General features: G+C 34.1%; 91 protein-coding genes, 1 tRNA gene and 3 pseudogenes (2 of these 95 cut by a window edge). 64 read left to right on the top strand and 31 right to left on the bottom strand.

Annotated features, from left to right (window positions below; translation table 11 throughout):
• The 5 genes from ACNO7W_RS07880 to ACNO7W_RS07860 form a co-directional block, all read right to left on the bottom strand.
• Positions 1 to 2,748, bottom strand: part of the annotated coding region (locus ACNO7W_RS07880) for a beta strand repeat-containing protein (RefSeq protein ID WP_417937690.1) (this coding region is incomplete at its 3' end). The annotated region extends 252 nt beyond the left edge of the window; 2,748 of its 3,000 annotated nt are in view.
• Positions 2,749 to 3,398: 650 nt separating this feature from the next.
• Positions 3,399 to 5,399 (bottom strand): cytochrome c biogenesis protein CcdA, encoded by a 2,001-nt coding sequence (locus ACNO7W_RS07875; protein ID WP_417937689.1) that lies wholly within the window; start codon positions 5,397 to 5,399, stop codon positions 3,399 to 3,401.
• Positions 5,399 to 6,709 (bottom strand): tRNA lysidine(34) synthetase TilS, encoded by a 1,311-nt coding sequence (gene tilS, locus ACNO7W_RS07870; protein WP_417937688.1) that lies wholly within the window; start codon positions 6,707 to 6,709, stop codon positions 5,399 to 5,401. The genes ACNO7W_RS07875 and tilS overlap by 1 nt, the downstream gene beginning before the upstream one ends.
• A gap of 13 nt (positions 6,710 to 6,722) precedes the next feature.
• Positions 6,723 to 7,877 (bottom strand): ATP-binding protein, encoded by a 1,155-nt coding sequence (locus ACNO7W_RS07865; RefSeq protein WP_417937687.1) that lies wholly within the window; start codon positions 7,875 to 7,877, stop codon positions 6,723 to 6,725.
• Between the two features lie 590 nt (positions 7,878 to 8,467).
• Positions 8,468 to 9,754, bottom strand: a complete 1,287-nt coding sequence (locus ACNO7W_RS07860) for an anthranilate synthase component I family protein (protein ID WP_417937685.1) — start codon at positions 9,752 to 9,754, stop codon at positions 8,468 to 8,470.
• A gap of 189 nt (positions 9,755 to 9,943) precedes the next feature.
• Here ACNO7W_RS07860 and ACNO7W_RS07855 point away from each other — a divergent pair, with 189 nt between their 5' ends.
• The 3 genes from ACNO7W_RS07855 to ACNO7W_RS07845 all read left to right on the top strand — a co-directional run bounded on the left by ACNO7W_RS07855 (position 9,944) and on the right by ACNO7W_RS07845 (position 12,793).
• Positions 9,944 to 11,668, top strand: a complete 1,725-nt coding sequence (locus tag ACNO7W_RS07855; protein ID WP_417937684.1) for a hypothetical protein — start codon at positions 9,944 to 9,946, stop codon at positions 11,666 to 11,668.
• Positions 11,669 to 11,971: 303 nt separating this feature from the next.
• Positions 11,972 to 12,379 (top strand): VOC family protein, encoded by a 408-nt coding sequence (locus ACNO7W_RS07850; protein WP_417937683.1) that lies wholly within the window; start codon positions 11,972 to 11,974, stop codon positions 12,377 to 12,379.
• A 33-nt stretch (positions 12,380 to 12,412) separates the two neighbouring features.
• Positions 12,413 to 12,793 carry a DoxX family membrane protein gene (locus ACNO7W_RS07845; RefSeq protein WP_417937682.1) on the top strand — a complete coding sequence of 127 codons (381 nt, stop codon included), beginning with the start codon at positions 12,413 to 12,415 and terminating at the stop codon, positions 12,791 to 12,793.
• Between the two features lie 95 nt (positions 12,794 to 12,888).
• Here the strand turns inward: ACNO7W_RS07845 and lpdA are convergent, their stop codons facing one another.
• Together lpdA and ACNO7W_RS07835 are read right to left on the bottom strand one after the other, a co-directional pair.
• Positions 12,889 to 14,292: a dihydrolipoyl dehydrogenase gene (gene lpdA, locus ACNO7W_RS07840; protein WP_417937681.1), complete on the bottom strand. Its 1,404-nt coding sequence runs from the start codon at positions 14,290 to 14,292 to the stop codon at positions 12,889 to 12,891.
• A gap of 151 nt (positions 14,293 to 14,443) precedes the next feature.
• A complete protein-coding gene (locus ACNO7W_RS07835) occupies positions 14,444 to 14,902 on the bottom strand; it encodes an Lrp/AsnC family transcriptional regulator (RefSeq protein ID WP_417937680.1) in 459 nt (152 codons plus the stop codon).
• A 303-nt stretch (positions 14,903 to 15,205) separates the two neighbouring features.
• Between ACNO7W_RS07835 and ACNO7W_RS07830 the strand changes: the two genes are divergently transcribed.
• Positions 15,206 to 16,432 carry an aminotransferase class I/II-fold pyridoxal phosphate-dependent enzyme gene (locus tag ACNO7W_RS07830; protein WP_143386602.1) on the top strand — a complete coding sequence of 409 codons (1,227 nt, stop codon included), beginning with the start codon at positions 15,206 to 15,208 and terminating at the stop codon, positions 16,430 to 16,432.
• A gap of 124 nt (positions 16,433 to 16,556) precedes the next feature.
• On the opposite strand, the gene ACNO7W_RS07825 is transcribed toward ACNO7W_RS07830, so the two are convergent.
• The gene (locus ACNO7W_RS07825; RefSeq protein WP_417937679.1) at positions 16,557 to 18,488 is read right to left on the bottom strand and encodes an amino acid permease; all 1,932 of its coding nucleotides are present in this window, start codon (positions 18,486 to 18,488) and stop codon (positions 16,557 to 16,559) included.
• 270 nt (positions 18,489 to 18,758) lie between these two features.
• Positions 18,759 to 21,674 carry an FAD-binding and (Fe-S)-binding domain-containing protein gene (locus ACNO7W_RS07820; RefSeq protein WP_417937678.1) on the bottom strand — a complete coding sequence of 972 codons (2,916 nt, stop codon included), beginning with the start codon at positions 21,672 to 21,674 and terminating at the stop codon, positions 18,759 to 18,761.
• A 252-nt stretch (positions 21,675 to 21,926) separates the two neighbouring features.
• On the opposite strand from ACNO7W_RS07820, the gene ACNO7W_RS07815 reads away from it, so the two are divergent.
• From ACNO7W_RS07815 to ACNO7W_RS07710, 22 genes are all read left to right on the top strand, one after another.
• Entirely contained in the window at positions 21,927 to 23,459 is a 1,533-nt protein-coding gene (locus tag ACNO7W_RS07815) for a glycoside hydrolase family 10 protein (protein WP_417937677.1), read from the top strand.
• A gap of 28 nt (positions 23,460 to 23,487) precedes the next feature.
• On the top strand, positions 23,488 to 24,762 hold the full coding sequence (locus ACNO7W_RS07810) for an AmpG family muropeptide MFS transporter (protein WP_417937676.1): 1,275 nt from the start codon (positions 23,488 to 23,490) through the stop codon (positions 24,760 to 24,762).
• Between the two features lie 167 nt (positions 24,763 to 24,929).
• Positions 24,930 to 26,540 carry a glycoside hydrolase family 3 protein gene (locus tag ACNO7W_RS07805; protein WP_417937675.1) on the top strand — a complete coding sequence of 537 codons (1,611 nt, stop codon included), beginning with the start codon at positions 24,930 to 24,932 and terminating at the stop codon, positions 26,538 to 26,540.
• A 141-nt stretch (positions 26,541 to 26,681) separates the two neighbouring features.
• Positions 26,682 to 27,320, top strand: coding sequence for a peroxiredoxin (locus ACNO7W_RS07800; RefSeq protein WP_417937674.1), 639 nt, complete (start codon positions 26,682 to 26,684; stop codon positions 27,318 to 27,320).
• 87 nt (positions 27,321 to 27,407) lie between these two features.
• Complete coding sequence (locus ACNO7W_RS07795; RefSeq protein ID WP_143386609.1) at positions 27,408 to 27,716, top strand: thioredoxin family protein; 309 nt, start codon at positions 27,408 to 27,410, stop codon at positions 27,714 to 27,716.
• A 104-nt stretch (positions 27,717 to 27,820) separates the two neighbouring features.
• Positions 27,821 to 28,078, top strand: a complete 258-nt coding sequence (locus ACNO7W_RS07790) for a DUF6952 family protein (protein ID WP_143386610.1) — start codon at positions 27,821 to 27,823, stop codon at positions 28,076 to 28,078.
• Between the two features lie 191 nt (positions 28,079 to 28,269).
• Positions 28,270 to 28,767: a thiol peroxidase gene (gene tpx / locus ACNO7W_RS07785; protein WP_143386611.1), complete on the top strand. Its 498-nt coding sequence runs from the start codon at positions 28,270 to 28,272 to the stop codon at positions 28,765 to 28,767.
• 10 nt (positions 28,768 to 28,777) lie between these two features.
• Entirely contained in the window at positions 28,778 to 29,152 is a 375-nt protein-coding gene (locus ACNO7W_RS07780; protein ID WP_143386612.1) for a diacylglycerol kinase family protein, read from the top strand.
• An 18-nt stretch (positions 29,153 to 29,170) separates the two neighbouring features.
• Positions 29,171 to 31,618, top strand: a complete 2,448-nt coding sequence (locus ACNO7W_RS07775; RefSeq protein WP_417937673.1) for a DNA translocase FtsK — start codon at positions 29,171 to 29,173, stop codon at positions 31,616 to 31,618.
• A 56-nt stretch (positions 31,619 to 31,674) separates the two neighbouring features.
• Positions 31,675 to 32,340: a LolA family protein gene (locus ACNO7W_RS07770; protein ID WP_417937672.1), complete on the top strand. Its 666-nt coding sequence runs from the start codon at positions 31,675 to 31,677 to the stop codon at positions 32,338 to 32,340.
• 9 nt (positions 32,341 to 32,349) lie between these two features.
• Positions 32,350 to 33,783, top strand: coding sequence for an LptF/LptG family permease (locus ACNO7W_RS07765; protein ID WP_417937671.1), 1,434 nt, complete (start codon positions 32,350 to 32,352; stop codon positions 33,781 to 33,783).
• A 9-nt stretch (positions 33,784 to 33,792) separates the two neighbouring features.
• On the top strand, positions 33,793 to 34,926 hold the full coding sequence (ribB, locus tag ACNO7W_RS07760; RefSeq protein WP_185963091.1) for a 3,4-dihydroxy-2-butanone-4-phosphate synthase: 1,134 nt from the start codon (positions 33,793 to 33,795) through the stop codon (positions 34,924 to 34,926).
• Between the two features lie 167 nt (positions 34,927 to 35,093).
• Positions 35,094 to 35,181, top strand: a tRNA-Ser gene (locus ACNO7W_RS07755).
• 248 nt (positions 35,182 to 35,429) lie between these two features.
• Positions 35,430 to 36,539 (top strand): phage integrase SAM-like domain-containing protein, encoded by a 1,110-nt coding sequence (locus ACNO7W_RS07750; protein WP_417937670.1) that lies wholly within the window; start codon positions 35,430 to 35,432, stop codon positions 36,537 to 36,539.
• Entirely contained in the window at positions 36,469 to 36,678 is a 210-nt protein-coding gene (locus ACNO7W_RS07745; RefSeq protein WP_417937693.1) for a tyrosine-type recombinase/integrase, read from the top strand. The genes ACNO7W_RS07750 and ACNO7W_RS07745 overlap by 71 nt, the downstream gene beginning before the upstream one ends.
• Before the next feature lie 90 nt (positions 36,679 to 36,768).
• The gene (locus ACNO7W_RS07740) at positions 36,769 to 37,116 is read left to right on the top strand and encodes a helix-turn-helix domain-containing protein (protein ID WP_417937669.1); all 348 of its coding nucleotides are present in this window, start codon (positions 36,769 to 36,771) and stop codon (positions 37,114 to 37,116) included.
• Positions 37,116 to 38,402 (top strand): type II toxin-antitoxin system HipA family toxin, encoded by a 1,287-nt coding sequence (locus ACNO7W_RS07735; protein ID WP_417937668.1) that lies wholly within the window; start codon positions 37,116 to 37,118, stop codon positions 38,400 to 38,402. The genes ACNO7W_RS07740 and ACNO7W_RS07735 overlap by 1 nt, the downstream gene beginning before the upstream one ends.
• A 104-nt stretch (positions 38,403 to 38,506) precedes the next feature.
• Positions 38,507 to 38,827 carry a winged helix-turn-helix transcriptional regulator gene (locus tag ACNO7W_RS07730; protein ID WP_417937667.1) on the top strand — a complete coding sequence of 107 codons (321 nt, stop codon included), beginning with the start codon at positions 38,507 to 38,509 and terminating at the stop codon, positions 38,825 to 38,827.
• Between the two features lie 510 nt (positions 38,828 to 39,337).
• Entirely contained in the window at positions 39,338 to 40,243 is a 906-nt protein-coding gene (locus ACNO7W_RS07725) for a helix-turn-helix domain-containing protein (protein WP_417937666.1), read from the top strand.
• 101 nt (positions 40,244 to 40,344) lie between these two features.
• Positions 40,345 to 40,812, top strand: coding sequence for a MauE/DoxX family redox-associated membrane protein (locus ACNO7W_RS07720; RefSeq protein ID WP_417937665.1), 468 nt, complete (start codon positions 40,345 to 40,347; stop codon positions 40,810 to 40,812).
• Positions 40,813 to 40,998: 186 nt separating this feature from the next.
• Positions 40,999 to 42,081 carry a hypothetical protein gene (locus ACNO7W_RS07715; RefSeq protein WP_417937664.1) on the top strand — a complete coding sequence of 361 codons (1,083 nt, stop codon included), beginning with the start codon at positions 40,999 to 41,001 and terminating at the stop codon, positions 42,079 to 42,081.
• An 82-nt stretch (positions 42,082 to 42,163) separates the two neighbouring features.
• Complete coding sequence (locus ACNO7W_RS07710) at positions 42,164 to 42,439, top strand: hypothetical protein (RefSeq protein ID WP_417937663.1); 276 nt, start codon at positions 42,164 to 42,166, stop codon at positions 42,437 to 42,439.
• Between the two features lie 72 nt (positions 42,440 to 42,511).
• Here ACNO7W_RS07710 and ACNO7W_RS07705 read toward each other — a convergent pair whose 3' ends face one another.
• Genes ACNO7W_RS07705 through ACNO7W_RS07695 form a run of 3 tightly spaced genes read right to left on the bottom strand, consistent with a single transcriptional unit; the run spans position 42,512 to position 49,618 of the window.
• Entirely contained in the window at positions 42,512 to 45,139 is a 2,628-nt protein-coding gene (locus ACNO7W_RS07705; protein WP_417937662.1) for an alpha/beta hydrolase family protein, read from the bottom strand.
• The gene (locus ACNO7W_RS07700) at positions 45,139 to 46,569 is read right to left on the bottom strand and encodes a RagB/SusD family nutrient uptake outer membrane protein (protein WP_417937661.1); all 1,431 of its coding nucleotides are present in this window, start codon (positions 46,567 to 46,569) and stop codon (positions 45,139 to 45,141) included. The genes ACNO7W_RS07705 and ACNO7W_RS07700 overlap by 1 nt, the downstream gene beginning before the upstream one ends.
• 16 nt (positions 46,570 to 46,585) lie before the next feature.
• Entirely contained in the window at positions 46,586 to 49,618 is a 3,033-nt protein-coding gene (locus ACNO7W_RS07695; protein ID WP_417937660.1) for a SusC/RagA family TonB-linked outer membrane protein, read from the bottom strand.
• Between the two features lie 453 nt (positions 49,619 to 50,071).
• Between ACNO7W_RS07695 and ACNO7W_RS07690 the strand changes: the two genes are divergently transcribed.
• The 7 genes from ACNO7W_RS07690 (at position 50,072) to ACNO7W_RS07660 (ending at position 56,166) form a co-directional block, all read left to right on the top strand.
• Positions 50,072 to 50,485, top strand: coding sequence for a hypothetical protein (locus tag ACNO7W_RS07690; RefSeq protein WP_417937659.1), 414 nt, complete (start codon positions 50,072 to 50,074; stop codon positions 50,483 to 50,485).
• 265 nt (positions 50,486 to 50,750) lie between these two features.
• Entirely contained in the window at positions 50,751 to 51,830 is a 1,080-nt protein-coding gene (locus ACNO7W_RS07685; protein WP_417937658.1) for a hypothetical protein, read from the top strand.
• Between the two features lie 145 nt (positions 51,831 to 51,975).
• Positions 51,976 to 53,223 carry a Shedu anti-phage system protein SduA domain-containing protein gene (locus ACNO7W_RS07680; RefSeq protein ID WP_417937657.1) on the top strand — a complete coding sequence of 416 codons (1,248 nt, stop codon included), beginning with the start codon at positions 51,976 to 51,978 and terminating at the stop codon, positions 53,221 to 53,223.
• A 76-nt stretch (positions 53,224 to 53,299) separates the two neighbouring features.
• On the top strand, positions 53,300 to 54,349 hold the full coding sequence (locus tag ACNO7W_RS07675) for a hypothetical protein (RefSeq protein WP_417937656.1): 1,050 nt from the start codon (positions 53,300 to 53,302) through the stop codon (positions 54,347 to 54,349).
• Positions 54,350 to 54,367: 18 nt separating this feature from the next.
• On the top strand, positions 54,368 to 54,826 hold the full coding sequence (locus ACNO7W_RS07670) for an NUDIX domain-containing protein (RefSeq protein ID WP_417937655.1): 459 nt from the start codon (positions 54,368 to 54,370) through the stop codon (positions 54,824 to 54,826).
• A gap of 621 nt (positions 54,827 to 55,447) precedes the next feature.
• Positions 55,448 to 55,720, top strand: a complete 273-nt coding sequence (locus ACNO7W_RS07665; RefSeq protein WP_417937654.1) for a thioredoxin family protein — start codon at positions 55,448 to 55,450, stop codon at positions 55,718 to 55,720.
• 77 nt (positions 55,721 to 55,797) lie between these two features.
• Complete coding sequence (locus ACNO7W_RS07660) at positions 55,798 to 56,166, top strand: metal-sensitive transcriptional regulator (RefSeq protein WP_417937653.1); 369 nt, start codon at positions 55,798 to 55,800, stop codon at positions 56,164 to 56,166.
• Positions 56,167 to 56,652: 486 nt separating this feature from the next.
• Here the strand turns inward: ACNO7W_RS07660 and ACNO7W_RS07655 are convergent, their stop codons facing one another.
• Both ACNO7W_RS07655 and ACNO7W_RS07650 read right to left on the bottom strand, forming a co-directional pair.
• Positions 56,653 to 57,693: a nucleotidyl transferase AbiEii/AbiGii toxin family protein gene (locus tag ACNO7W_RS07655; RefSeq protein WP_417937652.1), complete on the bottom strand. Its 1,041-nt coding sequence runs from the start codon at positions 57,691 to 57,693 to the stop codon at positions 56,653 to 56,655.
• Positions 57,694 to 57,721: 28 nt separating this feature from the next.
• Complete coding sequence (locus ACNO7W_RS07650; RefSeq protein WP_417937651.1) at positions 57,722 to 58,447, bottom strand: DUF6577 family protein; 726 nt, start codon at positions 58,445 to 58,447, stop codon at positions 57,722 to 57,724.
• Positions 58,448 to 59,029: 582 nt separating this feature from the next.
• Between ACNO7W_RS07650 and ACNO7W_RS07645 the strand changes: the two genes are divergently transcribed.
• Positions 59,030 to 59,875 carry an RteC domain-containing protein gene (locus tag ACNO7W_RS07645; RefSeq protein ID WP_417937650.1) on the top strand — a complete coding sequence of 282 codons (846 nt, stop codon included), beginning with the start codon at positions 59,030 to 59,032 and terminating at the stop codon, positions 59,873 to 59,875.
• Positions 59,876 to 59,951: 76 nt separating this feature from the next.
• Here the strand turns inward: ACNO7W_RS07645 and ACNO7W_RS07640 are convergent, their stop codons facing one another.
• Positions 59,952 to 60,242, bottom strand: coding sequence for a hypothetical protein (locus ACNO7W_RS07640; RefSeq protein WP_417937649.1), 291 nt, complete (start codon positions 60,240 to 60,242; stop codon positions 59,952 to 59,954).
• A 424-nt stretch (positions 60,243 to 60,666) separates the two neighbouring features.
• Between ACNO7W_RS07640 and ACNO7W_RS07635 the strand changes: the two genes are divergently transcribed.
• The 17 genes and pseudogenes from ACNO7W_RS07635 (at position 60,667) to ACNO7W_RS07555 (ending at position 81,904) form a co-directional block, all read left to right on the top strand.
• Positions 60,667 to 62,400 carry an AraC family transcriptional regulator gene (locus tag ACNO7W_RS07635; RefSeq protein WP_417937648.1) on the top strand — a complete coding sequence of 578 codons (1,734 nt, stop codon included), beginning with the start codon at positions 60,667 to 60,669 and terminating at the stop codon, positions 62,398 to 62,400.
• 325 nt (positions 62,401 to 62,725) lie between these two features.
• On the top strand, positions 62,726 to 63,013 hold the full coding sequence (locus ACNO7W_RS07630; protein WP_417937647.1) for a helix-turn-helix domain-containing protein: 288 nt from the start codon (positions 62,726 to 62,728) through the stop codon (positions 63,011 to 63,013).
• A 156-nt stretch (positions 63,014 to 63,169) separates the two neighbouring features.
• Complete coding sequence (locus ACNO7W_RS07625; RefSeq protein ID WP_417937646.1) at positions 63,170 to 63,976, top strand: transcriptional regulator; 807 nt, start codon at positions 63,170 to 63,172, stop codon at positions 63,974 to 63,976.
• Between the two features lie 152 nt (positions 63,977 to 64,128).
• Entirely contained in the window at positions 64,129 to 64,755 is a 627-nt protein-coding gene (locus ACNO7W_RS07620) for an ATPase (protein ID WP_417937645.1), read from the top strand.
• Positions 64,756 to 65,113: 358 nt separating this feature from the next.
• Positions 65,114 to 66,250 (top strand): PDDEXK nuclease domain-containing protein, encoded by a 1,137-nt coding sequence (locus tag ACNO7W_RS07615; protein ID WP_417937644.1) that lies wholly within the window; start codon positions 65,114 to 65,116, stop codon positions 66,248 to 66,250.
• Positions 66,251 to 66,454: 204 nt separating this feature from the next.
• Positions 66,455 to 66,559: pseudogene (locus tag ACNO7W_RS07610) on the top strand (ATPase); the annotation flags it as partial.
• 436 nt (positions 66,560 to 66,995) lie between these two features.
• Entirely contained in the window at positions 66,996 to 70,097 is a 3,102-nt protein-coding gene (locus tag ACNO7W_RS07605; RefSeq protein WP_417937643.1) for an Eco57I restriction-modification methylase domain-containing protein, read from the top strand.
• A 7-nt stretch (positions 70,098 to 70,104) separates the two neighbouring features.
• Complete coding sequence (locus tag ACNO7W_RS07600) at positions 70,105 to 71,334, top strand: hypothetical protein (RefSeq protein ID WP_417937642.1); 1,230 nt, start codon at positions 70,105 to 70,107, stop codon at positions 71,332 to 71,334.
• 21 nt (positions 71,335 to 71,355) lie between these two features.
• Positions 71,356 to 71,946 carry a YiiX/YebB-like N1pC/P60 family cysteine hydrolase gene (locus tag ACNO7W_RS07595; protein ID WP_417937641.1) on the top strand — a complete coding sequence of 197 codons (591 nt, stop codon included), beginning with the start codon at positions 71,356 to 71,358 and terminating at the stop codon, positions 71,944 to 71,946.
• Positions 71,947 to 71,957: 11 nt separating this feature from the next.
• Entirely contained in the window at positions 71,958 to 73,322 is a 1,365-nt protein-coding gene (locus ACNO7W_RS07590) for a hypothetical protein (RefSeq protein WP_417937640.1), read from the top strand.
• Between the two features lie 113 nt (positions 73,323 to 73,435).
• On the top strand, positions 73,436 to 74,722 hold the full coding sequence (locus ACNO7W_RS07585) for an ABC-three component system protein (RefSeq protein ID WP_417937639.1): 1,287 nt from the start codon (positions 73,436 to 73,438) through the stop codon (positions 74,720 to 74,722).
• Complete coding sequence (locus ACNO7W_RS07580; protein WP_417937638.1) at positions 74,706 to 74,843, top strand: hypothetical protein; 138 nt, start codon at positions 74,706 to 74,708, stop codon at positions 74,841 to 74,843. Before ACNO7W_RS07585 ends, ACNO7W_RS07580 begins: the two co-directional genes overlap by 17 nt.
• Complete coding sequence (locus ACNO7W_RS07575; RefSeq protein WP_417937692.1) at positions 74,844 to 75,404, top strand: ABC-three component system middle component 1; 561 nt, start codon at positions 74,844 to 74,846, stop codon at positions 75,402 to 75,404.
• Positions 75,394 to 77,703 (top strand): AAA family ATPase, encoded by a 2,310-nt coding sequence (locus ACNO7W_RS07570; protein ID WP_417937637.1) that lies wholly within the window; start codon positions 75,394 to 75,396, stop codon positions 77,701 to 77,703. The genes ACNO7W_RS07575 and ACNO7W_RS07570 overlap by 11 nt, the downstream gene beginning before the upstream one ends.
• 24 nt (positions 77,704 to 77,727) lie before the next feature.
• Entirely contained in the window at positions 77,728 to 80,061 is a 2,334-nt protein-coding gene (locus ACNO7W_RS07565; protein ID WP_417937636.1) for a restriction endonuclease, read from the top strand.
• Positions 80,062 to 80,172: 111 nt separating this feature from the next.
• The gene (locus ACNO7W_RS07560) at positions 80,173 to 81,111 is read left to right on the top strand and encodes a phospholipase D family protein (protein WP_417937635.1); all 939 of its coding nucleotides are present in this window, start codon (positions 80,173 to 80,175) and stop codon (positions 81,109 to 81,111) included.
• Between the two features lie 34 nt (positions 81,112 to 81,145).
• The gene (locus ACNO7W_RS07555; protein ID WP_417937634.1) at positions 81,146 to 81,904 is read left to right on the top strand and encodes a metallophosphoesterase; all 759 of its coding nucleotides are present in this window, start codon (positions 81,146 to 81,148) and stop codon (positions 81,902 to 81,904) included.
• Positions 81,905 to 82,106: 202 nt separating this feature from the next.
• On the opposite strand, the pseudogene ACNO7W_RS07550 reads toward ACNO7W_RS07555, so the two are convergent.
• Positions 82,107 to 82,223, bottom strand: a pseudogene (locus ACNO7W_RS07550) (IS982 family transposase); the annotation flags it as partial.
• A 416-nt stretch (positions 82,224 to 82,639) separates the two neighbouring features.
• Between ACNO7W_RS07550 and ACNO7W_RS07545 the strand changes: the two are divergent.
• From ACNO7W_RS07545 to ACNO7W_RS07520, 6 genes are all read left to right on the top strand, one after another.
• The gene (locus ACNO7W_RS07545) at positions 82,640 to 82,837 is read left to right on the top strand and encodes a type II toxin-antitoxin system Y4mF family antitoxin (RefSeq protein ID WP_417937633.1); all 198 of its coding nucleotides are present in this window, start codon (positions 82,640 to 82,642) and stop codon (positions 82,835 to 82,837) included.
• A gap of 661 nt (positions 82,838 to 83,498) precedes the next feature.
• Positions 83,499 to 84,980, top strand: a complete 1,482-nt coding sequence (locus ACNO7W_RS07540; protein WP_417937632.1) for a Fic family protein — start codon at positions 83,499 to 83,501, stop codon at positions 84,978 to 84,980.
• Entirely contained in the window at positions 84,973 to 85,473 is a 501-nt protein-coding gene (locus tag ACNO7W_RS07535; RefSeq protein ID WP_417937631.1) for a hypothetical protein, read from the top strand. Before ACNO7W_RS07540 ends, ACNO7W_RS07535 begins: the two co-directional genes overlap by 8 nt.
• A gap of 756 nt (positions 85,474 to 86,229) precedes the next feature.
• Positions 86,230 to 86,601 (top strand): hypothetical protein, encoded by a 372-nt coding sequence (locus tag ACNO7W_RS07530; RefSeq protein WP_417937630.1) that lies wholly within the window; start codon positions 86,230 to 86,232, stop codon positions 86,599 to 86,601.
• Positions 86,602 to 86,672: 71 nt separating this feature from the next.
• On the top strand, positions 86,673 to 86,990 hold the full coding sequence (locus tag ACNO7W_RS07525; RefSeq protein ID WP_417937629.1) for a hypothetical protein: 318 nt from the start codon (positions 86,673 to 86,675) through the stop codon (positions 86,988 to 86,990).
• 224 nt (positions 86,991 to 87,214) lie between these two features.
• Entirely contained in the window at positions 87,215 to 87,433 is a 219-nt protein-coding gene (locus tag ACNO7W_RS07520) for a Fic family protein (protein WP_417937691.1), read from the top strand.
• Between the two features lie 311 nt (positions 87,434 to 87,744).
• On the opposite strand, the pseudogene ACNO7W_RS07515 reads toward ACNO7W_RS07520, so the two are convergent.
• Positions 87,745 to 89,195, bottom strand: a pseudogene (locus ACNO7W_RS07515) (IS1182 family transposase).
• A gap of 1,026 nt (positions 89,196 to 90,221) precedes the next feature.
• Between ACNO7W_RS07515 and ACNO7W_RS07510 the strand changes: the two are divergent.
• From ACNO7W_RS07510 to ACNO7W_RS07500, 3 genes are all read left to right on the top strand, one after another.
• Positions 90,222 to 90,644, top strand: coding sequence for a DUF6943 family protein (locus tag ACNO7W_RS07510; RefSeq protein WP_417937628.1), 423 nt, complete (start codon positions 90,222 to 90,224; stop codon positions 90,642 to 90,644).
• A 138-nt stretch (positions 90,645 to 90,782) separates the two neighbouring features.
• Positions 90,783 to 91,073, top strand: a complete 291-nt coding sequence (gene rhuM / locus ACNO7W_RS07505; RefSeq protein WP_417937627.1) for a RhuM family protein — start codon at positions 90,783 to 90,785, stop codon at positions 91,071 to 91,073.
• Between the two features lie 397 nt (positions 91,074 to 91,470).
• Positions 91,471 to 91,992: an exonuclease gene (locus ACNO7W_RS07500; RefSeq protein WP_417937626.1), complete on the top strand. Its 522-nt coding sequence runs from the start codon at positions 91,471 to 91,473 to the stop codon at positions 91,990 to 91,992.
• Between the two features lie 263 nt (positions 91,993 to 92,255).
• Here ACNO7W_RS07500 and ACNO7W_RS07495 read toward each other — a convergent pair whose 3' ends face one another.
• Genes ACNO7W_RS07495 through ACNO7W_RS07485 form a run of 3 tightly spaced genes read right to left on the bottom strand, consistent with a single transcriptional unit; the run spans position 92,256 to position 93,644 of the window.
• On the bottom strand, positions 92,256 to 92,480 hold the full coding sequence (locus tag ACNO7W_RS07495; RefSeq protein ID WP_417937625.1) for a hypothetical protein: 225 nt from the start codon (positions 92,478 to 92,480) through the stop codon (positions 92,256 to 92,258).
• 11 nt (positions 92,481 to 92,491) lie between these two features.
• Complete coding sequence (locus ACNO7W_RS07490; RefSeq protein WP_417937624.1) at positions 92,492 to 92,887, bottom strand: DUF5675 family protein; 396 nt, start codon at positions 92,885 to 92,887, stop codon at positions 92,492 to 92,494.
• A gap of 1 nt (position 92,888) precedes the next feature.
• Complete coding sequence (locus ACNO7W_RS07485; protein WP_417937623.1) at positions 92,889 to 93,644, bottom strand: hypothetical protein; 756 nt, start codon at positions 93,642 to 93,644, stop codon at positions 92,889 to 92,891.
• A 1,092-nt stretch (positions 93,645 to 94,736) separates the two neighbouring features.
• On the opposite strand from ACNO7W_RS07485, the gene ACNO7W_RS07480 reads away from it, so the two are divergent.
• Both ACNO7W_RS07480 and ACNO7W_RS07475 read left to right on the top strand, forming a co-directional pair.
• On the top strand, positions 94,737 to 94,964 hold the full coding sequence (locus ACNO7W_RS07480; protein WP_144064898.1) for a helix-turn-helix domain-containing protein: 228 nt from the start codon (positions 94,737 to 94,739) through the stop codon (positions 94,962 to 94,964).
• The gene (locus tag ACNO7W_RS07475) at positions 94,961 to 95,131 is read left to right on the top strand and encodes a HipA N-terminal domain-containing protein (protein ID WP_143388107.1); all 171 of its coding nucleotides are present in this window, start codon (positions 94,961 to 94,963) and stop codon (positions 95,129 to 95,131) included. The genes ACNO7W_RS07480 and ACNO7W_RS07475 overlap by 4 nt, the downstream gene beginning before the upstream one ends.
• 170 nt (positions 95,132 to 95,301) lie before the next feature.
• Here the strand turns inward: ACNO7W_RS07475 and ACNO7W_RS07470 are convergent, their stop codons facing one another.
• From ACNO7W_RS07470 to ACNO7W_RS07425, 10 genes are all read right to left on the bottom strand, one after another.
• Positions 95,302 to 96,168, bottom strand: coding sequence for a reverse transcriptase domain-containing protein (locus tag ACNO7W_RS07470; protein WP_417937622.1), 867 nt, complete (start codon positions 96,166 to 96,168; stop codon positions 95,302 to 95,304).
• Entirely contained in the window at positions 96,140 to 96,712 is a 573-nt protein-coding gene (locus ACNO7W_RS07465) for a reverse transcriptase domain-containing protein (protein ID WP_417937621.1), read from the bottom strand. Before ACNO7W_RS07465 ends, ACNO7W_RS07470 begins: the two co-directional genes overlap by 29 nt.
• Before the next feature lie 629 nt (positions 96,713 to 97,341).
• Positions 97,342 to 97,857 carry a phosphoheptose isomerase gene (locus tag ACNO7W_RS07460; RefSeq protein WP_417937620.1) on the bottom strand — a complete coding sequence of 172 codons (516 nt, stop codon included), beginning with the start codon at positions 97,855 to 97,857 and terminating at the stop codon, positions 97,342 to 97,344.
• A gap of 53 nt (positions 97,858 to 97,910) precedes the next feature.
• Positions 97,911 to 99,533 carry an alpha-amylase family glycosyl hydrolase gene (locus ACNO7W_RS07455; protein WP_417937619.1) on the bottom strand — a complete coding sequence of 541 codons (1,623 nt, stop codon included), beginning with the start codon at positions 99,531 to 99,533 and terminating at the stop codon, positions 97,911 to 97,913.
• 19 nt (positions 99,534 to 99,552) lie between these two features.
• Positions 99,553 to 101,268: a hypothetical protein gene (locus ACNO7W_RS07450; RefSeq protein ID WP_417937618.1), complete on the bottom strand. Its 1,716-nt coding sequence runs from the start codon at positions 101,266 to 101,268 to the stop codon at positions 99,553 to 99,555.
• 47 nt (positions 101,269 to 101,315) lie between these two features.
• Entirely contained in the window at positions 101,316 to 102,605 is a 1,290-nt protein-coding gene (locus ACNO7W_RS07445; protein ID WP_144064894.1) for an MFS transporter, read from the bottom strand.
• The gene (locus ACNO7W_RS07440; RefSeq protein ID WP_417937617.1) at positions 102,605 to 103,663 is read right to left on the bottom strand and encodes a glycoside hydrolase family 130 protein; all 1,059 of its coding nucleotides are present in this window, start codon (positions 103,661 to 103,663) and stop codon (positions 102,605 to 102,607) included. Before ACNO7W_RS07440 ends, ACNO7W_RS07445 begins: the two co-directional genes overlap by 1 nt.
• Positions 103,664 to 104,076: 413 nt before the next feature.
• Positions 104,077 to 105,558 (bottom strand): RagB/SusD family nutrient uptake outer membrane protein, encoded by a 1,482-nt coding sequence (locus ACNO7W_RS07435; protein WP_143388112.1) that lies wholly within the window; start codon positions 105,556 to 105,558, stop codon positions 104,077 to 104,079.
• 24 nt (positions 105,559 to 105,582) lie between these two features.
• The gene (locus ACNO7W_RS07430; protein WP_417937616.1) at positions 105,583 to 108,648 is read right to left on the bottom strand and encodes a SusC/RagA family TonB-linked outer membrane protein; all 3,066 of its coding nucleotides are present in this window, start codon (positions 108,646 to 108,648) and stop codon (positions 105,583 to 105,585) included.
• Between the two features lie 203 nt (positions 108,649 to 108,851).
• Positions 108,852 to 113,144, bottom strand: coding sequence for a hybrid sensor histidine kinase/response regulator transcription factor (locus tag ACNO7W_RS07425; protein ID WP_417937615.1), 4,293 nt, complete (start codon positions 113,142 to 113,144; stop codon positions 108,852 to 108,854).
• Positions 113,145 to 113,442: 298 nt separating this feature from the next.
• Here ACNO7W_RS07425 and ACNO7W_RS07420 point away from each other — a divergent pair, with 298 nt between their 5' ends.
• The gene (locus ACNO7W_RS07420) at positions 113,443 to 114,225 is read left to right on the top strand and encodes an RMD1 family protein (RefSeq protein ID WP_417937614.1); all 783 of its coding nucleotides are present in this window, start codon (positions 113,443 to 113,445) and stop codon (positions 114,223 to 114,225) included.
• 353 nt (positions 114,226 to 114,578) lie between these two features.
• Positions 114,579 to 115,289 (top strand): DUF4339 domain-containing protein, encoded by a 711-nt coding sequence (locus ACNO7W_RS07415; RefSeq protein ID WP_143388114.1) that lies wholly within the window; start codon positions 114,579 to 114,581, stop codon positions 115,287 to 115,289.
• A gap of 2 nt (positions 115,290 to 115,291) precedes the next feature.
• On the opposite strand, the gene ACNO7W_RS07410 is transcribed toward ACNO7W_RS07415, so the two are convergent.
• A protein-coding gene (locus ACNO7W_RS07410; protein WP_417937613.1) for a DNA polymerase ligase N-terminal domain-containing protein crosses the window boundary here: on the bottom strand, positions 115,292 to 115,343 show its 3' portion. The gene runs 521 nt beyond the window's last position; only the last 52 of its 573 coding nucleotides appear in the window; its start codon lies beyond the right edge, outside the window — the gene reads right to left on this strand; the stop codon is at positions 115,292 to 115,294.

Below are 115,343 nucleotides of genomic sequence, written 5' to 3'. Positions count from 1 at the left end.
AGTAATATTCGCAGGACGGGTGAAGGTCGGTGCGGTATTGTCACTAACCGTGATCACCTGTGTAAACACCAATGATGCGTTGCCACAATCATCTGTTACAGTCCAGATATTGGTATAAGTTCCGGCCTGAGGACACAAAGTACCCGCTACAAAAGATCCTGATGTTTTTACAATATTCGTTACATCAGTATCAAAGTTGTCGGATGCAACCGGGAACAACGCCTGAGCAGCTGTTATCCCTGCTGCATCACTACATTGTTTGGTTACATTCAGTGCAGTGGTCCCTGTTGTCCAAGTTGGCGCAATAAGATCAATAGTGAGTGTTGCAAAACCAGTAGTAAAACTACCTTTAGTATTGGTGAATTTTGCCCTGTATTTATAAGTATTTAAGCCTGCAGCTGCAGGGCTGATTGAAAGCGTTGAAGTGGTAACACCAGCAGAAGAAGAGGTTACTACACTATAAGGACTGGCAATTGTAAGAGCTACAAATCCACTACCGTTATCAACTTGCCATTCCACACCTGAACCCGGAGTAGGTGGAATACTGTTTACTTTAGCAATAAAATTAACAGAACTGCCAGCACAAATTGTTTGACTGATTGGATTTGTATTAAAAGTTGGGGCACCGGCACCACCTTCACCAACAACAAATGTACTAAAGGCTGAAAGACCTATAGCTTGTGTACTGGCAGCAGTTTTTGTACCCACTATTGGATAAGTCCAGCCGCTGCTGTATTTGCCAACAATGAAGTTTGAAAAAGCTGCAAGTCCATCCATATCTCCTGCAACAAAATTGAAAGTAGCATTATAGGTCCCGAAAGTAACTCCACTATTAACAAGACTCCAATAGCGGTTTACATTTTTTGTATCATCAATCGCTGAAGTAGCAATATTGGGGTCATCTGCAGCTTGTGTAAAGGCAGTAATATTTCCGGTACCATTTGTGCCTGTGCCCGAAAAACCTATATTAACAGGCGTGTAATTTGATGCATCACCAATTTCAAAATTTTTACTTGAGGTAGAAGCAGCAATTCCTTTTCTTAAATTACCATTTACATATTTCCCCGTACCAGCCCCACTGACTGTTGCAGAATTGCCTAGTATAAGTGTGTTGGCGCCAGTATTGATTTTATTTGCACTAAATACAAGTGCGCCATTGATTGTAATATCATTACCCAATGTTTTATCTGCACTACCAGCAATTGTTAATGCCCCAAACGTAGTTGGGCTGCTACCGCCAATAGTCTGACTGCCACCATTGAAAGTAACTGTTCCTGTTCCGGCTGTAAATATTCCTCCATTATTTGTCCAGCTTCCAGTAAGATTAAAAATTGGAATACCCGTGCTTGTCATTGGTTGAAGAGTTCCACCATTAATCAGAACATTCCCACTTACATTTACTGTTGGCGTTCCAGTATTAGTAGAAAAATTAAATAACCCGTTATTGATTATAAGATTACCGGAAATAGTAGTTGTAGTATTACTTGTTGTAGAAAGTCCAAAAGAACCACCGGTTGTGTTTTGAATAGTTAAGCTCCCAAGTACAGTTTGAAGATTTCCACCGGCACTCATATTACCTGCACTAGTATTAATAATTACATTGCCATATGAAATATTTGGCCATGGAGAAGATAGAGATGTTTGAGTTTCATATGTACTTGTTGCGCCAAAACTTCGTGTACCACCAAGAATTGCAGTTCCTGCGGTTTGAATAAATTTACCTCCATTTTGAATTGTAAAAGTTCCTGTCGCCGTTGTAGCAAAATTTGAATTACCAGTTACTATTGCACCAGTTGTAATAGTCAGATTATTAAAATCAATTATAGCTCCACCACTAATAGATTGAGTCAGACCATCAAATATAACAGTACTTGTAGACTTTGTAAATGCCCCATCATGTACCCAATTTCCGGAAATTTTTAATGTACCAGCTCCTGAAAAAAATATTAAAGAATTTGCGCCTGCAGCATTCGTTGTAATATTACCATTCACATCAACGGTTCCAGTACTTACTGTTAATCGACCAAGTCTATTATTACTTCCTCCTCCATTAGCATTTCCATTAACAGTTAACTCCCCCTCTATATTCAGTATTCCTGATCCAACTATAATTTCATTTGTTCTTGAATTGGAACCGGGGCTATTAATGGTTACATCCCCAGAAACAGATAAAGTAATTCCCGGATTGATCTGAAGTTTCGTATCAGTACTCCCACCAACAATCGTAATGGATTTTGCTGACCTATTATCTGTAACTGTAACCGTTGCTCCAACAGATATTGCAACATCGTCTCCTGGAGCAGGGACAGCTCCTCCAACCCAAGTATTTGGATCGCTCCAATTACCCGTAATTACTTTAGATGTGATTGGTGGATCCGTAAACTCATGCCAAACATTTTCACCTGAAAACTGGCCTATAGCAGTAACTCTTAATATTTTACCTACACAGTGAGTTGTGCTCAGTTGCCAAGTTGTCACAAATTTACCATTTACATCTGCCGCAACAATCCAAGCATCATGTGCTACATCTGCAGTGTCATCAGGATAAATTTTTGAATGCAAAACTTGCAAATGAACCGTCTCTTCAGGTAGGAAACCAACTCCTGTGAATGTTGCAATAGTACCAGGCTTGTAATCTGGAAAGTCAGAAGTCAAACTTGCCTGCCCAAAAGCTCCATTTGCAAAAAACAAATTTGCAATTAAAAAAACAATCGTTAAAAATCTGGATTTGAGTAGAAATGTTTTCATATTTATTGAATTAAAATATTAAAATAACGAATACTGATGCCAACTATAAAAATGTGAAACCAATAGAATGGGGGTTCTATTTTTTTGATTTATCTCAATTAAAATGCTTTAGAAAAAATACTTTTTTTAACAAAAGATTGCTGCATAATCTCCTAAAATTCATCAACTTGAATACTAAATTATGCAATTAAGAATACATTAATCCAATTTTTAATACATTTCCGATTAAAGGAATAAAAAAAACTGCGAACTACATATTTTGTAATTTTCAGAAGAAATAAAAAATAAAAATTAGAAAATATGTTGGCTTTTGAATACGATTTTCAATTTGAATTGATGAAAATTTGGTTTAAACAGACTCATTTTTTTTCTTTAGAAAGAAGAAGGCTAACAACAAATAAATTGTCAGCATATATCACAAGAAGTGCACTTTGTTTTAAAAATCTTTAGAGGAAGTCCAGCTGTATAAAAGAATTCCAAAGCGGCTTATATGTCTTTGAAGTACAGAAATCCCAAGTAAACACTGGCTTCACAGGTCATTTTTAAAGAGTTAATTACTTCTCTCTACCTCTTTTCGGCTAAGAATAGGACTAAAAAAACCCTGTCCAATTAATTGGACAGGGTTGCTATTTGTGAAACAAAAAAAGAACTTATTTCTTAAACTTCGAAATCCCTTCTTTTAGCCAACTCTCATATTCTTCCACTCCAACATAACTAATTGTTGGCTTATCTTCATTTAAACTTTTTCCTTCCAAATCTGTTAACACATACAATGGTTGTGTATTGGTTTTATATTTCGAAATCATGAAATCGGTCCACTTATCACCAATGGTTTCGATTTCGGCTCCAGTAGTTTTAGAAATATAATGTTCGTTTTTAGGCAATTCACGCTTATCATCCACGTACAATGAAATCAGAACAACCTCATTATTCAAAATGGAAAAAACACGCTCATCAGACCAAACATTATTTTCCATTTTTCTGCAATTCACACAAGCATAACCGGTGAAATCCAGCATAATGGGTTTATTTACGGTTTTGGCGTACCCCAAACCTTTTTCATAATCATCGAAAACCACTAATCCATGCGGTCCGCTTTTGGCATCATCCGGTAAAATGGCAGCCGAAGTTTTAAGTCCTGAACCTCCAACGCCAAAAGGACTTTCACTGTATTCCATTGGAGGCGGGAAAGCATTAATCAATTTTAATGGTGCTCCCCAAAGTCCCGGAATTAAATAAACGGTAAACGTTAAAACCAGTAACCCCATCAACAACCTTCCTACTGAAATATGAGTTATAGGACTATCATGTGGCATCGTTATTTTTCCAAAAAGATATAAAGCCAATGCCCCAAAAATAGCAATCCAAATCGCCAAGAATACTTCTCTTTCCAATACATGCAATTGCAAAACCAAATCAGCATTCGATAAAAACTTGAAAGCCAAGGCCAATTCCAGAAAACCCAAAACTACTTTTACGGTATTAAGCCATCCCCCAGATCTTGGCAACGAATGCAACCAACCCGGAAACATCGCAAACAACATAAAGGGTAAGGCCAAAGCCAATGAAAATCCCAGCATTCCAATTATTGGAGCGATTCCACCTTTAGAAGCCGCCTCAACCAGAAGTGTCCCTACAATTGGACCGGTACAGGAAAACGAAACAATGGCCAGCGCCAATGCCATAAATAATATACCAATTATTCCTCCTCTATCAGCCTGACTGTCTACTTTATTTGCCCAAGAATTTGGCAGCATAATCTCGAATGCTCCAAGAAATGAAGCAGCAAAAACAATCAACAAAATAAAAAATATAATATTAAACCAGACATTGGTAGACAAAGCATTCAGGGCATCGGCACCAAAAATCCATGTCACTAAAAATCCCAATACCACATAAATAAATATTATTGAAATTCCATAAATGATAGCGTTTCTAATGCCTTTAGCTTTTGATTTACTTTGTTTGGTAAAGAAACTTACCGTCATAGGAATCATTGGGAAAACACAAGGAGTAAGCAATGCGGCAAATCCTGATAAAAAAGCAATAAAGAAAATGGACCATAATCCTCTTTGAGAAGCTGGTTTTGTTACTGTAACTTCTGATTTTACAGGAATAACAGTTTCTTTTACGTCCTTTGTTGATACTATTGTGTCCGTTTTTGTAGTATCTGTTGCTGTAACTGCAATCGTCGTTTTTGAATTTAATGGAATAACAAAAGTGAATTTTTTCTCCTGGTTGATACAAACTTCTTTACAAACCTGGTAATTCAATTCGGCTTCTATTTTTGTAATCTTCGGGTTTGTTACCGTAATTTCTTGTTGAATTTGTGCTTTTTTCTCAAAAAACGTTTCATTAACCTCAAAAACATCGTTGAAAGCAGTTCTCGTTTTACTTTCTTTGGCTTTGCCAACTAAATTAAAATTTCCTTTTTGATTTTTAAAAATAATTTCCAAAGGCAAAGGACCACCATCTGGCGTAAACTGTGAGTACAAATGCCAATCATTTTCTATGACAGCATTGAAAGTAAGTATATAATTATTCTCAGATTTTTTTTCAATTTTGGTTGTCCACTTTGCAGGATCAAGAATTTGGGCATTTACTTTGGCGAAAGCCAAAAAAGCAAAAAGTATAAATAGTAATTTTCTCATTATTCTAATTGTATTTTAAGTATATTTTGTGTGCTGTTTTCTATTCTGAAACGCTCATCCTGACGAATCCCAACAACCCAAACAATTTCATTATTGGAACATAAAAGCCAAGTATTTTCTTTATCGATCAATGATAATTTTTCATCCTTAAATAGTTTGCTTACTTTCTTAGATTTACCTTCCATCCCAAAAGGCTGAAAAACATCCCCATCATTCCAATGCCTTAAAACCAAAGGAAATTGTAATTTATTGGCGTCAACAAAGATAGTTTTATTTGAAACGATACTAATGTCGGCTACTTTACAAAACGAAAGATTTAAGGGAATCTTAACTTCTTTCTGATTTTCATCAATTAAATATTCCTCCTTTTCATTTACGAAATTCATGGGACTTAAGATTAAGAAATCCCTGTCTTTCAACAATCTAAACTCGGGAGAAAAAACCTGTTTGCCCGATTGACTTTCAACCAAATCATAAATATCATCCCATGCCGAAAATCCAAATTCTTTCAACCATTGGTACAAATACGATTTATAGTTGGGTAATTTCTTCAATTGATTCAAATCAAAGTAAATATTGTCCTCATCTCGCTTTGCCACTTGCTGGTATACAATAATCGACGCATCTTCAACCATAGCTTGCGCTTCTTGCAAATAGGTTTGCGTTTTATGAAAAGAAGAAAGGAAATTTGGATTTAATTCCTTTAACATCGGAACTAAATGATGGCGAATTTTATTTCGAAGGTATTTATCAGATGTATTACTGCTGTCTTCACGCCACTGAATCGTATTTTCTTTAGCATACGTTTCAATTTCTTGTCGGGAAAATAGTAAAAGTGGCCGAATTACTTTTTCATTTTGCTCCGGAATGCCTGTTAAACCCTCTAATCCGGTTCCACGCGTAAGATTGATGATAAAGGTTTCCAAGTTATCATCGGCATGATGTGCGGTGAGAATATAGTCGAATTTTTCGGTATCCAGAAGTTCATAAAACCAATTGTATCGCAACTTGCGAGCGGCTACTTGAGTAGAAAGCTTATAATCTTCCGCAAATGCTTTGGTGTCAAATTGGGTAACAAAAAGCGGAATACTATTGGTAGCAGCATACTCCTGAACAAAGTTTTGATCTCCAAAACTTTCCATTCCGCGAAGTTGAAAATTGCAATGTGCAAGAGCAATTTCATAATTCAATTTATGAAACAAATGTGCCATTACCATGCTATCCAATCCTCCACTGGTAGCCAAAAGGAGTTTTTTGGTTTCCAATAATGGAAAATTTAGGGCAATATGATTTTTTAATTTTTCAATCATTTTTCAAATTTAGTTATTTTAAATCATACCAAGAAACCACATTGGCAATGGTTCGCTTTTGATTGTCTAAACCAGCATAAACCAAAGTTTTACTTTTGACATTCTCTTTGGCCAAAGCCGAAAAATAAATCATTCCTTTAAATAAATCTTGAGAAATAGTGGTTGTCGATTTAATTTCTATTACATTCAGCAGTTCATCATCCTGCCGAATTAAATCTACTTCGTGACCTGCGGAATCGCGCCAAAACCAAAATTCATCCATCAAATTCTGATGGTAATTTTGTTTTACATATTCGGCAACAATCATGTTTTCGAATAAATTTCCTTTGTACGATTTACCAATTATTTGATTTGCATCTTTTATTTTTAACAAATGACAAAGCAATCCTGTATCATAAAAATACAACTTTGGGCTTTTTATAACCCGTTTATCAAAATTATCATGAAGGGGTTGCAGCAAAAACAAAATATAACTACTCTCCAAAGCCGACAACCACGATTTGGCAGTTGGTTGTGTAATTCCACACTCTTTTGCTAACGAATTCAAGTTCAGCAATTGTCCTGCTCGTGACGCACACAAACTCAAAAAAATCCTAAACGTTCGCATTTCCCGAATATTTACAAGTTCCTTAATATCGCGTTCCACATACGTTTGAATGTAATTGCCATAAAAATTTTTGCTTGGAATATTTCTGTCAAAAATTGCGGGATAAAACCCTTTCAGCATTGCTGCTACATAATCTTGAGATAATAAATTCTCCGATTTTAATTCTGTAAAATCAAAAGGCAATAATTTAAAAATCGCTACTCGACCCGCTAAACTCTGTGTGATATTTTTCATTAAATGAAAATTCTGCGAACCCGAAAGTATAAATTGTCCCATTATTTTACTATCATCAACAATCGTCTGAAGATAGGAAAATAGTTGCGGTGTGCGTTGTGCTTCGTCAAAAATACAATACTGGGAATATTTTTCAAAAAAACCTTTAGGGTCATCTTCTAAAAAGGCTCTCAAATCAGGACTTTCCAAACTGATGTATTGATACTCTGGAAAAAGTTCTCTCAATAATGTAGTTTTTCCAGATTGTCTTGGTCCGGTTAATGCAATAACTGGGTATTTAGTTCTATAAAAATGTATCGCATTAACTATTTCTCTTTTTACTGCCATAATAATCTGTTTATCAATAACAAATATACTTATAATTTTGAAAATACACGAATTAAATTTTGAAAATACAAAGATTTAATTTTTAAATTACATAGCTTTAATTTTCAAAATACATGACTTCAATTTTGAAAATACATGGCTTAAATTTTGAAATTACATGACCTCTATTTTGAAATCACATGCTTTATTTATTTATGACTATCCGTAAATAATACTAAAGAAAAATTTAGCCACAAATTTCACGAATTTGTCACGAATTTTTATCCTTAAAAGAAAAATTAAACACTAATTCGTGAAATTTGTGGAAATTCGTGGCTAAAAAAAATAATTATACCATTTAGACTTTAAATTTACTGTGATAAATCAATTTAACTGTGTGCGTCAGTTCGAGTATTTTATTAAAAAATGCGATAGCTTTTTTTAATAAAATGTATCGAGAACCCTAACATTGTAAGCTTCTCGATACAATTTTGAATAGTAAAGCTGTCGCATTACTATTCAAAATCACTCGAAGAGACGTGGTGTTTTTTATTCCAGTAAAATCAAAAGTAAAATGGTATTATAGTCCGCTAAGCGGACAGTCATATTATTTATTGTAACACTTCCCGCATGGCTTTTGCCTTGAGCAAACATTCCTCATACTCTTTTTCAGGAATTGATTGTGATGTTATGGCACTTCCCACTGAAAAAGAAACGTATTGTTTCTCCTGATTGTACAAGATGCTTCGGATAACCACATTGAAATCGAAATCCCCACTTGGCGTAAAATAACCTACTGCCCCACTGTACAAACCCCGTTTTGTTTCTTCCAGATTTTCGATGATTTTCATTACCGAAATTTTTGGCGCTCCGGTCATACTTCCCATCGGGAAAGTGGTTTTTATTGCATCAACCGCAGTATATTGATGATCTAATTTTGAAGTAACCGTAGAAATCATTTGGTGCACTTGCAAAAAAGAATAAATGGCACATAATTCTGTTACTGCTACAGATCCTTTTTGTGCTGTATGCGACAAATCATTGCGAACTAAATCCGTAATCATAATATTTTCCGAACGCTCTTTCGGGTCTAAAGCCAATTGCGTTCTTGATTTTTCATCTTCTATAAGATCCGAAAATCGTTTTGCAGTTCCTTTAATTGGCTGCGAAATAATTAATTCTCCCTTCTTTTTCAAATAGCGTTCCGGAGAAGCTGAAAGTAAAAAATGCTTATTATTCTTGAAAAAAACGGCAAATGGAGGCAGAGAAATTTCGTTCAGCTTTACAAACTTTTCAATCGGATCTATAGTTGCATTTTCAGCAAAAAACTCCATGCAAAAATTCGCTTCATAAATATCACCGTGATGAATGTGTTCTAATATTTTGGATGCCTTTTCGAGATAATTCTCTTTTGGAATTCGCTGCTGAATTGTTATTTGTGAGTTCTGAATACTAAATACGGAACACTGGACGCTTATCTCCTCAAAATCTTCCTCAACTTCGTCATCACACATATTGAGATATTGAATTTCGAGCTCATTCCCCTTCAATAAAAATATTTTTTTAGGTTGGAAGAAAAACAAATCCGGAAAATTCAGTCCATCAAAATTATTCGATTGTAAATCCTCTATATCATTTTTTAAATCATACGATAAATAGCCAAAAAGCCAGTCTTTGGTAATTTGCTGATATTGCTTTAAATCCTCGAAAGCATTATGATAGTCCGTTTTTATGGAAGTAAAAGCATCTACTGCAAGCAGACAATCATAACTGGAATATCCCTGCGGATAGTCATTACTATCCATAAAAATGACTTCACGAAATTGTTGCGACCAAAGCAAAAGTTGCTGTTTGAACAGTTTTGGATTTTGAATGGTTTGTATAATAGATGTTCTCAAGCAGAATATAATTAGAAAATCAAAAATACGACAAATCTATCATTAAACTTTAATTGAATGGTATTAGTGGCGTTATTAACCCAGAAAATCATGATCCTTTCCGAATAATTAAGCTTACAGAAACCATAATTGATTTCTTTAAATTTTGTAATTTTACCAATAAACATCTGCAAATCAAACCAAAAGAACATGAAAAAAATTTTAATCTTAATCGTGATTACTTTTATTTTTTCTTGCAAAAAAGAACCTCAAAAAAATGAGGATGCGGTAATCGGAAAAACTAAAAAAACCTCTTACGGATGTGCACCACAAACTACAGATGCAAGTTGGTATTTAACAAATAATAAAGCCCCTATTTTTAAAGGACTCAATGTTATTGATTATCCGATAACTACTAAAAGTACCGAAGCTCAAAAGTATTTCAATCAAGGAATGGCCCTTTCCTATGGTTTCAACCATGCAGAAGCGGCTCGTTCATTCTATTATGCCACAAAACTGGATCCCGAATGTGCCATGTGTTATTGGGGATTTGCTTACGTACTTGGCCCGAATTATAATGCCGGTATGGAACCGGATAATTACGAAAGAGCCTATAAGGCTATTCAAAAAGCAATACAACTTTCAGACAAAGCTTCGAAAAAAGAGAAAGCATTGATAAACGCATTAGCAAAAAGGTATACCGAGAAACACGTTGAAGACAGGAGCAACCTGGATATTGCTTACTCTGCCGAGATGAAAAAAGTGAGTAAAAAATTCCCGGATGATGTCAATATCAACGCACTATATGCCGAATCCATCATGGATTTACATCCTTGGGATTTATATGAAAAAGACGGGACACCAAAGAAATGGACACCAGAAATTGTTTCTTTATTAGAGAAAACACTAAAAAAAGACCCCAAAAATATCGGTGCAAACCATTTTTATATCCATGTCGTAGAAGCATCAAATACTCCCGAACGGGGCAACAATGCGGCCAAAGCTTTTGATGACGGATTGGTTCCGGGATCCGGACATTTGGTCCACATGTCATCCCATATTTACATCAGAACAGGCGAGTATCATAAAGGTACCCTAGCCAATATTAATGCCGTAAAAGTGGACAGCAACTATGTTGCCATGTGTCATGCCCAAGGTGCTTATCCTTTAGGATATTATCCTCATAATTACCACTTTATGGCTGGAACAGCAACTTTGGAAGGCAATAGCAAATGGGCAATGATAGGTGCCAATAAAGTATCAAAACATGTCCATCCGAAGACCATGACAGAACCCGGCTGGGGAACACTACAGCATTACTATGTGATTCCCTATTATGTAGCGGTTAAGTTTGGGAAATGGGATGACATACTTAAAATGAAATTAGTCACGGAAACCTTAAAATACCCCGTTGCTGTTACGCATTATGCAAAAGGCATGGCTTATTTAGGAAAAAATGATTTAAAAAAGGCTAAACAAGAATTGCTTCAACTTGAAGAAATAGCAAAAGATAAAAAATTGGAACAGATAACAATTTGGGAATTAAATTCTGTTTCCACTTTGACACAAATTGCCAAACGGGTTTTGAAAGCGGAAATAGCCGCAAGTGAAAAAAATTACGTTCAGAGCATTGCACTGCTGAAAGAAGCGGTTGCTATTGAAGATTCCTTAAATTACAATGAACCACCAGATTGGTTCTTTTCCGTGAGACACCATCTCGGAGCAGTACAAATTGAAGCCGAAAAATATCAGGATGCCGTAAAAACGTATGAAGACGATTTAAAACGATTGCCTAAAAATGGATGGGCGCATCACGGACTCCGACTTGCCTATGAAAAGATGAACAATAAAACGAAAGCCAAAGAGATTACAAGACTTATTGAAAAAAGTTGGGGCAACGCAGATACAAAAATCACAACATCAAGGATAAAATAAAAGTGTCCGAAAGTCAATTTCATTATGTAATTTGATGCTTTCCTAGAAATTGCTACAGCTAATGTTTCAGCTTCCGATTGAGTCGATATTTCATCATTTTCAGGTTTTGAAAGAATTTTTTAATCATACTGTAAACTCTTTTGCTAGGATTGAATCCCGTTTTCAATAGGTTCTTGTGCTTAAATCTTGCTACTATTGTGCTAATATTCTTTAAATTAACAACAAAACATAAGAAAAATTAACTATTTTTATTGTAACTTTACAAGTAGTAATAACTTTTTGGTCATTTAAATCGTTCCCGTCATGGTTTCAAAAATTTTCATCAATTTAGCTGTTAAAGACCTGAAAAAATCAATAACTTTTTTTACAAAATTAGGATTTTCTTTCAATCCAAAATTTACTGATGAGTCTGCTACTTGCATGATTATAGCCGAAAATATTTTTGCAATGTTACTTACTGAAGAACGTTTTAAAGACTTTACAAAAAAAGAAATCTGCAATGCCCATAAAAACACCGAAGTATTGATTGCCATAGCTGTTGAAAGCCGAGAAAAAGTAGATGAATTAGTAAAGAATGCAGTTGATGCAGGTGGTTCAATTTACATGAACCAACAGGATCATGGATGGATGTATGTCCATAGTTTTGCCGACTTAGATGGGCATCAATGGGAAATCCTATATATGGATGAAAGTGCTATTCCAAAGCGATAACCCTCAATTTTTAACCAATTAAAACCATATATTATGAAAATTGCAATTATTATTATCCGAACTCTAATAGGCCTTTTGTTTCTTTTTACCTCTATTAGTTTCTTTTTAAACCTAACGCCAGAACCTGTCTCCACCGGAAATTTTAAGGCTTTTCAGGTTGGTTTGGTTGCCTCAACTTATTTAATGCCTTTAGCAAAAACTATTGAATTACTTTGCGGATTATCATTTGTTACCGGGCGCTTTGTAACCTTAGCCAATATTGCTATTCTTCCTGTTACAATAAATATATTGTTGATCAATTTTTTCTTGACACCCCAAAACATGCCAATTGCTTTGTTCGTATTTTTAGGAAACATATTTTTAATTTACAGTCATTGGGAAAACTATAAAGGTTTGTTTGTAGCTAAAGGCTAAATAACTCTTCTTACAACAAAACGAAAACCCGTTCATTTGAACGGGTTTCTTTATTTTTAAACGAGATTTAATTATCTCATTTTCAAATTTTCTAATTAAACATGCAAAGCTCTATTGTCAGTAGCGGCTAATGCAGCTTCTTTTATTGCTTCTGCAAATGTTGGATGCGCATGGCTCATTCTGGAAATATCTTCGGCAGATGCTTTGAATTCCATTGCGGTAACGGCTTCAGCAATTAAATCCGCACAACGTGCTCCAATCATATGAACTCCAAGAACTTCATCCGTTTTTGCGTCAGCAAGAATTTTTACAAATCCGTCTAAATCTCCACCTGCACGAGCACGACCTAAAGCTTTGAAAGGAAAACTTCCTGATTTGAATTCCACACCAGATGCTTTCAATTGCTCCTCGGTTTGTCCTACAGCAGCCACTTCTGGCCAAGTGTAAACAACACCCGGAATTAAGTTATAATCAATATGTGGTTTTTGACCTGCTAAAATTTCAGCAACCATTGCTCCTTCTTCTTCTGCTTTGTGTGCTAGCATTGCTCCACGAACAACATCACCAATTGCATAGATATTAGGAACTGAAGTTTGCAAATGATCGTTTACTTCAACCATTCCTCTATCAGAAATTTTCACACCCGCTTTATCAGCATTCAATCCATCTGTATAAGGACGACGTCCCACAGAAACTAATGAATAATCTCCTTCAAGAGTAATTGTTTCTCCTTTTGCATTTTCAGCTTGAACTACAACAGCATCTCCATTTCTTTCTACTGATTTCACTTTATGAGAAACGTAGAATTTCATGCCTTGTTTTTTCAATACTTTAGTCAATTCTTTAGACAATGAAGCATCCATTCCAGGAATAATTCTATCCATGAATTCCACTACAGAAACTTGCGCTCCCAATCGTAAATACACTTGACCTAATTCAATACCAATTACTCCACCACCAATAATGACCAAATGTTTTGGAACTTCTTTAAGTTTCAACGCTTCGGTAGAAGTGATGATTCTTTCTTTATCGATTTTGATAAATGGCAAAGAAGATGGTTTTGAACCTGTAGCGATAATGATAGTTGCAGCTTCGATAGTTTCAGAAGTTCCATCCGCTTTTGTAACAGCAACGTGAGTTGCATCCATAAAAGAACCTAAACCTTCCAGAACTGTAATTTTATTTTTGTCCATTAAAAATTTCACACCACCCGAAGTCTGATCCACAACGGCTTGTTTGCGCGCAATCATTTTTTCAAGGTTCACTTTTACTTCACCTGAAACTTCAATTCCGTGATCTGCAAAATGAGCAATCTCACTGTAATGATGAGAAGAAGCAAGCAATGCTTTTGAAGGAATACAACCTACATTCAGGCAAGTTCCTCCAAGAGTGGAATATTTTTCGATAATTGCTGTTTTAAAACCCAGTTGTGCACAACGAATTGCTGATACATATCCGCCTGGTCCAGAACCTATAATGACTACGTCAAATGAACTCATAGTATATTTTTTTATTGTGTTTTTATAAAATGTCGCACAAAATTAAGGAATTAAGTTTTGTTTAAAGTTTAATTTACAAGGTTTTTTGTTATGAATTTTTAGCAATTACTATTTACATACCGTTGAATACCTACTTAAATTGGCATATATACTAAATATCAACAACGGTCGTGCTTTTTACTTCACTAATCATGAATGTGCTGTGCGTACTTCCTATATGTTGTAATGTGGTGAGTTTTGTAACCAAAAATTCCCGATAGGCTTCCATATCTTTTACCACTATTTTCAAGATATAATCGTAATCGCCGCTCACATGATGACATTCTATCACTTCCTTGAGTTTTACCACTTCACTTTCGAATTTAGTAATAAATTCCTTGGTGTGCTGTATCAATTTGAGGTGACAAAAAACAACAAAACCTTTCTCAACTTTCGAACGATTGATTAACACGACATATTTATCGATTATCCCTTCTCTTTCCAGTTTTTTAATGCGTTCGTAAACGGCAGTAACTGAAAGATTGAGTTTTAAGGAAAGTTCTTTAGTTGTTTTTTTACTATCGGATTGTAATAAAAAAAGCAGTTTTTTATCTATTGAATCTAATGTCATTTTATTGAAAAATTGGAATGGATAAATAATCTATAAAATTCTTATTTGAGAAGCAAATTTAGAAAATTAAATTATATAATTTCAATTTAATAGTTTTAAAATCCAATAGTAAACAATATGATTGATTATTAATCTAGAACAATGTTATTTTGAATAGATTTTATACAGAACGAAATCCCCTAGCCCTGATAGAAGCGGCATCCTTTCCAGTCCTGAACTTGTTTCAGGATCCTGAAACAAGTTCAGGACTGGAAAGATATAGCGAATAGCAGGAATAGCTTCAAATAACAATAAAAAATAATTATGAAAAATTTCAATCCCGCAGACAACATTCAGGATTTACAGTACTTTGGCGAATTTGGCGGTGTAAACCCCTCCATTTCTGATTCCTCAACCTATACTTTCTTATCGGCAAAAACGATGTTCGATACTTTTGAAGGCAATATGGAAGGCTGTTATTTGTACTCGCGTCACTCCTCTCCGAGCAATTTGTATTTAGACAAAGCATTGGCAGCGATGGAAGGAACGGAAACAGCAAACGTTTCAGCATCAGGAATGGGAGCAATTACGCCTACTCTATTACAATTGTGTGGTTCAGGCGATCATATTGTTTCAAGCAGAACTATTTATGGTGGTACCTATGCTTTCTTAAAGAATTTCACTCCGAGATTAGGCATCAAAACCACTTTTGTTGACATCACAAAACTAGACGTTGTAGAAGCTGCAATTACTCCCGAAACTAAAGTTTTGTACTGCGAGACCGTGAGCAATCCTTTACTCGAAGTGGCAGATATCGCCGGTTTGGCAAAAATTGCAAAAAGACACAATTTGAAATTAGTTGTCGATAATACTTTTTCTCCATTATCCGTCTCTCCTGCAAAATTAGGTGCTGATATTGTGATTCACAGTTTGACAAAATACATCAACGGAAGTAGCGATACAGTGGGTGGTGTAACATGTGCTTCCCAAGAATTTATTGACAGTTTAAAAAATGTGAATAGTGGCGCCAGTATGTTACTTGGGCCAACAATGGATAGTTTGCGTTCGGCCAGTGTGATGAAAAACTTGCGCACGCTACATATCCGAATGAAACAACACAGTCATAATGCGATGTATCTGGCGGAACGTTTTGAAAAAGACGGACTGAAAACAGTTTATCCTGGTTTGAAAAGCCACCCGAGTCATGAGTTGTACGCTACAATGATTAACCCAGAATATGGTTTTGGCGGAATGATGACATTGGATGTTGGGACTTTGGCGAAAGCCAATGCATTAATGGAATTGATGCAAGCACGAAATCTAGGATATTTAGCAGTGAGTTTAGGATTTTATAAAACCTTATTTAGTGCGCCTGGAACATCTACTTCAAGTGAAATTCCTATGGAAGAACAGATAGAAATGGGGTTGACTGATGGTTTAATCCGATTCTCTATAGGCTTAGATAATGATATTGAAAGAACGTATCAGATGATGAAAAAATGTATGATAGAATTGAATGTTCTAACATCAGAATCCGTTTTAATGGAATAATTTTTTTTTAGTTTTGTAGTTTGTTAAATCCGTTTGAAAATCATTTTCGAACGGATTTTTTTTGGTTTAAACCAAAAAAACGTCTTGATTGAACAAGACGTTTTCCTATATAAATTTTTAAAAATTAAACTTCTTTAAAGTTCAACTTACTGTTATTTCTGCTAAAGCTAAAATAAATCACCAATCCAATCAAAAGCCAAATTCCAAAGTAAATCCAGTTCCAAACACTTAATTCAGCCATCAAATACAAACAACAAATTAAACCTAACAATGGAATTAAAGATAAATTTTCTTTGAAAGACCAAACCGTCAATCCAACCAAAACGATTAGGAAAATCCACATCGGAATTTTATGCTTAAATAAATCAAAACCACTCTCGTATTTAATAGTATCTGCTATTGGTAATCCAGCAATTACTGAAGCGTATTTTGCATCATCTTGTTGGTATTGGCTCAATAAATGTTCTAAATCCGGTGTTTCTGTCGTACTGTTCTTAGTGTCAATACCTACCAAATAGTCATATACTTTTTGGGTTTCTTCTTTATCCAGTGAAGTAATAATATCCGCTGAATTGTTTATTTGAATTTCATTGGTGATAAAATCCATAGTTGCCTTTTTGTTATAGACAAAAGCAAATACAAGCCCAATAATCATTAAAACTGGCATGATAAATTTTGAATTCACATAAGGTGTTTTGAATTTTCCACGAGGAATATCTTTTTTATTTTGTAATACCAGAACTCCAGCACAAACTAGGACAAAAGCGAATAAAGTTCCTATACTACATAAATCCGTAACCATGGTCAAATTCAAAAATAAAGCAGGAATTGCTACCACAAAACCAGTAACAATGGTAGCGTAAGAAGGTGTTTTGTATTTTGGATGCACTTTAGAAAAACGTTTCGGTAACAATCCATCACGACTCATACTCATCCAGATACGAGGCTGCCCCATTTGAAATACCAATAAAACACTTGCCATGGCTATCACTGCACTTACCGCAATTATACCAGACATCCATTTTAAGTCTAATTTTTCAAATACAAAAGCCAATGGATCTCCAACATTCAATACATTATAACTCACCATTCCCGTAAGCACTAATGCAATTGCAATATATAAAATGGTACAAATTATAATAGCCCACATCATTCCTTTTGGCAAATCCCGTTGTGGATCTTTACACTCTTCAGCAGTTGTAGAAATCGCATCAAAACCAATGTAGGCAAAAAACACTGCCGAAACGCCTTTCAAAACACCCGTAATTCCATTTGGAGCAAAAGGATCCCAATTGGCCGTATCTACATAAAAAACACCAACTGCAATAACCAAAAGAACGATACATAATTTCACAACAACCATTATGTTACTTGCATTTCGAGATTCTTTCATCCCACGATAAATTAATGCTGTAATTAAAATAATGATCAATAATGCAGGAAGGTCAGCAACAAAATGGAAAGAACCAATTACAGGCGACGTAGTCCATGCATTATGAGCTGCTTGTAAAGCCAAACTCAAATTATCAAAAGATTTTCCGCCTTGCATTAATGCCGTAGCATCATTATAACCATTGGAAGCCGTCAAATAATCCATTTGAACCCATTGAGGTAAATGGATACCACCACTTTCAAGTAAACCAGTAAAATAATCACTCCATGATATCGCGACCGTTATATTACCTACTGAATACTCCATTATCAATGCCCAACCAATAATCCAAGCTATTATTTCACCAAATGCAACGTAGGAATACGTATAGGCACTTCCGGAAACAGGAACCATCGAGGCAAATTCAGCATAAGCAAACGCAGCAAAACTACAAGCTATCGCTGTAAACAGGAAAAGAAATATAACTGCGGGTCCTCCATCAAAACTGGCTTTACCAATGGTACTAAAAATACCAGCTCCTACAATCGCTGCAATACCAAAAGCTGTCAAATCACGAGCCGTTAAATGCTTACCTAATGCATTATGTCCATCTGCATTATTTTTTTCAACTTGTTTTAAAATGTCTTGTACCGTCTTCTTTCTAAATAAACTTGAAAATGCCATATTCTAAATTTTATCATTAAAAATTAATATATTATAAATTTTATGCTCTTATTTTGCTAATAATTAAAGTAATCTTAAAAATTCAAAAGTATAAAACAAATTGAATTAATAGTATCTCTTCAACAATTTTTTTTATTTTTTTTCAAAAAAAAGTCAAATTAAAATTTTTAACAACCAAAAAAAGCTAAATACACTTTAAAATAAGTTAAAATAAAAAATATGTATTTTTCTAAACACTCCTTTTTAATTTTATTTTACTGAATCGAATTGTTATTTTAGACAACTCTTCAGAATAGTAACCGGATGCAGGGCTTTTCTATTTGTTCCATCAAAAATCTGATGACGGCAACTGGTCCCTGCGGCAGCAATTGCTACTGTTGCATCGGTTGCTCTAATTTTTGGAAACAAGGTATCCTCACCCATTTGCATGCTGATGTCATAATGTTCTTTTTCATAACCAAAAGAACCTGCCATACCACAACAACCCGAATTGTAAATGGTAACCAAACTATTTTTTGGCAAATTCAACATCGCAAAAGTCGCTTCAATGGTGCTCAATGACTTTTGATGACAATGTCCGTGAATTTTTATTGTTTTCTCAACATCAGAAAATTGATCCGAATGAATTTTTCCAATCGCAATCTCTTTTTTGAAAAACTCTTCAATTGTAAATACATTTTGAGCTAGTTTTTCGGCATTTTCTTTATCATCTGCTAATCGGATGTATTCATCTCTAAAAGTCAATATCGCCGATGGCTCTATTCCTATCAACGGACAATCGGCAGTAATAATAGTTGAAAAAACAGCTACGTTTATATTGGCTATTGCTTTTGCTTCTTCCAGAAAACCTTTCGAAATAAAGGCTCTTCCGCTTTCCTCATGATCAACTACAATGACTTCATATCCTATTCTTGTCAATAATTCATACGCATCAATCCCAACTGAAACATCATAAAAATTAGTAAATTCATCACAAAATAAATATACTTTCCCGTTTGCAAAAGAATTATTTTGTGCTTTTGATTTGTTTTTTTCGTACCATTTTCTAAAAGTAGTTGGAGCCAATAAAGGAACTTCCCTTTTTGGAGCAATTCCCATGCTCTTTTTCACCAAAGTTTGATTCAAAACAAAATTTGTAATCTTTGGCAGTACGCTTCCTAATTTATTTAGTTTTGCGTTATTGGCAAATATTTTATTTCGAACAGAAAATCCATTTGCTTTTTGATATTGGTACAAAAACTCCGATTTCAGTGCCGCAACATCTACATTACTGGGACATTCACTGGCACAAGCTTTACAGCTCACACACAATTCGAAAACTTTATATAATTCTTCGTGATCGAACTTATTGTCTTTTTCTGAATGCGTCAAATATTCTCTCAACGCATTGGCTCTTGCACGAGTGGTGTCTTTTTCGTTTCGTGTGGCGCGATAACTTGGACATAAAGTACCGCCTGCCGAAGGTAATTTTCTACAATCTCCGGAACCATTGCATTTCTCAGCCGCACGCAAAATCCCCATACTATCCGAAAAATCCTGAATCGTTTTTATATCCGGTTCCACCCTGCCCGCTTCCACCCTAAGGTTTTCGTCCATTTTGAAGGCGTTTACAATTTTTCCAACATTTAAAATTGTATTCGGATCAAAGGCATTTTTTATTCGTTTTAATAATTCATAATTCTTGTCCCCAATCATAAAAGGCAAAAACTCTCCACGCACGATTCCGTCTCCATGTTCCCCGCTCAATGAACCTCTATATTTTTTTACTAAAATAGCCACTTCGGTTGCGATGTTTCTAAATTGGTGTAATCCTTCTTTAGTTTTTAAATTTAAAACGGGTCGTAAGTGAATTTCTCCAGCTCCGGCATGTGCATAATAAATGGCGCTCTGACCATGACGCTGCATCATGGCGGAAAACTCGGCAATATAATTAGGCAAATCACTCAACTCAACAGCGGTATCCTCTATAGAATCTGCCGCTTTATTATCTCCTACAATACTTCCTAAAAGTCCGAGACCCGCTTTTCGCAACTCATTTATTTTATCAATATCAGATCCGTAAATTTTGGGTAAGGCATACCCAAAATTATGCTGCTCAAGATCAGCTATCAAAGCATTTGCTTGTCTTTCGGCATCTTCCATACTATGATGAGACGCCACTTCAAGCATAATAACTGCTTTTGGTTCCCCTTGTATGAAAAATCTATTTTTGGCTTGTTCTCTATTGGTTTTGGTACAATTCAGAATGGTGTCATCCATCATTTCACAAGTGTACAAATGATGTTTCATCGCTGTAACTACAGCTTCTAAACTTTCTTGAATGGTATGAAAATGTGCTGCCACCATGACATTATTTGTTGGCGGTAAATCATCTACTTTCAAAGTAATTTCAGTCGTAAATGCTAAAGTTCCCTCGCTTCCGCAAAGTAATTTTCCTAAGTTTATCGTTTTTTCAGTTCCTGAAAACAGTTCTGATTTTAATAATAAATCTATCGCATAACCCGTATTTCGTCTGTGAATTTCAGGTTTTGGAAACTCCTTTACAATTTCTTTTTGGTTTTCTGTATTCGAAAGTTCCTCAAAAATGGTCTTATAAATGGTATTCTCAAGTGAATTACCTTTTGTCTTTTCAATGAATTCTTCCGAAGGCATGTCTTTGAATACCGTTGCACTGCCATCACTCAAAACCGCTTTTAATTCCACTATTTTGTCTCGGGTTACGCCATAGCGTATCGATGTGGTCCCCGATGAATTATTCCCTACCATTCCTCCTATCATACATCGATTTGACGTAGAAGTATTGGGTCCAAAAAACAAACCGTGAGGTTTTAAGAATAAATTCAGTTCATCCCGAATCACTCCTGGTTGTACCGTAACCGTCTTTTTTATTGGGTCAAAAGCAATAATCTTAGTGAAATGTTTCGAAACATCCACAATAATTCCGTTACCAACCGTTTGCCCTGCTAATGAAGTCCCGGCAGTTCTAGGCGTGATTGAAATCTTATTTTTTGCTGCAAAGCGAATAATTTTGACAATATCTTCTTCTGATTTTGGAATCGCCACAGCAAGTGGCATAATTCTATAAGCTGAAGCGTCAGTAGCGTAAATCGTTTTATGAAGTTCATCATATAAAAGTGTTCCTTCTAATGATTGGGATAATTGTTGTAATTCAAGTGAGGTTAACATGGCTTAATACATTATATTTTATAAAAAACTGATAATACAGCATTATTTGACAAATATAAATATATAGCCGATTATAAATTAAAAAATCAAATACGAAAAATTCAAAAAGTTTTATTGTTTGATAGAAAGTTCAATTTAAAAACATTTTGGCAAAGAAATTGCGCTAGTAAAATAAGACAAATTTTATAACCATTTTATCTGGTAAATTTCACTAAAAAAACTATTTTTGAATACTTTATAAATTAAATAATAATGAAAAATTTCAAGCACGCCATATTCCTTATTTCGTTCTTTTTACTTTCTCTTTGGAATAGTAACGCGCAACAATTTGCTGCAAATCCTAAAAATGAATTTAGAGCCGTTTGGATAGCCACCGTTGTTAATATTGACTGGCCAAAAAGCAGTACGGATAACACTGCAAAACAAAAAGCCGATTTTATTGAAATTTTAGATACTTATAAAAAATTAAATTACAATGCCGTAATTGTCCAGATTCGAAGTGTTGGTGACGCCTTTTATCCAACGGAATTAGCGCCATGGTCTCGCTTTTTGACCGGAAAAGAAGGTCAAGCGCCGAAACCTTATTTCGACACATTGACATGGATGATTACTGAAACACACGCCCGAGGTTTTGAATTTCACGCTTGGTTAAATCCGTATCGCGCCACAATGGACTTGAACACGGCTATTTTAAGTCCTAAACATGATTTTTACCAACATCCGGAATGGATGATTAAATACGGAGGTAAATATTATTACAATCCGGCACTGCCAGAAGTTCAAAACCATTTATTGTCCATAGTTGAAGAAGTTGTAGAAAAATATGACATCGATGCTATTCATTTTGATGATTATTTTTACCCATACAAAATAAAAGGAGAACAATTTAATGATGCCGATTCTTTCAAAAAATACGGAAATGGATTGAGTTTAGAAGATTGGAGACGTTCCAATGTGAATACTTTCGTGAAATGTGTTTCCCTTTCGATAAAAAACATAAAACCTTGGGTACAATTTGGCATCAGCCCTTTTGGGGTTTGGAGAAATAAATCAGTCGATCCAAAAGGTTCTGAAACGGAGTCTGGTCAGACTAATTATGACGATTTGTTTGCAGATCCTTTAGCATGGATGGAAAATAAATGGATTGACTACATCGTTCCACAATTATACTGGAGCATGGATCACCCAAAAGCTTCCTATTCAAAACTACTGCGTTGGTGGTCTGAAAACTCAAAAAACACGGCTGTTTATATCGGAAACGGAACCTATAAAATCAATACGGATTCCGATAAAAAATGGAATAATCCTAATGAAATACCGAATCAAATAGATATTACCAGAACCTACAAAAACGTTCAAGGTAATGCCTTTTTTAGTGCCAAATCATTTTTGAACAGAAATCAAAACGTTGCGCAACTATTGATAGAAAACCAATACAAATATCCTGCACTACCTACTGTGGTTCCAAATTCTATCAAAAAAATGGTCATCGTACCCACAGCGAACAGTATTTTGGTAAATCCTATTTCTTCAAGCTTTAATGTTAAATATCCTTTGTACAGTAAAGTGCGTTATGTTATGGTTTATGGAGCCAAATTCAATTCGAAAATTGACGTCAATGATCCAAGCCAAATTATTGATAAAATAGCATTTAAAGATAATATTGATACTGTTGAAGTTGTAATTCCAACCTATAAATTAGACAAAAATACAACCTGCGCCATTACATTCATCGATTTTTATGGTAATGAAAGCCAACCGACTTTAGTAAATTTCACACTATAAAATTTGAATTGAATATAATCCGCTATAAATGAAAACAAACAACAGCCCTTGGTTTTGGATTCCATTATTAAACTTTGCTTCCGGCTTACCTTACGCCATTATTATTTCGGTATCAGTCATAATGTATAAAAACCTTGGTATCAATAATGAAGATATCGGAATTTATACCAGTTTACTCTATTTACCATGGGTTATTAAGCCATTATGGAGTCCGTTTATTGACATTTATTCGACTAAAAGAAAGTGGTTTTTAAGCATGCAATTACTAATTTCCATTGCTTTTTTAATTGTGGGATTAACGATTCCTTTGAGTAATTTTTTTGTAATTAGTTTAGCTGTTTTTTGGGTTGCCGCATTTGCATCAGCCTCGAATGATGTGGCGAGTGATGGATTTTATATGTTGGCTTTAGAAAAGGAACAGCAATCGTTTTTCCTTGGAATCAGAAGTACATTTTATCGTCTTTCAATGCTTACCGGAAACGGATTAATAGTAGTAATTGCCGGTTATCTCGAACAAGAATATGGCGATAAACAAAAAGCATGGTCCTATACGATGGTTGTTGTTGCATTGATTATGGCCGTGATTACGATTTACAATTATTTTTCCACTCCAAAAACGGAAACAAAAATCGTAGAAAACGAAACTGAATCGGTTCCGCATAAGAGTTTCGGAGTTGTTTTTGCTACTTTTTTTCAAAAGAAACAAATAGGAATAGCACTTACTTTCATCTTATTATTCAGATTAGGTGAATCTCAACTATTAAAAATGTTAACTCCTTTTTTAATCGATCCGATAGCTGCAGGCGGAATGGGTTTAACCACGCAGGATGTTGGCGTTATTTATGGAACTTTTGGGGTAATATCACTTACTGTTGGGGGAATTTTAGGAGGTATTGTCATTTCTAAAGATGGATTAGGAAAATGGATGCTGCCCATGATTTTGGCCATGCACTTACCAATTGTAGGATTTATATTGCTTTCGCATTTCCACCCTGGTTCCATTATCTATGTTTATTTAACGGTAATCGCGGAACAATTTGGATATGGTTTTGGGTTTGCGGCTTTCATGATGTATTTGATTTATGTGGCTGATGGCGAATCAAAAACGTCCCACTACTCTATCGCAACAGGATTTATGGCTTTGGGAATGATGCTTCCGGGAATGTTGAGCGGTTATATCCAAGAATATCTGGGGTATGGAAATTTCTTTATTTGGGTGTTTTTAGCTACCATACCGGGATTAATACTTTCCAGATTTTTGATATTTCCAGCTGCTTTTGGAAAGAAATCAGAGCAAGAATAAAAACATATATTTTCATCAACCATATAAGAAATGTAAGTTCATTTAAGTAAGTAAGTAAGTAAGTACATAACTATTCAGAGTAATTAATTTTAACTAACTGGCAAAATCTCTGCAATGAACTTATATGCCTTAAATGGTTAAAAATTAACTCTTATCACTATTTCAAAATGACATTAGAACAAAAAATAGGGCAATTTTTCTTTCCGGCCGTTTTCATAAACGACACTGAAGAAAACATACAGGCAACCGAACGATTAATTAGAGATTACAATATAGGCGGATTGACTTTTTTTCATAGCCGAGCCAGTGCCGCAACCAATTATGAAACTAAGAAAAAAGTAGTATTAAATGATGATAGTTTTCAGCGTTTGGCAGCACTCATCGTACGATACCAAAACTGTGCCACCACTCCTTTATTAATGAGTATTGATGCCGAATGGGGATTGGCGATGCGCGTCGAAAAAACACCCCAATATCCTTATGCCATTACCCTTGGCGCTTTACCTGAAAGTGAAAAACATTTGGTTTACGAAGTTGGAAAACAAATAGGTTTGGACTTAAAATCAGTTGGAATCCATTATAATTTAGCGCCCTTAGCGGACATCAATAATAACCCGAATAATCCGGTAATTGGCTATCGTTCCTTTGGTGAGAATAAAGAAAAAGTAGCTGATTTTGCCCTTGAATATTTGAAAGGAATGAATGAGGTTGGCATTTTAGGTTGTCTCAAACATTTTCCCGGGCACGGAAATACGAATGTCGATTCCCATTTAGGATTACCCGTTTTAGAAGAAACATTAGCCGAATTATTATCCAATGAACTATATCCTTTCCTAAAAGGTATTGAAAACAATGTCGATTCGATTATGATTGGTCATTTGGCTGTTCCTGCTTTGAATTCCGGAAAAGATACATCAGCTACATTGTCAAAATCGGTAATTGAAACACTTTTGCGAAAGCAATTAGGTTATGATGGTTTGGTAATTTCGGATGCTTTGAATATGCACAGCGTCTCCAAATTATACGAGAAAAAAGGACAACTGGAATGGGAAGCTTTCAATGCCGGAAATGATGTTTTGTGTTTTGCCGAAAATGTACCGGAAGGAATTCAGGAAATAGTAAAAAATGCAACTCCACAGCGAATTGAAGCCAGTTTTAACAGATTGTGGAAATGCAAACAAAAAGCGGGTATTGTAGACGGAAAACTCCATTTACCAAACCTTTCGGAAAGTGATTTTGATTTTGAAACCACTTCTGCTTTAAATCGTAAAATTGCTCAAAAATGCATTACAAAAATTAAAGACAACAACAATACTGTCACTGTTTTTGATGCTAAAAACAGAGAGGATCTCGCCAAACTTAGCCTCTATAAAAACACTGATAATGCATTTTTTAAAAGCTTGACAGCTGCCTTGCCTTCACCTGAATTTTGTTATGAAACGGGAAGTGATTTGACATTAAATGAATTAGAAAAGGCATTAACCCGTTTTGATACCCTTATCATTTCTTTGTTTGTTCCAAAGGCAAAACCTTTACATAATTTTGATATTGAGGATTCAGTACTTCAGTTTTTGGGTAACTTATTTACCACCAAAAAATGTGTTTTATATGTTTTTGGGAACCCATATTCACTTCAAGTTATCCCAAATTTAAAGCACGCTTTGGGAATCATTCAAATGTATCAAGATTTTACAGAATTTCAAGAAACCGCAGCCGAACAACTTTTAGAAAACACCAACTGTAAAGGTACTCTTCCTGTGATTGTTAGTGGTGTCTAATTAGCTTCTTTAATTTCAAAAGCATCCATTATAAGAAATTTTTATTCGTAAATAAATATTTATAATCAAATCTTATTGTTTCAAATCCTCTGTTTAGGCTATTTTTGCACCATCAAAAAAAATTAACTAAAAATAAATAATATGTCATTAGTAGGAAAAAAATTCCCAAGCATTGCAATAGACGCTATCTCAGAAATGGGTGATAATTTAAAAATCAATATTTTCGAAGAAGCTACAAAAAACAACAAAAAAGTACTTTTGTTTTGGTACCCGAAAGACTTTACATTCGTATGTCCAACTGAATTACATGCTTTTCAAGCGGCGCTACCGGAATTCGAAAAAAGAAATACAATTGTTATAGGAGCTTCTTGTGATACAAATGAAGTACATTTTGCTTGGTTAAACACTCCAAAAAATAATGGTGGAATTGAAGGAGTTACGTACCCAATCCTTGCTGATACTAACAGAAACTTATCAAACATCTTAGGAATTCTTGATATTGAAGAAACTGGTTATAGTGAAGAAACAGATTCTATCATTATCGAAGGATCTAATGTTACTTACAGAGCTACTTACCTTATCGACGAAACTGGAAAAATTTTCCACGAAAGTGTAAACGATATGCCATTAGGTCGTAACGTAAATGAATATTTACGTATGGTTGATGCTTACACACATATTCAAGAAAAAGGTGAAGTTTGTCCTGCAAACTGGGAAGCTGGAAAAGAAGCAATGAGCGCTGACAGAAAAAGTACTGCAGAATACTTGAGTTTAAACTAGTTCAATAACAATTTCAATGGCAATAATCAATTTCAATACTAAATATTGACTATTGATATTGCTATTGATTTTTGAAATTTTAAAAATATGTTAATCGAATTAAACGAAGATACGTTACAGGATTTAATTGCAAAAGACGAGAAAGTTGTAGTTCAATTTTCGGCTTCATGGTGTGGAAATTGTCGTATTATGAAACCAAAATTCAAAAAATTAGCTTCAGAAAACGAAACAATTACTTTTGCTCTTGTTGATGCTGAAAATTTTCCTGAATCAAGAAAATTAGCTAATGTGAGTAATTTACCAACTTTTGCCACTTTTGTAAATGGGAAATTAGTAAACGAAACGCAAACCAATAAACAAGAAGTACTGATTGAATTAGTGAACGAAATTGTTTAAAGTTTAAAGTTGAGCAACAATGCTACAAAGTTTAAGCTCAAAGCATAATGTTCAACAGCAACCTATAAACCTCAAACTTTTTTTAAACTTTAAACAAAATAAATATGAAATTACCGGTTATTAAGCATTTAACGCAGTTTATAGAAGAAAATGATGAAGATTATATCATAGAAACAATTGAAGTTTTGGAAGCAATGACTGAAATTACTACATTGAAAGATGAAGAATTAGATGTAATTGGTGAATTAATTTCTAATATGTATGGCGCTTTAGAAGTTAACAAACTGGTAAAAACCGGAACTGATAAAAAAGAAGCTTTAAACGGTTTCATGAAGCGTGTTCTGGGTTCTATCGACAAATAAAAAAGAATTTTTAATGCAATATTTCTAAAACGCAGTCCGAAACGACTGCGTTTTTTTATGCATTTTATAAAAAAGACATTGGGTTATACGAGTTTACTTAATGCTCCAAAATCTTGAACTTTATCCCAAAGTTTCATCACTAAATCTTAAATAATTTTCATACTTTTGAACCTCATTAAAAAACAAAAATTATGGCTTCAATTACTTTAAAAGGAAATCCAATAAATACCTCAGGAGAATTACCAACAGTAGGCTCAAAAATAAGCGATTTTAAATTAGTTAAAAACGATCTTTCTGTTGCTTCATTAGCTGACTTTGCAGGGAAAAAATTAGTTTTGAATATTTTTCCAAGTATCGATACCGGAACATGTGCTACGTCGGTTAGAAAATTTAACGAAAGCGCAAGTAAATTGGAAAACACCAATGTATTATGTATCTCCAGAGATTTACCTTTCGCGCAAAACCGTTTTTGTGGTGCTGAAGGACTTGAAAATGTTATTAATTTATCTGATTTCCAAGCTGGAGATTTTGGTAAAACCAATGGTTTAGAAATTGTAAATGGCCCCTTAGCCGGATTGCATTCCAGAGCCATCATTGTGGTTGATGAAAATGGAACAATTACTCATACGGAGCAAGTTGGTGAAATTGCGGATGAGCCGAATTACGAAGCTGCATTAGCAGTACTTTAATAACCTCCGGATGGAATTTCAAAAAGATAATACCTTCTTCACCGGAAGATTAAAAAGCGTCTCTTATGCTTTTAAGGGTGCCCTAAAATTGATTACAACAGAACACAGCGTTATGGTACAATTTTCAATTGGAATATTGATTACCATCGCTGGGTTTTATTTTGGCATTTCTAAAACAGAATGGCTTTTTCAGACTTTGGCCATTGGTTTGGTCATGAGTATTGAAGGTTTAAATACAGCAGTTGAAAAAGTAGCCGATTTTATTCATCCTAACTATCATGAAAGAATTGGGTTCATCAAAGATATTGCTGCAGGAGCTGTCTTTTTTGCTGCTTTGACAGCAATAGCAATCGGTTTAATCATATATATACCAATATTACTTTAGGTATTATTACAATCAAGAATGGCAAAAACAACAAAAACAGCGCCTTTAGATAAAAAAAACGATTCTAAAACGGAGGGAAATAATCCATGGAGAATAACCAAACAACACACAATTGTTTTTGGTTCTCTTTTGGTGTTATTTTCAATTGCTTTATTATTTGCATTTATTTCCTTTTACATCTACGGACAACAAGATCAAAGTGCTGTTCAAGAATTGACTGACAGAACCGAAACTGTTCACAATTGGTTAGGAAAATTTGGAGCATTTTTAGCTGACTTAATTGTTTATAAAGGTTTTGGGATTGCCGCATTTATATTCGTGCGCTTATTTTTCCTAACAGGAATGTACATGGTTCTCTCTATTCCCTTAAAAAAGCTGAAGAATATTTGGTTTTGGGATTTATTCGTAATTATTGTTTTATCCGTTTTATTTGGTTTTTTTGCCACATCAGTACCTGAATTAGGAGGGACAATTGGATATGAATTGAATCTATTTTCTCAAGATTACATTGGAAAAACGGGAACATTATTGATCTTGCTTTTTGGATTAATCATCTATGTGATTTTCAAAATCAAAATTTCGCCAGAAAATATTCAGTCCTTTTTTGATAATACCAAAAAAGAAATTAAAGCTGATTTAGCCACTATTCCTCTAAATGGGGCAAAAAGTAGCGGTTATAATTTAGAGGAATTTGCTGTTGCGGAAGAAGAAATTGATGACATTCATTTGAAAATAAATGGAAATCAATTCGAAATTAATAAAGAAGCGTTAAAACCAACTATCAATAATTCATCCGAAATTAATTTGGATCCCATAGCAAAACCTCTTGCCATGGAAGTAACGCCAATGGCTACTCCGGAAATTATTTCAAATCCTACAGATACTTTTGTAATAGAAACAGCTCCGGAAGAAGATATTATAGAAGAAAATTTAGCTTCTAGACTTGTTGCTGATTTTGGATTATTTGATCCAACTTTGGATTTATCCAATTATAAATTTCCTACGATAGATTTATTAAAGGAATATTCGACTGGTGGAATTACCATCAACCAGGAAGAATTAGAAGAAAATAAAAACAGGATTGTTGATACGCTTCGCAATTATAAAATAGAAATTGCACAGATAAAAGCTACCGTTGGACCATCGGTTACTTTATATGAAATTGTACCGGAAGCGGGTATTCGTATCTCGAAAATTAAAAGTTTAGAAGATGATATTGCGTTGTCACTTTCGGCATTAGGAATTCGTATCATTGCTCCTATTCCAGGAAAAGGAACCATAGGAATCGAGGTTCCCAATAAGAATCCTACGATGGTTTCCATGAAAAGTGTTATTGGCTCAGCCAAATTTCAGGAAGCCGAAATGGAATTGCCAATCGCCTTAGGAAAAACTATTTCTAATGAAACTTTTGTGGTTGATTTAGCCAAAATGCCTCACTTACTGATGGCAGGAGCTACCGGACAAGGAAAATCTGTTGGATTGAATGCGGTTCTGACTTCACTTTTGTACAAAAAACATCCCGCAGAAGTTAAATTTGTACTGGTCGATCCTAAAAAAGTAGAGCTAACGTTGTTTAATAAAATTGAAAGACATTATTTAGCGAAGCTTCCAGATATGGATGATGCTATTATTACTGATAATGCAAAAGTGGTCAATACCCTGAATTCACTTTGTGTAGAAATGGACAACCGCTATTCTTTATTAAAAGATGCGATGGTGCGTAACATCAAAGAATACAACGATAAATTTAAAGCTCGAAAATTGAATCCTGAAAATGGACACCGATTTTTACCTTATATCGTTCTCGTTGTTGATGAGTTTGCCGATTTAATTATGACCGCCGGAAAAGAGGTCGAAGTTCCTATAGCACGTTTAGCTCAATTAGCGCGGGCCATTGGTATCCATTTAATTATTGCTACCCAAAGACCTTCGGTGAATGTAATTACAGGTTTAATAAAAGCCAATTTTCCAGCTAGAATTGCTTTTAGAGTTACCTCAAAAATTGATTCCCGAACCATTCTTGATACTCAGGGTGCGGATCAATTGATAGGACGAGGAGATATGCTTTACACCAACGGAAATGATGTTGTTCGTGTACAATGTGCCTTTATAGACACACCCGAAGTAGAAAAAATTACGGAATTCATTGGTTCGCAAAAAGCATATGCAACTGCTTATTTACTTCCGGAATTTGTTGGAGAGGAAAGTGGCATTAATCTTGATATGGATATTTCCGAAAGAGATACTTTGTTTAGAGAAGCCGCCGAAATTATTGTAAATGCACAACAAGGCTCCGCTTCATTGTTACAAAGAAAGCTAAAATTAGGCTACAACAGAGCAGGTCGATTAATTGATCAACTGGAAGCCGCAGGAATTGTAGGTCCGTTCGAAGGAAGTAAAGCACGTAGTGTAAACATCTTGGACATGAGTTCTCTTGATCAATTTTTCAACAATGAACAGTCTTAAGAAGTGGTCAGTGTTCAGTCCAAGACAACAACAATAATAACAAAATAACATATCTAATGAAACAACAACAGAAAGCAATGTACAAAAAAATTATATATATCTCATTTTTACTTCTTTTTAGTTTTTCAATACAAGCCCAAGATAAAAAAGCGAAAGACCTTTTAGATCAGGTTACTGCAAAAGTTAGAAGTTATGATAATATTGTAATTGATTTTAAATATTCTTTAAATAATTCCAGAGAAAATATCAATCAGGACAGTAAAGGGAATGTAACCATGAAAGGAAATCAGTATGTATTGAATTTCATGGGAGTTACGAAAATTTTTGACGGAAAAAAAACATATACTATTGTTCCAGAAGATGAAGAGATTACTATTTCTAAAGTAAATGAAAAAGAAGATAATGCCATTACACCTTCAAAAATGCTAACCTTTTTTAATACTGGTTATAAATATAATATGGATATTTTGCAGGATGTAAAAGGCAGAAAAATTCAGTACATTAAACTCATTCCTACAAGTGCCAAAGATCAAAGAAAAGAGGTATTATTGGGAATCGATGTGCAAACCAAACATATCTATAATTTGATTGAAATGGGTAAAAAAGGCACAAAAACGACTTTAACCGTTAATTCTTTTAAAACCAACCAACCTTTGTCAAAAAATCAATTTACATTTGCGGAAAGTAAATATCCAAATTACTACATCAACAAATTAGATTAATCTATATCGGTGAAAATTCTTGACAAATACTTATTAAAAACATTTCTGACTACATTTACAACTGTATTTGTAATACTCTTTTTCATTTTTATACTTCAAACCGTTTGGTTATTTATATCCGAATTAGCAGGTAAAGATTTGGATTTAGTAATGATTATCAAGTTTTTAGGCTTTTCAATGCCTCGAATTATTCCTTTGGTTTTACCTTTGTCAGTACTATTGGCTTCCATAATGACTTTTGGTGATTTGTCTGAAAATTATGAATTGGCTGCCATGAAATCAGCTGGGGTTTCGCTAAAAAGAGCAATGAAAAGCCTAACTATTTTCATTGTTATACTGGGAGGTATCGCCTTTCTTTTTGCTAATAATGTGATTCCTTTTGCAGAATATAAGTTTATCAATTTCAGAAAAAATATTGCTCAAGCCAAACCTGCTTTGGCAATTGCCGAAGGTCAGTTTAGCGATGTTGGCTTTTATAATATTAAAGTCAATAAAAAATCTGGAGAAAACGGAAATTTCCTTACTGGTATTACTATCCACAAAAAATCAAATCTAGGTGACGGCAGCAAAACGGTTATCAAGGCTAAAAATGGAGAATTAATAAGTAGCGAGGAATCCAGTATTCTACAATTAGTATTGAATAATGGTTACTACTATGAAGACATCGTTCCCAAAAAATATGAAGAAAGAAGCAAAATGCCATTTGCAAAAAGTTCATTCAAAAAATACATTATCAATATCGATTTATCAAAATTGAATAAAGTGGATGTAAATAATGAGCAGATTGCGAATACTAACACGATGCTTACTGTAAATGAATTAAATTATACGTTGGATTCATTACATAAAAATTTAAAAACGGATATCCTTTCGTTTTCGGAAAACATGAATCAGCGAATTCTAATTCCAAAGGATAATAAAATACAATCCCTCAAAAAAAGTAAAACCCTTCCAAACAATATATTGACATTATATAACAATGAGGAGAAATCAAAGATTTTAGATCTTGCCGTTAGTAACCTTGCCAGTACAAAATATTCGATTGATGCCAGTAATACGGATTTTAAAAATAAACGAAAAAACATCAACAATCATTTATTGGCATTTTATGACAAATTTGTAATTGCATATGCCTGCTTTTTGATGTTTTTTATTGGAGCCCCTTTGGGAGCCATTATCAGAAAAGGCGGATTGGGACTTCCTATAATTTTTGCGGTTTTAATTTTCATAACTTTTCACTTTATAAATACTTTCGGTAAAAGAATCGCACAGGAAGATGGTTTATCTCCATTTTTAGGAGCTTGGATGTCCTCCTTTATTCTATCACCATTAGCTATTCTTTTGTCATACAGAGCCACAAACGATATCGGATTAATAAATATGGATGTCATTTTAGCTCCATTTCAAAAAATATTCCAAAAAATATTTCCATCACAAAATTAAACACCAATCATGGTTACAAGTAAAATACACCTCAACACAATAGAAGAAGCGATCGAAGACATTCGACAAGGGAAAATTATTATTGTTGTTGATGATGAAGATCGAGAAAACGAAGGTGATTTCTTGGCTGCAGCCGAAAAAGTAACACCCGAAATGATTAATTTCATGGCCACACACGGTCGTGGATTGATTTGTGCACCATTAACAGAAAGTCGTTGCAAAGAATTAGGACTGCATGTAATGGTTAGTAACAATACAGATCCTATGGAAACTGCTTTTACCGTTTCGGTAGATTTAAGAGGAAACGGAGTAACAACAGGGATATCAGCGGGAGATAGAGCAAAAACTATTTTGTCGTTGGTTGATTCCAAAACGAAACCACACGATTTAGCACGACCAGGACATATATTTCCTCTTATTGCTAAACAAGGAGGTGTATTAAGAAGAACTGGACATACTGAAGCCGCAATTGATTTCGCACGTTTGGCAGGCTTTAAATCGGCTGGAGTGATTGTAGAAATCATGAACGAAGATGGCTCGATGGCACGCTTACCACAATTGGTAAAAGTGGCTAAAAAATTCAATTTAAAATTAGTTTCTATCGAAGATTTAGTTGCTTACAGAATGCAGCACGATAGTTTGATTATTAAAAAAGAAGATTTTGATTTAGAAACCCGTTTTGGTACTTTCAGATTACGTGCTTACCAGCAAACAACCAACAAACAAATTCATATTGCTTTAACAAAAGGCACTTGGAATTTGGGCGAATCCATTTTAACAAGAATCAATTCCTCACAGGTAAATAATGATTTATTAGGCACATTGACTAATAATGCAGACCAACAACTGGATGATATGTTTAAAGTAATTAACGAGCAAGGAAAAGGTGCTGTTATTTTTATCAATCAGGATATGCAATCGGTGAATTTACTAAGCCGTATAACAGAACTTAAATTATTGCAAAGTGAAGGAGTGATGAAAGCGCCCAAAATTGTTATTGACAGTAAAGATTTTGGAATTGGCGCTCAAATATTACATGATATAGATATCTCAAAAATTAGATTGGTATCCAATACTGAGGGAACTAAACGTGTCGGAATGATTGGATATGGACTAGAAATAACCGAATACGTAAAGTATTAAACCTATATTTCAATTTTTTGTAAAAATAAGTTTCGCATAAAGTATAGAAAATGAAACAATTAAAAATTAGTCACTAAAATACATGCTTTTTTTATAAAAATAGATTTGCATAACCAAAAAAGGTTCTTATATTTGCACTCGCAATCAGATAATGAAAGCGACATACTGGAGAAATGGCAGAGCGGTCGAATGCGGCAGTCTTGAAAACTGTTGACTGTAACAGGTCCGGGGGTTCGAATCCCTCTTTCTCCGCCAGTAGAAATACTAAAAAGGCTAAAACGCTGTAAATCATAAGATTTACGGCGTTTTTTGCTTGGTGGCTATACCAATAAAGTTCATTAAATGGTATTCTTTCAGTGACCTATTTAGTGCCCCATTCTGAAAATCTCAAATGGGTCACCAAAAATCGCTGGAGCACTTGTATAATAAGGCGTTCACGGTTTGAACATCTTGTTTGGAGTGTTTAAGATGAATAATTTTATCAAACTTAAAGTCACCACATTATGAACAAAACATTCACCCTGCTTTTCTTTATCAAGAAAAGTAAAATCAAAGCCAACGGTACCGCTCCCATTTATCTAAGAATTACCATTGATGGTATTAGGAAAGACATTGCTTCCAAAAGATACATTGAACCCGACAAATGGGATAACAAACTTCAAAAGGTTTCTGGGGCATCTGATGAAGTAAAATCGCTAAATAGGTATCTAAAAACGCTGGAACAGGAAGTTTACGATGCACATCATCATATGATGAAAGATAAAACGACAGCAACTTCAACCATTCTAAAAGCCAAACTTCAAGGAACGGAACAAAGAGCCAGAATGTTAATTCCCATTTTCCAGGATCACAACAACAAAGTAGAAACTTTAGTGGGCCAAGAATTTGCAGCAGGAACATTGGAGCGATACAAAACATCATTGAAACATACTATTGAATTTCTACAATGGAAATATTCCGTTTCGGATATCGACATCAAGGATATTGACCATTCTTTCATAACAGAATATGAATTCTTTCTGAGAAGTGTCCGCAAATGCGCTAACAATACAGCTGTAAAATACATCAAGAACTTCAAGAAAATAGTAAAGATTTGTATTTCAAATGGATGGTTAGACAAAGATCCATTTGCAAACTATAAATCAAAAATTCGCGAAGTCGAAAGAGATTATCTAACACAAGAAGAAGTTCAGGATATCTATTCTAAAGTATTTGTAACCGAAAGATTAAACCAGGTAAAAGATATTTTCGTTTTCAGTTGCTTTACTGGTCTGGCTTATATAGATGTCAAAAACTTAACGGTATCAAATATCAGCATGGGTATTGATGGTGGTAAATGGATATTCACCCATCGCCAGAAAACAGAAACCGCTTCAAGAATCCCCCTCCTCCCCATTCCGGAAGAATTAATTCTGAAATATGCCGATTACCCACAATGCATAAATGAAGATAAACTATTACCCGTTTTAAGCAACCAAAAAATGAATAGCTATCTAAAGGAAATAGCCGATGTTTGCGGCATTAAAAAAGATTTAACCTTCCATAATTGCCAGACACACTTTTGCGACGACTGTAACCCTTACAAATGGCGTACCTATAGAAAGCGTAAGTAAAATGTTGGGACATAAAAACATTAGAACCACACAACACTATGCTAAGATATTAGATAAAAAAGTGAGTGAGGATATGATGGTTTTAAAAGAAAAATTTAAAGAAGAATTAATTTCAAAATCATTAAAAACAAAGTGTTAGCCTTTATTTAAAGAGCCATGTGAAATCTAAATCCAATTATTTTGTATATTTGTTGGAAATAACCAGCATTAATATTTAAAAATAGACTTTATGATGGATATTTCCAACACTAATTGGATCGCCATGAGCGATGCTACTTTAATAGAAACTATCGCAGGATTTGTTAAGCATCACAGACTGTTACAAAACAAAACACAGCAACAGGTTGCTGAAGATGCTGGCATTAACCGTTCTACATTAAATCAGTTAGAAAAAGGGGAAAGAATAACGCTAAAAACACTGATTCAGGTATTACGTACACTTAATTTACTTTATGTAATGGACGTGTTCAAAATACAAGAGCAAATAAGTCCTCTGCAGTTGGCTAAATTAGAACAAAATAAGAGGCAAAGGGCCCGGAATAATGAAAATACGAATCAAAACGAAACGGACTGGTAATGATTACAACTGCTTATATAAATCTTTGGGGAGAGCGCGTAGGCGCTGTTGCATGGGATACAGCCACATTAATGGCCAGTTTTGAATATGACCCTGCATTCATTTCCAGGCAATGGGATTTGGCCCCGTTAAAAATGCCTTTGAATGCAGGGAGAAGAATTTTCTCTTTTCCTGAATTAAGTAGAAACACCACTTTTAAAGGAATGCCGGGACTTTTGGCCGATGTTTTACCGGACAAATACGGTAACGAATTAATAAATGCCTGGTTGTCACAAAATGGACGACCGGAAAATAGCCTAAACCCTGTAGAAATGTTGCTTTTTATCGGAACAAGGGGTATGGGAGCATTAGAATTTGAACCCGTTCAATTCAACTCTAATCAGGCTTTTACCATAGAAATAGATAATCTGGTTCGCATCACACAGGAGGTATTGAATTCCAGACAGCACTTTGAAGCCAACCTGCAACTCGATGAACAACAAGCTTTGATTGACATTTTGAAAATTGGAACTTCTGCAGGTGGAGCCCGTCCAAAAGCAATTATAGCTTACAATGAAAAAACGGGAAAAGTAAAATCAGGGCAGTCAAAAGCACCTAAAGGGTTTACGCATTGGTTAATAAAACTAGATGGCGTAAGTGATAGTCAATTCGGTGTATCCGCAGGATATGGTCGTGTTGAAATGGCCTACTATTTAATGGCACGCGATTGTAGTATAGAAATAAGCGAATGCAAATTGCTGGAAGAAAATGGCAGGGCTCACTTTATGACCAAAAGATTTGATCGTGAAGATGGGGAAACAAAGCATCACGTACAGACATTTTGCGCTATGCAGCATTTTGATTTCAATAATATAACGAGCTTTAGTTACGAACAATTATTTCAGACAATGCGATTACTGAGACTGCCCTATCCACAGGCAGAACAGTTATTCAGAAGAATGGTTTTCAATGTCATTGCACGAAATTGCGATGACCACACTAAAAATTTTGCATTCCGGCTAAGGCAAAATCAAGAATGGGAATTGGCACCGGCTTATGATATATGCCATGCCTACAGACCCGGTAGCGATTGGGTAAGCCAGCATAATTTAAGTATAAACGGCAAAAGGGACAATATACTAAAAGAAGACCTTTTAGAGATTGCCAGATCAATGAACATCAAAAAGGCAGAAGCGATCATAATGCAGATAAACGAAACTGTGAACCGGTGGCCTGAATTCGCAGAACAAGCTAAGGTAGAATTAAAGTTAAAAGAGGCTATTGGGCAAACCTTATTGAGATACTAACTAAAGTTTTCAATGCATCAAAGAAAGCAACCTGAATAGTAAAAAAACAACCCATCAGCCTATGCACAAAGGTATCGAAACAAATAGGTTCAGGTATTAGCAGAATGAGAGACTTGATACAGGAAGAAGGATTAACACCTCCAGAATTCAATATTGATGGAATGTTAACAGTAACATTCAGAAGACCTTTCGATTTTGACAAGTGGGTGGATAAGTGGGTAGAAAAACTATCAGAAAACAGAATAAAAATACTTCGAGAAATACATAAAAATGGTAAAATAGCTAAAAGAGAATTAGAAGAAAAAGTAGGCTTAAGTGCCACTGCCATTGACAATAACTTGGAAACATTAAAAGAGCTGGGACTTCTAGAACGAGAAGGGGGAGCCAGAGGCGGGCATTGGATAATCAAATACATTTTGCCATAAGTGGGTAGAAAAGGTGGGTAGAAAAACCACTCCCAAAATGACTAATGATATAATTTAGAAATAATTTTCGTCCCATATATAGTAAATATTTGGGACATTTTTTTGTAAACAGTGCCCAGTTCGTCAGACAGAAATCTCAACTATTTAAGATAACTAGTATTAAAAACCTTTTTTTAATACTAAAATTAATTTTACAAAATTTTGCAACACTCTCCCTTTTAATCATATGCATTTAACATAGTTCTAATTGTTGGCTTTGCATTTTTCTTCCTCCTGCTCCTCCAGCTATCATCAAGGTAATAAAGCATTCCGAAAGTTACCCTTTACCAAGAAATTAAAAAACGATTCACCACTCACTGCTCACCACTCACTATTCACTAAAAAACACCTATTCAATTCTCGAATTGAACACTACACTTTTAGCAAATAAAAATTACATTATATAGTTTTGTTCGTCTTTTCAAGCACTTGTCTTGATATTCCGCAATCAATTCCTCACTATATAATCTAATGGAAAATCAAAAAACACAACAGCGCATAAAGGCGATTTACCAAATGCTTTTTGAAATGGCAACGGGTAATCTCTCTTTTAGAATTTTGAAAACTGATCAAAACGATGAAGTCGGCAAACTGTCTGAAGTGCTTAATAATCTTGCCAGAGAAATGCATGATATAATACTCCAATCAGGTTATGTTAACCCACACTACAGTTATCAGAATTTAGTACAAACAACATTTATCTTAGACGATAAATTTATAATCAGCAGTTTTAATGCACACGTACCAGAAGCACTTTATTATAAATCCGAAGAATTATTGAAGGCAGACTTTGGAAAATTTATTGCGCCACAGTCATTCAATATTTGGAATCAAAAAAAAATGGAGGCTTCATTAGATGACAATTACCATAGCACCGTTCAGCTTATTTTTATTACGGCTAATAATAAATTGCTTCCTTCTTTTTGCACCATTTCACGATTGCGCTATAGTGACAAAATAGTAATAAGCTCAATTACTACCATATTACAAGAATTGCTGTCAGACGCGTCGCATTCAATAAAAATAGCCACAGAAAAGCAATCCGAAGCTGTCGTTATGCAAAATCTTTATGATTATATCTTAAATCACTTGGAAGAGCCACTCCCAACCCTTAAAGAATTATCTGTGCTGTTTGATACGAATGAATACAAATTGAAACTTGGGTTCCGAGAATTTTTCAAAACCAGTATTTATAACTTTTACCATGAAGAAAGATTAAAAAGAGCACATTTGATGATCCGGCAAACAAAGATTCCGCTCAAGGAAATTGCTATAATGAACGGTTTTAATACCTACCTCAACTTCTATAAAGCTTTCAAAAAAAGATTCAAATATGCACCGAGTGAAGTGGATCGAGGTCCGAATGAAGCTGTTTAATTTTTAAACACCTTCACAGCTGTTTTGGATAACGAAAGTTCTGATTTGCATAACATTAAAAATTTTAATTATAGAATTTTACAAAACCAAAAATCAGTACAATGAGCCAAATTAAAAACATAAGGAATACGTTGATGATTATAATTTGCTATTTAACGGCATTACTTTTCATTTATGCTGCTACAAGTAAACTACTTGATTATGAAAATTTCATCATTCAATTGGGTCAGTCACCATTACTTAGTGCATTTGCGCGCTGGGTTTCCGTAACAGTACCATTGGCTGAAATAGCTTTAGCTCTTGGACTGTTTATCCCAAGACTACGATTCGTTTCATTATTAGGTTCCTTTACACTAATGGTAATGTTTACGGCCTACATCTACATTATCCTTAATTACAGTGCTTTCGTTCCATGCTCATGCGGTGGTGTGCTTGAAAAAATGACATGGAACCAGCACCTTATTTTTAACCTCATATTTGTTGTGCTTATAGGAATAGCGATAATTTTTGTACCGATACGAAACACAACAACAATTACAACTAAACCACTATGGACTGAAAGTCCATAGATTTGGTTGGCAGACTTAAAGTCTGCACGGTTATAACACTTATTTATTAGCCACAAATTACGCAAATTAACACGAATTAATTTACGAAAATTCGTCCAATTCGTGACTAAAACATTTTTAGAAGCTAAAGCGAAATGCACTAAAGTACATAGTTTTAACTATTTTTGGGACCAATAAAAACCAATCATGAAAATTAAGAGCAAGATAGTATTGATGTTTTTTTGCACAATTGCTGGCACAGCTATAGTGGTATTACTTTTTAATAGGTCAGAAAATATCATCCATTATGCAAATACATTTATCAGAAGATTTCCGCAACATGTGGCACAGGAAAAATATAAGGCAGATTTGGGATACAACTCCTACTATTTTGCAGGGAGTAGCAATGGAAAAATTTATTTAGGAAACAGCACCGCTCCTTTACAAGTAATGGAGTTGGATACAGCTTTAACAAACCGAAAAACCTATAAGATAATTCCAAACAACAAAAAACTGCCCTTCCATACCCCTATGGTTAAAGTATTTGAGAATAATTTTTACATGTTTGAGGGAAATGTTCCTTATATATTTAAGGGAAATATTCATGACTGGAATGCAAAATTAGTTTTAAGTACCGGAAAATATTTTTCACATCTGGAGCCAATTGATCAGGACAATGTTGCGGTCCGCTTTATTGATCAGAAAACAGGAAAAAGTATCCTTGGTACAACAAGTCTCAACCATCGTTTAGAGAATCATTCCGAAGAACTTCTCCAATCACAAATTGATGGTATTTTTGATGTAGATGGATCATTGCATTTCGACAACAATAATAATCGCATTGTATATGTGTACCGTTACCGTAATCAGTACATAGTTGCTCATAGAAACCTCAAACTTGATTACAGAGGCAATACCATCGACACCATAAGCAAAGTACAAATTAAAGTAACTGAAGTGAAAAGCAGGAACATCAACACTTTTTCAAACCCTCCATTAATAGTCAACAAGATGAGTGCGGTAAGCGATAATTTACTTTACGTAAATTCCACTATATCTGGGCAATACGAAAGGGATCAACTATGGAAGGAAGCGAGTATTATTGATGTATATGATTTAAGGGACCAATCCTATAAATCAAGCTTTCCAATTTACAAGATAGGTAAATCTAGTATGAGCAGTTTTATAGTAGTGAATAGAAAACTGTATGCCATAATCGATGATAAAATGGTTTGCTACAAATTACTGAACCATTTGACAACTAGGGCAACACTAAAAAATGACAATTAATATTGAAAATATACTGCGCAGTATCAGGAGTACGATCGAAAACCTGTAACAGAGTAGATCATAAACATTAATACTTTTTATTATGAGAACAAATTTTAAAAAACTGATGATCCCTTTGGCAGTCGTTATTTTGGGATCGCTAGGAGCATTTGCAACAATGTCAATGGGTACAGTAAAAGCGGCACCGGGCGATCAGCGTGGTTACTTATTTGTGGATGCCCTGCATCCTTGTGTTCAGGACATTATGTGCAGTACCATCTTAAATGACATCTGCAAGACACCATCGTTGCAGACTTTAACGGGCAAAGTAAATCAAAATGATGCCTCTTGTCCACAAACACTTTACAAAAAAATATAATGACCTTCATTCTATTTTAAAAGTACGATGCGGTTAATCAATGATTAACCGCATCGCTTTTTAATGCAAATTCTATTCCGGAGTACTCCAGTCTGGTTTGGGACAATCTTTAAGATAATGATTAAACCAATCCATAATTTTTGAACTCAGGTCAGCCTGATGAACCATATCCACAATAACATGGCCTTCTTTGGGATACCTCAGCATAACATGATCCTTTTTCAGTCTTCTCATTGCCATATAGAAGGTCATGCTTTGTTCTGGATTGACTTGCTTGTCAGAATCGCCGGTCCATGACAAAATCGGGGTTGAAAAATGACGGGCAAATGTAATAGCCGAATTTCTCCTATAGCCTTCAGTATCTTCAAAAAGTGTCTTCCCCATGCGAAACTGCTGGTGTTCAAAACGCCATGCATCAGGTGTCTTGTAATTCCATCCCATTGAAAGATAAAAACTGCTCATATCGGAAACGCCGGCACCAGCTATAGCAGCCGCGAATAACTTGGTTTGCGAGGCAATGAAAAAAGTTTCATAACCACCAAAGGACTGTCCAATCAGGCCTATTCTACCAGGATCAATACAACCTTTTGAAACAACAGCATTGGTGGCAGCAATCACACAATCTGCCGCTGAAACACCCGGATTACCAATGGTATAATTGATATCGGGATGCAGTACAAAGTATCCTTGGCTTGTTAAATTTGAAGTATTGTACCCCGTTGTATTATACATGGAAGGAGCAATGTAGGTATGCAGAGTGGTGACTTGCTTTTCATAAATCCGCACCACCATTGGGTATTTTTTTTCAGGCTGATAGTCAAAAGGATAAAATAAAACCCCTTGCAAAGACTCACCTGCACTATTCCGATAAGAAATTAACTCAGAATGCCCCCATGGATAGTGCCGGTGCTGAGGATTGCTTTTAAAAACAACGGCATCTTTCCATTTATTCCCAGTGGCAACCACAATTTGTGGTGGCAAATCAAAATCTTCCTGCCTATAAATAGAGATATCCTTATTCTTGGCTTTTTTAAGTCTGCTTAGTTTGTTATCCGTAAAAGTCTTGATGCTTAACTTTCCACTTGGAGATAAAACGGCATAACCACTCTTGTCGTTGTCCTCGCTATGGGCATCCAATAGAATAGCACTGGCAGTATCAATCTCATTTCCTGTTTCTACAAGCCACGGCTCGTATATTGAACTAGCATTGTCAATGTCAGCAACACGAAAAATGATTCCCTCTTCCCTTCCCCTGCTAAGTCGTTTACTATCGGTACCATCTATTGAAAACGACCAGAGGTCAAATTGGTCATACAGTAGTACCCTATTGCCATCGGCAGTCCAGCCTGCAAATCCGTAAGGGCTTCTTGGTGCACTATAATCTGCTTCGTACGCAAATGCTACAGCAGATGGCATCGTAATATGGGTCTTGTCGGCAAAATTGTACACTTTCCATTCGTTTTCCCTAAAGTAGGCGACTGATTTTCCATTAGGCGAAAATACCAAAGCAGCATTTTCGAAAGGTACCTGACGTAAAAAAAGGGAGGCTTCTCCAGTAAGCAGATTGGTAACATAATAGTCTGCTTCAGGCCTTTCCTTGTCACTAGGTAAATACGGAAATACATCACTTGTGATAGCATACTGCTGATCTCCATTAAGCATATAAATATCCTGTTTTCCTTTACCTGCAATCAGTATCCTACCGCTGAGAGGTTCCCAAACACCCATTTTATTAACACCCTCTCTACCAGATTGCTTTAGATGTGGATACAGGTTTGAATCTGATGCATTCCATACCTCAACATCTGATGTACTTTCCATACTGCTGCTTTCCTCTTGATCCTTGAGCGTAAAAAAGACCCGCATCCCATCATCCGAAACAATAAGGGAAGAACTCCTATTACCATTAAAATCAAATCCTTTAAGAGAACTATTTTGTGTCATACTGAAACTGTAACTTTTCTGTTCGTGCACCTTATAGAAAAAAACTTCAGGCCCCGATGAACCAGTTTTTAGGATTGGCTGCCCTAAGAAAGCTACGGCATTGCTGTTCGGCTGCCAGACTGGATTGAAATAGGCATAGTTGCCTGACGCTATTGTCTTCTTTTGAACTTTATGATCCAAAAAGACCAGCAATGTTACTTTCTTATTTCCACCGTCATTATGGCAATATACCAATGAGTTGCGATCTGGACTAATCATAGAGGAACTGACACTTTTTATAGTTTCGATTACCGTAAGATCCGAATCTAATACCTTTAGGGTTGTTGTTCCGCCTTCTTCATTGGATGCAAGTAACAGAAAACCTCCGTTGCCCGCAATCTGATAATTTCCAACACCTTCAATCTTCTTTTCCTTTCCATTCATTAGGTTTGAAATTCCTATTCTTTTATCAGGAAGCATATAAACAAACGAGTTGTCGTTAAAAAATTGTCCATCATACCCTTTTGCAACAGCCAAAACCTTTTTGCCTTTCGTATTCCTTACAAACAACGTATCATTCCCTGAATCATAGACAAGTTGGTACTGCACCCAATTGCCATTATCAGAGATACCCTCCCGGATCATTTGGCTCCACTTACCATAGTCATCCTCTGTCAATAGCTTTACTTTCTTGACCTGCCCGAAAAGCGGGCAGGCAGAAAGAAAACAAATTAAACTAATAAAGATGAAATTTTTAATGTTAGTAATCGACACCATTAGTATCCTAAATTTTGAGGTTCCAAATTCGGGTTTAAACCTATTTCCGTTTCCGGAATTGGAAACAATGCGTCATTGCTATCCCACCCGGGCTTTACAGCCGAAAGTACCGGATTAATGACTCCAAATCGTTTCAGGTCAAAGAAGCGATGACCAAATTCGGTGAACAGTTCAATCCGTCTTTCCCGCAAGATAGCCTGCAGAATTTCCTCCTGCGAAATGGCATTGGTATCAACAAGTCTTGCAGTATTGCGGATGATATTCAAATCTTCCTTGGCTCCAATCAGGTCGCCTCCCCTTGCCCTGGCTTCTGCCCTGATTAGGTAAAGTTCACCGGTTCTGAAAATGATGGAAAATTCCATCGAGGTGGATGTATTTTCCTTTTGTTTGTATTTATAGGGATGGTACCAAGTCTGGCTTCCATTTATTACTTCTTTGGTCCATGCTGCTTTACGAAGGTCGCCCGGCTCAAAACCCGACATCAATCCCATGCTGATAGCCGAAAGCGGAGGTGTTCCGCCAGTAAAAATAAAACTGGCACCTTCATAGGTGTTACCCCCTGTATTTTCAGGACTTAGTTGCCATACAGTAGTGGTACTGCTATTCAGAAAGATTTTCGAAAGATCGCTTTCAAATGCATACAGTTGCGTATTATTCAGCACAGCAGATGCGGCGTTTGATGCTTCGTCCCACGATCCCTCATAAAGCGCTACACGGGCGAGCAGGGCTTGTGCAGTATATTTATTGGGACGTGTCCGGTCTGCAACAACATAGTTTTCGGGCAACAACAGGATGGCTGTCTCTAAATCAGCTTTTGCTTTAGCATAAACGGCAGCTACAGCAGTTCTTGCAACATTGCTGTTCGTCTTATAATCCGTCGTGCTTACATACGGCACGGCTCCAAAAACATTGGCAAGGTAAAAATGGATAAGGCTTCGCACAAAGAGCGCTTCTCCCTTTAGCTGGTTCTTGTATTCCTGCGGAAGTGTCTTTGACTGCTCTACTCCTGCTATAATGGCATTCGCGGAATAAATTTGATTATAGCTGCTGTCCCACAAGCTTTTTACATCAATATTTGCAGCGGTTAGAGAATTATTGTAATACGATAAAGTGCCAAGGTAGGATTCACCATAAAAATCAAGCTCATCACTATAGTTGCCCAATACAACCGAAAGGCCATCGGCAGAACCGGTCAATAATCCGGTTCCTCTTATTTTCGCATAAACTTCTGTCATCGCAGCGTCGGCAGTCGACTTTTCCTCAAAGACTCCATTGGCGATAAGCTGGTCACTTGGAAGGTCAACTTCAACAAAGGAGTCACAACCATTCAGCAACAAGCCAAACACAAGCACATAGAGTGATAAAAAAAGGGGCTTTCTACAGGCATGTATTGGAAGCCCTGAACAAATATTCTTACTATATTTTTTCATTTTCATAAGATTTAAGTTAAAAGGTGATTTGTAGCCCGCCACTAAGGACACGCAATGGTGGCAGATAGCCTGCTGATTTGAATTCTGGATCGGCACCTGCATACTGGGTAAAAGTCAACAGGTTCTGTCCCTCGACAAATACTTTGCAACGCATATCCTTTACTAATTGGAGAGGAAGATCATAGGAAAGTGAAATGTTTTTCAACCGTATATACGACGCATCACTGATTGCCGCATCACTGCTCGCATATCGGCTTGCCGCATTAGCCGCCTCACCATTCGCTCCCGTAGTATACATTTGGTGCGAGGCTATGTCCCCCGGCTGTTTCCAACTGTCAAGAACTGTTGTAGGCTGTTGCGACAGCATTCCTGCAGGGGCAAAAAAGGCGGTAGCGTTGTAATTCTCCTGCTTCACAAACTGAAATAAAAAATCCAATTGCAGTTTTTTATAGCGGAAACTATTTTGAAAGCCACCAAAAAATTGGGGGTTAAAATCCTTTACCATAGTTCGGTCGCCGTTAAAGGTAATTTTTCCATCGCCATCCCTATCCGCAAAGGTATAGAGCCCTGTTGCGGGATCGACTCCAGTAAATTGATACACCTTTTTGATATTTAAGGGTGCTCCAATAGAATAAATGTTTTTGTAGGTCGAGGATTCAAGGTCTGGAAATGCAACCAGCTTGTTGCGTGAAACGGTTACGTTCAGGTTGCTTGTCCAATTGAAATCTTGGGTCTGTACAGTAACAGTTCTCAAAGTCCCTTCAAATCCTTTATTCTCCACCGTAGCCGCCAGATTGGATTGTATCGAGGAGAATCCCGTTGTTCCCGGCAGTGGCATTCCTGCCAATTGGTTCGAGGAGCGATTCTTGTAATAACCAGCCGTAATAAAGATGCGGTCGTTTAAGAACCCTGCTTCCACCGCAGCCTCAAGCTTTCGGTTGGTTTCCCATCCAAAGGCGGGGTTAAAGAGTCTTGTAGGCTCCAGCCCTATGATACCGCCATAGTTGCTACCCGTAGAACCATAGGTGTCTAGGTATTGGTAATCACCAATCTGGTCACTTCCTGTCACGCCATAACTTGCCCTGATCTTGCCAAAGCTTAGTATTTTGCTGTCCTTCAACAAATCTTCATGCGAAAAAAGCCACGCTCCGCCTACAGCACCAAAGCTGGCAAACTGCTTGCCTGGTCCAAATCGGCTGGAGCCGTCACGTCTTCCCGTCAGGTTCACTATATACTTGCTGTTCCAGTTGAGGTTTATCCTTCCAAAAAGGGCCGCATAGCGGTACTCCTGCTCTTGGCTCAGCAAGATGCTTTTTACCGAGGCTGAGGCAAGGTTATAGATAAGGCTATTGCTTGAAAAGCCTTGTCCAAGGTCATCCCTCATTCTTCCTTCTTGGGATTGAAAGCTGCTTCCTGCCAATACATCCAAGCCCATTTTCCCAAACTGTTCCTTGTAATTAAGTTGCGGTTCAATAATCCATGATTTGCGGGATAGGGTTCCAACTTTCAAGACTGAATAGGCAGCTCCTACGCCATAGGCAGGATCATACTGTGTGGAGGGTAATGCTGCAGTTTCATTGTTATCTGTGGAGGTATAACCAAAATTCGACTTAATTTCAAAATTTTTAAGGATCTGGTACGATAATACCGAATTGGCAATCAGATCATAGGTTTTTGCCTCATATTCGCCTTCAAGGCTGCTTAACGGATTTACCCAAGTGCTATTTTCCCAGTTCAGGCTCCCGTCTGCTTTGTAGAGTGCAGGTACGTTGGGTGCTAGTGCCAAAGCCGCGGTCATCAGATCACCACGGGGTTGAAGGTTATGCTGTATGGTATAGCCTACCGTAAAGATCGAACGGAAGCGTTTGTTTTCAGACTCATGGTTTACATTCAGGTTAAAATTTGCTTTCTTGTAATTGAAATCACCGGGAAACACCGTCGTCTGTTTATTGAAGCTTCCGCTTGCAAGATACTGTGTGCCTTGTGAACCTCCCGAAACGGAAGAAGATAGCGTGGTGATTTCACTCGTGTTTCCCAGCAGTGTTTCCTGCCAGTCTGTATAGCGATTCTTGTCCCAAGTGCCGTTCACATCGTAGGCACGGTTAGGTAAAGGACTGATACCATCATTCGCAAAGGCTTGTTCACGCATCGCAAGATACTGCGGGGTATTCAGCAAATCCATAAATCGGGTTACGCTCCCCACACCTTTTGAAACATTGGCGGTAAATTGCGTCCCTCCCCTCTTGCCTTTCTTGGTGGTAATCAACACAACACCGTTGGCGCCACGAGAACCATATATGGCTGTAGCATCAGCATCCTTCAATACTTCTATGCTCTCAATCTGTTCGGGATTGATGCTGTTCAATGGGCTTGGTTGTCCGGGCAGTACTGGAGATGCCTGCCCGCTTCCTATCGGATCGGTAGAATAAGGCACTCCGTCAATAATATAAAGCGGGTTGTTGCCATTACTTCGTACGCTGTTCAGTCCTCGTATCTGAATATCAAATCCCCCTCCGGGTACTCCGGTAGTTTGCGTAATACTCACGCCAGCCATCCTGCCCTGCATCGCAGCAAGCACATTCGTTACAGGTTGTTTTTCAATATCCTTTGATGTGATTTTGGAAATACTGCCAGTGCGTTCGCTTTCTTTTACGCTATAATAACCCGCATTAATTCGTACTTCCTGCAGTTGGGTAGCATCTTCTTGTAGTTGTATGTTTATTGTTTTTCGCCCGTTTATGGGTTCTGTAACGGTTTTAAATCCCATGAAACTAAAGACTAAAGTATCATCAGGCGATGCTGCGAGGGTATATTGCCCGGTAAAGTCAGAGATAGTTCCAGTTGTAGCCTTTCCTTTTATGGAAATTGTTACGCCGGGTAAAGGGCTTGCGCCATCAGTAATGGCACCGCTTATTTGGGTTTGTTGGGGTAAGGACTGCATTTGCCTCAGTAGCTTATTAGCTAAAGCAGGGGTGTAACTTAGAGAGAACCCAAAAATAATCAGGTACCAAAAAGCTGAACCACCATTGTAAAATGAAAATTTATTCATAATATTGGGTTAGTTAAATGAAACGTTAGTTTTGTTAGCTACGGTCCTCTATACTAGTTTGGTGACGAATTAGAGGGCCATTTTTTATATTTTTTAATAACCTGCACTGAAGTTGACTAACTCAAAATAAAGAATATGACAGTACAGGTATCAAGTAGGCATTTTTTTTATTTCATAGGCATACGAAAGGTTAAGCGGTTAAACATTAACTGTTGCTGCGATACAATGAAAATGAAGAAGCGGTGCTAAGAATATAAGCGGAGTAATGTGCCTATTAGTATAAAAAAATGGCATGGAACTCAGCTTATTGCACTAGAGGTATTGGCCATACCTTACCACAAATAAGTGAGCCCACGCCATGGGACGTGAGCATCTTACTTATCATCTCGTGGTAATTTGAAAAGGCCAATTTTCTAGTACGAGATTCAAAGCGAATGCTTCAAATATTTTTATATGAAGAATCGCAAATTTAATAAAATGAGTACTACTTTGTTAGTACTAGAGCCAAATATATTAAAAAATATCGGTACTCCAAAGCGTACCGATATTTTATTTAAGTTATTGTTAATTGCATTTGTGAAAAAAGATTTAGAAGAACATATAAAAGTGAAGATTGCTACAAGTCTACACAGGCTTTTGCAAAGCAATGGTAAAGATGCTGGAGCTCAAAGCTATAATGATATCGCTATAGCTGCCGATATCCGTAAAGCTACCGTTTCCGATACTTTTAACGCAAAATCTTCTCCAAATTCTTCAACGTTAATTTTGATTTTAGAAGCTATGGGTTATTCACTTAGTGATTTTGCACATATATATGATACTATAAAAGATTCTGAAGTTCTTGCATTCAAAAGAGGTTTAGCATAATTGTTAATTTTAAAATATGTAGGAAAAAGATGCTGGAGTATCTTTTTTTTTGCACTAACCCATAATCCCTAATTAAAACTATTTTGCAAGTTTGGCACAATTCAATACAAAGTTACAATTTGGCACAAAGCGAACTTACTCTGGGGGGATTGTGGCATTTTATGGCTGGTATTTGCAAGTCAGCCGCAAGCGAAACGTAGCAAAACTAAAAAATGCTGTGGAATATTATTTTCACCAACAATTAAGACTGAAAATTAAATAAATATTGATTAAAACTAACGAAATAAGAAAAATTATTTTCAATCTCTTTTCTCAAAATTTAGAATGGGTAAAAGAAAATCCATCTATTTCTTTCAGACCAGATTTCATGAATGGATACATTTGTCCATTATGTTTTGAGGTTTTCTTTGAAAAAGATTTAGATATTACTTTAGAAAATCACTTAACATTAGAAGATATTCCTCCTAAAACTTTGGGAGGACATCCACAAGCGTTAACTTGTAAAAAGTGTAACAATGAAAGTGGCAAAGAATTAGACATACATCTTTTGAATCGTCTTTTAGACATAGATTCCAAGGCATTTTTACCAAACTCAAAAACTGCAGCTACATACGAAATAAATGGTTTTAAGATGAATGGTGTTTTTGAATTTGATAAAAATGGTAAAGCAATCCTAAATTTTCAACCAAAACATTCAAATCCAAAAGATGCAGATAGTTTTATGGCTGATTTATTTCCACCTAAAACTATTTATAATCCTTTATTTCTTCTTAATAGAGAATTAGTCGATGAATCAAGATCACCTTCTTTTAACATACAACCAAAACAACGCTTAAAAGCTGACGAAAGAAGATCTGAAATAGCTCTTTTGAGAATCGCTTATTTAATAGCATTTTCTACTTTAGGAAATGGCTTTTTAATAAATGCCGGTTTGTATAAAGTCCGTGAACAAATTTTAAATCCTGATAAAAGTATATTACCAAAACCATTTTGGATAAATTATGATTTTCCCAAAGAAATGGAAGGGATTAACATTATAACATTACCAAAAGAATTGAGAAGTTTTTTAATAGTATTTTCTTTGAAAACTAATAGTAAATCAAGAAGATTCGCTATTGTTTTACCTGGTCCTTCCGATCCAGGAATTAAAGTTTATGATTATATAGAAAAGTATATTTGTACAGGTCATGGTTCTGAATCTGTTAATTTTACAACGGAACATCTACCTAAATTTGATTATTTGAATAAAGATGAATATACATTTGGCGGACATCAATTTTGGGATAAATATACAGCTGATGATTATAAACCAAATTTAAAACCTGATAAGGAAATTAAAATATAAAAATAAAAGCCAGCAGCTAACAAGGCGGTTTTGATATAGTGGGGTTTTAGTGTATTACCGTAATCAAGAACGTTCACGTAAAACAGAAAATACTCGTTTCATGATCCCCAAACACCGCAAAGGGTGAGAACGTTATAGCGAATTTATGAAGAAACAAACTGCAAAAATTGAACCTCTGGAAGATAATAAGCTCATCTTAGAATTGATGAATGCTATCAGTGACAAATATTGGCAACCTTTAAATAATTATATTGAGAAAAATCCAGAATTAGCCAAAACTTTCACAGCATTTTTATTGCAACAGGAACAAATTGTTCTTTATATTGGAAAAACACATTTGGCAATTGAATATTTTGGAAATGAAACTTTAAAAGGTTTGCCCAAAAATCGTAACGTGAAAGTTACTCACTATGATTACACTGAAGCCGAAACAAATTTATTCGAAGACATCGTAGGTTTTAAGTTTCAAAGCACATTAGGAAATATAACTATGCCATTATTACCATATATTGACGACTGGGTTTTGCCTACTAATCGAGGAATGGACAAACTACTAGAACTTGGCTGGAATTGGAATGCACAAGATGCGATTTTGAGTATTAATTCTCCGAGTTATAAACCTACGATCGGTCAATTTTCTAGAATAATAAACGGTCGTTTTTTCGATGCTGATGATAATGGATTAAAAACTAGACATATTAAATGGCTTGATTTTTTACCTCTTAAAATAGAGACTGAAGCAGAAGATTATCAAATCGTAAATGTTACCCTTACTGAACTTTCTAGTTTGATTGAGCATGATGCACATTATATTTACCCACTGCCACCTAAGGATGATTATAAATTCTATAAACTACCTCAATTAAATAGATTTCTAGAGTTAATTAGCAATAAAAATACAACTGAGCCCCAACTAACAAATTTTCTAGAAGATTCAAGAAATCAATTTATTTTGACGATGGGATTTTTTGCAAAAGAGATACATCCTCAAGTTATCTGTGAGTGGCAATCAGAAATTAGAAATGCCATTATACCAGATTTTCTTATCGTGAAACCTAATGGATTCGCAGACATATTAGAATTCAAATTACCCAACTTAAAATCAAAATCAGTTGTTGGTAAAACTAATCGAGAAAGTTTCTCAGCCGAAATTAATTCTTATATAGCACAGTCAAGAGTCTATAAAGAATATTTCGAAGATCCAAATAATAGAAAATGGACATTAGAAAATCATAAAATAAATGTTAGACATCCAAAGCGGATTTTGGTAGCTGGTAGAAGATGGGATTTTCCTAGTGATGTCTGGAAAGAAATTATTGATGATTACAAAGATGTTGAAATTATAACTTTTGATGATTTAGTTGACGGAGTTGTATCACAGTTCTATATGTAAACTGGATATAACAGGCCTTCCTATGTAAAGCACCATAAAGTTATCACTCATTTAATATCCCGAAAATATGACTGGCATGACAATAGAAGAAGGAATAAGTCAAGTTTTTGGTGGCGGTGGACACGTTGTGATTTTAGGCGCAGGTGCAAGTATTGCTTCAACTCGCAGAAATGAAGAAGCCAATGGAAAACAATTACCATCGATGGATAATTTTTCACAAGTTTTAGGACTAGAAGATATTATAGAAAAAATTCCTCAAGAATTACGAGCAAAAAATTTTGAAAAACTTTATGGAAATCTTCATACAGATAATCCGAGTTCTGAATTAATTCAGGAAATTGAAAGTCGAATATCTCAATATTTTGGCGATATGAAATTACCTGACGAACCTACTATATATGATTATTTAGTTTTATCTCTACGCAGCAAAGATTTGATTGCAACTTTTAATTGGGATCCGTTTCTATATGAAGCTTGGAATAGAAATTCAAAATTCACAAAAGATTTACCTCTAATAATTTTTCTACACGGAAACGTTGCGATTGGTTACAATAAAGAAGACCAAAGAACTGGTCCTGCAGGAATGTATATGAGAAAAGATGGGGGATATTTTGAACCTACAAAACTTCTATATCCTGTCGAACAGAAAAATTATAATGATGATGAATTTATAAGTATCGGATGGGATATTTTAAAAACACGCTTAAATAAAGAAAGTGGAACTGTTAGGGCTACGATTTTTGGTTATGGAGCGCCAGTTTCTGATGTTGAAGCAGTATCACTATTAAATACAGCATGGGGAACACCGGAAGAAAGAGAAATGGAACAATTTGAGATAATTGACATTTCACCTGAAAATGAACTTAGACAGCGATGGAATGGATTTATACATTCTCATCATTATGATATTACAGATAATTACTTTGGTTCATCTTTAGCATATAATCCAAGAAGAACAAGCGAAAGTTATTTTAGTCATTATCAACCTTTAAGTCCAAATGAAGCATTTAGAGCATCTAATCCTGTTCCACAAGATTTTAAAACACTCGAAGATTTATGGGAATGGCATAAACCATTAATTAAAGCAGAATTGAGAAATGAAGATGAAAATACAAAAAATGTTTGATAACGGAAGATTTAAAAAATGAAATTAAAGAAAAGTGCTGGTATACTTTTATATAAAAGAGTCAATAAGCAATTGTTCGTTCTGCTTGTGCATCCAGGTGGTCCATTCTGGAAAAACAAGGATGCAGGACATTGGTCAATACCAAAGGGAGAATTTAGTGATGAAGAAAATGCGTTTGACGCTGCCATACGTGAATTTGAGGAAGAAACAGGAACTCGATTAGATGGAGATTTTATCGAGCTTGTTCCTGTAAAATTAAAATCTGGCAAAGTAGTTTATGCTTGGGCATTGGAAAAGGATATTGATGCAGATGCTGTAGAAAGCAATACTTTTGAAATCGAATGGCCACCAAAGTCTGGAACATTAAAAAGTTTTCCGGAAATTGACAAAGCAGCATGGTTTACTGTTGAAGAAGCATTAGAGAAAATCAATGTGGCGATGGGTGATTTTATTTTGCAGTTGGTGGGGAAGGTATGAAACCTAAACAAAAAAACATATTATGAATCATACCCTAATAAATTGTAATTGAAAACTGTAATCCCTATGATTACAATTTATTGCTCTTTTAAAAGTTCCTCAATAAAGTATGATGTTGGCTGGAAGGATAAGGGAAGAAATAAATAATTTCGGTTAGAGATAAAATAAAAGATGCTGAGAGGTCTCTTTTTTTGCATAAGATTATTATCTTTAAGGTAATGAGAAAGACCATGAAGAATAGTAGAAATGGTTTTGTAGACTTGGAGTATAGAACTCAGCCAGAGTTGAGTGTATAGAACAAAAATAAACAGATATACTCAGTTTTTAATCTAAAAACTGAGTATATAAATAAGATGGAAAAAATCGCCCTACGGGACGATTTTTTCCATCGAGCCCCCGCTACGCGGGGGCTCGTTATGCCTCATTGTAGAAAGCCGACTCGCATTCAGGCACATTTGGTTTTCCAGACACTCATAGCCGACACCAAAACCAAAAGAGCCTGAATTTTGCCAACGCCTCAAAAAAGACTGAAAAAATAATTTGAAAAAAATTTGGAGACCCCCCCATGCCCAGATAGATCTTTGTAGCGTAATTAATTTTAATCATTAAAAACGTAATACAATGAAAAGACAAATTGAAGTATTTACAGCCGGTTGTCCGGTATGTGAACCTGTAGTAAAACTCGTAAAGGAAATGGCTTGTAGTTCTTGTGAAGTAACCATTTATAACCTTGCAGAGCAATGCGACACAAAGGAGTGCATTGACAAGATGAAGAAATATAATATTACTTCATTGCCTGCCGTAGCTGTAAATGGAGAATTATTGTCCTGCTGCAAAGGCAATGAGGTAAGTAAAGAAGCGTTAGCTGCTGCTGGTATTGGACAGACAATTTAACAAAAGCCGCTACATTTGTTTAACAATACATTCCATATTCTCAAATAAGAGTCTGGAATGTATTTAATTGAATTATTATGCTACCAAAAGATTTGACACAAGACATTAAAACACGTTTGTCGACCATAAAAGGTCAGACAGAAGGACTTATTAAAATGTTAGACAATGAAGAGGATTTAGAAAAGATCATCATACAATTTAAATCCGTTAATAATGGTCTTGACAAAGCATATAATCTTATGCTCGATGAAGTTTATAGAAAAGCGCTTGCTATCAAAATTGTTGAAGCGGCTGATGCCTGTCCAGGAAATTGCGGTAATGAAGAAAAAATAGACTTTATTAAATCCCAATTTCCTAAATTTAAACTTGATGAAATTGTAAATAAATTTAAAGAGATAGCGAAAATTGCAGAAACAGTGAAACAACATAATGAAAAAAATACTTAAAAAAAAATAGGAGACCACCCCATGCTATTCGAGGTCTCCCGACCTCGAACAATTACCAGTTATCCCAAACCTAATGGCGTAATTACATTCCGTAACTGTCAATGAAAAACGTAAACCTCACAAAATTTAAGAGTAATTTTTTCATAAAATACCAGAGCACGGATCTTTAATCCATAGGATAAATATCTTTTATCACTCAAATTTAAGTATTCAATTCCAGAATCACACACTATACTGTTTGCTGCTGCTATTATAAAATTATAGGTTTGAGGTCTTAATCAAATCTATAATCACAATGCGGTGGTATGAAATTCTAATTGTAATACCAGTTATAATTGCCGGGGCCTACATCCGGGGCAAAATCTACGAACATAAAAAGAACTGGTTTAAAAACGATAGTTGGTCAACTAGACGAAAGAAATGAAAGATGTTGAGAGGTCTTTCTCTATCGTCTACCTGTACGGAATACTTATCAATTTGGGTGGATTAACTCATACTTTTATACCAATAGTAGAAAGCTTCCGGATTGTTCTTCTTTAATTTATTTAATTTGTTGTATTGTGGGTCTTCTATTAGCCAATCTTTTATTTCGAGTGGATTATTAAATCGTTTTGCTTTTTCAAGCTTTTCGGATTGTAACAATCTTGTTAGGTAAGCGACTTTTGCAGCAGCTATAATTGCTTCGTCTATTGAAAATTTTGAAATGGTGAAATTGGTAAAATTCCGTATACCGAGTTGTAAATGATTGAATTCTTCGGATTTTGTATCACGTTCTGCTAATATATAACAAGCCAGTTGCGTGTCTTCTAACACTTGTTCCGGGCTTATTTGCAATTTTCTGAAACCAATTTCTTCCGCTACTACCTTGTTGAAACTGGCTTTTACAATTTTTAAGTTTTGCATGTTATCAAATAAAAATGCAATATCATACAATTGTTTTATAATTTCTACTGGTCGATTTTTGCTGTATAGTATTCCTGTTGTTTTGGGTGCAAATGCCGTTAATTTGTCTCCCAAAATGGCATCGAATGTTGGCATTATTATAAACGTGTCTTTACCTGACGTTGCTAGCCATTGGTGTTTTATTGGAAGTTCCATAACTTCTGGGTAGGGATTAGGTGTATAGAGTATATCGAGAAGAATTGGTTCTATATTTCCGTCAACATTACTTTTGTAATACATTTTGAAATGCCCTATTGGAGCATCTGGTGTATGCTTTCTATCATTATCGTCTTCCCAATGTGTGAATATATGCAGTTGGCTTATTTTATCGAGAATGGCTATTATTTCTTCTTCTGAATGTTCGGTTATGATGTCAATATCTATGGAAAATCTTTTGGGTACTTCAGTTGCTAATAATAAAGCCGTTCCGCCTTTGAAAATAAAATTTAAGTTGTGTAAACGGAGTTGTTCCAAAAAGGTTAATGCGTAGATTACCTTCTCGATTAGTTTTGGGTCTATGCGTCTGCCCAGCTTGTTACGTAAGCTAGTAATCCATTCTATTGTATAGGTTTCTCCGTGTATCATTATTTGTATATTATTGGCAAAAAAATAATTATTTTGCCAAACTTATATTTATTATTTTTTCTAATTCTATCTCCCGATTTCTTCTCACAGCGTATCGTTTCATTTTTAGTTTGTTTATCGGGTATTTGCCGAATGCTGTTTTAAGGATGAACTCAATTTCCCCTTGTTGTGCCGCGAAAAGTTGCTCGTCAATCAACATATCGACTAATAATTTTTCTAAAGTAGGGATGCTAATTTTATCAATTTTTTCAAGCGGAGCTTCTGAAATCAAATTTTTGACTATTATTACTTCATCTACTGAACTTATGTATCGGTCAAAGATTTCACTATCCGGATTAAGGAAAACGTTTTTAAAATTATCATTGAGGTTATTGAAAATCTGTTCGGTTGCTTCTTTTTCTACTTCAATGACGGTGTACTGTTTAAAAGGTTGGTGACGCATTAAATCATTAAGCCAAGATGTGCTCCAGATGCAGCAATTTACAAACGGATATTCTTTGTGTATTTTAGTATATATTTTTTTTAGTAACGGATTGATTGTTGGTTTAAACTTTTCACTTCTTCCTAACTCGTAGACACCTCTTGAAGAATTGTTAATTATACCTTCTTTTTTTAGTTTTGACAGGTACATATTTATAGTGTTTCCAGACCAATTCGGAAAATCTTTTTTGATAGCCAAAATGAGTTCTTGTTTTGAAAGCTTTATGTTACTTTCAAAATAATATTTGATTTTATTTTCGAATGTTTTATTCAAGTTTAATCCTTTTGTTATGTGAAAGTAATCAAATTTTATGAATCATATAACTTTGGCAAAAAAATATTTTTTTTGCCAAAGTTATATGATTAGTTATTTTTATTAAATTATCTCAACATACTACTGAATTACAGAATTTTAACTACATAGTATTTTTTTTATTTTGGGATTATTGAGTGATATGAATTATTTTTTATTACATGATAAAATATCATTTGAGACACTTCTCTCTTTGTTTAAAATTCCCCAACTTAGATTTTAATAATTCCATATCCTCACTCACTTTTTTATCTAAAACTTTAGTATAATATTGAGTAGTTCTTATGTTTTTATGCCCCAACATTTTACTTACGGTTTCAATAAGAACCCAATTGGTAAGTTACAGAGGTTGTAATGATTATGATCAGCGGCTGTCTGGTCTTTTCATATTCAATATTCTAAAACTACTATGCAATTCAGGAATTTCACTATTCAATTCGGGAATCGAACACCACACCATTTGCAACCCAAGCAACCATCAAATAGATTTGCCTACCGGTTCAATTACTGAATCAGTCAAATTGTAAATCTAAAACAGCCCTAATGAAATTGTTTGCTGAATCGTTGATGTCCGAATTAGAACATCAATTAAAATTGATCCATCTGGAAACAGAAAATCCGGTGCATTCGGCAGAGCAGGCAATAAGGAGCAGCGTTGCTGTCTTAGAGAGACTAAAAACCTTTTTCATAAAATATAAAAGGCTAAACAAAACAGAGGAAATAGAATTCTTCCGGGACATCAAGCCAAAGTTTGCTAGCAAATTGATTTACTATAACGAAATCTATACTATTGAAACCAACAAGCCATTGGGTTCTCAAAAAACAATAGGCAAATATTATAAAGCAGAACTCAATAAATTAAAAGTCTTTTTCGAGAAGAACCAGGAGTTTTACCGCTACTATCGCACCGCTAACAACTACCTTGATAATAAATATTTTATACGGGCAAAATATGATCTTAAACTAATGGTGGACAGTTTTTATTTCCAGTTAGACCATCGCTTCGCAACCTCCCATGACCATAAAGTGGCTCGCATACTAGCCAACGATGAGATAAAAGTTTTTCTGGAAGAACAAATCGAAAAATTAGGCAGAAAGACAATAAAAACACAATCACCTTCCCAATTCCTCAAAGGGCCGAAATGGACAGGATCAAAAGTAGAACTCATTGAATTGATTTATGCACTCCATACAGAAGGTGTTTTTAATAATGGAGTCTCAGGACTCAAAGAAATCACAACATTTTTCGAATCAGCTTTTAATATTGATTTAGGACAGTTCAACAGAGTTTTTCTCGAAATCCGAAACAGAAAATCCGAGAGGACAAAATTTCTAAATACACTCAAAAACAAACTCATAATACGTATGGAAGAAGCAGATGAAAATTAAAAAAGGCTGCTCAAAAAATGAGCAGCCTTTTAACATTCAGTATAAACTGCCTATCTTAAAACTGAAGTCCAGTCCTCTACTCGGTAACCAAACGGGTTATAAGCTTTTTCCAGTCTGGGTCAATAATCTTATCTGCTTCTGTAGTCGAATAAGTCGTAATACTATCCGGCGCATGATGAGCCTCAAATAACTTATTATGGATACGCTCGCCTGAGGCGTAGGGATCCACACTATTGGCGGACACCGCATCCACTTTTCTGGAATTATAATAAGGATTCTCATTCTTCGCATCTACCTTGCCTAAAGTATCATCTGATACAAAAGCAGAATCGGTAGTACAGGAATCAAGTGTAAACAAAAAGGACAAGCAAATTAAAGTGCTAAGACCTGGATAGAATTTTTTCATTTTGGTTAATGTTTTAAATGTTACTGATTACTTTTTTTCATCAGTTCATTTCTCCCGGGGTAATATGAACAGTGTTGGTGTTGGTTTTACTCATAACAAAACCGTTTGAATTCAGGGCAAAACTAATGGGACGTTTCCTCCCCGGCAAGCCAACAACTGCTCAATTCGGGAATCTACTATACGCAATTCCCGAATTGAACACAGAACATTTTTAGATAAACAACAACCATCCAGTAACTTACACTCAGAAAGACAGAAAGGCCATTTGTTGGGGTAATTCCTGTATCTTTTCAATTATTTTAGCTACATTTATTTGCAAAGAATAGAGCCTTAAACACATTAATGGTGTACTTTCTAATTAGCAAGCCCCCAATCTCTTAGAAATATGACGAAAAAATACTTACTTATACTATGGGTATGCCTGTATTATAATGCCTATGCACAACAAAATAATTTTGTCATTCCGGACAGTCTTTCAGCCAAAGACTATGAATATTTTAGCAACAACATACGATATGAGGAAAAAGATAGTATCAAAGAGAGGCTGTATGCACAATCATGGTTAGCTAAAGCAAAACGCGAGAAAAACTTCGGTCAAATGGCGCAGTCCTATAAAGCCTTAATTTATACGAGCGATAAAAAGCTACAACTTATATATGCCGATAGTATGCTGACAGCAGCGAAACGGACAGCCGACATGGAATTAATCGGATCGGGCTACATGACAAAAGGGATTGTACAATTCGATCGTAAAGAGCACATGAATGCCCTCGACAGCTACCTGATAGCAGACGAATACATTTCAAAGACAAACAACCACTACCTAATATATAAAGTAAAATATGTTATTGCTCAGATCAAATATTACCTTGGATTTTACGATGAGGCAACAGCATTATTTCAAGAATGTGTCAGCTATTTCAAGGAAAAAAATGACCGTGCCTATCTAAATTCACTTCACTCTTTAGGGCTTTGTTACAACCGTATAGGTAAATATAAGCTGTGCAGCCAGATCAATCAGACGGGGCTGACCGCGGGTCTGCGCTTTAAAAATTTAGAAATGGAGCCCTACTTCATCCATTCCGAAGGGGTAAACCAGTATTTCAAACACAATTATACTGACGCAATAAAGAAATTGACAAAGGCACTGCCTGCTGTGAAAGATAATAAAGACTTTACAAACGAAACGACGGCCTATTTTTACATCGGTAAAAGCTACTGGGCTCAAAAGTTGCAGGAAAAGGCATTACCCTACTTAAAAAAGATAGATGAAGCTTTCCAAAAACAAAAGTATATACGTCCTGATTTACGGGAAGCCTATGAAATATTAATTGATTATTATCAGCAACGAAACGACAAAGAATTAGAGTTATATTATGTCACTGCCCTTTTAGAAGTAGACCAGGTGCTGCTTAAGGATTACAAATACCTTTCAGGGAAAATACACAAAGAATACGATACAAAAAAATTACTTCAAACTCAAAGAAACATTGAACAATACTGGACAGTTGTAGTCTGCATTATAATTACCATAATGACAGTAATCATAGCGGTACTGGTGCACAGACACTATAAAAATAAAAGATTATTTGAACAGTTGATGAATCGCAAACCCGAAACGACCCAATCATTGGTTTCAAACAATACCAGTAAAGAAACCGAACTCGATATCAATCCCGAAGTGATTGCAGCAATTCTAAAAAATCTGGAAAAATTTGAACGCAATAAAAAATACCTCGAAAAAGACATGACTTTGGCAAAAATGGCTTCAATATTAAACACCAATATGAAATACGCTTCAAAAATTATTGCACGCTATCGTGACAAAGGAACCGTTGACTATATCAGCAATTTAAAGATTGACCATATTATAGAATTACTCAAAAACGAAAACAAATACCGCAATTACACCAACAAGGCATTGGGTGAAGAATCCGGCTTCGGTTCCACCCAAAACTTTACACGAGCCTTCAATAACCGAACCGGCCTCTCTCCCACCTATTTCATCAGTAAATTAAGAAGTCAACAACATCCTAGGTTTGTCCTTGCTCTACCCGCCCTTATAGTTGCCATACCGGAAAATCACGGTAAGGATTTTTGCCTTGGCCGCAGTGAGTGACCCCCGAGTCGAGTAATAGAGCAAAATCCAACTAAACTTCCACTTCTCCTCGCCCTTAAATAAAAAGCATAGAAAACAACGAAGAAGTAAAGTGGCAGCACTCCGCGAGTTGAGTCCGCAGGACGAACGGCTCGGGGTGCGGAACGGAACTTCGAGGTAGTTTTCAAGCTTTTCATTTGCAGGCTTGATTTTTTGTTTCTTTTGTATCAAGACAAAAGAAAAATACACCATTGTAAAAAAAAATCTTCACAACTTGTGAACCACTTGTGATATAAAAACAACCAATACCAACAATTTTGTACCATAACAATATAAAACGAAAGTTATGGCAATCGAAATCCTCACCAAAGCAGACCTCTATGAATTCCGTAAATCTCTTTTAGAAGATTTTAGAGAAATACTAAAAGAAAAAAACGAGCAGTCCAAAAAATGGCTAAAATCAACAGAAGTCAGGAAATTACTCAACATTTCTCCCGGAACACTTCAAAACCTCCGTATAAACGGAACACTTTCCTATACCAAAATTGGCGGCATTATTTATTATGCAAATCAAGACATCGATAAATTACTGGAAAAGAACAAAGTCAGTAATACACCTACTCTATTCAAATAATCATCATTATTGTCATCCCGAGCGCAGTCGAGGGACTCCTTCATTAATGTCAATCCCGACAAAGGAGTACACGAGGGCTTCGCCCGAATTGAAGAACTAATCTCGTCAACTTCGCACTCCTTGCGGTTAATCAAACTAAACACTGAACACTTTCTCATGAATTACATAAAACACCTAACCGGATTCTTTGACCGCATAGTCCAAGATCGGAACCTCAACCCTACTCATATCAGTTTATACATTGCATTATTTCAGTTTTGGAATGTAAACCGTTTTAAAAATCCAATAAGCATAACCCGAGATGAGGTAATGCGAATTAGTAAAATTTGTTCCAAAGCAACCTATCACAAGTGCATGAGAGAACTAAACGAAAAAGGATACCTCAAATATGAACCCTCATTCAATCCATATAAAGGCAGTATGGTAATCCTTTTCAATTTTTCAGAAGACTTAAAGCCAGTTCAAAAAAGAGTAAGCAACAGCGAAAAAATTTTACCAAATCTTGGACAGGTCGTGAACAAGCAAGAAACAAGTACTGGGACAGGTATTGAACAAGCGCTAGTACCTTCTATAAACTATATAAACAAAACAAACAATTTAAACATTTCAAACTTGGGTGAGCACTCTCAAAATTTTGAAAATGACAATTCAATTTTAGAAAAAGAAAAATTAGAAAAAGAAAAAAGTTCCGCGAAAAAAGAAAAAGAAAAAAATGTCCCAATTTTTGATGAAGTCAAAACCTATTTCCAACAACAAAACTTCCCGGAACTCGAAGCCCAAAAATTCTTCAATTATTTCTCCAGTAATGGTTGGTTAGTTGGTGGCAAAACCCCAATGGTCGATTGGACAGCTGCAGCACAAAACTGGATGCTAAACGCAAATAAATTCAACACCAATGAAAGACCAAACAGGGCAAAACACCTCAATACAATAACTAAAAAAGACTATTCAGAACCTCTTTAATTCCCCTCCTTTGGAGGGGTGCCTGAAAGGCGGGGTGGTAATTTCACTAACTTTAATATCACTTAATCCTTAATGAAATTGATGGTAGAGTCGTAATCCCCCCCAATTCACCTCAGCATCTTAGTCCCTCAGAACCTTAGCAACTTCAAAAAATGGAAACAGAAATAAAATCCCACTACAATTACGAAGAAGTAATAATCTGGCTCGAAAAAAAAGGAGTGGAACTATACGGAAATCATTTCAAAATCCTAGAAAGTGACCATCCAATTGTTTTCAAACTCATAGCCTATTTTCTCAAAGATGAAGCAACTTGTTTTCAATTCAACATCAACCCCAACAAAGGAGTAATGCTATCTGGACCTGTTGGCTGTGGAAAAACATCATTATTAAATTTAATGAAATACCTCACTCCTACCGAGCACAAATTTTTCGTGAAACCGTGCCGCGACATCAGTTTCGAATTCATACAGGACGGCTATGAAATCATCCACAAATATAGCAAGGGTAAGCTCTATCAATCCGAACCCAAAACCATCTGTTTCGATGATTTAGGAACAGAAAACAACCTTAAATATTTCGGAAACGAATGCAATGTAATGGCCGAAATACTATTAAGTCGTTACGAAATATTTACTGGCAAAAAAATCCAAACCCATATCACCACTAACCTATCCGCAACCGAAATCGAAAATCAGTATGGTAATCGTGTAAGAAGCAGATTGAGAGAATTATGCAATTTGATAGCGTATGATAGGCATTCAACAGACAAACGAAAATAAATGGCTTAATCCAGAACCAATGTCGTTCCCTTAACGGATAAATATAAATAACCCATGTTGTCAAGTCGAACGCAATGTCATTAAGGTTAAAGATTCGTCAGTTCGAGTTGTGTAGGAATTTGCGATAGAAAATTTCTACGAAGTATCGAGAACTCCTGTGTAACGAAGACTTCTCGATACAATGGCTTAACTTAATGACATTGAATCCTAAACACAAAAAAAACAAGAAGTAAGTCTATAATAAGCGGCTTCGTTTATGGCAAAAATGTAAAAGACAAACGCTAAGTTAAACATTAGGCAGTCGATAACTGCCCAATTCATAAACGAAAAAATTATTAGCCTATAAGACAACAATGTTATGATAAATTTTGATTCTTTAGCCGAATCCATTCAACACACACACGCCGTTTTACAACAAGAAGCGGTAAAAGCAGTTAATATTTCTATGACCGTTCGTAATTGGCTGGTTGGGTTTTATATTGTAGAATTTGAACAAAATGGCGAAGACAGGGCAACTTATGGTGATAAACTAATTTCAAAATTAGCCAAAACAATAAATCTAAAAGGGTTAGCCGCATCTGAATTAGCCAGATGTCGATTATTCTACACCACTTATCCTTTTTACGCAAGTATTATCCATCAAAAATATGCTCATTTAATTGCTGAAAACATTTTGCGGTTGCCAACCGCAAAATTGCAATTAAACGAGCTAAACATTTTGCGGATGCCATCCGCAGAATTACAAAATACTCAAAACAAACACAATAACTTTAATACTAAAGCCGTAACATCAATTTCATACAGTCATTATCTTGAACTCATCAAAATAAAAGACCCAACACGAAGACAGTTTTATGAATTGTTAATTTTAAAAACGCAACCCTCAGTTGCACAATTAAAAAAACAAATTCATTCACTTGCTTTTGAAAGAGTCGGTTTATCTCAAAGTACAGCTGCAGGATTCGAAGAATTGTTGCAAAAAATAGAACCTTCGAGCCCTATAGATTCTATAAAATCCCATTATATTTTTGATTTTCTAAAATTAGGCAGCTACAATTTAATTGAAGAAAACACACTCGAACAAGCATTGATAAACCATTTACAGGAATTTATTGTAGAACTCGGAAACGGCTTTTGCTTTGAGGCACGGCAAAAGAAAATCCTTATAGATGAGGAATACTATTTTGTAGATTTAGTTTTTTATCACCGAATTTTAAAATGTCATGTTTTAATAGAACTGAAAGCGGATCAATTTAAGCATGAACATTTATCACAGCTCAATACTTATGTTTCCTATTATAGAGAAGAAGTAAAACAGGCCGATGACAATCCACCAATAGGTATTTTGTTATGTACCCAAAAAGGAACAAAACTGGTGGAATATGCCCTTTCGGGAATGGACGAAAAACTGTTTGTATCTAAATATTTACTGCAACTGCCTAGCAAAGAAGTATTGCAAGCCTTTATTGAAAAGGAATTAAAACAGTTGGAATAACAACTTCAGGGTTATGAACCTTGGGATTTTATATTCCGGTTTCCAATAAAAAACCCTATTATTTCCAAACTCTTTAGGGGCGTAAAATTAGCCAAAAACACTGGTTTTGGCTTAGACAATATTGAATACAATTGAAACAAATACAACCATACCTTACTCAAATTTTATGTTCCCTTTAATTCCGTTATTGTTAATTTTGATTTAGCGAAAGAAATCGAAAATCAGTATGGTAATCGAGTACGAAGTCGATTGAAAGAATTATGTAATTTGATAGAATATGATAAACATTCAACAGACAAACGAAAATGAATTGCATAATCACGAACACCAAAAAGCAATAAACAAGGCGTGAGTAAACTATAAACCTTATAGCTTACGATAAAACCATAAAAGACAAACGCTAACGTTATTGCGAGCGCAGTGAAACAATCTGTTACGTCGCATTGGGCGCATTTCGATAAATCCTGTGTTGATTTACAATCAAAACTTCAACTTAGTACATTTGGCTCAGATTCCAGATAATGAAGAAGACTTAATTTATTTGTGTGATTTACAAAGCTATATTGATGCCTTTAAAATTTAATATTGTGGATTGTTCAACTCTCATATTTGATATGGGAGTTAAATATATTTATAATACATAATATAAAATTCAATCAATAAATCTGTTCAAAACTCCTTCAAATATACCCAGCGATATTCATAAAAAAATCCCTACTTTGGTAATCTAATAAAAGCGTTACCGATGTCATTATTTCAGCCTTCAGTTCTCAAAAAATATTTAAGCCAACAAGATAAAGATTCAGTCCTAAAAGCCTATAAAAAGTACAGCAAGTATTTCCACAATCCAAGCATTCAGGAGAACATCCGAAACAGTAAGGAAGAACAATTCCAGGAAGGATTTTTACGCGAACTTTTCGTTGATATATTGGGTTACACCGTAAATCCTACACCAAAGTTCAACCTAACCACCGAACTCAAAAATATAAAAGGTTCTAAAAAAGTCGATGGAGCCATCTTGAAAGACGGCAATGCACTCGCCGTTATCGAACTCAAAGGAACCAATACCAAAGACCTTGAAAGCATCCGCCAACAAGCCTTTGATTACAAAGCCAATCAAACAGGATGTATTTATGTGATTACATCCAACTTCGAGAAGTTGAGGTTCTATATCAATAATGCGGTGGACTATGAGGAATTCAACCTGTTTACATTGACCCAAAATGAATTCGAAATCTTCTATCTCTGTTTGGCTAAAGACAATATTCTTTCCAACAAACCTTTAACGATAAAAGAAGCTTCCATTGTTGAAGAAGAAAACATCACTAAAAAATTCTATGGGGATTATTCTTTATTCAAGCGGGAGTTATATCGTGATTTGGTAAAACAAAACAGGAATAATGTAATTTTGATGGAGTTAAGCGAGAAAACCTCAAAGCTGACACTCTTCAAAAAATCACAAAAACTAATTGACCGTTTTCTCTTTATACTATTTGCAGAAGATCGTGGATTATTGGCTCCAAACTCCATTTCAACCATTCTCAAAGAATGGAAAGCTTTGGAAGAGTTGGATATGGTGGTGCCATTGTATGACCGATACAAACAATACTTCGGGTATCTTGATACTGGTCGAAAAGGTTCTGACAAAAAAGAAGAAATCTTCGCCTATAATGGTGGATTGTTCCAACCCGATACCATATTAGATGCCGTTATCATTGATGATGATTTACTATACCGTCATACTAAAAAACTTTCCACCTACGATTTCGAAAGTCAAGTTGATGTGAACATTTTAGGGCACATTTTTGAACACTCACTAAACGAAATCGAAAGTGTCAATGCCGAAATCGAAGGAACCGATTTCGACAAGCAAAAAACAAAACGTAAGAAAGACGGTGTTTTCTACACACCAAAATACATTACCAAATATATTGTCGATAACACAATTAGTAAACTTTGTACCGAGAGAAAACAAGAATTAGGTATTGTTGATGAGGAGTATGCAAAAGGTAGAAAGAACCGCCAAGCAACAACCATCATCAAATTGGAGCAACAACTCAAAGACTATCGAGAATGGCTTTTACAATTAACTATTTGTGATCCTGCTTGTGGCTCTGGAGCTTTCTTGAATCAGGCTTTAGATTTCTTAATAAAAGAACACGCTTATATAGATGAACTGAACAAACAATTGTTTGGCGGTGGCTTTGCTTTCCCGGATATCGAAAACCAAATCTTGGAACACAATATCTATGGAGTAGATTTAAACGAAGAGAGTATAGAAATTGCGAAATTATCATTATGGCTTCGTACAGCTCAACCCAAACGTAAGCTAACGAGCTTAAACAACAACATCAAATGTGGTAATTCACTTATTGAGAGTAAAACCATAGCCGGAGATAAAGCATTTAATTGGCAAGAACAATTTCCGGAGGTATTTGCGAATGGTGGTTTTGATGTTATTATTGGAAATCCGCCTTATGTGCAATCTCATGCATTAGATGAAGGAACAAAAGAATATATCTATAAAAATTATTCAACTGCCGAATATCAAATCAATACTTACGCAGTCTTTACAGAGAAAATTATAAAAATTATAAAACCAAAAGGAATCTATTCTATTATTATTCCTAATTATTGGTTGTCTACAAAATACGATTCAAAATTAAGAGAGTTAGTATTTCTTTTAAATAATTGTTTGGAAATAGTGAATGTTTTTAGAGTATTTGAAGACGCTACTGTTGATACTCTGATTTTGACAGGAAAAAAAGGTAAAGCTGATGAGTTTCCCAAAAGGACTCATGTTTTTTCAATAAGCAAGTCATTAGATAATATCGAAAAAAGGTTAACAGCCTTAGATGGACGAATATGGGCTTTTGAAGAATTGATGGTATTTAAAGATATAAGTTCTGATATCAATCTTTCGTTTGATAAAAAATTAAATCTTAAAGGCAAAAAAACAATTGGAGACTTTGTTAACGGATATAAAGGGATGCAACCTTACGAAAAAGGAAAAGGGACTCCAACTCAAACAAGAGAAATGATGGATGAACGAATATATCACTCTGATATTAAAATTGATGAAACATACTTTCAGTTAATTGGATCAGGAAATGTTCAGCGTTATAATCTAAAAATTGAAAACTCATTTATTAAGTATGGCAAAAATTTAGCTGCACCGAGGAAATTTGAAATTTTTTCGATTCCAAGGATACTTGTAAATAGAATTTTTTCGAAAAAAACAATCGATGCAACATATGTAAAGGAAGTGATAATTAATAATACTGATGTATTCAACTTTACTCCCAAAGATGGGTATTTGAATTATTTAAAACCAATACTTGCTATACTTACAACAAATGTATGTTCAACTTACTTTAAAACAACAAATGTTAATCTAAATAGACAAGCCTTTCCAAAATTGAATGTGAATAACATTCTGGAATTCCCCTTACCTGATAGAATAAGTGACGAAGCCTTGAATTACCTTTCAGAAAGAGTCGATACGATTTTAGTATTTAAAAAAGATTTACAAGGAATTAATAAAAAGTTTATTGCCTATTTTTCAGGGCAATACAAACTTGATAAGTTATCAATAAAACTTAAAAACTGGCAGGAATTAGCCTTTGTAGATTTTATCAAAGAACTTAACAAAGCCATTAAAACAGTCGAAGGTAATCAACTTACCAAAAAAAACGAAATCGAATGGATGGATCTTTTTGAAGATTACAAAAAACAAGCCCAAACCCTCAAACAAGAAATTGATAAAACAGATAAGGAAATTGATAAAATGGTTTATGAGTTGTATGGTTTGAGTGAGGAGGAGATTAGTATTGTTGAAAATAGCTAGTTTAAATATGTTTGATAAATCAAAATATTATGGTGAAATATGGTTACCTGAAAATGAAAATACTAAACACTTTTGCGTTTTAGAATTTATTGATGGAGAAGTATATCTAGAGACTAATTTAGCAAGTAAAAATTCAGAGTATAAAAGAGACCTTTTATATGGTGCTTTTAACGGCTTGGGGTTTATGACATTTATAAACAACTCAATTAAGTCAAGTTCATCAGGTTTAATTTTTCATCGAAAATATAATCCGGAATATACATTTGCATCATCTAATCATATTATAAATCCTCTTACTTTAAGAATCAAAGAATTTAAAATAGACAATGATGCTCTCAACAATTGGATTAGGAGTTTTCATTTGTTTAATTACGATGATAATAACATTGAAAAAGCTGATGATGTAAATCATAAAATTAAAATAGTTGAAAAGTCAATCCAAGTTGAGATTATTAAAACAACAAACTACGCATCAGACCTTAGTTCATTTAATTTTATAAACCTTGGTTTTATATCATTTGTTTCGGAAAGTAAGCTTACAATTTTAGAATGCATTGAATTATACCGAACTTTTCAAAAATTTTTACTCTTTTATTATGGTAAATCGAGTCACTTTAAATCTATTCTGATAAAATGTTTAAGTTGTGGGAATTGGTTTTCATTATATTTTAATGATTCTTTAACTCATGATGATACTATGAGCTTTACTTCATTGGCTTATGAAGATGTCAAAGATGACCTAGATAAAATTCTAAATATATGGTTTACAAATGAAGATATTCGATTTTGTGCTGATATCATTATTGAAAATTTACTCTCAAAAAAAGTAAGTCATAGTAGAAGATTTACTAACTCGTTGGCTACTTTGGAAGCATACAATAAAAGGTTTGGCATTAAATATTCAAAACCAACTTTAGAGCGCTATTTTTTGGAGCATAAAGGAATATTGCTGAATATTATGAATATTGAAGATGCAGATTTAGATAATTACATTAAAAAAATTATTAGAAGTAGAGATTTTTTTGTTCACGGTAATAAAAATCAAACAGATTATTTTACGGAATTTGAATTGCTTTACATTTCATTTTTAATAGATTATATTGTTTGTATTGAACTCTCGAAACAAATAGGATTTTCTCAGAAAATAATAAATGATATTCTGATGAAAGCAAAATCGGTTTTTCTAGATATGCAATCTGTAAATAAAATGCTTAGTAATTGTATTTTAAAAAATTAACAAGCCTCACTAAAGAATGATATGACAAAAATTATAAGAAAAGATAAGAGTTACAAATTGAACGAATTACCGGAATTAGCTAACAATAGTTTTGTTGTTAATAATATTATTGGTTTTACAGGTTCTATTTTATCCCGTCCGATAGAAAATACATTAAATATTTACAAACATTTTGCCATCGTTTATGGTTTTGACAGAAGAAACATACTTTGGGTAATAGAAAATAATACTAATGGAGTGGAATGTATAACATTTAATGATTTTTTGAACGGCCAACATAATTATAAAGTTGAGAGATATATTAACAATTCTTTTCAAAGTAATTTAATTCTCCAACGAGCAAAGGAAAAAGCAAATGAAATTTACAATCCAACAATCTTTAACTGTGAGCATTTTGTGAATTTCTGCCATACAGGTAATTCGCAAAGTAAGCAAGTTGATGTAACGAAAGTAGTTGTCAACGCAGCAATCTCATATTATGAATTAAAGGTCAGTTATACGAACAAGAACGAGGAACTATTAGAATCACTAAACAAGACCCGAAAATCTCTTGACATTGAGCGATCTCCAGAATTTCAAAAGACATTAGATGAAAATATTTCAAAAAAATAATATTTAAATATATGGATGACTTAATATCAGAACTAATGAGTGGAACGGACGACATTTTGGAATCCCCTATTCAAATGGAAATTGCTAATCAATCAATAAGAATATTTGAAGGAGAATTTAGCATCAAAGACGATAAACAAGAAATCAAAATTAATGGGAAGATAGAATATAATTGGCTTCCACATAAAGGTGTTGTTTTCTCTGGTAAAACAGTAGAATGCTCTGAAACAATAATTAAGATTATAAATACTATTGAATATTTTGATGTTATTTTTAATGGAAACAATTTAGGAATAGGTTTTATCTCTCAATTTTCCATTGATAATGAGATTAAAATTAAAGGTGAATTTCAGCATTCAACTATAATTGGAGATAAAACTGTAGCGGTAGATAAATTAAAATTTTGTGTTCCAAATTTCCGAGAATTCTTAGGAATGCCAGTAAAACGAATAACAGAAACAAATAGAACCACATATAAAAACAGAATAATTTTAGATAATGATAAATATTCGATTGTTATTGATAAGTGTGCGGATTACAAAAAATCTATCAATTCCCTTAATGAAAGTGGAGGATATTTTATCTTATATTCAGGAGAATTAAAAGTAAAAAAAGGAACTCTTACATTTCAAAACTCAAGGGAGATTTTACATTGCTTAAATGTGTTTTTAAGCTTTTTAAATGGTAGACGTACATCAACATTATTTATACACGGGATTCATGAGGAAGATACTATTTGGGTTGATTATTCCAATTACTACGTTGATACTTATGACACATTACCAAGTTGGACTAATTCACATTCTATTGATGGTTTGAGTGAGCTTTGGCAGGTATTTAGTGATAAATGGAAAAATAAGAATAATAAAGATGTATTAAACACAGCAGTTCATTGGTATCTGGAATGTAATAAAAGCAGTGGCTTTATTGAGGGTTCAATTATAATGGCACAGACTGCATTAGAATTATTATATAATTGGTACATAGTAGAAAACAAAAAACTTTTATTGGGTAAAGATTCAGAAAATATTAATGCCGCTAATAAAATAAGATTATTGATTTCTCAATTAGATATTAATTATACTGTCCCTAAAAAATTTACATCATTACAAAACTTTTTAAAGTCTGAAAAGTTAATTGATGCTCCAGAAGCTGTAGTTCAAATAAGAAATGCGATAGTTCACTCACAAGAAGAAAAAAGGATAAAATTAAGTAATATTGAAAACAAGTCTAAACAAGAAGCGCTTGAACTTTGCATCTGGTATATTGAAATGGCTTTACTAAAGGTATTAAATTTTAAAGGTAATTATTGTAATCGTTGTTCAGAAAACCTTTTTACAAGTGCTAAAGTTGAAAACCTTCCGTGGATGAATTAATAATGATAATTCCAAAATAAGTCACATATTAGAAGATAGATCATATTATCTAACATTATTATAAAATGGCAAAAATAAATTTGATACTTAATTCAATAAAAACAATTCTTTAAATGCAATTAATAGATCCCAACGATATTCATTCTGCAGCTGATACATGGAATGGCTTTATTTATCAAGGTAAAATAGCGCTTTATCATGTTTTGAAATTAATATTTGAAGATGATAATATTGATGAATTGTTTCTACAACTTGATTCTTTGGAAGATTTTGCGATAATAAAATACGACGTAAATGCAGCTGTTATACCAGTTAGTCTTCATCAAGTAAAAGCTGTTAAAAGCCATTATTATTTAAGATACAAGGAAGCTTTTGAGAAACTTGAAAACAGAAAAATAACTTTTCCCTGTGAAAAAGATGCTTATTTTCATTTAGCAACAAATAATGAAAAAAGTAAGGCTGAAATTGAACAATTACATCCGAGCATTGTTATTTATGAATATGATGGAGAATCTTTTTGTAGAATCGAGAATTTACAGGAAAAAATCAATTTAATTTTAGTTTCTTGTCTTAATAAATTTAATCTAAATCACTTAAACAATAATATCTATATAGAAACATTAGCCAATAACCTGGAATATTTAATTACCGAAAATATTGTAAATATTCATGCTCAAAATCATCTACCCAATGGTTTTAGCTTAAATAAAGCGGCTTACATAAATACCATCTCTCTGATTAGCTTTAAAGAAATAATTAATACCGATTTAAACTATACTTTGGTAAATAAGCAATATTTCAACAAAATAATCAAGATAGATTTAAATCGATATTTTCAGGAATATTGTTTAGAAATTGAAGACGATATAGGTAACGATATCAAAGAAAAATTATCTAACTATTTGATATATTTTAATGGTCTAAATGAAATTGAGTTCGAAAAATTTTTGCAAAATATTATGCCTCATAGAATTGTTAAATTTTCAACATTACAAGAATATAAAGATAACTCACTATTTATAGACGAATTTAAAGGTGCCTTAGTATTAATACTTACAGAAATTAGAGATTCTGACAAGGATGTAATAAATAAATTAGGCTGGATTTGTACAGATAATAAAAGATATTTCCCCTCAACAATAAACGTATCAAACACAACAAATAGTAAGAAGAATATAAGCGAGAAGATTATCAATGTTGCATTAGACACATTAATTGATACTCCCTTTAATAGTGATTATATAGTTACTGAGGGTTGTCAAGTAGATTCTCTGGAGGTAGAAGCCTTAAATATTTTCAAAATCGAAAATGACAATTATGATAAAATCACAAATTGGCGAAAAATCACACTTATAGACTTAGAACAAGCAAAAACGAAATTAAATGAAAACAATAATTAATGAATTATTTAGTGATATTGGATTAGAAAATCAAACTATTGATTTCGGTACAGTATATTATTTTAAAGATGAGAATACTCATAGTTATTGGATAGTTATTGAAGTGGAGGATTTAGCCTAAATTATTGAAAATCAGTCCAATTACTTTGCAAAGACTAAAGAACTTATTGACAATGAATGGTTTGATAAAAACGCGAACTTATTAATTCTGTATAAGCAAACCAATTTTGATGAAATAAATAAAAATGAAATAATCGATATTGAGGAAAATCCATATTTGTTTAAAAAACAAGTACTAATATATACAGACTCAGAGAAACAAAAATTAGTAGAAGCAATTCAAGATAGCGGATTAAATTACAAGCAGTTTTTGGAAAAAAAAGCATTATCAAATCAGGTTTTTGAGCAACATAAGACAAACATAAATAATAATAATTTTGAATCATTATTATATCGAATTTGTCACAAAATCCCTTTTATTAATATTAAAGTTAGTCAAGAAAATGGGTTATTAGCGTTAACAGATAATAATACAATTAAGGTAAATAGTAGTGATTTTAAAGCAATAAATGATGTTTTATCCGAAAATGTTTTTAATGAGTCTATAAGTGATATTGAGAATTTATCACAAGATGAAATTTATGAGCAATTAACAATAGTACTGAATCAAGATGAAAATTAATAGAATCACAATAAATAATTTTAAAGTTTTTAAAAAGAGAAATATTAATTTTGATTCATCAGATTTACTTGTATTTGATGGACCTAATGGATTTGGTAAAACTACAATATACGATGCTATTGAACTATTGCTTACTGGAAATATTAGGAGATACAATGCATTGGATAAGCTTATAGTAGATGGTAGAGAATCATACGAGGAACATCCTTTTTATAATGAAGGTGCTACTGGTGATATTTCGATTTGCATAGAGTTTAGTAAAGGTTCAAATACATACTATTTGGAAAGATTTGCAAAAAGAGATGAGCTTACTAATAGTATTGATTTTTCAAAATATCATTTATATCAAAAAGAAAACTTCGAGTCTCTTGAAAAGAATTTAATTTTAAATGAAGAAGAGTTTTTAAGTGAAATTTTAGGTGCCAATTATAAAGAAAATTTTCAGTTTTTAAACTATATTGAACAAGAGGATAGTTTATATCTTCTCAAAAATCAAGATAAAAATAGGAAGCTACATATTTCACACTTATTTAATGTTTCAGAATTTGAAAATAAAATTGAAAAAATAAAAAAGATAAAGCAAAAAATAGATGGACTATGTAATTCAGAAGTAAAGTTAGTTTTAGACAATTTAAAAAAGGAAATAAAAGACATTCAAGATTTACTCGCCAAAGAGTTCATCGAAACAGAATATTTTAGGTTGTTTCCTGAAAAAAACTTTATATGGGATGAGCCGAATTATGACTTTAAAACCTATAATCAAAAGAGTTTACTCCAAGAAGAAGGGATATTAATAAGGCTAAATCATTTCGTTAATAATAAACCCCTTTTTAGTGATTTTATACATAATGAAACAATAGATACATTAATACGAAATGAAGAGTTAATCAAGGACTTTTGTAGGTATTTTTCTTTTATTGATAAAAAAGAAGAATTACTACAAAGTAAAACAAACTATAATAAGAAATTAAATTATTCTGAGAGATTAAGCGAATTTTCAATAGATGATTTGAAAGATGAATTTTTCGAATATGACTTTGAAGACATGACTTTTTTAGACTCTGATTTGATAGATGAATTTAATGATTATTTAGATGAATTAAAAAAACAAGTTGACGAATTAGATAAATTAGATAGTATCTATTCGAGAATTAATGAATCTAGAGAAAAATTAAAAGAGAATATCGAAAAATTAAAAGAGGAAGATGAAGAATTAACTTCAGGTTCTTGTTTTCTATGTGGTCATAAATGGAATGATATTGAAGATTTGTTAGGAAATATAGCTTTGCAATCAGATAATTTAGAAAAGATTACTGGAGAAAAAAATAAACTTTTTAATGATAATCTTGAAGCTTTTAAAGAAGAAATAATTGGTCAAATTATTGAATCAATTAATCTCGATTTATCGGAAAATAAAGTTGATACAGAATTTATAAATAAGCTGGTAACTTTTGAAGATATTCGTTTTAATAGTACTACAAAAAACTTTGACAAAATTAAATTTAATTACAATCCGTATTTAAATGAACTCCTAAGCATTGATAGTGAAATTGATTTTGAGAAATTAGTTTCAGATTTAAAATTGGACAAAAAAGAAGTTGCAACTGAACATATTGAAGTATATTTTAAAGAATATTTTAATGATTTTTTCGATAATAAATTTGAAAATATTAATCTTTTAGATGTAGATAATATAAAGAAAAAAACAGATTATTTAAAGTATCAATATTCATTGCTTCAAAATGAATTTTTAATTACAAAAAAAGAAGATTTAGAACTTAAAGAAGAGAAATTTAATAATGCCACAAATTTAAGTAAACAGTTAAAAAGTCTAAAAGATATTTACGAAAGTTCTCTTAAAAAATATCAAAAAAAGGTAATAAAAGATATTGAAATAATTTTTCATATTTATTCTGGAAGGATTATGCAAGATTTTCAAGGTGGCTTAGGATTATTTATTTATTCAGATAAAAATGGAATACGATTTCAAACTAATCCAACAAAAACTTTTGATGCGGTCTTCTCAATGAGTTCGGGTCAATTATCGGCTTTAATAATATCATTTACTCTTGCATTGCATAAAAAATATTCACAAAATAAAATCATATTAATAGATGATCCCGTTCAGACCATGGATGAATTAAATGTTGTTGGATTTATTGAATTATTGAGAAATGAATTCAACCAAAATCAAATTATCATTTCAACTCATGAAGACATGATGTCAGCATTTATGAGATATAAATTCAAAAATTATAATTTATCTCAAAAAAGGGTGAATTTAAAATCACTAAATTAATCATATTTAATATTCAATAGCGAGATGGTAAATTATGATTTCTCAACATTAAACGATAGAGATTTAGAAGAATTGGCAAGGGATATTTTGTCAAAAAAACTAGGTTTTAATTTTCAATCTTTTAAACCCGGTCCAGATAAAGGCATAGACTTGAGATACTCAACAGTTAATGATGAAAACGAAATTGTTGTTCAAATAAAGCATTTTATAGGCTCTGGAATCTCTAAACTTAAGACTGAGCTTAAAACAAACGAACTTCAAAAAGTAATTTCTTTAAATCCTATGAGGTATATTTTTGTAACATCATTGCAGCTATCCCCAAAAGACAAAGAAGAGATTAAAACTATTTTTAATCCATTTATAATTTCTACTGATGATATATTAGGAAAAAACGATATAAATAGTTTTCTTAGAAATAATCCTAAAATTGAAGAAATTCACTTTAAGCTTTGGCTTTCAAGCACCAATATTTTAAAAAGAATTCTAAAAAATGGCATAAAAGGAAGATCCGAATTTTTTGAAGAAAAAATTAAAAAAAATATTAGCATTTTTGTTCCTAATAAGACACATAAGAATGCTGTAGATATTCTTAACAGAAATAATTTTATCCTTATAACAGGTGCTCCAGGAATTGGAAAATCTACTTTAGCAAATATGCTAACTTATCAATTGCTTGCCAAAGATTTTGAACTTATTTATGTAAGAGAAATAACTGAAGCCGAAGATTTATTTTTACCAGAAAAAAAACAAGTATTTTATTTTGATGATTTTTTAGGCACTATCACATTGGATTTAAAGAGTTCTAGAAATGCCGATTCGGCAATAGTAAACTTTATTGAAAGAGTTAAAAGTGATAAGCAGAAAAAATTAATTCTTACTTGTAGAACCACAATATTAAATCAGGCAAAGGAGGCTTCAGAAAAAATTGGAGATTCTAAAATTGATATTTCTAATCACGAGGTGAATATTGAAGATTATAGAGATATTGACAAAGCAAAAATATTATACAATCATATTTATTTTTCTCAATTAGTTGAAGAACAAAAGTCTACTTTTTTTAAAGATAAATTTTATTGGCAAGTAATTAAACATAAGTTTTATAATCCTCGTGTAATAGAATATTTTACAGACAAAGATCGAATAGAACCAAATGCTGAATATAATGAAGTTGTAATGAATTTTTTAAATAACCCTTCTCTAATCTGGGAAAAACCTTTTGTAAATCAAATTTCTTCAAACGCAAGATTATTACTTTCTACTCTTTATTCTTTAGGAGGTAGATATGTCATTTTTGAAAACAGACTAAGAGAATCATTTAATGCAAGATTAGATCATGAAATACAACATAATAACTACGTAAAAGAAGGAAATACTTATGAAAATGTCATTAAAGAACTAGTTGGTGGATTTATAAATAGAACACATAAAAATGGAGATTCGACATTTGAGTATAGCTTTTTCAATCCTTCAATAGAAGATTTTCTTTATGATTATTTTTCAAGAAATAAAGATGAATATATTACAATTTTAAAGTCTGCAATTTATTTTGAACAGTTTAAAGAAAGAATTACAACTAAACATATTAAAGGTGCAAAAAGAATTTATTTTTCTGATAAAAAAAGAATAACTCAACTTTTTGATATTTTAAATAATATATCTTCAGATTTGACTGGTTTTGGAAATAATGATTTGAATTTTATAGTAATACTACTAAGGCTTTTTCAATGGAACGATATAAAAGGAATTGTTATTGAACGTTTAAACGCTTTCAATTTAGAATATCTAAGTTGGGGCGATAGAGATAATTTGATTGAAATTTTAAGTCATTTAGCGGATAATAACCTCACTAATTTTATAGCTCCATTAGAAGAACTAATTTTATCTCTTTCAAAAAACATGGATCATTATTATCATATTGAAATTTTTTCAAATTTAATTTCAAAGCATTCAGCCTATAAGGATATTATTGAAAATGCAAAAAACTCAAATTTTGAATACTACAATCGAATTCAAGAAAATATTGATGAATCTTGGAATAAAAGTATAGATCATTACATCAAGCAAACTTATAATCTTAATTCAATTACCAATAAAGAAGATTTAATTGAGGTCATTACTAAACGAAAAGAAGATGCAAAAAAAATAAATCTTGCAATTAGTATTAACAATTCTACTATACTTGATAGTTATGAATTTGACTATGCTTCACAGCTTGATTTAAATAATGCTTTTACATTAGAAGAAGGAATAGAAATTGACGATTTTCAAGGGGATAAAGATGTTCCTAATGAAACTTTGGAAATCAATAGATTATTTAACTCAAATGATATTGAAGAATGGAATGATTTACCATTTTAAATCTATCGCTCTTTATAGCAGGAATATTACACAAAAATGAACAATGAACAAAAGAATCTATTACCCTTACACCCAATATACTTTTTAGGAAGTAATAAATAAAATATTGACATGCCGAAATTTTTAAATACCAAAGGTTTAATAAACTGGATCCCAAAAATAATAAACGAAACGGAAAGAGAGTTGGTGATAATAACGCCTTATATGCAATTGTCTGACACTATCTATAACTGTCTGTTAAATGCTAATAAACGTGGCGTAGAAACCATAATTATCTATAGAGAGAACAAATTATCTGATAAGGAAAAAGCTAAATTATTGGCTATTGATAATTTAAACTTAATGCACCATCCCAACGTTCATTCAAAATGCTATTACAACGAAAATTATTTACTTATAGCATCAATGAATCTTTACGAATACTCCGAAAAGAATAATAGGGAAATGGGGGTTTTATTACACAAAATCGACATTGAAGATAATAATTCAAGGGATGCTTGGGGTAAAATCAATGATGACGAACAAATATTTGAAGAAGCATTAGAAGAAATTCTTGAAATAAAAAATGGTGCCGAACTCGAGAAAATGAGTAGGGAAACCATCGAAGAAGGTTTCGAAATGGAAATTCTGAAAACTAAAAAAGAAAAAGCCGAGGACAGATTAAAGCAATTCAATAAAGTGTTTATCCACAAGAAGTTTGTTTTTGATAATGAATGTAAGTTAGGAGATGAAAATAGCTTTATTTGCAAAAGTTATATTGATAAAGTGGATATCAAAGTAACGAATCGATTTGAATTTTGCTTTAATGTAGATGAAAACAAACTCAATCCTTCATTTCAGTATTACAAAAACCAAAAAAAAGAGTTAGAATTTAAATTTGAAGGATTCAAATTTTACTGGAATATGCCCAATGTTATTTATTTGTATGTGGATGGCAAACACCGTATTTGGGAAAACACTATAGACAATATGGATATTGAAATCAAAAAAAGAGGTATTAATGAAGTAATCGAATTTATAAAACCATGGTGGAAACAGATTCAATTATAAATAATAATTAAGACAAACATTCTTCTAATAAGTTATGAAAATCCAATACTGCTCAGACCTTCACTTAGAATTTTTAGACAACCGAAAATGGGTTTTGGAAAATCCGATTATCCCCAAAGGAGACATTCTAATTTTGGCGGGTGACATTGTACTTTTTAGAGAAATACACCAACATCAAAAATTCTTTGATTACGTTTCCAGTCATTTTGAGCATACCTATTGGATTCCTGGCAATCACGAATATTATAATTCGGATATTTCCAAAAGAAGTGGTGCTTTTGAGGAAAAAATCAGAGACAATGTAACTTTACTGAACAATACAGTAAAAACCATCAATGGAGTAAGACTAGTATTTTCAACCTTATGGTCACTTATTTCGCCTGAAAAACAATTTCTAATCGAACAAAGTCTATCTGATTTTAGAGTAATTCGAAAAAATGAAAAAAGACTAACTGTTGAAGATTATAACCAACTCCATCTGGAAAGCAGATTGTTTTTAGAAGAAACATTCCAAACTAAAACAAATAGTCCAACTATTGTTGTGACCCACCACCCTCCTACTTTTATCAATTATCCTGAGAAATATGCCCATAGCGACATAAATGAAGCTTTTGGAACAGAAATGTCATCAGTTATAGAAAATAATGAAATCGATTATTGGATCTATGGTCATCATCATTGTAATGTAGAAGATTTTAGCATTGGAAAAACAAAATTAATTACCAATCAATTGGGATATATAAAATACAATGAGAATGAAAACTTCAATAACAGCTGTGTGATTTCAATATAAACAACTAAACACCATTACAATAAACCTATAATAACACAATAAACCAATCAAGTTTATTATCTGTTTTTCAGTTTATTACAAGTCATCAAAAAATTACAAAGAGCATTTACACAATTGTAAAAGTTGATGTATTACTTTAAACCATAATAAGTAAAGTTTAAATAAATAGTAGCGGCGGTCATAGCCGTTACTATAATCATTTGCAATCAGACATCTGTTGCTTTATGTTTTTCAAAAAATTCACGTTGTGTACTGCTGCTTTTGTAATATCTAACGAGTGAAAAACGCCAAAAACGGAGCAAACTCCATTGATTTTATACGCAATTACATATAATTAGCAGTTTTAATTCTTTTTTATATGTAAAAGCATATAATACCATTATTCATTATATTTTAGTCCAATGGTTTTGCTATAATGCCGTTGTATATTTCATTTTATCCAATTTTTATTGGACTAATTTGAAATAACAAACGGTATAATTAAATAGTTTTTTCGACTTATTTACTCAATAAACAACTAAAGGTAAAATGTTAACGGGGGGCGAATTCCCCTCTTGAGAGGGGTTAGGGGTGTGTTTTTTTTCTGAAATGCATTTTTTTTTCAGTTAACACTACTCTAAAATATTCACAGTCGTTAAAGACAACAGTAAAGTTTGAGTTCATTAGACCCTAATATTGTTATTTAAGTAAGTAACTCGATAGTTTTTACTAATTTTATATCCAAAAGCATATAAAATGAATTTAATAGCAGATTTTGTAAAAAAGAGACGAAAACAATCAGGGCTTACACAAGAAGAATTTGCCATGAGAGCTGGTATAGCATTAACTGTTATCCGAAAGATTGAACAAGGTAAGGACAACTTAAGTTTATCTAAAGTAAATCAGGTATTGAAAATGTTCGGACACGTTTTAGGTCCCGTAAACGAAAAATAATTAATCAATTAAGCAATATCTTTTATTGCTACAAATTCATAAAAATCTAGTTCCACTTTTGCTACTATTCTTTCAAATAAAAAACGAATTTTGTCCCAAATAGTATCTTTAATTGTGACAAAATAAAACTACATTAACGATGCAAAATATTTATTATCAAATATTTATAAAAATAACAAACATCAAGTGGAGGGCGCAATTGAAAAATATACAGTAGTAATTTTGTCGCAAATATCTCGTATATTTGCGACAGAATAAAACAAAAAAACCTATGCAAAGTACTGATGACAAAGTGATTGCCAAAATAAAAAAAGCCAAGAGGGGGTTCTTAAAAAACTTAAACAATATTTGATTTGAAATTATTTTGTAACAAATTTTCACTGTTTTTGTTACACCCCGCCGCTATCCAAAGTATCCTAATTTCGGAACAATAAATACGGTATTGACAAAATACTTCTCACATTGGCAACATCTACACAAGTATTTCAGATGAAGAAGAACAGCAAAAATGAATTCGTGAAGATAATTAGTTGAATCAAATATCTTAATAGAAAAAAACACCCAATCAAACCACTATATTGGTTTATAATGGAAAATTTAGCCCAATAATTGCTTCTTAGTGGAAAATAAAGTCTAATTTTACTCCATTAAGACATCACTAATGGAAAATTTTGTACCAACACATCTTCAAGAAGTTATTTATTCATCGAGCGTTAAGAAAGTAAGAAAACAAATTGCATTGCTTGAAAGTGCGGGTAAAATTAAAAAAATTGCACCACGTATCTATACTTCAAACTTTACTGATACGGATGCCGTTATTATCAAGAGGAATATATTTTCGATTTTAGGTCATTTATACCCAAGTGCATTATTGAGCCATCGTTCTGCAATAGAATTTAAGCCAACAACTACAGGGCAAATATTTGTTACTTACACTTATACTAAAAAAATAGAGTTACCCGGAATTACAATTCGTTTTATGGAAGGCATTGGACCCATTGAGGGAGACAATTCATTTTCGGGAGAGCTATATGTTTCTCAACAAGAAAGAGCATTTTTAGAAAATCTACAGTCGTCTAGAAAATCAGGTTCAGAGTCCAAAACAATTACAATTTCAGAACTTGAAAATAAATTAGAAAAAATAGTACAAGTTAAAGGAGAAGACGGACTAAATCAAATCAGAGATAAGGCAAAAGTAATTGCTGATAAATTAGATATGCAAAGTGAGTTTGAGAAACTAAACAAACTAATTAGCGCATTATTATCAACACAACCATCAAAAATATTATCGTCCCCAAGAGCCATTGCAAGAGCGTTTGGAAATCCTTATGATCAATCAAGAATAGATTTGTTTGAAATTTTATTCCAAGAATTAAAACAAAGAGAATTCAAGAATGTTATAGATAGAAATACGAGCAACACCGCTTTTAAAAATTTCGCTTTTTTTGAGTCCTATTTTTCTAATTATATTGAAGGAACGGTATTTGAAATAGATGAGGCCAAAAACATTATTGAAACTGATACTCCGATGATAAATCGTGATGAAGATTCACACGACATATTGGGTACATACAAATTAGTGAGTAATAGAGCCGAAATGAGTAGTACTCCAACTTCTTCAGAGGAATTCATTTCCATTTTAAAATACAGACACCAATTACTATTGGCAGCCAGAATATCAAAAAAACCAGGAGAATTCAAAGATAAAAATAATCGTGCTGGAGAAACATTTTTTGTTGACCACGAACTAGTCAAAGGTACATTAATCAAAGGCTTTGATTTTTATAAAGCCCTTACAGACCCATTTGCCAAAGCGGCATACATTATGTTTATGGTTAGTGAAGTCCATCCTTTTTTAGATGGTAATGGTAGAATTGCTCGAGTAATGATGAATGCAGAATTAGTCAAAGCAGAGCAAACAAGAATAATTATTCCAACCGTATATCGTGATGATTATTTAGGCGCTTTACGAAGATTAACAAGGCAGCAAGATCCATTAGCTTATATAAAAATGCTACAACGAGCACAAGATTTTAGTGTAACATTAAAAGCAGACAATATGGAAGAATTAGAATTGCATTTACAAATAAGTAATGCTTTCAAAGAACATGACGAAGCTAAACTGAAGATTATCAATGGCTAATTCCTACCCACATTTAGAAAGGAGCGAAAGTCAAATAAAAGATGCTATTCTTAAATATTGCTTGATAGAAGGTATTGATGATAATTTTACCATAGCTACAGAAGTTATCAGAGATGTATTCCCAGAAATGACCAATCAAGAAATACTATATTATATCTCAAAAATAGGAAAACATCCTGAGATTATACTTGACTATTCTGAATTCAATGATACTTACGTAATGCAAGTAGATATTGTAACCAAAAAATTTATTGAAAAAGGAGGCTTTTCAAAAATAGAGGAAATAGAAATATTTAATGCTGAAAAAAACATCAAAAAAGAAGAGTTCGAATTTCAATTGACAAAATCAAATTTAGAAGCCAATAAATTAAATAAAAAAATTGCGAAAAAAAACCTCAAAAATGAAAGAAACAATAAAATCACAACTTGGATCAACATTGTGCTTGGGGTTATAAATATTGGTTTATTGATTTGGCAAGTAATGAAAAAATAAAGATGTCCTGCTCTTCGAGGTCTCCTGACCTCGCAGTTATAGTAGTCATTTCATCGCTTCTCTAATGCTGTTATAAGTCGATATCTTTCCGAAAACGACACGGTGCCATCTCGCACCTACATCAATAAGTTTCAAGAGGAAGGATTATTGGATCGCATAAGTGAAAAGCAAAGAGATAAAAATGCAATTTATATGTTTAAAAAATATTAGACTTTAGCTAAGCAAGGGATATGTAATGAGTTTGTTTCCTTTGGTTATCAAGGTTTACAAAGCTTAAGCAAGAAATGTAATTAAACAACATCTTTTGTTGCTACAAATTCATCAAGATCTAGTTCCATATTTAAATATTTCTGTAAAATTGCAAAAAATACATGTTTTAAAGATATCAGAATTAAAAGGCTCAGGTACTTTTTATGAGTTTAATTAATTCGCCTCACGATTGCTCATTAAATTAAAATTAGTTTCAAAACACCAACTCTGCGAGGCCGCCCGACTTCATAGTCGGATATGTCAGCTGTTCGCTAGAATGATGGCTTTCCATAACGGAGGGATGACTTGCATTTATGGTTAGGCTTTTTTAGTGTCTGGTTTTACCAGTATTTATGGGAAGAAAAAGTCTTTATTAAGATAATTACTTGTTTGTTGCCTAGTCCGGAATCACTTATACAGTTTGCTACGGAATATCCACTAAATTAATCTGATAAAAAACTACAAATCTAAACCCATGGGTTACGGTTTTTATAATTTCGGTGTCTGATGGATAACCTTGACACCTCTGGTGCTAATGTGGACACCTCATCTCCTAATAATGCTACTACCTTGACACCTAACCTTGACACTTCTAATAGTAATATGGACACCTCATCTAATATTGCTACCATGACACCTAACCATGACACCTCAACCGTTAACTATGACACCATTAATAAATTACCTAAAAGACTAAAAAAAGAAGAATTAGAAAAATTAATTTTAGAAAAATGCAAAGAGGAATACTTTAAAATTGCCCAAATAGCAGAAAAAGCGAAAAGAAATCTTCTTATTCAAACATTAGACACTAAACCTAATCTTTTGTCTGTTATTAGTTTTTCATTACATTTACAAATCCATAAAAAAGGGAACCATTGAACTGTTTCAGTCCCCTAAATAATTGGACAGAATTATAAACATAAAAGAATTAAACTTATTTTTCAAGAACTATGAGCGGAGGAGCTTTTGATTACAAACAGTACAATATTCGTGAAATACACGAAACGATACAAAGTGAACTTGAAAGAATGGGAAATCCTAAACCAAAGCAGGAACTTTGGAATGATAAAGAATATTACGCAGAGCACCCTGAAGAATTGAATTGGACAATTGAAAGTGATGCTGTTGTGAATGCTTATAAAACTGCTATTGATTTACTCAAAAAAGCTGAAGTTTATGCTCAAAGAATTGATTGGTATATTTCCGGTGATGATGGTGAAGAAAGTTTTTTACGTAGATTAAAAGAGGATTTAGAAGCGCTTTCGTAGTATTGTGCTTCACTTATATTGGATTTTTTTCCAAATTTAAGAGGCCATTTATTACTTAATGTGATTGTTTTCAAAACAATTATTCCTACTTGTCTTTTACATTTGGTACCAAGTTGGATACAAAAAGGTACCAAGCTATCTAATCTTGATTGGCTTAAAAATCAGCCTACTGATATAGGGAAAATTAAAAAGGTACCTAGCCGGTCTCAAAAAAGTTAAGATACATAATTGCTATTCTATCTTTAACCGCTGCACCAATGGCATTAGATGATATAATGACAGCAGTTGGTTATGCAAACAAGAAAACATTCCGGGACAATTATCTAAAACCATTGGAACAATTACAATGGATTGAAAAAACAAATCCGCAAAATCCAACTGCACCAGATCAAAAATACAGCTTAACTTTAATTGGAAAAATGTTCCTCGGCAATCAAGAGTAAAATTGATTAACCAACAATTAATGAATTGAAAATCAGAAATAGTATAGTCATCTTTTTAAAATAAAAAAAAGTCAATTTTCACAACAACATTCACGGTAAAAACATCACGGGCAATCAGAGGTCACTGAAAAAGCACCTCCTATTTTGATTAGCGTCGTTTTTTAGACAATAAAAAAACGCTTGTAACAGGATTTTAAACATCCGTTATAAGCGTTTTTCTTTTTATAACTGTTTTTTATTGTAGGTTGTATCAGTCTATTTTTGACTTATATAGGTTTATTTTGCATAATGCGCGTGTAGATTGTAATTTCTTACATTAATTTCAGTATTCTTTTCATATTTACGGCAAAAATTGCTATTGCTCCTTGCATTTGCATATATTGGTAATGCCATATGATATCGCTCTATTATAACCATGTACATTTTTTAACTCACTGTTTTTCGCTTCTATTTTGTATCTGTGTTTTGCTTTTTCTTTGTAATAGTCAGTTTCTTGAAAGGCGATTTGTTCTTGGTGTAAGTCTGATTTTATTGATACCGAATACGTTTTTGTCTTGGCTCCCTCTTTATAACAACCCTCTTTTAAAGGGCAAGATTTGCATTTTTCAACATCAAAATAGTACGTATCTACTTGATTCTCGCCAACATTTTTTTTACCCTGACGAGCTTTTCGTATAGCCATGTGACCTGCAGGACAAACAAACATATCGGCATCTTTATTGTAATCAAATTTATCTTCGTCTTTTCTAAATCCTTGTGTTATTGAAGGATTTAGCCTAGCTACTACTTTAATGTTTTGATCACTTGTGAGTTTAAGATTTTGCTTCCCTGAATAGGCTGCATCTCCAATAATTGTATCAACCTCAATTCCGTTTTCTTGACTAATTTCTAAAAGTTTAGGTAATTCTGGTCCATCTCCTTTTTCTCCTGAGGTTACTACAGCTGCTGTAATGATACGCTCTTCGGTCATCGCTAAATGAGTCTTATAGCCGAAGAAGGAACTATCAGCGGATTTATGACCCGTTTTAGCATCTGTATCTTTTGATAACGTAAAATTTTCCTGAGTGTCTTCTATTGTTTCTTTTAGCAAGTTTAATTTTTATTTTACAGCAGGTATGGAACTTAAAGCCTGTTCTTTTTCTACTTGTCTCTCCAATTCTTTACAATATACCAATTCCTTTTCCAATTCATTGTCGTTGTTCTTCTCTGGCATGCGTTCTTTCCATTGGTCATCAAATGAATATAACGTTTTTCGTAGTTGTTTTGAACGCGCTCTCAATACTTCAATTGCTGAAAATGGATTCGATCTCGATAAAGTATGGGTGGCATCAACTATTATAGACTTGGAACGGATGATGCCCTTTTCAACGGCTATAGAGACCGTTTTACTAATCAATAGATTTAATAAGTCGGTGTCCTTCAAACGTAGTTTTCTATATTTTGTCAATGAACTTGGATTTATGACATCGTCTTCTGGTGTCATTTCCAAAAAATACTTAAAGGACATATCAAAACGCGAACGCTCAACTACATCAACATCGGAGACAGTATAAATTGTTTTCAAAAGTAAATACTTGAACATACGAACAGGACTTTCTGCTGTGCGACCATTATTTACACAGTATTTATTTAATAACTCATCGTAGATAAATGAAAAATCTATCAACTCGTTAATTTTTCTTAGAATATTATCCTCTGGAACGATTAAATCATATAACGAAGAATACGCACTGAACTGAATTTTTTGTTGTTGAACTAACATCTAAAAGGCCTTATGATTACAGTTAAAAATACGAAAAAAGGAGCAGAAAAATTTGATTTCTACTCCTTTTATTTAACAATTAATTCTTTAAAAGACTTTTTCAGTGACCTCGGCAATCAAGCGGTCTCTCTTCGGTCGTTCTCTTTGTTCCGTTCGGCAGCTCCAGTCGGTCGTCGGCAGAAAAGCCTCCTCCCTCCATTCCGCAGACACTACGCAGCACAATAAAAATAGTAGCTTAAAAATAAGCAGCTATTTTTATTGTGCCGCTTCGTTCCTCATCTTCACACGTTCTCTACCCTACGTTCGGCGGGGCTACTACATCCACAATACCGCTTCATTCCGTTTCGCTCCGCAGGCTACGCTCCACTGCATTCCAGCAGTATTATGTCTGTCGCCCCTTATTTTTTCAGCGGTTGCTCCTTCGCACAGCCATCGGGGTTGGCTCCGTTAGCACTTTGCCCTAAATCAAGGAACTCCGCCGAAAAGGCGGATGATTTTTATATTTCCCCCGCCGTTTCACGCTCGCAGTACTTCTCTCCACTCCGTAAACTACGCTCCGTTCTCGTCCTGCGGTGGCTGTTCGATTGCCGCAACCCCGCCACTGCGCTCCTCGAATAATAATAATTTCCGCTATCGCTACAATCATTATTTTCTGCGGTGCTTGGGGGTGTTTAATTGCCGTTTTCATAAGAACTCTCCCGAAAAAGGGGTAACAACAACATTCATCTTGAAAAAAAATAAAAAAAGAAAGTAAAGGTAAGTTCCGGTTTTATAAAAAATACAAGTTCAAGCCCTACGGGTTTTAGATAAAATCTGCACCCTCAATCAAGTTTTTGCATTCAATAGCATTTATTGGTTCGGGTAGTATTTTTTCTAAAAAACTCGATTTTTTAAAAACCTCCATTGGAGAGATGACTTTCTTTTTTTCTTTTTTCTTTTAAAAAGTTTAGGAAAGGCGGTTTCGACAGATTCAGTATTTCTAAAAACGGAAAATAGAAGAAAAACTAACTTTTAAATTCCGAAACCATGCTAAATTACATTATCAAAACCCATCAAAAAGACACTGTTTACAAAGGAAACCAAATCTTTATTCTCAACAAAGGTTTGAATAGTGGGAAACCTCAAAAAGAGCCATTTACGAATAGCTTTGTAATTCAATTTCCAAATGAAGAAGATGCTGAAACTGTCTATTGGTTAGCGTATAGCCTTTGGAAAGCAAAATTCTGGCATCAATCCCTTTGCGGTTCCGTAATTCCCTTTTTACGAGTTCGAGATTTCAAAAAGGACTTTTCGGCCAAAGCCAATGAAATGCTTCAGGAACATGAGCTGCACAAAAAACAGATCCAGGCGTTGAGGTTATTGGAACAAAAAGAAGAACAATTAAATCAAAATATATCGCTTATTAATGAAATGAGAACAGTGATTTTGCATCGGTATTGTGCTAAATAAAAATATAATAATGAATGGAAGTTGCATATATTTGATAAATAATTTTAGTAAAAAAATTAACGATACAATGTTACCGGAAAAAGAACAAAATATAACCCATCCGAACAATTCTGAACTTGTTACTTTCACACCCGCTAATTGTCAAGTAGAGTTTCAGGGGTGCTTGATAGTGAACATGATACGGTTTGGGCAACTGAACAGCAAATAATGACCCTTTTTGGTAAAGCTAGAAGGACTATTGGTGAGCATATTAACACTATTTATAGTGAAGGGGAATTAGACAAAGGATCAACTTGGCGGAAATTCCGCCAAGTTCAGCTTGAAGGGGGAAGAACGGTAGAAAGAAAAACGGCAACGTACAATTTGGATATGATAATTTCTGTAGGGTATAGGGTTAAGTCTCCCGTAGGAATTGGATTCAGAAAATGAGCCGCAAAATAATTGAAGGACTATGTAATAAAAGGGTATGCTGTAAATACAGAATTATTGAAAAATCATAAAGAAAAAATTGTTGAATTAGAAAAACAGATTGATTTTCTAAATGAAAAAACATTTGAAACACAAAAGATATTGACCGACGGGTTTCTTTCAATTATAACTCATTACTCCAGATCATTTGAATTGCTTAATAAATATAACACTGAAGATCTTTCAACTGACAATTTAAACGATAATATATGTAATTAATTATACCGATGTTAAAAGAGCTCAAGGAAGATTTGATGAATAAAAGAGAGGCAAGTTCTATTTTTGGATTCTAAACATAAATTATAAACTTCCTGAAATTCCCGAAATATTAAAAAACTAAATTTAATAGAAAAGACTAATGAGTTATATTGTAGTTGATATAGAAGCAGACGGACCAATACCTGGAGATTATTCGATGATTTGCTTTGGAGCTGTCATAGTTGATGAAAATCTTGATAAAACTTTTTATGGTAAGTTAAAACCAATTTCTGAAAATTTTAATCCTGAAGCGTTAGCAATTTCAGGATTTAGCAGAAATGAGACTTTAGAATTCAACGACCCCACTAATGTGATGCTTGATTTTGAAGAATGGATAGAAAATAATTCCAAAGGAAAACCAATCTTTATTAGTGATAATAACGGATTTGATTGGATGTTTATATGTTGGTATTTTCATCACTTTATCAAAAGAAATCCATTTGGTTATTCATCAAGAAGAATTTCTGATTTATATTGTGGACTAGTAAAAGATACTTTTGCACAATGGAAGCATTTAAGAAAAACGCCACCCACTCACAATCCAATAGATGATGCTAAAGGGAACGCAGAAGTTTTACTTCATTTGAGAAATGAAATGGGACTTAAAATATCTTTAAAATAATAACACAAACAAAGCAGCGAGACTTTTATAAAAAAAGCCCATTCCTTTCGGTTTGGGCTTTCAATTCGCTTAATTCTAGGTCACCACAACTCGAACTAAACTATTTTTTGTGCTTCTTGATAAAAAATTTAAGTGCCATTGATATTGCAAAACTGACTATCGCTCCAATCATAGCTAATAAAACAGTTTTCAAAACATCTTCCGAATGTAAATTTGGCACAACACTCAAAAATGTGCCGCCAGCGGTACCAATTAATGTTGGATTACTGGACTGCATTAGCATCATCGTTGATTGTCGTAATCTGGCTTACTGCCGATAATACACCACCAACAACAGCTAAATAACCTCCAATTGAACTAACCACAATAGGCAAAGCAATTGGTGCAGCCAAAACAGTTCCGCCAACAGCAGCCAATGCCAATCCAATATTTCGAAGCACTTTAAAAAATTTCGGTGTTGGAGCTTTCGCTCTTTTTACTATATTCATAATTTATGAATTTAAGATTGAACAATTAATGAAACCGTTTCTGAACAGTCCAAAGTTTTATAAACCAAGTTTTTCACTTTAGCAAAAGCTTGTCGTGATTGAAGAGCCAAACCAGGGCCAGAAAGTTTCGTTACGGGAGCAATACAACCATTCAATTCTTTTTGAGCATTATTGGCAGGATGAAACAAAATCAAACTTCTGTTTTTTACATCAACTACTTCAATATGCCATTGAAATTTTCGACTGTAACTCTTTTTTAATAAATATTCCCCTTCTGGAATGCAGGAAACCCTTTTCTCATTTTCTTTCCAAGGCAATTCAATTGTACAACAGATGAATTTGCCCTCACATGCGAGTTTTCCGTTAGTTCCATCAGGGAAATAAGTTCTTGATAGTACCAAAACCATCTTACAATCCGCTTACTTGTACCAATGATAATGGATTGTATGAACCATTTTTCAAAGGATACATTCTACCATTGACCTCTTGATAATACTCGACTCCAAGAGCCAAAAACAATGGACTTACGCTGTTTGGAGTTACCGCATTCAAATGATTGATGGCAACCGTTGGCGCAAAATCCCATGGAAGAATGGCTGTTTCTGAACTGGCAACAACGAAAGTTTCTGCTTCAAAATTAATTTCGGCTCCAGCTGATATAATTTTGAAATGAGTAGTTCCACTTGGAGCTGCAATCATATTCGCTGGAACAAATGAAGCCAAATCAACAGTGATTTCCCCGGTAACTCTATCAATTGCTCCGACAAAAGGAGCGAACAAACTGGTTCCCAATTTCCCACCGATATTAAACTCAAAGCCCACTAGCAATTCCGCCTCACCATCAATGACGTTACGCAATCCACGCTCATTAACCAAATCCGCTTGGATCACTTTGACCATGGCTTGGGTAAGTCGGCTCACCATTCTGTTGTCAGCAGAATTCAAAAGCAAGGTTCTCAATGCCGTTCTCAAAGTTTTCCCTGCCTTCCCTGCCCTTCCAAATTCGGAACCATTCTCACGTGTTCTCTGGAACGCTGGATCGTTTGCAATTCTACTCGCATCAACTCCACCTTTCTCACGTGCCAAATGGCCGTCTTTGGTTTTGTAAAAAGTAATATCTCCGATAGTACCTTTCAATTTAATTATGCCTTTCTGTCTTGCCATAATTTCTAAAATTTAAGTTTGAAATAATCTAACTACTCCTTCATTCCGAATATTCGTTGCAACTAAATTTTGAATGATTTCAGACAAAGTTTCCATCAATTAAAGCACATTTCAAAAAGCAGATGTCAATAGTGGTGCTAAAAGGTCTATAATTACCTATTTTAGTCACTTATTAAGTAAGTAGTTTTCATAACTTTGTAGAAGAATGTGGGAATAAGATCCTAAGATGAGGTAACTCAAAGGCATAGCATAGCTATAGATAATGTATTAAAAATAAAAGTGTGATAGCAAGTAACATCAGGGTATGTATTTATCCAAAAGATGTACAACGTATAACAGGTAAAACATATAGACAAGCAAGGTTGTATCTAAATAAGATTAAAGACAACTTGAATAAAGAACCACATCAATTAATTTCAATAGAGGAATTTTGTGATTATTCAGGGCTTCAAATTGAACATGTTATACGCTGTGTAGTCGGATAGGATTTAAGGCTATTAAAAGCCTCTAAAGTACTCCTATAATGTAACGATACTTGTTCAATAAGCAGTTCAAATAATAATTCTAACTATTGCATAATCAGTAATTAATGCCTATTTTTACATTGAATATAATTTAATGTTCTTTATTCATTTTTGATAGTGACCTATTTAATACCCTATCGAAACATAGTACAGCGTAACCCCTATAGACATTGGTATAAGGAAAGAGAAACAAATCCCTCTTTCTCCGCAACAGAAACCCAAAACGAAAGTTTTGGGTTTCTGTTTTTAAATACTCCCCTATTTTATATATTCCCACAGTTTTTAAGTTTGATCCTCATTTCTGTAAAAGTACCCGTCTAATTTGCTATTGTATTAAACTTGTTTTTTTGTCATTTAAAGACAATTCAAAGCGACTTAATTGTCGGAGTTTATTCTGAATAAGCCATTAAGTAAAACTATATGCTTTTACATATAGTTTTACTTAATTCGAACAAATTATATGCTTTTACATATAATTTTATACATTTGTTTAAAATCGTTGCAAAAGCATATAATAATGAAGTATAGCGATTGCATAGAATCTTTAAAAATCAATAAATTGCTACTTATGAAAACACTGGCAGATTTTGTAAAAGAGAAAAGAAATGAAGTAAACCTCACGCAGGAAGCCTTTGCGGAACGTGCAGGTGTAGCACTGACGGTTATTCGAAAAATAGAGCAAGGGAAAGAAAACCTTAATCTCGAAAAAGTAAATCAAGTACTCAAAATGTTTGGGCATACGTTAGCTCCAGTTAACGCAAGAGAATTATCCAAAAACACCGACCATAGTGTATGAGAAAAGCAGCTATCTATTACAAAGAGTTCCTGGCAGGAATACTCACTGAAACAGACGAAGGGGAATATACTTTTCAATACGATGAAAAGTATGCAAATGAGCATCCAAAAGAAAGCATCACCTTGACAATGCCTGTGAGCACAAAAAAATATACCGATAAACGATGAGGGCACTGAAAAAGTATCTCTTTTTAGTAATTAGACATTTTAAGGCGATTAAGGAAAATTCGAGTTTTGCTTAAGTACTTCATTTTCAGGAATCGGATAGGAACCTAGGGATTATTTCCCTAGGTGACCTTCCACACCACCCGGCATACGGTTCCGTACCAAGGCGGTTCTTAATTTACGATACATTTTAGGTAGATGTCAGCTAGGAACGTGTATCCTGATTTTCTTAGAATTCGCGTGGTTAGAGCTGTTTGTAGGATTGGACTAAGTGCAGTTCGGCAATAGCTCTTTCGAGTATTAGCCCATTGATAGGCTTGATTGTCTCTAATACCAACCTTCCTAAGGTTGTTGTATTTAGTACTTATCTTCTTCCAACTTTTCCATATAAACATTCGTATTCTAAATCTAAGCCACTTGTCTATACTTTTAACCTTTCCTGACATATCCGCTAGTTTAAAATAGGATACCCAACCCTGTATGTAATATCGCAAGAGTTCTTTCTTCTTTTGATACCCCATACCATTACTGCGGTTAGTAATTTCCTTTAACCTGTTCTTAAGTTTACTGTAACTCTTTGGGTGTACGCAAAGCCCCCATTTCCCTTTACTTTTGTTATAGAAGCTATATCCAAGGAACTTCTTACCTTTAATATACCCAACCGTAGTTTTCTCTTTGTTTACCCTTAAGTATAATACGTTTTCAATAAACTTAGTTATACTTTCCTTAACACGAAGACATGCTTTCTTGCTTTTACAGAAGATTAAGCAGTCATCGGCGTAGCGTACAAAACGGTGTCCACGTCTAGCGAGCTCCTTATCCAATTCATGAAGCATTATATTGCTCAACAAAGGACTTAGAGAACCGCCTTGCGGAACACCTAATACACTTTCTTGGAATTTGTTTTCCACAACAGCGCCAGCTATTAGGTACTTATGGATGAGTGATATCACTCGTGAGTCTTTGACTTTCCTTGATATTAGTTCTATAAGTCTACTGTGATTAACAGTATCAAAGAACTTCTCTAAGTCTAAATCCAACTACATAGTGATACTTATCATTGAGATGACTTTCTACTTCTTTCAAAGCAGTATGACATCCTCTTTTAGGTCTAAAACCGTGGCTACTTGCGTGGAATTCTTGTTCGTAAATGGGCGTTAGGATTTGAGCAATACTTTGTTGGACTAAGCGATCTACAACAGTGGGAATACCAAGTGACCTTGTTTTACCTCCCTCTTTGGGTATCTCAACTCTTCGCACAGCTTGGGGTTTGTATTTCCCCTTTTCTAGCGATGTGATTAATGACTCTTTATGTTCTAAGAGCCATTCTAATAAATTTTCAGTGGACAACTTGTCTATTCCAGAACTTCCTTTATTGGATTTGACCCTTTTATAAGCCATATTCATATTGGAAGGACTAAGGATTAGTTCTAATAGCTTCCCCTGACCTAAATGTACTTCCGTGAGGTTGTTTTCAGTTATCCCAATAAAGGTCTGCACTTCTTGGTAGCTGTCGGATTCCGTCCTATCATTTCCAAGGTAGTTATCAAAATTATTCGATATTTTCTGCATTCGTTCCTTCATAGGTAACATTCATTTACTACTCACTTAATTAAGTTCAGTCCTTCGGTACTTAATTCTAGTACCTACTATGACCTCTGCTGACTTCTTATAGCAATTGTTATCCATAGTTCTGTAAAAAAAACTTCCCTATGTCTATAAGACCTCCCCAGGTAAGAACGATAACTTTCCTCTCATCTACCTGCTATATTTACCATGATGTTTCCGTACAGTTTTGGACTTCAGTTTGTTTAGCAACTTTATCCAACATCATTGGCCTTATATATAGTTTCTGTTCGTCAGGTCAAGAGTTTGCCTACTGCTTCCTTCAGATTCCACTTCACAATGGACACCCTTGCATTTAGCTAACACTTCCCACTGTAAAGGCGTGTTCGGGACTTGCACCCTAGAGTTACCGCCCATGCTGGGCACACTAAAAAAAAGAGTAGAAAATCTTATTTTTCTACTCTTTTAATGAAATCTAATTCTTTAAGGACTTTTTCAGTGCCCTCGCTCGCTGGCTTATCTTTTTTTTTATGTCAAAAGTGATTATTCCAAAAAAAAAACATTGTTCAGGAATAAATGTATTCCTCAAACAATGTTTCTATTTTTAAAATTTAGTGTGATCCAAAAGTATAAAACAATACTTTTATTTATCTGCCAAAGTCATCTTGTAAACGAACGATATCCTCTTCATCAGAAGGATTTTCAGGGTCTGTATGTTGCCAAATCTCGGCTACTATCCCCCATGAATCTAAACCTATTAAACGATGGCGTTCCCCTTTGTCCATTTGGATAAAAGTACCAGGTGTAAGTTCCTGAATTTCTCCTTCTTCATCTGTGGCACTGGTTTTCACCCCTACAACTCCGGAGAGTACTTTCCATATTTCCGCTCTGCGAAAGTGATATTGCCAAGACAAACGTTTGTGAGGTGCTACCACCAATATCTTCGGACTTAACTTATTGGTAATTTTAATCGCTTCCATATCAAGATGAGGAAAAAATTTTGCGGCAAAGACAGACGCCTCACTTTCATCAATTACAAAAAAACCTCCCCAAGGTCGTGTTTCATCTTGTTTAACGACTGTGAAATTTTCTTTTTTTAATGCTGCAGCAATTTGTTCAAAAACAGCACTTTTGTCTAAAGTGTTAGAGATATTAAAATTCATTTTTATTGTTTTAAAAAGTAAAAAATATTCGATTGCTTGTATTTATACAAATTCTAGTGACTATAAATGATAAAGTCATTTGATTTCAATTTCGCTTTTCCTATCAGAATTTTTGCTCCTTTTGGAAGGCTTATTTTCTTTACTGAGCCAAAGTTAATCATCACAGTAATTTTATGGCCTTCAAAAGATCGGGTAAACAAAATTTGATTGTCTTGATGTTCCAATCTGTCGTATTTCCCGTATTGCAAGACTTTTTCATTATTTCGTATGGCTATCAACTTTTCATAGTGATTAAGAATAGAATTTTCTTTGTTCGCTAAATCCTGAACATTAACTTTCTTATAATCGGAATTGGTTTTAATCCATGTTTTTTCAGTTGAAAAACCGGCGAAAGCATTTCCATTCCATTGCATTGGACTGCGTGATTTGTCTCGGTTGTGTTCGTTTCCTTCCAAAAGTGCTTCATCGGGACTTTTACCTTTGGCAAGAGCCAATTGATAATGAGTTTTTCCCTGAATATCGACCATCTCTTCCAGGTTTTTCGCGATGATGTTGTGCATTCCAATTTCTTCGCCGTAGTAAACAAAAGGAACTCCTTTTGCCGTGAGCATCAAAGCCGCTAATGCCAACGCTTTATCTGGATTCCCATCGGCTAATCGGTCTACCATACGAGGCATATCATGGCTTCCAAAAAACAATGTTGGATAATTGCTCATGTTTTTTTCCATGCTTTGCAACTCCTCAAAAATACGTTGCGAAGAAAATGTTTTGATACTTCCAAAGTTGAAATTAAAAACCACATCCAACAAATCCTGCGATTGGTATTGTTTCAACACTTCAATTTTGTCACTTCCTATTTCTCCAACTATAAAACGATTGTCATACTCGCTTACGGTCGATTTTATCATTCGCATGGTATTTTTTACACCTTCCTGATCGATGTCATTTATGTGTTCTTGCTGTCCGTCTTTTACCGGATTGTCAGCTGTAATTCCGTCGGTGGTTAAAAAATTAATCACATCCAATCGGAATCCATCCACACCGCTATCCAGCCAAAAGCGAAGCACTTTTTGAACCTCAGCAACCACTTTAGGGCTGGACCAGTTGAGATCCGCCATTTTTTTATCAAACTTATGATAGTAGTATTGATTGGTTAAAGTGTCTTTTTCCCAAGCCGTACCACCAAAAAAAGATTCCCAATTGTTCGGTTTGTCTTTCCAGATGTAATAATCACGGTACGGATTATCTATTGATTTTTGGGATTCTTGAAACCATTTGCATTCCGTAGAAGTATGATTCAGCACCATATCCATAATCACTTTGATTCCTCTTTTATGCGCTTCATTCAAAAAAGTATCAAAATCTGCTTTGCTGCCATAAGTGGGGTCGACCTCGTAATAATTAGCAATATCATAGCCGTTATCTACTTTTGGAGAAGTAAGAAATGGCGTGAGCCAGATGCCTTTTACGCCCAAACCTTTCAAATAGTCTAATTTATTGGTCATTCCTTTAAAATCGCCATATCCATCCTCGTTACTGTCCACATAACTGGGCATGTAGATTTGGTAAAACACCGATTCTTTCCACCATTTTTCTGTGTTTTCAATCTGTTGTGCGGCAACGGAGCCACCAGTAAACATCAAGAAAGAAAATAGTACAGCGATTATACATTTCATATCAAAAATCTTATTTTTTCTATTGAAAATTATAATCTACTACAACACCATTCACCAACATTTTAGAACCTTCATACGTTATTTTACCGCCTGATGGAACACAAACAATTACCGCTGCACTTTCTGGTGCAATCTTTATTTTAGCCGAAGAAGAAACGTTACGGGCAACAAAACGTCCCAAAACTGTATTATATAAATCCACTTTTTTTCCTTGTTCTGTTTCTATTGAAACTTTTTTCTTAGTGGTATAAGGGTTATAATATAAAAAAGAAGGATAGGCTTTATCACTATAAAAATCAGTAGCCAGTAAATTCAGTTGTAAAATCCCCGTAACATTGGTTGCACGGATAATACTTCCGAAGATACCCACATGCCCACTGCCATAAACACTAAATTGAGATTCCTCAGGATTTTGACCCAGTACCCAAAGCGGTCCGTCTCCTTGTGCCACAGGTCCTTTTAAATTTTCATAGGCTTTATAACTGGACTGGCGAATAATACCCTCATATCCTATCACACCTTTGCTAACCTCAGCCAGTTGCGGAATCGTTTCATGCTCATCGGGCATGTACTGCGGATAAAAAAAACGGGATGCATTAGCGGCATTCAACATCCATTTACCAATTGCCGTTGCATACGATTGATTGTATCGAACCATAGGAACCAACGGCCAGGCCATATCATAGGTATTCATTAAAAAACCATATCCGCCGTGATCTACTGTACTACCAACTGTTCCTGAAATATCAATTCCATTCCAGTTACCCACCAATACTCCCCAACCTTCGCGACATATTGCAGTTCCGTCGAAAGTCCAACCCAACATTTTATCGGTATCGTATTGCTTTCCTTCTTCAGCATTTATTCTTGCCGCTAAATAAGCGCCAAACGGCATTAATAATTCATACGTTGGATTTATAGGTTGTGATTGTAGTGCGGATAAAGCACTTTTGGCTCCTTTTAAATATCTTGGGTCTCCAAACTTTTTATACGCTGCATATAAAACCCAGGCATGTCCCGCCGCTGCATCGGGCTGCGCACAGATATTATTTTTCATGGGTTTCATTTTGCCGTAATCAAAATAGGAATAGTCATAATTCCCATTCAAAATAGAATCGGCCTTGAAGAATTTTTCGGCAATACTTTTAGCAATAGCATCAAAACCCGGTTCGTTAGGATATTTGTCATAAACAGCATAAAACAAGAGATTCGGATACACATCGTACCACCAGTCACGACCATAACCGCCGCCCAATAAAGCGACTTCCGGGCACGTATTATTCATCATAATATCCCAACCTGTTTCGGTATTGAAATAATTTTTCAGCATACCAACATAATTTAAATTTTGTTGCTTGCTTTTGTCTATTCCTACTAAACTCGCTCCTAATGTCGCTCCCATAGTAGCCAAAGCTTCATGGAACATCCCTTTGTTATTTTTCCCTTGCCTTACATCGGCCACTGCAGTATAGATACCTACAACGTCTTGAGGAAAATTCTTTTTGCTGCTGTCAATCCATACCATCGGCCAATATTTACCTTTGGCATTGAAATCATATACGGTACTGTCAAAGCTGACCGCCAGTTTTTTATAATCGATGATTTGAAATGGTTTTGGCAAGTTTGGCATTTGATCCACACGAGCTATCTTTTGTTGTTTTACCTGTGCTGCTGCGTTGCTTCCGAAAAAGATAAAAAACAAACCAGCGAAAGTGATTTTGAAAATAGTATTCATTTCTTATTTTGATTTAATTGTAACTCTATTTTAGACACTAATCGGTATTACACCATTTTTTCAGCAACTTCGCTCAGTACTTTGCTATCAATTACAGGTTCATCCGGAGAAAGTAATTTTCCTTCTGCTATAATTTTTTTGGCTACAAAAATAGAACTCAACTGCAATATAGCAACAATTACAATAGCGTAACGCAACGCAATTTCAGTAGAAATAGCATAAGCCAAAACTAAGAATGTTCCTGCTCCTAAAAATCGACCCGCAAACAAACCTGCTTCATGGTTCAGGATATAAGCAAATTCGCCTCTTTTCTCTATTTTCGAAACAATATCAATTACTTTGAATTGAATTGGAAAATACGCCAAATCCATCAGCGGTTTTGCAATCAGCAACAATAAAATAAATATGATTACACCGGTTTGATTGAATAACAACCCATTGACTACTGCCCCTAAAGCAAATAAAACGAGTCCCGCTGTAAATATTTTTATTCGGTCAGAAGGTTTTGAAATCCTTCCTAAAACATACATAATTACCGCTGCGATTATAGCTCCTATCGACTGTGCAGTTCCTAACGCTCCTTCTTTACCTATCAACAACATGATAAGCATTGCGGGTGCTGTTACCAGAAAACCTTGAACCAACCCTTTCAATAATGACAACGACAATAATTTATACCATAGCTGATGAAATTTAAAAAACACATATTTTTTCTGTTCCGGATTTTGGAACGTTCCTCTGAAACAAACAATAGATGCTGCAACAGTCACTAGAAACACTATTCCGGTAATAACTAAATAAGCAGTATGTATTTGTGCTTCGTCTCCGCTTGATTCGATAAACCAACCAATAGTAATAGGAATGACAACGGCAATAATAGTGTAAAAAAAAGTTTCCAAACCATAATAATAATTTCGATTCGTATCATTGGTAATGGCTAATGCCAAATAATCCCGGTTAGACCAATAAAAACCAAAAGATAATCCCATCGTAATTCCGGCAAATCCTATTCCTACCAAGTCAAGTGTTTTCAATGACATCATGATCATCATAGAAACGCCGCTCAGCATCATTCCTGCCGAATATAATTTTCTGATGTTAAAATGTTTCAATAAAAATCCATTTAATAAAAAAGTAAGTGGAATTCCCGCATAAATTGTCAGTTGATAGATGACAACTTTAACAGGATCATTGGAACTTCGCATCACATAAGCAGCCACAAAAATATCGATTACAGGCAAGACAATGGCATAGACCAGATTCGTAAGCACTAATATTTGAAAATTGTGCGTCTGACTTTTAAAGTGACCTATTTCGGTTTTTAGTTTCTTGAACATTAGTTAAATTTTAAAAGTGAATAAATGTCTTTGATAGAAAACTCAGCACCACAAACAAACTCATCAGAAGCGCCGTAATAAATGGTAACGGTATCGCCATCAGAATGTACAACATGTCCGTTAGTAAAAACTACGTTACCAAAAAAGCCAGTCAATTCATAGGTCGCAGTAGGTACCATAATAGGTTCTTCTGTTCGTGCAATTACTTTTGTAGGATCTTCTAAATCCATTAAAAAAGCCCCTAAGCAATATTGATGTGCTGCATTTGCTCCATGATAAATGGACAACCAGCCTTTTTCCGTTTTTATGGGAGCGGCACCGGCACCCACTCTTTTGCTATCCCATAAACCGACTCTGGTTTTAATGATACAATGGTGATTTCCCCAGTGTAGCCCATCAGGAGATGAAGTTATCCAAATATAATTTCCACCGATATCAACACTGCTTGGACGGTGCAAAGCGTAATACAAACCATTGATTTTTTCATCAAAAATGGCACAATCCTTATTGTGTGGAGGCAACATCATCCCGTGTGATTGAAAATTTTTCCAATCGCTTGTGGTGCGTAAACCCACTCCTACTCCATTGTCAGAAACAGCTGTATAGGTAAGGTAATATTTATTTTCAAGTAAAGTTACCCTGCAATCTTCCACTCCAAACGTTTCCAGCATTCCCTCACCAACTAAAAGCGGATAATTCTCCGGTTCATAAAATTTATGTCCATCGGCACTGCATAGCAATCGCAGGTGCGATAGCGTAGTTAGATAATCGACTCCTTTATAATTAATTACCCTTGCGTCACTGGCATCTAAATCAGGGTCATCTGTAGGAATTTCGATGATTTTAATGGCCCCTGTTTCCGTTAAAATAGGAAAAGAAATAATGTTTTCTTTTTGTTCCGGCCTTTCAGCTACACGAACAATCAACCATGTTTTTCCTTCAAATTGAAATACGCCTGGATTGAGAAGACAGGTAATTTGTAAGCCTTCTCTACTGGGAGGTAAATCTGCCGGTGACAATAAAGGATTTTGTATAAAGCGTTTTGCTATGTCTTTCATGCGATTCTATTTTATTTTTATTTCTATATTTCTAATTCTTTTATTAGAATAAATGCTAGCTCTCAGGCTATTTTGGATTACGTTTTTTATTTTTTTTATTCGTGTTTTTACCTAATTACAAAAAATATGTTTTTTTTAAAGCACTCAAATTTTGTCATTGTAATGACTTTTATCTTAGATGTCATCAAAATAGTTATATTTTTTAAAGATTCACAACAAACTGATAATCTGACACTAATTACTATAATTTATCTAAATTAGTAAATGGGTATTCTTTACATATTACTATTTAATCTAAATGGTATATTCATTTCTAACTACACTATTAAAAATAGAGAAGTAGCAATTTTTATTATTTAACTGCTACTTCTCAAGGGATATTAATTAAAACAAACCACTTTTTTAATTAAAACTTAATACCCTGAATTTTGTGTCAAAGTCCCTGCGGATGCATCAATTTCTGATTGAGGGATTGGATACAATAGGTGCTTATCTTGGAAGTTTTTTCCATGAGCTGTCAAAACTGCTTTTGCAATTCCCCATCTTTTTAAATCCAGCATCCTTTGATTTTCAAAACCAAGTTCTGCCCTTCTTTCTGAAATCAACCAACCTTTTACAGTCGCTTTATCTGTAGATGCTACTCTGTTCAACAAAGTCCCAACAGGTGGAATTGTTCCTGATGCTGTCACGGTAGTTCTGGCTCTGGCTCTTATTAAGTTTATAATAGCAATTGCACCCGAATAATCACCTGTTTCATTTAGTGCTTCTGCTTTCCAAAGTAAGGCATCTGCATAACGCATGTACACTTTATTGGTAGCTGCATCATCATTTCCTTTATTGGCACCATCTAAACTTCCTAGAATTTTATTCACATTCTGATTGGCTGCATCTACTGTGTATAATTTTCTTGGATCATTTGGCTCAAATGAATTTAAAAAATCAGTGCTCGGTGCAAAAAATCCCCATCCTAAAGGAGCACAAATTCCATTACCTCTTCTTGGAGTTGTATTGGATTGATGGTCGTAAGAAAAAATAACTTCATTATCTGTATACTCTTTAGAAGTATTGAAATTATCAAAATAATTAGCATTTAAGCTATATCCAAGTGGCGCTAACTCGTCAACCAGAGTTACTACTTCAGACCATTTTTCAGTGTACAATGCTGCTTTTGCCTGTAGTGCTATTACAGCACCTTTAGAAACTCTCCATTTTTCGGTACTAGAAGAATATTTGCTGTTTGGCAATAATCCTTTTGCTAAAACTAAATCTGCTTTAAGTCTGTCCCAAACCAATGTTTTATCAGCTCTCACTGCAACATCAAAAGCTTCCTGATATGTTTTTACCGGTGCCAGAATTAATGGTACATCCCCAAAATTGGTAACCAAAGAGAAATAGTAGTACGATCTCAAGAAATAAGCTTCGCCCAATAATTGATTTTTTCTGGCAGTTGTAATTCCGGTAATTGCCTCTATATCTGATTTTGTTAATAATTCAATCGCGATATTTAGTCTTTTTATTCCTTCATAATTATACTTCCATAATCCGTTTGGACCACCATTTGTTGAAGTAAATGTGAAATTATTGATTTCGTCCATCCAAGGTTGATCTCCATCTGAACCCCATTTTTTCTCCATATCATCCGATGCGATATCCTGCATGATGTAATCATTTTGAAAAACAAGACCTCCGCCCCAATCCCATTGCGCCAATATGTTCAATCGGTTTGAAAGCAACTCATAAGAAGAGTTTACAGAGCTTTCTACTGTATTTAATGTTGGAGTGCTGTTTGCCTGGTCCAAAGTCGTTAATCCAATAGGCTCTTGTGTAAGCTCATCTTCACAACTTACCAATACCATCAAGCACATTAGAATACCGGTTTTAAATAAATTTTTCATAATTTATATTTTTTAATTTTTTATTTAAAGTTTAACTCTTACTCCAAAAATAAACGACCTAGATTGAGGATATGTTCCTTTGTCAATCAATGAAGTAGATTCCGGATCCAAGCCTGTGTAGTCAGTTATCGTAAATAAATTTTGACCTGACGCATACAAACGCATGTCTTTTATACCAAGAACAGATTTATTAAACGTATACCCAATTTCTAAATTTTTCAATCTCAAATAAGAAGCATCTTCCACAAAAACACTAGAAACATTACCGCCACCATTATTGTTAAAAGTAAGGCGAGGTGTTGTATTACTTGTGCCTTCACCATTCCAGCTATCCAATACGGCTGTTGTAGAATTGAACGGACGGCTATCATAATTTAAGATTTGTTTCAAATCATTGTAACGATCCACCCCTTCTACTCCTTGCAATAAGAAAGAGATATCAAAGTTTTTGTAACTCGCATTAAAATTGACACCGTAAGTTACTTTTGGAATTGGATTACCAATAAAAGTTCTATCATCGGCATTTATTTGTCCATCACTATTTATATCTTTAAACTTAATGTCTCCAGGTTGAGTCCCATTAGTATTCGAAAATAAATGAGAACTAACTTCGCCAGTATTTTGATAAATACCATCAAATTGATAGCCATAATACGAACTTATTGCTTGACCAACTTCTGTTTTAGTATGCGTATAATCGTCAGAAATATTTTTTACAAATTCATGAAGTTTGTTCACTTTGTTTGTTAGGGTAGCAATGTTTGCATTTATACCGTATTTAAACTCATGATCATTATTTTGAAAATTTACTCCAAATTCAAGTCCTTTATTGTTTACTTCACCAGCATTTACGTAAGTTCTTTCTATAACTCCCACTGATACTGCAGGTAAGCCCACGGTTAATAAAATATCATCGGTAGTTTTTGTAAAATAATCAGCTGTAAAAGTCAATTTGTTATTCAAGATTCCTAAATCAACTCCAAAGTTAGTTTGCGTAGTAGTTTCCCATTTCAAATCTGGATTACCATAACGTACTACATTTACAACTCCTCCTGTAGAAGATACCAATGTTTCGTAAGCATTATTTGGTAATTCCTGATTTCCGGCTTCACCCCAACTTGCTCTCAATTTTAAATTAGAGATCCAATCTGATTTTTTCATGAAACTTTCTTGAGATACTACCCAACCCGCAGAAACAGATGGGAAATACCCCCATTTATTATTAGGTCCAAATCTTGAAGATGCATCTGCTCTCATGGTTGCTGATGCAAAATATTTGTTGTCATATCCATAAGTCCCAGAAGCAAAATAAGATAACAAACTCCAGTTACTAGCTGATCCTGAACTGTAAGCATTAGTTGTACTTCCATAATCAAGATATCTAAAAGGATCTGTAGTATTGTCAAAATTTTGTCTGCTACCGCCAATTGCTGCCGCTTTGCTATTGATATTTTCCATCCCAAGCAATGCATTTACGCTATGCAATTCTTTGAATGTTTTAACATAATTCAATGTATTCGTAAAAGTAAATGTCATTTCCTGACCTCTATTTTCATCTAAACCATTAGGTCTGTTGTTTCTTCCCAAACCATAATATTGATTAGAAGTGTCATTGATATTGGCATCTCCAAAGTTTGAAGCAAAATTTTTGTTGCGAGAAAATTTGATGTCTACCCCTAAATTACTTTTAAATTTTAAAGATTTATCTCTCAACAAAGCATATTCGCCGTACAAATTTCCAAAAGTTTGAAATGTATTTCTTTTGTCATCTGTAAAGTGAACAATAGCTATTGGATTTGAAGTGTATTCGTAAATTTTACTCCATCCGTCATTAGGTCCTGTATAAAAAGGTAAATCCGTATACGGATTGCTTTCAGTATAAGTTGGATCTGAAACATCTTTATAAACTCCTAAAACTGGAGGACGAATCAATGCATGACGAATAACTCCCGGTACATCTCCACTGGAAGATAATTTATCTTGTTTGGCGTAGCTAATTTGAAGATTAGTTCCCACTTTAAAACGATCTGAAATATCCGCATTAACATTTGATCTAAAATTAAAACGTTCGAATTTGTCATTATCTTCTACCACTATACCATCATGTCCAAAATAACCTCCGGAAATTAAATATTGTACGTTTTCAGAACCACCACTTGCCGAAGCTTGAAAGTTTTTAGATATACCTGTAGTAAATAATTCATCTTGCCAATCAGTGTCTGCTAAATCAGTTCTGTTTCTGTCGGCTGCATAAGGACTAATTGCCGATGCTGCATTTCCGGCAGTATTATGCCAAGCTTGATCTTTTACGGTTAAGTATTGATCCGTGTTCAACATTTTTGGAAGGTTAGTGGCATAGTGAATTCCGGAGTACATATCAACATCAAAACTTGATCTGCCTTTTAGTCCACTTTTGGTCGTAATTAAAACAACTCCACTAGCTGCTCTGGAACCATAAATAGCTCCTGCCGCTGCATCCTTTAATACGGACATCGATTTGATATCCGATTGATTAAGGAAAGAAATATCACGGGTAGGAACACCATCTATAACATAGAGAACATCATTCTTACCAAGAGTTCCTTCACCTCTAATACGCAATTTTATACCATCACCAGGAGCACCAGTATTGGCAGCTACAAAAACACCGGCAACTTGTCCTTGCAAGGCTTGCGCAACATCTGCCACTCTTGTTTTTGAAAGGTCTCCCAGATCAACCGTGCTAACTGCTCCCGTTATGGAGGCTTTCTTTTGACTGGTATACCCTACGACAACAACCTCTTCTAATTTTTGTGAATCTTCAACTAATACAACATTTATTACAGTGTTTCCTTTAACCGGAATTTCTTTGGTTAAAAATCCAATATAACTAAAAACTAAAACAGCATTTGAATCTACATTGTTAATGGTATAATTTCCATCAAAATCAGTTGCTGTATTTACAGCTGTTCCCTTGACAGCAACATTTACTTGTGGCAATGGACCGCTACTATCTGAAACAACACCTTTAACAGTTTGAGCGTACATTACACTCCCTGACAATATTGTCCATAATAAGACCATATTATAAATGACATTTTTTCTCATCATGAGGAAGTGTTAAATTGGTTAATAAATGGAGTGATTTTTTTCATGTTAATAAAAATTAGGTTAATTAAATGCATTAATGGTTTTTTTTGACTTAAAAATCAGTTCATAAAAGTAATTCCAGAGCATAAAAAAAGGTGTACACTATTTCATCAAAAGTGTACACCTGGATTAAAGATGCTGATTTTCAGATTCTTAAAAAATACTTAGCCTTTAGCTTTATACTTAAGCTGATAATTTTTAGGGGTGGTATTGTATATTTTTTTAAACTCACGGTAAAAATAAGAACGGTTATTAAAACCTGATTGATAACATACCTCAGAAACCGTCAATACATTCTTACGCAAAAGTTCAGCCGCATATTTTAATCGTATTGTTCGAATTAAATCACCCGGAGTAAAACCGAAAATCTGTTTGATTTTTCGATACAACTGCGAGTTGCTGATGCCCAATTCTTTTTCGATGAATAAGCTCTGAAGATTTTCATTATCGATATTTTTACGGATCAGTTCAATTACCTTTTTTACAAAATCTTTTTCCTCATTATTTATGGGAAGTGTCGATAGATTTTCGACCAGCGTATCTTGGGTAAAATGTTTTACTATTAACTCTTTTTCTTCCAGCAATTTTTGTATCCTTACTAATAAGTGATCGGGATAAAAAGGTTTCGGGATATAGGAATTAGCACCACTTTCCAAACCTTCAATTCTATGGATAACCGAATCTTTTGCGGTAAGCATAATAAATGGAATATGACAGGTTTTAATGTCCGTTCTGATTTTTTTACAAAGTTCTACCCCATCCATAAATGGCATCATGACATCGCTAATGATAATATCAGGAATTTTATTTTCAAGAATTTCTAAGGCTTCAACACCATTATAGGCTGTAATAATTTTATATTTCTCTCCTAATAAATCATTCAGGAATAAATGAATTTCTTTCTCATCTTCGACTATTAAGACTGTTTTCCGGCTGTCTTCCAACACTTCAAGTGATGAAATTTTATTTGGAGTATCATCAGACTTGCCCGGAATTTCTTCAAGGATATTTTTAAGATGATGAGAAATCAAAACCGGACTCACTTCTACATCCAATTCTTTTTCAGTAAACGCCTCTTTGCTGCAAGGCACCAGAATAGTAAAGGTGGTCTCTTCATTAGGAATGCTTGAAACCAGAATTTCTCCTCGCAACACGGTAACCAGTTTTTTAATATAGGCCAGTCCAATACCCGTTCTAAACATATCGTTTTCCGTTACTGCATTGGTATCCGAAAGAAAAAAGCGATCAAATAAGGAATCTAATTTTTCTTTTGGAATTCCTTTTCCTGTGTTTACAATGGTTATGTTTAATCTTTTTGGATCCTCATCCTGAATGTGAAATTTGAGATCAATTTTTCCATTTTCAGGAGTATATTTAAAAGCATTTGACATCAGGTTGAATAGTATTTTCTCGATTTTATCCTTGTCAAACCATCCCGGCAATGTTGATGGAATGTCAAGATTATAATCGATATTTTTATCTAATGCCCATTCGTCAAACAATTCGGCAATTTGTTCGATCAGGTTTACAAGATCAAATTCCCTTGCCGTTACTTCTAAATAATCATATTCTGCTTTTCTGAATTCCAATAATTGCTGCGTTAGAAACAATAATCTTGAAGAATTACGCTGGATCATCTGTATGAACTTCTGATTTCTTTCGCTGAGATTTGCTGTTTCAGATAGTTTTTGAACAGGCCCGACAATCAAAGTTAAAGGAGTCTGAAACTCATGGGCAACATTCGTAAAAAATGTAAGTCGGTTTTCGTGAAGTTCTTCTTCTCTTTTTCGGAAAAGTATATTTTGGCTCAAGGATTGACGTTTCTTGTAATAACTGAGTACAAACAATATAAAAAGTGCAACCAATACGGAATAGATTACAATAGCAAGATTAGACTGCCAAAACACCGGTTTAATCCGGATATCAATTGCATGAACGGGTTTGCTCCAAACACCATCACTGTTGGACCATTTTATCCACAAGGAATAGTTTCCCTTAGGAACATTGGTGAAGGAAATAATTCTTCGGTTGTTAATGAAATTCCAATTGGTATCAAAATTCATCAATTGATACGCATATTGACATTTTTCATTATTGATATAAGTCAAAGCTGCCAATTCGATGTCAAAAAAGTTTTGATTGTGTTTTAAAACAATCGAAGGATGCGTAACAGCATTAGGCGCTATCACCAATCCCTGATAATAAGGAATCGCTTGATTTTGCCCGCTGATTTTATTAATAAGAATAGCTGGAATAATGGACGATTCTTTTATTTTTTGAGGTAAAAAATAATTAAATCCTTTTATTCCCCCCATAAAAATATAATCTGATTTTGAATCTTGGTAAAAAGCCCCATCGGCAAATTCATTATTTTGAAGGCCTTCATTTTTTGTATAATTAATAAACTTTGATCCGTTAAGGATAAAATTGGATAACCCGAAATTCGTGCTTAACCAAAGATTGGATTTTTTATCCGAAACAATTCCATGAATGGTATTATTAGGAAGTCCTTGTTTAACCGTGAAACTTTTAAAAACTGCTTTCCCATCACTTTTTAAATCTTCTAACAAATTCAACCCAAAGCTAGTCCCTATCCAAAGTCTGTTTTTCGCATCCGTCTGAAGGCACAATATATCATTATTTGACAGGCTTTTCGGATCGTTTAGTATATTTTTATACGTTTGAAATTGGCCCGATTCTTTGTCAAAAAGATTCAAACCTCCTAGTCGGGTTCCAATCCAAAGCTGATTTTGATTCTTCGGAATTATTGAAAAAATAATATTACTGCTTAATGCTTTTTCGCTATTATTAGCTGCAAGGTATTTTTTGAATTCGGTTACTTTTAATTTTTCGCCTGAACGCTCAATTTTACAACGAACCATTCCATAGCCATTCGTTCCAAGCCAAATAAATCCTTTTTCATCCTGATAAATAGTGTACGTTGACTTAAAATAACCACATTGTTCATTCCCAAAAATTTCCGACCAATTAATAAGTTTTGATTTTTTTAAGTCAAAAACAGTAATACCAACTCCATCAGTACCTATAAAAATTAAATCGTCCTTCCCTTTGCGTAAAGCAAATACGGCATTATTAATGGTGCTGTTACTTTCATTGAAGTTTTGGTATTGTAACGGTTTTTCAGCATTCAGATAAAAATCAGAAGGAAAGCGGAATAATCCTTTTCCTTTTGTCCCAACCCAAAAAGAATTTCCTTCTACTTTCAGAAATGCCCTAACAATACCTCCATCCAGTTCCGGAATTTGTGCTTTAGAAATAAGATTGAATGCCTTTTTAAGCGGATACATTTTAAAGATTCCGTCTCCATCGGTTCCTGTCCAAAGTACATTTTCACTTCCTTGAATTAAGGTTGTAATCTTTTGATTCTTCAGGTATTTCAACCATGATTTGTTAGCAATATTACCATTGCTGTCTATAATGAAATAGCCTGATTTACTGGAAATCACCAGCCCTTCCGGAACATGTCCAATACTATTTTCAATATTTTTTTCAGAAAGAATCTGATTTTTTTTATCCAACAAAGAATGTAGAACAGCATTTCCTGTTGTTGAGATAATACAAACTTTCTGATTTGAAACTATTCCAAACGTTTTAACATTGTTTGAAATCAATCTTACTTTTGAAACTGATTTCTTGTTGTTTTTAGTTTCAAGTGACAAAGTATAAAGTTCATTATTCTCAAACAAAACGAGTAATTCACCCGTTGGCGAGAACTCCATTTTTATGACCGCTTTTGTGGAAAGATTTTTGGTTCTTAACAACTGAAATTCAGTTCCGTCAAAGTAACCTATACCCCAATCTTTTACGGCACAAAATACGTTCTTTGAAGCATCAAGTGCCATATTAAATTCTGATTCTGATAATGGTGGCTTATTCTTTCTGGTAAAATAATAACGCTGAAACGTATCCGTTTTTTTATCATACCGATTAATTCCATGCATAGTTAATATCCAAATTCGACCCGCATTATCTTCGTCTATTTTAAGGATTACCTGATTACTCAGACTGTTTTCATTGTCTAATTCGGGTCTGAAAATTTTGAAATTATTTCCGTCATATCGATTTAGTCCATCCCAAGTCCCTATCCAAAGTAAATTTTCGGAATCCTGAAAAATAGCATTAACAGAACTATTTGAAAGTCCTTTAGTATTATCTAATTGTTCTGAAGAGTATTTTAAATCTAAAGTCCTGGATGAATCTAAAAGTGATTTAAGATTCTCATTTTTAACTTCAGGCATCGCAGCTCCTTGAAGACTATGAGTAATTGTCTTGTCTGCCGATTTTTCTTTATTGTTACAAGCAACAAGTCCTATAAAAATAAAGCTGATGAATAAAGTTTTAAATTTCAATGTAAAAAGTGTTTTCTGGATTTTTATTTTGGCTTTTCTGAAATGAATAATATTCATTATAAATACTATTGCATATATTATTTTCATTTTGTTGTTACAGCAGGCATGAAGTTAATATCCCAGTCATTTTAAGGGTACATAACTTATACCAGAAAATAAAATTTAACGAAATCGATATAATTATTAAGTTTTCAAATGTACAAAAAAAAGTTATCCGTAGAATACCATTAAAGAGCATGTGTTTTATGTAAGAATAGAATGTTTTAGCTAAAAATTGTTTTTTTTTAATTATATTTAAAATATAACACTGAATATCAAAGCAACAACATAACCAAAATCTTATATCAAAGTTAAAATTTCTTAAATTTGTATAAAATAGTTTGTTATGGAAATTCGAATCGAAGCTGTTCAAATTGCCGAATCTTTCAATATCAAAAAATTTCGTGGGGATTTTCGTGCCGAAGTCCATTCGGGTTCCACTTCTGAAGTTTTTTATGCATTGGAGGAAAGCGAACGTTATTTGTATGTTTTTGATTATGGCGTGGTGGTCTTTGCCAATTATGATGCTGTAGCCAAAAGTGAATTCGTGGGCTTTATAAAAAATTACGCTACTACTCTGGTGGACTTGGATTTGTCTGAACAGTATCGCATTGAAACCGATGAAAAACTACAAAAGGTCATCGTAAAAAACAATTATGTCACCGTTCCCCAAATAGACTCTTCTTTCCTGCGAATCGTAATGCTTAACATAGGACAATCTGTTGCACTGGAATATTACGAAGTATTGACGGATGAACTCATTACGTCTTCAAAACACTATATACTGGAATTGGAACAACGCGGAAAACTCAGTATCTCCAAAACTAATTTGCTTAAATATATTGGCAAAGTTTTGAACGTCAAAAACAGTATTGTAGATAATTTATATATTCTTGATGACCCCAATCTGGTTTGGGATAATGAAGAACTCAACCTGCTCAACCGCCACCTCAAAGCTAATTTTGATATCAATACCCGTTTTAAAGATCTTGATTACCGTCTCCAAATTGTAGAAAACAATCTTACGCTGTTTACGGATGTACTGAACGTGAGGGAAAGTTCCCGTTTAGAATGGGTTGTCATCATATTAATTGCTCTCGAGATTGTAATTGCCTTGTTTTTTCATTGAAAATCTATAAAATTCACCCACCTGTGAAGTCTCCTAAATCAGATTTACTCTAACTACATCCGTAAACAGCGTGAAAATATTTCTTTGTCTCTTACTATCCTAGACAAACTTATTTTTTGCTATTTTTGTTTTTAAGTAATAAGCATTATATAATGCCGTATTTTGTTTTTTCAAAGTTGGTTACAACTAGTATTGATACTGCGAATTAATCAATTTTATCATGCGACAACAAATCATTCCGATTACTTACAAGGATTTTTTTTAGAAAAATAAAGTAAATTGTATTTTTATATTTTGAATCTGTATAAGACCATTAAAGACACGAGCCAAAAGCGTCCATTAAAATACTATAAATGAAAACCTATTACATTCATAACGGAAGTGAAAACAGCGGCCCATTTGTTTTGGAAGAATTAAAAGCTAAAAAAATTACAAAAACAACTTTGGTATGGTTCGAAGGTATGGACGAATGGAAATATGCCGGTGATATAGACGAATTAAAAAGCATTTTGTTAGTAATACCACCGCCTCTAAAGAATATTCCCCCTTTACCAACAGCGGAGAAAAAAATAGCCAGTCAAACTATTTTGGGCTTAGATAAAAACATCTTTTTTTTAGCTTCTGGGATTTTAGTTTTAATTATAGGAACACTAATTTTCAATACTTATCAAGAAAACAGAAGTATGGAATTAGAGCAAAAAAATCACCAAACCGAATTTCGCAATCAACAAATTGAACTACGGCAAAAAGAAATTGACGAGCAAAAAATACAAATTGCCATCAAAGAAAAAATAGAATCCGAAAGGCTTACAAAAGAAAAAAAAGACTCCATAAATAATAGACTTTTAGAAATCAAGAAAATACTCGTTTCCAACAAGACCAATTTAGAAGAAAATAAAATTAAATTAGCTGACGCTAAAGAGTTTAAATTATTAAGGTCTACAGACGAAAGAGATGAGGATATTAGCCTGATTGAAAATGATATCAACCATTGGCAAAATGAAATTAAAAAACTAGAAAACGAAATGTATCGATTGTATTTAAAACTACAAACCGTTCATTAAAATTATTTTTCTAAACTTTCTAAAGTCACATTAGAAATTACCGATTTGTCTTGT

It is taken from the genome of Flavobacterium sp. ZB4R12, assembly GCF_048276375.1.
Taxonomy (GTDB): Bacteria; Bacteroidota; Bacteroidia; order Flavobacteriales; family Flavobacteriaceae; genus Flavobacterium; species Flavobacterium gawalongense.
Note: the sequence above shows the minus strand (reverse complement) of the source record. Positions and strands in the feature narration are given on the sequence as shown.

Coding starts and splice junctions, on each gene's coding strand:
- ACNO7W_RS07580 (WP_417937638.1), top strand. CDS start 74,706: ATGAAAACAATAATTAATGAATTATTTAGTGATATTGGATTAGAAAAT.
- ACNO7W_RS07800 (WP_417937674.1), top strand. CDS start 26,682: ATGTCATTAGTAGGAAAAAAATTCCCAAGCATTGCAATAGACGCTATC.
- ACNO7W_RS07525 (WP_417937629.1), top strand. CDS start 86,673: ATGAGCGGAGGAGCTTTTGATTACAAACAGTACAATATTCGTGAAATA.
- ACNO7W_RS07690 (WP_417937659.1), top strand. CDS start 50,072: ATGAAGAATCGCAAATTTAATAAAATGAGTACTACTTTGTTAGTACTA.
- ACNO7W_RS07570 (WP_417937637.1), top strand. CDS start 75,394: ATGAAAATTAATAGAATCACAATAAATAATTTTAAAGTTTTTAAAAAG.
- ACNO7W_RS07750 (WP_417937670.1), top strand. CDS start 35,430: ATGAACAAAACATTCACCCTGCTTTTCTTTATCAAGAAAAGTAAAATC.
- ACNO7W_RS07440 (WP_417937617.1), bottom strand. CDS start 103,663: ATGAAAGACATAGCAAAACGCTTTATACAAAATCCTTTATTGTCACCG.
- ACNO7W_RS07600 (WP_417937642.1), top strand. CDS start 70,105: ATGTTTGATAAATCAAAATATTATGGTGAAATATGGTTACCTGAAAAT.
- ACNO7W_RS07850 (WP_417937683.1), top strand. CDS start 11,972: ATGGTTTCAAAAATTTTCATCAATTTAGCTGTTAAAGACCTGAAAAAA.
- ACNO7W_RS07730 (WP_417937667.1), top strand. CDS start 38,507: ATGAGAGACTTGATACAGGAAGAAGGATTAACACCTCCAGAATTCAAT.
- ACNO7W_RS07825 (WP_417937679.1), bottom strand. CDS start 18,488: ATGGCATTTTCAAGTTTATTTAGAAAGAAGACGGTACAAGACATTTTA.
- ACNO7W_RS07485 (WP_417937623.1), bottom strand. CDS start 93,644: ATGGCAAGACAGAAAGGCATAATTAAATTGAAAGGTACTATCGGAGAT.
- ACNO7W_RS07715 (WP_417937664.1), top strand. CDS start 40,999: ATGAAAATTAAGAGCAAGATAGTATTGATGTTTTTTTGCACAATTGCT.
- ACNO7W_RS07585 (WP_417937639.1), top strand. CDS start 73,436: ATGCAATTAATAGATCCCAACGATATTCATTCTGCAGCTGATACATGG.
- ACNO7W_RS07460 (WP_417937620.1), bottom strand. CDS start 97,857: ATGAATTTTAATATCTCTAACACTTTAGACAAAAGTGCTGTTTTTGAA.
- ACNO7W_RS07635 (WP_417937648.1), top strand. CDS start 60,667: ATGACGAAAAAATACTTACTTATACTATGGGTATGCCTGTATTATAAT.
- ACNO7W_RS07775 (WP_417937673.1), top strand. CDS start 29,171: ATGGCAAAAACAACAAAAACAGCGCCTTTAGATAAAAAAAACGATTCT.
- ACNO7W_RS07830 (WP_143386602.1), top strand. CDS start 15,206: ATGAAAAATTTCAATCCCGCAGACAACATTCAGGATTTACAGTACTTT.
- ACNO7W_RS07605 (WP_417937643.1), top strand. CDS start 66,996: ATGTCATTATTTCAGCCTTCAGTTCTCAAAAAATATTTAAGCCAACAA.
- ACNO7W_RS07480 (WP_144064898.1), top strand. CDS start 94,737: ATGAAAACACTGGCAGATTTTGTAAAAGAGAAAAGAAATGAAGTAAAC.
- ACNO7W_RS07855 (WP_417937684.1), top strand. CDS start 9,944: ATGAAAAAAATTTTAATCTTAATCGTGATTACTTTTATTTTTTCTTGC.
- ACNO7W_RS07415 (WP_143388114.1), top strand. CDS start 114,579: ATGAAAACCTATTACATTCATAACGGAAGTGAAAACAGCGGCCCATTT.
- tpx (WP_143386611.1), top strand. CDS start 28,270: ATGGCTTCAATTACTTTAAAAGGAAATCCAATAAATACCTCAGGAGAA.
- ACNO7W_RS07535 (WP_417937631.1), top strand. CDS start 84,973: ATGGCTAATTCCTACCCACATTTAGAAAGGAGCGAAAGTCAAATAAAA.
- ACNO7W_RS07675 (WP_417937656.1), top strand. CDS start 53,300: ATGACAATAGAAGAAGGAATAAGTCAAGTTTTTGGTGGCGGTGGACAC.
- ACNO7W_RS07450 (WP_417937618.1), bottom strand. CDS start 101,268: ATGAATACTATTTTCAAAATCACTTTCGCTGGTTTGTTTTTTATCTTT.
- tilS (WP_417937688.1), bottom strand. CDS start 6,709: ATGATTGAAAAATTAAAAAATCATATTGCCCTAAATTTTCCATTATTG.
- ACNO7W_RS07655 (WP_417937652.1), bottom strand. CDS start 57,693: ATGATACACGGAGAAACCTATACAATAGAATGGATTACTAGCTTACGT.
- ACNO7W_RS07660 (WP_417937653.1), top strand. CDS start 55,798: ATGCTACCAAAAGATTTGACACAAGACATTAAAACACGTTTGTCGACC.
- ACNO7W_RS07565 (WP_417937636.1), top strand. CDS start 77,728: ATGGTAAATTATGATTTCTCAACATTAAACGATAGAGATTTAGAAGAA.
- ACNO7W_RS07510 (WP_417937628.1), top strand. CDS start 90,222: ATGCTAAATTACATTATCAAAACCCATCAAAAAGACACTGTTTACAAA.
- ACNO7W_RS07445 (WP_144064894.1), bottom strand. CDS start 102,605: ATGTTCAAGAAACTAAAAACCGAAATAGGTCACTTTAAAAGTCAGACG.
- ACNO7W_RS07555 (WP_417937634.1), top strand. CDS start 81,146: ATGAAAATCCAATACTGCTCAGACCTTCACTTAGAATTTTTAGACAAC.
- ACNO7W_RS07875 (WP_417937689.1), bottom strand. CDS start 5,399: ATGAGAAAATTACTATTTATACTTTTTGCTTTTTTGGCTTTCGCCAAA.
- ACNO7W_RS07475 (WP_143388107.1), top strand. CDS start 94,961: ATGAGAAAAGCAGCTATCTATTACAAAGAGTTCCTGGCAGGAATACTC.
- ACNO7W_RS07500 (WP_417937626.1), top strand. CDS start 91,471: ATGAGTTATATTGTAGTTGATATAGAAGCAGACGGACCAATACCTGGA.
- ACNO7W_RS07465 (WP_417937621.1), bottom strand. CDS start 96,712: ATGAAGGAACGAATGCAGAAAATATCGAATAATTTTGATAACTACCTT.
- ACNO7W_RS07540 (WP_417937632.1), top strand. CDS start 83,499: ATGGAAAATTTTGTACCAACACATCTTCAAGAAGTTATTTATTCATCG.
- ACNO7W_RS07455 (WP_417937619.1), bottom strand. CDS start 99,533: ATGAAATGTATAATCGCTGTACTATTTTCTTTCTTGATGTTTACTGGT.
- ACNO7W_RS07810 (WP_417937676.1), top strand. CDS start 23,488: ATGAAAACAAACAACAGCCCTTGGTTTTGGATTCCATTATTAAACTTT.
- ACNO7W_RS07545 (WP_417937633.1), top strand. CDS start 82,640: ATGAATTTAATAGCAGATTTTGTAAAAAAGAGACGAAAACAATCAGGG.
- ACNO7W_RS07620 (WP_417937645.1), top strand. CDS start 64,129: ATGGAAACAGAAATAAAATCCCACTACAATTACGAAGAAGTAATAATC.
- ACNO7W_RS07420 (WP_417937614.1), top strand. CDS start 113,443: ATGGAAATTCGAATCGAAGCTGTTCAAATTGCCGAATCTTTCAATATC.
- ACNO7W_RS07770 (WP_417937672.1), top strand. CDS start 31,675: ATGAAACAACAACAGAAAGCAATGTACAAAAAAATTATATATATCTCA.
- ACNO7W_RS07625 (WP_417937646.1), top strand. CDS start 63,170: ATGAATTACATAAAACACCTAACCGGATTCTTTGACCGCATAGTCCAA.
- ACNO7W_RS07670 (WP_417937655.1), top strand. CDS start 54,368: ATGAAATTAAAGAAAAGTGCTGGTATACTTTTATATAAAAGAGTCAAT.
- ACNO7W_RS07495 (WP_417937625.1), bottom strand. CDS start 92,480: ATGAATATAGTAAAAAGAGCGAAAGCTCCAACACCGAAATTTTTTAAA.
- ACNO7W_RS07590 (WP_417937640.1), top strand. CDS start 71,958: ATGGATGACTTAATATCAGAACTAATGAGTGGAACGGACGACATTTTG.
- ribB (WP_185963091.1), top strand. CDS start 33,793: ATGGTTACAAGTAAAATACACCTCAACACAATAGAAGAAGCGATCGAA.
- ACNO7W_RS07645 (WP_417937650.1), top strand. CDS start 59,030: ATGAAATTGTTTGCTGAATCGTTGATGTCCGAATTAGAACATCAATTA.
- ACNO7W_RS07530 (WP_417937630.1), top strand. CDS start 86,230: ATGGATAACCTTGACACCTCTGGTGCTAATGTGGACACCTCATCTCCT.
- ACNO7W_RS07630 (WP_417937647.1), top strand. CDS start 62,726: ATGGCAATCGAAATCCTCACCAAAGCAGACCTCTATGAATTCCGTAAA.
- ACNO7W_RS07665 (WP_417937654.1), top strand. CDS start 55,448: ATGAAAAGACAAATTGAAGTATTTACAGCCGGTTGTCCGGTATGTGAA.
- ACNO7W_RS07865 (WP_417937687.1), bottom strand. CDS start 7,877: ATGGCAGTAAAAAGAGAAATAGTTAATGCGATACATTTTTATAGAACT.
- ACNO7W_RS07815 (WP_417937677.1), top strand. CDS start 21,927: ATGAAAAATTTCAAGCACGCCATATTCCTTATTTCGTTCTTTTTACTT.
- ACNO7W_RS07780 (WP_143386612.1), top strand. CDS start 28,778: ATGGAATTTCAAAAAGATAATACCTTCTTCACCGGAAGATTAAAAAGC.
- ACNO7W_RS07835 (WP_417937680.1), bottom strand. CDS start 14,902: ATGACATTAGATTCAATAGATAAAAAACTGCTTTTTTTATTACAATCC.
- ACNO7W_RS07725 (WP_417937666.1), top strand. CDS start 39,338: ATGGAAAATCAAAAAACACAACAGCGCATAAAGGCGATTTACCAAATG.
- ACNO7W_RS07490 (WP_417937624.1), bottom strand. CDS start 92,887: ATGGTTTTGGTACTATCAAGAACTTATTTCCCTGATGGAACTAACGGA.
- ACNO7W_RS07595 (WP_417937641.1), top strand. CDS start 71,356: ATGACAAAAATTATAAGAAAAGATAAGAGTTACAAATTGAACGAATTA.
- ACNO7W_RS07710 (WP_417937663.1), top strand. CDS start 42,164: ATGAGAACAAATTTTAAAAAACTGATGATCCCTTTGGCAGTCGTTATT.
- ACNO7W_RS07560 (WP_417937635.1), top strand. CDS start 80,173: ATGCCGAAATTTTTAAATACCAAAGGTTTAATAAACTGGATCCCAAAA.
- ACNO7W_RS07700 (WP_417937661.1), bottom strand. CDS start 46,569: ATGAAAAAATATAGTAAGAATATTTGTTCAGGGCTTCCAATACATGCC.
- ACNO7W_RS07740 (WP_417937669.1), top strand. CDS start 36,769: ATGATGGATATTTCCAACACTAATTGGATCGCCATGAGCGATGCTACT.
- ACNO7W_RS07845 (WP_417937682.1), top strand. CDS start 12,413: ATGAAAATTGCAATTATTATTATCCGAACTCTAATAGGCCTTTTGTTT.
- ACNO7W_RS07805 (WP_417937675.1), top strand. CDS start 24,930: ATGACATTAGAACAAAAAATAGGGCAATTTTTCTTTCCGGCCGTTTTC.
- ACNO7W_RS07435 (WP_143388112.1), bottom strand. CDS start 105,558: ATGAAAAATTTATTTAAAACCGGTATTCTAATGTGCTTGATGGTATTG.
- ACNO7W_RS07615 (WP_417937644.1), top strand. CDS start 65,114: ATGATAAATTTTGATTCTTTAGCCGAATCCATTCAACACACACACGCC.
- ACNO7W_RS07425 (WP_417937615.1), bottom strand. CDS start 113,144: ATGAAAATAATATATGCAATAGTATTTATAATGAATATTATTCATTTC.
- ACNO7W_RS07820 (WP_417937678.1), bottom strand. CDS start 21,674: ATGTTAACCTCACTTGAATTACAACAATTATCCCAATCATTAGAAGGA.
- lpdA (WP_417937681.1), bottom strand. CDS start 14,292: ATGAGTTCATTTGACGTAGTCATTATAGGTTCTGGACCAGGCGGATAT.
- ACNO7W_RS07790 (WP_143386610.1), top strand. CDS start 27,821: ATGAAATTACCGGTTATTAAGCATTTAACGCAGTTTATAGAAGAAAAT.
- ACNO7W_RS07735 (WP_417937668.1), top strand. CDS start 37,116: ATGATTACAACTGCTTATATAAATCTTTGGGGAGAGCGCGTAGGCGCT.
- ACNO7W_RS07680 (WP_417937657.1), top strand. CDS start 51,976: ATGAAGAAACAAACTGCAAAAATTGAACCTCTGGAAGATAATAAGCTC.
- ACNO7W_RS07705 (WP_417937662.1), bottom strand. CDS start 45,139: ATGGTGTCGATTACTAACATTAAAAATTTCATCTTTATTAGTTTAATT.
- ACNO7W_RS07720 (WP_417937665.1), top strand. CDS start 40,345: ATGAGCCAAATTAAAAACATAAGGAATACGTTGATGATTATAATTTGC.
- ACNO7W_RS07795 (WP_143386609.1), top strand. CDS start 27,408: ATGTTAATCGAATTAAACGAAGATACGTTACAGGATTTAATTGCAAAA.
- ACNO7W_RS07695 (WP_417937660.1), bottom strand. CDS start 49,618: ATGAATAAATTTTCATTTTACAATGGTGGTTCAGCTTTTTGGTACCTG.
- ACNO7W_RS07430 (WP_417937616.1), bottom strand. CDS start 108,648: ATGATGAGAAAAAATGTCATTTATAATATGGTCTTATTATGGACAATA.